General features: G+C 70.6%; 105 protein-coding genes and 1 riboswitch (1 of these 106 running past the window's edge). Of the genes, 59 read left to right on the top strand and 46 right to left on the bottom strand.

The window, feature by feature from the left end:
• Positions 1–2476, top strand: the 3' portion of a protein-coding gene (locus tag ACLV7J_RS04920) for a cation-translocating P-type ATPase (protein WP_411868006.1). Its footprint begins 488 nt before the window's first position; 2476 of the gene's 2964 nt are visible here — the last part of the coding sequence; its start codon lies beyond the left edge, outside the window; its stop codon occupies positions 2474–2476.
• Positions 2473–3225 (top strand): phosphoribosyltransferase, encoded by a 753-nt coding sequence (locus ACLV7J_RS04915; protein WP_411868005.1) that lies wholly within the window; start codon positions 2473–2475, stop codon positions 3223–3225. Before ACLV7J_RS04920 ends, ACLV7J_RS04915 begins: the two co-directional genes overlap by 4 nt.
• Here the strand turns inward: ACLV7J_RS04915 and ACLV7J_RS04910 are convergent.
• Entirely contained in the window at positions 3213–3422 is a 210-nt protein-coding gene (locus ACLV7J_RS04910; protein WP_411868004.1) for an acetyltransferase, read from the bottom strand. The genes ACLV7J_RS04915 and ACLV7J_RS04910 overlap by 13 nt on opposite strands.
• Positions 3423–3596: 174 nt before the next feature.
• Entirely contained in the window at positions 3597–4655 is a 1059-nt protein-coding gene (locus tag ACLV7J_RS04905) for a DUF4912 domain-containing protein (protein WP_411868003.1), read from the bottom strand.
• Positions 4656–4779: 124 nt separating this feature from the next.
• On the opposite strand from ACLV7J_RS04905, the gene ACLV7J_RS04900 reads away from it, so the two are divergent.
• Positions 4780–6081: a glutathione S-transferase family protein gene (locus tag ACLV7J_RS04900; RefSeq protein ID WP_411868002.1), complete on the top strand. Its 1302-nt coding sequence runs from the start codon at positions 4780–4782 to the stop codon at positions 6079–6081.
• Positions 6082–6119: 38 nt separating this feature from the next.
• The gene (locus ACLV7J_RS04895) at positions 6120–6983 is read left to right on the top strand and encodes a DedA family protein (protein ID WP_411868001.1); all 864 of its coding nucleotides are present in this window, start codon (positions 6120–6122) and stop codon (positions 6981–6983) included.
• 111 nt (positions 6984–7094) lie between these two features.
• On the opposite strand, the gene ACLV7J_RS04890 is transcribed toward ACLV7J_RS04895, so the two are convergent.
• Entirely contained in the window at positions 7095–7268 is a 174-nt protein-coding gene (locus ACLV7J_RS04890; RefSeq protein ID WP_198537580.1) for a hypothetical protein, read from the bottom strand.
• 188 nt (positions 7269–7456) lie between these two features.
• Between ACLV7J_RS04890 and ACLV7J_RS04885 the strand changes: the two genes are divergently transcribed.
• Together ACLV7J_RS04885 and ACLV7J_RS04880 are read left to right on the top strand one after the other, a co-directional pair.
• Entirely contained in the window at positions 7457–7825 is a 369-nt protein-coding gene (locus ACLV7J_RS04885) for a hypothetical protein (protein ID WP_411868000.1), read from the top strand.
• Positions 7822–8391, top strand: coding sequence for a DUF2808 domain-containing protein (locus tag ACLV7J_RS04880; RefSeq protein ID WP_411867999.1), 570 nt, complete (start codon positions 7822–7824; stop codon positions 8389–8391). Before ACLV7J_RS04885 ends, ACLV7J_RS04880 begins: the two co-directional genes overlap by 4 nt.
• On the opposite strand, the gene ACLV7J_RS04875 is transcribed toward ACLV7J_RS04880, so the two are convergent.
• Positions 8370–9989, bottom strand: a complete 1620-nt coding sequence (locus ACLV7J_RS04875; protein WP_411867998.1) for an NCS2 family permease — start codon at positions 9987–9989, stop codon at positions 8370–8372. The genes ACLV7J_RS04880 and ACLV7J_RS04875 overlap by 22 nt on opposite strands.
• Before the next feature lie 227 nt (positions 9990–10216).
• Between ACLV7J_RS04875 and ACLV7J_RS04870 the strand changes: the two genes are divergently transcribed.
• Entirely contained in the window at positions 10217–10972 is a 756-nt protein-coding gene (locus ACLV7J_RS04870) for a hypothetical protein (protein ID WP_411867997.1), read from the top strand.
• Positions 10973–11006: 34 nt separating this feature from the next.
• Here the strand turns inward: ACLV7J_RS04870 and ACLV7J_RS04865 are convergent, their stop codons facing one another.
• Positions 11007–11861 carry a class I SAM-dependent methyltransferase gene (locus ACLV7J_RS04865; protein ID WP_411867996.1) on the bottom strand — a complete coding sequence of 285 codons (855 nt, stop codon included), beginning with the start codon at positions 11859–11861 and terminating at the stop codon, positions 11007–11009.
• A 272-nt stretch (positions 11862–12133) separates the two neighbouring features.
• On the opposite strand from ACLV7J_RS04865, the gene ACLV7J_RS04860 reads away from it, so the two are divergent.
• Positions 12134–12472, top strand: a complete 339-nt coding sequence (locus tag ACLV7J_RS04860; protein WP_411867995.1) for a hypothetical protein — start codon at positions 12134–12136, stop codon at positions 12470–12472.
• Positions 12473–12532: 60 nt separating this feature from the next.
• On the opposite strand, the gene ACLV7J_RS04855 is transcribed toward ACLV7J_RS04860, so the two are convergent.
• The gene (locus tag ACLV7J_RS04855; RefSeq protein WP_411867994.1) at positions 12533–13150 is read right to left on the bottom strand and encodes an SgcJ/EcaC family oxidoreductase; all 618 of its coding nucleotides are present in this window, start codon (positions 13148–13150) and stop codon (positions 12533–12535) included.
• Positions 13151–13273: 123 nt separating this feature from the next.
• Between ACLV7J_RS04855 and ACLV7J_RS04850 the strand changes: the two genes are divergently transcribed.
• Together ACLV7J_RS04850 and ACLV7J_RS04845 are read left to right on the top strand one after the other, a co-directional pair.
• Complete coding sequence (locus ACLV7J_RS04850; RefSeq protein WP_411867993.1) at positions 13274–13939, top strand: ParB-like protein; 666 nt, start codon at positions 13274–13276, stop codon at positions 13937–13939.
• A gap of 65 nt (positions 13940–14004) precedes the next feature.
• Positions 14005–14361, top strand: a complete 357-nt coding sequence (locus tag ACLV7J_RS04845; RefSeq protein WP_411867992.1) for a PilZ domain-containing protein — start codon at positions 14005–14007, stop codon at positions 14359–14361.
• Here ACLV7J_RS04845 and ACLV7J_RS04840 read toward each other — a convergent pair.
• On the bottom strand, positions 14355–14663 hold the full coding sequence (locus ACLV7J_RS04840) for a Nif11-like leader peptide family natural product precursor (RefSeq protein WP_411867991.1): 309 nt from the start codon (positions 14661–14663) through the stop codon (positions 14355–14357). The genes ACLV7J_RS04845 and ACLV7J_RS04840 overlap by 7 nt on opposite strands.
• Before the next feature lie 137 nt (positions 14664–14800).
• Here ACLV7J_RS04840 and ACLV7J_RS04835 point away from each other — a divergent pair, with 137 nt between their 5' ends.
• Positions 14801–15289 (top strand): universal stress protein, encoded by a 489-nt coding sequence (locus tag ACLV7J_RS04835; RefSeq protein ID WP_411867990.1) that lies wholly within the window; start codon positions 14801–14803, stop codon positions 15287–15289.
• A gap of 68 nt (positions 15290–15357) precedes the next feature.
• Positions 15358–17127 carry a diguanylate cyclase gene (locus tag ACLV7J_RS04830; protein WP_411867989.1) on the top strand — a complete coding sequence of 590 codons (1770 nt, stop codon included), beginning with the start codon at positions 15358–15360 and terminating at the stop codon, positions 17125–17127.
• 19 nt (positions 17128–17146) lie between these two features.
• On the opposite strand, the gene def is transcribed toward ACLV7J_RS04830, so the two are convergent.
• Positions 17147–17674 carry a peptide deformylase gene (def, locus tag ACLV7J_RS04825; RefSeq protein WP_411867988.1) on the bottom strand — a complete coding sequence of 176 codons (528 nt, stop codon included), beginning with the start codon at positions 17672–17674 and terminating at the stop codon, positions 17147–17149.
• A 52-nt stretch (positions 17675–17726) separates the two neighbouring features.
• Positions 17727–19241 carry a peptide ligase PGM1-related protein gene (locus ACLV7J_RS04820; RefSeq protein WP_411867987.1) on the bottom strand — a complete coding sequence of 505 codons (1515 nt, stop codon included), beginning with the start codon at positions 19239–19241 and terminating at the stop codon, positions 17727–17729.
• 175 nt (positions 19242–19416) lie between these two features.
• Between ACLV7J_RS04820 and ACLV7J_RS04815 the strand changes: the two genes are divergently transcribed.
• The 4 genes from ACLV7J_RS04815 (at position 19417) to ACLV7J_RS04800 (ending at position 24591) form a co-directional block, all read left to right on the top strand.
• The gene (locus ACLV7J_RS04815; protein ID WP_411867986.1) at positions 19417–20073 is read left to right on the top strand and encodes a succinate dehydrogenase; all 657 of its coding nucleotides are present in this window, start codon (positions 19417–19419) and stop codon (positions 20071–20073) included.
• On the top strand, positions 20070–21980 hold the full coding sequence (locus tag ACLV7J_RS04810; protein ID WP_411867985.1) for a fumarate reductase/succinate dehydrogenase flavoprotein subunit: 1911 nt from the start codon (positions 20070–20072) through the stop codon (positions 21978–21980). Before ACLV7J_RS04815 ends, ACLV7J_RS04810 begins: the two co-directional genes overlap by 4 nt.
• Positions 21981–22095: 115 nt before the next feature.
• Positions 22096–23337: a DUF3365 domain-containing protein gene (locus tag ACLV7J_RS04805; RefSeq protein ID WP_411867984.1), complete on the top strand. Its 1242-nt coding sequence runs from the start codon at positions 22096–22098 to the stop codon at positions 23335–23337.
• The gene (locus ACLV7J_RS04800) at positions 23338–24591 is read left to right on the top strand and encodes a diguanylate cyclase (protein WP_411867983.1); all 1254 of its coding nucleotides are present in this window, start codon (positions 23338–23340) and stop codon (positions 24589–24591) included.
• Between the two features lie 99 nt (positions 24592–24690).
• Here ACLV7J_RS04800 and ACLV7J_RS04795 read toward each other — a convergent pair whose 3' ends face one another.
• Both ACLV7J_RS04795 and ACLV7J_RS04790 read right to left on the bottom strand, forming a co-directional pair.
• Positions 24691–26439 (bottom strand): EAL domain-containing protein, encoded by a 1749-nt coding sequence (locus tag ACLV7J_RS04795; protein ID WP_411867982.1) that lies wholly within the window; start codon positions 26437–26439, stop codon positions 24691–24693.
• A 20-nt stretch (positions 26440–26459) separates the two neighbouring features.
• Entirely contained in the window at positions 26460–26840 is a 381-nt protein-coding gene (locus ACLV7J_RS04790) for a PAS domain-containing protein (RefSeq protein ID WP_411867981.1), read from the bottom strand.
• A 94-nt stretch (positions 26841–26934) separates the two neighbouring features.
• On the opposite strand from ACLV7J_RS04790, the gene ACLV7J_RS04785 reads away from it, so the two are divergent.
• Positions 26935–27675: a succinate dehydrogenase/fumarate reductase iron-sulfur subunit gene (locus ACLV7J_RS04785; protein WP_411867980.1), complete on the top strand. Its 741-nt coding sequence runs from the start codon at positions 26935–26937 to the stop codon at positions 27673–27675.
• On the opposite strand, the gene ACLV7J_RS04780 is transcribed toward ACLV7J_RS04785, so the two are convergent.
• A complete protein-coding gene (locus tag ACLV7J_RS04780) occupies positions 27644–29053 on the bottom strand; it encodes an MFS transporter (RefSeq protein ID WP_411867979.1) in 1410 nt (469 codons plus the stop codon). The two genes, ACLV7J_RS04785 and ACLV7J_RS04780, sit on opposite strands and share 32 nt — an antisense overlap.
• 155 nt (positions 29054–29208) lie before the next feature.
• On the opposite strand from ACLV7J_RS04780, the gene ACLV7J_RS04775 reads away from it, so the two are divergent.
• A complete protein-coding gene (locus ACLV7J_RS04775) occupies positions 29209–30747 on the top strand; it encodes a bifunctional orotidine-5'-phosphate decarboxylase/orotate phosphoribosyltransferase (RefSeq protein WP_411867978.1) in 1539 nt (512 codons plus the stop codon).
• On the opposite strand, the gene ACLV7J_RS04770 is transcribed toward ACLV7J_RS04775, so the two are convergent.
• Both ACLV7J_RS04770 and ACLV7J_RS04765 read right to left on the bottom strand, forming a co-directional pair.
• On the bottom strand, positions 30738–32465 hold the full coding sequence (locus tag ACLV7J_RS04770) for a putative bifunctional diguanylate cyclase/phosphodiesterase (RefSeq protein ID WP_411867977.1): 1728 nt from the start codon (positions 32463–32465) through the stop codon (positions 30738–30740). The genes ACLV7J_RS04775 and ACLV7J_RS04770 overlap by 10 nt on opposite strands.
• Positions 32465–33628 carry an FIST signal transduction protein gene (locus ACLV7J_RS04765; protein ID WP_411867976.1) on the bottom strand — a complete coding sequence of 388 codons (1164 nt, stop codon included), beginning with the start codon at positions 33626–33628 and terminating at the stop codon, positions 32465–32467. The genes ACLV7J_RS04770 and ACLV7J_RS04765 overlap by 1 nt, the downstream gene beginning before the upstream one ends.
• Positions 33629–33915: 287 nt before the next feature.
• Here ACLV7J_RS04765 and ACLV7J_RS04760 point away from each other — a divergent pair, with 287 nt between their 5' ends.
• Positions 33916–35193 carry a cation:proton antiporter gene (locus tag ACLV7J_RS04760; protein ID WP_411868171.1) on the top strand — a complete coding sequence of 426 codons (1278 nt, stop codon included), beginning with the start codon at positions 33916–33918 and terminating at the stop codon, positions 35191–35193.
• A gap of 3 nt (positions 35194–35196) precedes the next feature.
• Here the strand turns inward: ACLV7J_RS04760 and pyrC are convergent, their stop codons facing one another.
• Together pyrC and ACLV7J_RS04750 are read right to left on the bottom strand one after the other, a co-directional pair.
• On the bottom strand, positions 35197–36345 hold the full coding sequence (gene pyrC / locus ACLV7J_RS04755) for a dihydroorotase (RefSeq protein ID WP_411867975.1): 1149 nt from the start codon (positions 36343–36345) through the stop codon (positions 35197–35199).
• On the bottom strand, positions 36342–36947 hold the full coding sequence (locus tag ACLV7J_RS04750; protein ID WP_411867974.1) for a YqhA family protein: 606 nt from the start codon (positions 36945–36947) through the stop codon (positions 36342–36344). The genes pyrC and ACLV7J_RS04750 overlap by 4 nt, the downstream gene beginning before the upstream one ends.
• 55 nt (positions 36948–37002) lie before the next feature.
• On the opposite strand from ACLV7J_RS04750, the gene ACLV7J_RS04745 reads away from it, so the two are divergent.
• The 6 genes from ACLV7J_RS04745 to ACLV7J_RS04720 all read left to right on the top strand — a co-directional run bounded on the left by ACLV7J_RS04745 (position 37003) and on the right by ACLV7J_RS04720 (position 42230).
• Positions 37003–37269, top strand: a complete 267-nt coding sequence (locus tag ACLV7J_RS04745; protein WP_411867973.1) for a DUF167 domain-containing protein — start codon at positions 37003–37005, stop codon at positions 37267–37269.
• Between the two features lie 65 nt (positions 37270–37334).
• Positions 37335–38036 carry a GAP family protein gene (locus tag ACLV7J_RS04740; protein ID WP_411867972.1) on the top strand — a complete coding sequence of 234 codons (702 nt, stop codon included), beginning with the start codon at positions 37335–37337 and terminating at the stop codon, positions 38034–38036.
• 79 nt (positions 38037–38115) lie between these two features.
• Positions 38116–39168, top strand: a complete 1053-nt coding sequence (locus ACLV7J_RS04735; RefSeq protein WP_411868170.1) for an amino acid ABC transporter substrate-binding protein — start codon at positions 38116–38118, stop codon at positions 39166–39168.
• Positions 39168–40160, top strand: a complete 993-nt coding sequence (locus ACLV7J_RS04730; RefSeq protein ID WP_411867971.1) for an ABC transporter permease subunit — start codon at positions 39168–39170, stop codon at positions 40158–40160. The genes ACLV7J_RS04735 and ACLV7J_RS04730 overlap by 1 nt, the downstream gene beginning before the upstream one ends.
• Positions 40161–40233: 73 nt before the next feature.
• Positions 40234–41454 carry an amino acid ABC transporter permease gene (locus tag ACLV7J_RS04725; protein ID WP_411867970.1) on the top strand — a complete coding sequence of 407 codons (1221 nt, stop codon included), beginning with the start codon at positions 40234–40236 and terminating at the stop codon, positions 41452–41454.
• Between the two features lie 11 nt (positions 41455–41465).
• Positions 41466–42230 carry an amino acid ABC transporter ATP-binding protein gene (locus tag ACLV7J_RS04720; RefSeq protein ID WP_411867969.1) on the top strand — a complete coding sequence of 255 codons (765 nt, stop codon included), beginning with the start codon at positions 41466–41468 and terminating at the stop codon, positions 42228–42230.
• 48 nt (positions 42231–42278) lie between these two features.
• Here ACLV7J_RS04720 and chrA read toward each other — a convergent pair whose 3' ends face one another.
• From chrA to ACLV7J_RS04705, 3 genes are all read right to left on the bottom strand, one after another.
• Positions 42279–43670 carry a chromate efflux transporter gene (gene chrA / locus ACLV7J_RS04715; protein WP_411867968.1) on the bottom strand — a complete coding sequence of 464 codons (1392 nt, stop codon included), beginning with the start codon at positions 43668–43670 and terminating at the stop codon, positions 42279–42281.
• A 310-nt stretch (positions 43671–43980) separates the two neighbouring features.
• The gene (locus ACLV7J_RS04710) at positions 43981–44769 is read right to left on the bottom strand and encodes a class II glutamine amidotransferase (RefSeq protein ID WP_411867967.1); all 789 of its coding nucleotides are present in this window, start codon (positions 44767–44769) and stop codon (positions 43981–43983) included.
• 197 nt (positions 44770–44966) lie between these two features.
• Complete coding sequence (locus ACLV7J_RS04705) at positions 44967–46049, bottom strand: sulfate ABC transporter substrate-binding protein (RefSeq protein ID WP_411867966.1); 1083 nt, start codon at positions 46047–46049, stop codon at positions 44967–44969.
• A gap of 148 nt (positions 46050–46197) precedes the next feature.
• On the opposite strand from ACLV7J_RS04705, the gene ACLV7J_RS04700 reads away from it, so the two are divergent.
• The 4 genes from ACLV7J_RS04700 (at position 46198) to ACLV7J_RS04685 (ending at position 48958) form a co-directional block, all read left to right on the top strand.
• Positions 46198–46629 (top strand): RrF2 family transcriptional regulator, encoded by a 432-nt coding sequence (locus ACLV7J_RS04700; RefSeq protein ID WP_411867965.1) that lies wholly within the window; start codon positions 46198–46200, stop codon positions 46627–46629.
• A gap of 300 nt (positions 46630–46929) precedes the next feature.
• A complete protein-coding gene (locus ACLV7J_RS04695) occupies positions 46930–47502 on the top strand; it encodes a Crp/Fnr family transcriptional regulator (protein WP_411867964.1) in 573 nt (190 codons plus the stop codon).
• A 58-nt stretch (positions 47503–47560) separates the two neighbouring features.
• On the top strand, positions 47561–47788 hold the full coding sequence (locus ACLV7J_RS04690) for a hypothetical protein (RefSeq protein WP_411867963.1): 228 nt from the start codon (positions 47561–47563) through the stop codon (positions 47786–47788).
• Between the two features lie 207 nt (positions 47789–47995).
• Entirely contained in the window at positions 47996–48958 is a 963-nt protein-coding gene (locus tag ACLV7J_RS04685) for a sulfurtransferase (RefSeq protein ID WP_411867962.1), read from the top strand.
• Positions 48959–49597: 639 nt separating this feature from the next.
• On the opposite strand, the gene ACLV7J_RS04680 is transcribed toward ACLV7J_RS04685, so the two are convergent.
• From ACLV7J_RS04680 to ACLV7J_RS04670, 3 genes are all read right to left on the bottom strand, one after another.
• The gene (locus tag ACLV7J_RS04680) at positions 49598–51286 is read right to left on the bottom strand and encodes an iron uptake porin (protein WP_411867961.1); all 1689 of its coding nucleotides are present in this window, start codon (positions 51284–51286) and stop codon (positions 49598–49600) included.
• Positions 51287–51444: 158 nt separating this feature from the next.
• Complete coding sequence (locus ACLV7J_RS04675) at positions 51445–51744, bottom strand: TOBE-like domain-containing protein (protein WP_411867960.1); 300 nt, start codon at positions 51742–51744, stop codon at positions 51445–51447.
• Between the two features lie 74 nt (positions 51745–51818).
• The gene (locus tag ACLV7J_RS04670) at positions 51819–52103 is read right to left on the bottom strand and encodes a 2Fe-2S iron-sulfur cluster-binding protein (protein WP_411867959.1); all 285 of its coding nucleotides are present in this window, start codon (positions 52101–52103) and stop codon (positions 51819–51821) included.
• A gap of 178 nt (positions 52104–52281) precedes the next feature.
• On the opposite strand from ACLV7J_RS04670, the gene ACLV7J_RS04665 reads away from it, so the two are divergent.
• Positions 52282–52512 (top strand): Nif11 family protein, encoded by a 231-nt coding sequence (locus ACLV7J_RS04665; RefSeq protein WP_411867958.1) that lies wholly within the window; start codon positions 52282–52284, stop codon positions 52510–52512.
• Between the two features lie 33 nt (positions 52513–52545).
• Here ACLV7J_RS04665 and ACLV7J_RS04660 read toward each other — a convergent pair whose 3' ends face one another.
• Positions 52546–54234 (bottom strand): ArnT family glycosyltransferase, encoded by a 1689-nt coding sequence (locus ACLV7J_RS04660; protein ID WP_411867957.1) that lies wholly within the window; start codon positions 54232–54234, stop codon positions 52546–52548.
• Positions 54235–54405: 171 nt separating this feature from the next.
• Here ACLV7J_RS04660 and ACLV7J_RS04655 point away from each other — a divergent pair, with 171 nt between their 5' ends.
• Positions 54406–55113 (top strand): M15 family metallopeptidase, encoded by a 708-nt coding sequence (locus tag ACLV7J_RS04655; protein ID WP_411867956.1) that lies wholly within the window; start codon positions 54406–54408, stop codon positions 55111–55113.
• A gap of 30 nt (positions 55114–55143) precedes the next feature.
• Here ACLV7J_RS04655 and ACLV7J_RS04650 read toward each other — a convergent pair whose 3' ends face one another.
• On the bottom strand, positions 55144–55563 hold the full coding sequence (locus ACLV7J_RS04650) for a hypothetical protein (RefSeq protein ID WP_411867955.1): 420 nt from the start codon (positions 55561–55563) through the stop codon (positions 55144–55146).
• Between the two features lie 5 nt (positions 55564–55568).
• Positions 55569–57329 carry a sulfite reductase, ferredoxin dependent gene (gene sir / locus ACLV7J_RS04645; RefSeq protein ID WP_411868169.1) on the bottom strand — a complete coding sequence of 587 codons (1761 nt, stop codon included), beginning with the start codon at positions 57327–57329 and terminating at the stop codon, positions 55569–55571.
• A 285-nt stretch (positions 57330–57614) separates the two neighbouring features.
• On the opposite strand from sir, the gene glyS reads away from it, so the two are divergent.
• Together glyS and ACLV7J_RS04635 are read left to right on the top strand one after the other, a co-directional pair.
• The gene (gene glyS, locus ACLV7J_RS04640) at positions 57615–59780 is read left to right on the top strand and encodes a glycine--tRNA ligase subunit beta (protein WP_411867954.1); all 2166 of its coding nucleotides are present in this window, start codon (positions 57615–57617) and stop codon (positions 59778–59780) included.
• Positions 59781–59959: 179 nt separating this feature from the next.
• On the top strand, positions 59960–61054 hold the full coding sequence (locus tag ACLV7J_RS04635; protein WP_411867953.1) for a fatty acid desaturase: 1095 nt from the start codon (positions 59960–59962) through the stop codon (positions 61052–61054).
• 120 nt (positions 61055–61174) lie between these two features.
• Here ACLV7J_RS04635 and chlP read toward each other — a convergent pair whose 3' ends face one another.
• Complete coding sequence (chlP, locus tag ACLV7J_RS04630; RefSeq protein WP_411867952.1) at positions 61175–62605, bottom strand: geranylgeranyl reductase; 1431 nt, start codon at positions 62603–62605, stop codon at positions 61175–61177.
• Between the two features lie 140 nt (positions 62606–62745).
• On the opposite strand from chlP, the gene ACLV7J_RS04625 reads away from it, so the two are divergent.
• The 8 genes from ACLV7J_RS04625 (at position 62746) to ccsB (ending at position 72298) form a co-directional block, all read left to right on the top strand.
• Positions 62746–63501, top strand: a complete 756-nt coding sequence (locus tag ACLV7J_RS04625) for a D-alanyl-D-alanine carboxypeptidase family protein (protein WP_411867951.1) — start codon at positions 62746–62748, stop codon at positions 63499–63501.
• Entirely contained in the window at positions 63498–66110 is a 2613-nt protein-coding gene (locus ACLV7J_RS04620) for a DUF3656 domain-containing U32 family peptidase (protein WP_411867950.1), read from the top strand. The genes ACLV7J_RS04625 and ACLV7J_RS04620 overlap by 4 nt, the downstream gene beginning before the upstream one ends.
• A gap of 306 nt (positions 66111–66416) precedes the next feature.
• A complete protein-coding gene (gene typA, locus ACLV7J_RS04615) occupies positions 66417–68243 on the top strand; it encodes a translational GTPase TypA (RefSeq protein WP_411867949.1) in 1827 nt (608 codons plus the stop codon).
• 63 nt (positions 68244–68306) lie between these two features.
• A complete protein-coding gene (locus ACLV7J_RS04610) occupies positions 68307–68705 on the top strand; it encodes a DUF309 domain-containing protein (RefSeq protein WP_411867948.1) in 399 nt (132 codons plus the stop codon).
• Positions 68706–68837: 132 nt separating this feature from the next.
• A complete protein-coding gene (locus ACLV7J_RS04605) occupies positions 68838–69314 on the top strand; it encodes an LPS-assembly protein LptD (protein ID WP_411867947.1) in 477 nt (158 codons plus the stop codon).
• A complete protein-coding gene (gene lptB / locus ACLV7J_RS04600) occupies positions 69311–70039 on the top strand; it encodes an LPS export ABC transporter ATP-binding protein (RefSeq protein ID WP_411867946.1) in 729 nt (242 codons plus the stop codon). Before ACLV7J_RS04605 ends, lptB begins: the two co-directional genes overlap by 4 nt.
• Before the next feature lie 71 nt (positions 70040–70110).
• The gene (locus ACLV7J_RS04595) at positions 70111–71232 is read left to right on the top strand and encodes an LptF/LptG family permease (protein ID WP_411868168.1); all 1122 of its coding nucleotides are present in this window, start codon (positions 70111–70113) and stop codon (positions 71230–71232) included.
• Positions 71233–71311: 79 nt separating this feature from the next.
• Positions 71312–72298 carry a c-type cytochrome biogenesis protein CcsB gene (gene ccsB / locus ACLV7J_RS04590; RefSeq protein ID WP_411867945.1) on the top strand — a complete coding sequence of 329 codons (987 nt, stop codon included), beginning with the start codon at positions 71312–71314 and terminating at the stop codon, positions 72296–72298.
• Between the two features lie 163 nt (positions 72299–72461).
• Here the strand turns inward: ccsB and rpe are convergent, their stop codons facing one another.
• A complete protein-coding gene (rpe, locus tag ACLV7J_RS04585) occupies positions 72462–73145 on the bottom strand; it encodes a ribulose-phosphate 3-epimerase (RefSeq protein ID WP_411867944.1) in 684 nt (227 codons plus the stop codon).
• A 335-nt stretch (positions 73146–73480) separates the two neighbouring features.
• Here rpe and glpX point away from each other — a divergent pair, with 335 nt between their 5' ends.
• The 7 genes from glpX (at position 73481) to ACLV7J_RS04550 (ending at position 80730) form a co-directional block, all read left to right on the top strand.
• Positions 73481–74485, top strand: coding sequence for a class II fructose-bisphosphatase (glpX, locus tag ACLV7J_RS04580; protein ID WP_255127896.1), 1005 nt, complete (start codon positions 73481–73483; stop codon positions 74483–74485).
• 34 nt (positions 74486–74519) lie between these two features.
• The gene (locus ACLV7J_RS04575; RefSeq protein WP_411867943.1) at positions 74520–75830 is read left to right on the top strand and encodes a glutamyl-tRNA reductase; all 1311 of its coding nucleotides are present in this window, start codon (positions 74520–74522) and stop codon (positions 75828–75830) included.
• A 176-nt stretch (positions 75831–76006) separates the two neighbouring features.
• The gene (locus ACLV7J_RS04570) at positions 76007–77302 is read left to right on the top strand and encodes a glucose-1-phosphate adenylyltransferase (RefSeq protein WP_411867942.1); all 1296 of its coding nucleotides are present in this window, start codon (positions 76007–76009) and stop codon (positions 77300–77302) included.
• Positions 77303–77414: 112 nt separating this feature from the next.
• A complete protein-coding gene (gndA, locus tag ACLV7J_RS04565; protein ID WP_411867941.1) occupies positions 77415–78833 on the top strand; it encodes an NADP-dependent phosphogluconate dehydrogenase in 1419 nt (472 codons plus the stop codon).
• A 54-nt stretch (positions 78834–78887) separates the two neighbouring features.
• Complete coding sequence (gene pgl / locus ACLV7J_RS04560) at positions 78888–79622, top strand: 6-phosphogluconolactonase (protein ID WP_411867940.1); 735 nt, start codon at positions 78888–78890, stop codon at positions 79620–79622.
• Between the two features lie 46 nt (positions 79623–79668).
• Positions 79669–80298: a CIA30 family protein gene (locus tag ACLV7J_RS04555; protein ID WP_411867939.1), complete on the top strand. Its 630-nt coding sequence runs from the start codon at positions 79669–79671 to the stop codon at positions 80296–80298.
• Positions 80299–80346: 48 nt separating this feature from the next.
• Positions 80347–80730 (top strand): hypothetical protein, encoded by a 384-nt coding sequence (locus tag ACLV7J_RS04550; RefSeq protein ID WP_411867938.1) that lies wholly within the window; start codon positions 80347–80349, stop codon positions 80728–80730.
• 38 nt (positions 80731–80768) lie between these two features.
• Here the strand turns inward: ACLV7J_RS04550 and ilvD are convergent, their stop codons facing one another.
• The 3 genes from ilvD to upp form a co-directional block, all read right to left on the bottom strand.
• Positions 80769–82445 (bottom strand): dihydroxy-acid dehydratase, encoded by a 1677-nt coding sequence (ilvD, locus tag ACLV7J_RS04545; RefSeq protein WP_411867937.1) that lies wholly within the window; start codon positions 82443–82445, stop codon positions 80769–80771.
• Positions 82446–82504: 59 nt separating this feature from the next.
• Positions 82505–82795 (bottom strand): hypothetical protein, encoded by a 291-nt coding sequence (locus ACLV7J_RS04540; RefSeq protein ID WP_411867936.1) that lies wholly within the window; start codon positions 82793–82795, stop codon positions 82505–82507.
• A 95-nt stretch (positions 82796–82890) separates the two neighbouring features.
• Positions 82891–83568 (bottom strand): uracil phosphoribosyltransferase, encoded by a 678-nt coding sequence (upp, locus tag ACLV7J_RS04535; RefSeq protein WP_411867935.1) that lies wholly within the window; start codon positions 83566–83568, stop codon positions 82891–82893.
• 147 nt (positions 83569–83715) lie between these two features.
• Between upp and ACLV7J_RS04530 the strand changes: the two genes are divergently transcribed.
• The 3 genes from ACLV7J_RS04530 (at position 83716) to cobW (ending at position 86159) form a co-directional block, all read left to right on the top strand.
• A complete protein-coding gene (locus ACLV7J_RS04530) occupies positions 83716–84198 on the top strand; it encodes a pentapeptide repeat-containing protein (RefSeq protein WP_411868167.1) in 483 nt (160 codons plus the stop codon).
• 34 nt (positions 84199–84232) lie between these two features.
• Positions 84233–84411, top strand: a riboswitch (cobalamin riboswitch).
• A gap of 21 nt (positions 84412–84432) precedes the next feature.
• Entirely contained in the window at positions 84433–85038 is a 606-nt protein-coding gene (locus ACLV7J_RS04525) for a HupE/UreJ family protein (protein WP_411867934.1), read from the top strand.
• Between the two features lie 2 nt (positions 85039–85040).
• Entirely contained in the window at positions 85041–86159 is a 1119-nt protein-coding gene (gene cobW, locus ACLV7J_RS04520) for a cobalamin biosynthesis protein CobW (protein ID WP_411867933.1), read from the top strand.
• A gap of 13 nt (positions 86160–86172) precedes the next feature.
• Here cobW and ACLV7J_RS04515 read toward each other — a convergent pair whose 3' ends face one another.
• Positions 86173–86499, bottom strand: coding sequence for a hypothetical protein (locus ACLV7J_RS04515; RefSeq protein WP_411867932.1), 327 nt, complete (start codon positions 86497–86499; stop codon positions 86173–86175).
• Between the two features lie 223 nt (positions 86500–86722).
• On the opposite strand from ACLV7J_RS04515, the gene purS reads away from it, so the two are divergent.
• From purS to ACLV7J_RS04500, 3 genes are read left to right on the top strand one after another with little or no spacing between them, the layout of a single operon-like run.
• Positions 86723–86989, top strand: coding sequence for a phosphoribosylformylglycinamidine synthase subunit PurS (gene purS, locus ACLV7J_RS04510; RefSeq protein ID WP_255127908.1), 267 nt, complete (start codon positions 86723–86725; stop codon positions 86987–86989).
• A 2-nt stretch (positions 86990–86991) separates the two neighbouring features.
• Complete coding sequence (gene purQ / locus ACLV7J_RS04505) at positions 86992–87645, top strand: phosphoribosylformylglycinamidine synthase subunit PurQ (RefSeq protein WP_411867931.1); 654 nt, start codon at positions 86992–86994, stop codon at positions 87643–87645.
• 5 nt (positions 87646–87650) lie between these two features.
• Positions 87651–88640: a S66 peptidase family protein gene (locus ACLV7J_RS04500; RefSeq protein WP_411867930.1), complete on the top strand. Its 990-nt coding sequence runs from the start codon at positions 87651–87653 to the stop codon at positions 88638–88640.
• 75 nt (positions 88641–88715) lie between these two features.
• Here the strand turns inward: ACLV7J_RS04500 and ACLV7J_RS04495 are convergent, their stop codons facing one another.
• Complete coding sequence (locus ACLV7J_RS04495; protein ID WP_255127911.1) at positions 88716–89306, bottom strand: peroxiredoxin; 591 nt, start codon at positions 89304–89306, stop codon at positions 88716–88718.
• A 190-nt stretch (positions 89307–89496) separates the two neighbouring features.
• On the opposite strand from ACLV7J_RS04495, the gene ACLV7J_RS04490 reads away from it, so the two are divergent.
• Entirely contained in the window at positions 89497–89715 is a 219-nt protein-coding gene (locus ACLV7J_RS04490; RefSeq protein ID WP_411867929.1) for a hypothetical protein, read from the top strand.
• Positions 89716–89744: 29 nt separating this feature from the next.
• Here ACLV7J_RS04490 and ACLV7J_RS04485 read toward each other — a convergent pair whose 3' ends face one another.
• Positions 89745–92921 (bottom strand): PAS domain S-box protein, encoded by a 3177-nt coding sequence (locus tag ACLV7J_RS04485; protein ID WP_411867928.1) that lies wholly within the window; start codon positions 92919–92921, stop codon positions 89745–89747.
• Positions 92922–93348: 427 nt separating this feature from the next.
• Between ACLV7J_RS04485 and ACLV7J_RS04480 the strand changes: the two genes are divergently transcribed.
• On the top strand, positions 93349–93543 hold the full coding sequence (locus ACLV7J_RS04480) for a hypothetical protein (protein WP_411867927.1): 195 nt from the start codon (positions 93349–93351) through the stop codon (positions 93541–93543).
• 55 nt (positions 93544–93598) lie between these two features.
• The gene (locus tag ACLV7J_RS04475; protein WP_411867926.1) at positions 93599–93985 is read left to right on the top strand and encodes a hypothetical protein; all 387 of its coding nucleotides are present in this window, start codon (positions 93599–93601) and stop codon (positions 93983–93985) included.
• A 170-nt stretch (positions 93986–94155) separates the two neighbouring features.
• Here the strand turns inward: ACLV7J_RS04475 and ppk2 are convergent, their stop codons facing one another.
• The 5 genes from ppk2 to ACLV7J_RS04450 all read right to left on the bottom strand — a co-directional run bounded on the left by ppk2 (position 94156) and on the right by ACLV7J_RS04450 (position 97280).
• Positions 94156–95118: a polyphosphate kinase 2 gene (gene ppk2 / locus ACLV7J_RS04470; RefSeq protein WP_411867925.1), complete on the bottom strand. Its 963-nt coding sequence runs from the start codon at positions 95116–95118 to the stop codon at positions 94156–94158.
• A 73-nt stretch (positions 95119–95191) separates the two neighbouring features.
• Complete coding sequence (locus ACLV7J_RS04465; protein WP_411867924.1) at positions 95192–95590, bottom strand: hypothetical protein; 399 nt, start codon at positions 95588–95590, stop codon at positions 95192–95194.
• 19 nt (positions 95591–95609) lie between these two features.
• Positions 95610–95855: a hypothetical protein gene (locus tag ACLV7J_RS04460; RefSeq protein ID WP_411867923.1), complete on the bottom strand. Its 246-nt coding sequence runs from the start codon at positions 95853–95855 to the stop codon at positions 95610–95612.
• Between the two features lie 140 nt (positions 95856–95995).
• Entirely contained in the window at positions 95996–96601 is a 606-nt protein-coding gene (locus tag ACLV7J_RS04455) for a DUF4335 domain-containing protein (RefSeq protein ID WP_411867922.1), read from the bottom strand.
• Between the two features lie 100 nt (positions 96602–96701).
• A complete protein-coding gene (locus ACLV7J_RS04450; protein ID WP_411867921.1) occupies positions 96702–97280 on the bottom strand; it encodes a DUF3038 domain-containing protein in 579 nt (192 codons plus the stop codon).
• Positions 97281–97402: 122 nt separating this feature from the next.
• Between ACLV7J_RS04450 and ACLV7J_RS04445 the strand changes: the two genes are divergently transcribed.
• Entirely contained in the window at positions 97403–97930 is a 528-nt protein-coding gene (locus ACLV7J_RS04445) for an adenine phosphoribosyltransferase (RefSeq protein ID WP_411867920.1), read from the top strand.
• A gap of 32 nt (positions 97931–97962) precedes the next feature.
• On the opposite strand, the gene ACLV7J_RS04440 is transcribed toward ACLV7J_RS04445, so the two are convergent.
• The 6 genes from ACLV7J_RS04440 to ACLV7J_RS04415 form a co-directional block, all read right to left on the bottom strand.
• The gene (locus tag ACLV7J_RS04440) at positions 97963–98175 is read right to left on the bottom strand and encodes a DUF2949 domain-containing protein (RefSeq protein ID WP_411867919.1); all 213 of its coding nucleotides are present in this window, start codon (positions 98173–98175) and stop codon (positions 97963–97965) included.
• A gap of 13 nt (positions 98176–98188) precedes the next feature.
• A complete protein-coding gene (locus ACLV7J_RS04435) occupies positions 98189–99415 on the bottom strand; it encodes an FAD-dependent monooxygenase (RefSeq protein WP_411867918.1) in 1227 nt (408 codons plus the stop codon).
• 161 nt (positions 99416–99576) lie between these two features.
• Positions 99577–99825 (bottom strand): high light inducible protein, encoded by a 249-nt coding sequence (locus ACLV7J_RS04430; RefSeq protein WP_411867917.1) that lies wholly within the window; start codon positions 99823–99825, stop codon positions 99577–99579.
• A 254-nt stretch (positions 99826–100079) separates the two neighbouring features.
• Positions 100080–100724: a hypothetical protein gene (locus tag ACLV7J_RS04425; RefSeq protein WP_411867916.1), complete on the bottom strand. Its 645-nt coding sequence runs from the start codon at positions 100722–100724 to the stop codon at positions 100080–100082.
• A 75-nt stretch (positions 100725–100799) separates the two neighbouring features.
• Positions 100800–101666, bottom strand: coding sequence for a 4-hydroxy-tetrahydrodipicolinate reductase (gene dapB / locus ACLV7J_RS04420; protein WP_411867915.1), 867 nt, complete (start codon positions 101664–101666; stop codon positions 100800–100802).
• Between the two features lie 106 nt (positions 101667–101772).
• The gene (locus ACLV7J_RS04415; RefSeq protein WP_411867914.1) at positions 101773–104523 is read right to left on the bottom strand and encodes an HD domain-containing phosphohydrolase; all 2751 of its coding nucleotides are present in this window, start codon (positions 104521–104523) and stop codon (positions 101773–101775) included.
• A 177-nt stretch (positions 104524–104700) separates the two neighbouring features.
• Here ACLV7J_RS04415 and ACLV7J_RS04410 point away from each other — a divergent pair, with 177 nt between their 5' ends.
• On the top strand, positions 104701–108705 hold the full coding sequence (locus ACLV7J_RS04410) for a magnesium chelatase subunit H (protein ID WP_411867913.1): 4005 nt from the start codon (positions 104701–104703) through the stop codon (positions 108703–108705).
• 112 nt (positions 108706–108817) lie between these two features.
• On the opposite strand, the gene ACLV7J_RS04405 is transcribed toward ACLV7J_RS04410, so the two are convergent.
• Entirely contained in the window at positions 108818–109222 is a 405-nt protein-coding gene (locus ACLV7J_RS04405; protein WP_411867912.1) for a hypothetical protein, read from the bottom strand.
• A gap of 118 nt (positions 109223–109340) precedes the next feature.
• A partial coding sequence (locus tag ACLV7J_RS04400) for a hypothetical protein (protein WP_411867911.1) occupies positions 109341–111497 on the bottom strand: 2157 nt, incomplete at its 5' end.

The following is a 111497-nucleotide window of genomic DNA, read 5'->3' as shown; positions in this document are numbered from 1 at the left end:
CTATCTCGATGTGGCGGTGCTCACGGGCGAGTCGCTGCCGGTGGCCCGCAACCCTGAGCCCCTCACCCAGCGGCTCAAGACCTCCGAGGCCACCAACCTGCTGCCGGCCGGCACCACCGTGGCGGCGGGCCGGGCCACCGCCCTCGTCTACGCCACCGGCGCCGAGACCGAGTTCGGCCAGGTGGCCCATCTCACCGCCAGCACGGTGTGCTCCCCCAGCACCCTGGAGCTGCAGGTGGGCCGGATCGTGCGCACGATCACCACCATCGCCCTGTCGATGGGGGCGCTCACCTTCACCGCCAGCCTGCTGTTCGTGGGGATGGGGCCGGTGGAGAGCCTGGTGTTCGCCATCGGCATCATCGTGGCCAACGTGCCGGAGGGGCTGCTGCCCACGGTCACCCTGGCCCTGGCCCTGGCGGTGCGGCGCATGGCCCGGGAGAACGCCCTGGTGCGGCGGCTCTCGGCGGTGGAGACCCTGGGGGCCGTGAGCGTGGTCTGCACCGACAAGACCGGCACCCTCACCGCCAACGCCATGGCCCTGCGGGCCACCTGGCGACCCGGGGATGGCCCCGAACCCATCCGGGCCGCCAGCGCCGGCGGCACCTCCCCCGGCGGCTCCCCCCCGGCTGGCCCCGCCCCGGGCAGCACCGACCTGCTGCTGCTGGGGGCGGCCCTGTGCTCCAACGCCCGCCTCGAGCACCACGGCCGTGCCCCGGAGCCCTGGCGGGCCGTGGGCGATCCCACCGAGACGGCCCTGCTGCTGGCGGCGGTGGCGGCCGGCCTGGATCTGGAGGCGGAGCTGCGGCGGCTGCCGCGGCTGCAGGAGCTGCCCTTCGATTCCGAGCGGCGGCTGATGAGCGTGCTGCTCGACTGGCAGGCCGATCCCCGCTGGCCCGCCGCCACCCAGCGGCTGTCGATCACCAAGGGGGCGCCCCTGGAGGTGCTGGCCTGCTGCGACCGCTGGCTGGATCCGGCTGCCCCCGGACCCATGGGCGCGGGCGTGGCGGTGCTGCTGGGCAGCCCGGAGCGGGCGGCCGTGCTGGCCGCCAACGACCACATGGCCCGTCTGGGCATGCGGGTGCTGGCGGTGGCCTGCCGGCCCCTGGAGCCGGCGGCGCCGCTGCAGGAGCAGAACCTGGTGTTCGTGGGCCTGGTGGGGCTCTACGACCCGCCCCGCGAGGGGGTGAGCGAGGCGATCGCCGCCTGCCACCGGGCCGGCATCAAGGTCACGATGGTCACGGGCGACTACGGCCTCACCGCCGAGGCGATCGCCCGCCAGATCGGCCTGCTGGACCCCCCGCCCGACGACGGCCTGGGCCCCCACTCCGGCGGCACGGTCCCCAACGGGCTCTACGGGAACGGGCTGCACGCGGCCATGGCCGATCCGGTGCGGGTGATCAGCGGCGACGACCTCAACCGCCTCAGCGACGTGCAGCTGCGCCAGGTGATCAAGTTCCGCTCGCGCCTGGTGTTCGCCCGCATGGCGCCGGAGCAGAAGCTGCGGCTGGTGCAGGCCTACAAGGCCCTCGGCGAGGTGGTGGCCGTCACGGGTGACGGCGTCAACGACGCCCCGGCGCTGCGGGCGGCGGATGTGGGCCTGGCCATGGGCCGCAACGGCACCGATGTGGCCCGCGAGGCCGCCGACATCGTGCTGGTGGACGACAACTTCGCCACGATCGTTAGCACGGTGCGCCACGGCCGGGCCGTCTACCAGAACATCCGCAAGTTCATCACCTACATCCTGGCCTCGAACGTGCCGGAGGTGGCGCCGTTCCTGGCGATGCTGCTGCTGCGCATCCCGGCGGCCCTCACGGTGCTGCAGATCCTGGCGGTGGACCTGGGCACCGACCTGCTGCCGGCCTTGGGGCTGGGGGCCGAGCCGCCCGGCCCGGACACCATGGCGGCGCCGCCCCGGCGTCCCGGCGAGGCGCTGATGAACCGGCCGCTGCTGCTGCGCGCCTACCTGTTTCTGGGCCCGATCGAGGCCCTGCTGGCCATGGGGGGATACCTGCTCACCTGGCGCCACTACGGCATCGATCTGGCCGCGCTGCGCCAGCTTGCCCCCGCCCTGCTGCACCACAGCGCCGCCGCCGAGGTGGTGGCGATCCAGCGGCAGGCCTCGGCGGTCACCCTGGGGGTGATCGTGGCGGCCCAGATGGGCAACCTGCTGGCCTGCCGCTCCGAGTGGCGCTCGCTGCTCCAGCTGCCGCTGTTCGCCAATCCGCTGCTGTGGCTGGGCCTGGTGAGCGAACCGCTGGCCTTCGGCCTGCTGCTGGGGCTGCCCGGCCTGGCGGCCGCCTTCCAGCTGGCGCCCTTCCCGCCCGAGCTGCTCGGCTGGCTGGGCCTCGCGCCGGTGGTGATGCTGCTGGCCGAGGAACTGCGCAAGCTGGTGGTACGGCGTCGTCGGTTCCACCGGCTGGCGTCCTCCCGTCCGGGGCCGCCGCTTCCGGGCTCCCCCCTGCAGCCCTCGGCATGAGCCCCTCCCCGTCTCCCTTTGATGCCCCGGCGGAGTTCCCCGCCGCCTCCCCCCGGCCGCCCCTGTGGAGCGACCGGGCCGCCGCCGGCCAGGCGCTGGCGGTGCCTCTGCAGCACTGGCGCGGCGATCCCCAGGCCCTGGTGATCGGCCTGCCCCGGGGCGGGGTGGCCGTGGCGGCGGAGCTGGCCGATGCCCTGGCCCTGCCGCTCTGCACCTGGGCCGTGCGCAAGCTGGCCCACCCCGCGGCGCCGGAGGTGGCGGTGGGGGCCTTGGCGCCGGGGGGCGTGCTGCTCTGGGATGAGCCCTACCTGCAACAGCTGCACCTCTCCCGGGAGCTGCGGCGTCAGCTGGTGCAGGAGCAGGACCTGGAGCTGCAGCGCCGCCAGCGGCTGTTCGCCGATCCGCCGCCCTCGGCGCTGCGGGGCCGGCATCTGCTCGTGGTCGACGACGGCGTCGCCACCGGCCTCACCGCCCGGGCGGCCCTCACCTCCCTGCGCCGCTGCGTTCCGTCGCGGCTGGTGCTGGCCGTGCCGGTGATCGATCGGGAGGTGGCCCGCCGCCTGGAGTCCAGCCTGGAGGGGCTGGTGGATGGCCTGGTGGCCCTGGCCCGGGTGGAGGGGCTCACGGCGGTGGGGGCCTGGTACCGCCACTTCGAGCAGCTCGACGACGCCAGCGTGCAGGCGTTGCTGCGGGATCGCCGTTCAGGCTCCCCGTCCGGGCCCGCGCCCGGAGGCCCTCAGCCCTGCTGATAGGCAGGATCCACCCAGCAGCGGGGCAGGTCCTCACCCGAGGGGAAGACCAGATCCGCCTTGGCGAAGGCCTCCTGCTCCTGCAGCTCTTCGCCGGCGTGGAGGCGGCCGTCCACCTGGGCGGCAAAGGGATCGGCGAGCTGCTTGAGGCTCAGGACCTCCAGCAGGCTGCCATCGGCGCGGGTCTTGAGGAACATCGCTCCACCTCGGAGGCTCTGATTCCGTTCTAGTCAGCGCCCCGCCGCCTGAACGCCGCTGGCCGCCACAGCGATGCAAGCTGCAACGCGAGTGCGGGCGATCAGCGATCTGAGGGGCCGATCGCCCGGCTCACAACCCCGCCGATCAGACCCCCGGGGTTTGTGCCTGGCTGGTCAGAACCACTCCGCGCGGGCCTCGGCCGCCGGGTTGGTGTGGTCCTCCGGGGTGCTGCGCTCAAACTCCAGGCGGATCGAGCGGCGCTGCTCGCCGTCGGCGGCCACGGCCTCGATCGGGTAGAGCTGGCGCCCATCGCGGAAGGGCACCTGCACGCGGAAGCTGCCGTCGGCCTTGAGGGGCACCGGCTCGCCGCCGATGCTGAGGCTGGCATCGGGTTCGGTGGCGCCGTAGACCACCAGCTCGGCATCGGCCACCAGCCAGAAGGAGCGCTGGCGCACCAGCAGGCCTTCGCCGGAGGAGTTGCGGCCGCTGGCCCACAGGCCCACGCCGGAGGCCTGCAGACCGGCCGCGGCCCCCTCCATCAGCTCCAGTTCGTGGAAGGCCTCCGAGCCCCGGCCCACCTGGCGCAGCCGCAGCGTGGCGGTGCGGTACATCAGCTCGTGCAGGGGCAGGCCAGCGCTGGCGGCGGGCTCCAGCAGCGGCTTGGCCGCGGCCTCCACCGCCTGGAAGGGCTCAAAGCTGGTGGGGCTGGCGGTGCTGGGAACCTCGTCGTAGCCGGGGATCAGCGTGGGGGTCGAGCGGGCCAGCAGCACCCAGCCGCCGGCGGCCTGGAAGCCCAGCTCCACCCGGTAGATGCGGTTGCCCAGGGGCAGGGCCACCCCCCACTGGCCAGCCGTGGCCTCCACGGGCAGCTGCTGCAGGGCGTGGGGCGAGCTGTCCTGGCCGTTGAGGCCGGTCACATCGGCGATCCGCAGCCTCAGGGTCTGGCCGCCCTCCACCAGCCGGGCCCGATCGGCGGCGCTGAGCTCCCAGAAGGCGAAGCCCCACTGGGGACCGTGGGCCTCGAAGCTCACCCAGGAGTGGCCCTGGGCGCCGCCGGCCGCCCCGGCGGCTGGCGAAGCTCCGGTGCTCACAGCGGCGGGGCTGGCGGGCTGGGCCGCGATCACCGCGGCGGCGGGGCTGGCCGCCGTCATGCCGTCCGCAGCGGGACCCTCACTCTTGATCCCCAGGGCTTCCAGGGCGCGGCGGGCGAGGTCTCGGATCGAGGGAGCCATGGGAGCCAGATGGGTCGAACCTTCTTAGGTGCCGGACCCCGTCCGCGCGGTCGTGACGGCTGCAAAGGTCCCCGTTCCCTGACCACGCCCCCCCCATCGCTAGAACGGGGCCAGTCCACCCCCCGTGCCCGTGCCTCTGACCAGCGCTCCCGCTGCCGCTCCCCTGAGCTGGTCGGAGCTGGATGCGCTGCTGCCCGCCGGCCCCGACGGGCGGGCCCTGCGGATCCACGGCCCCACCAACGCCCAGGCGGAGCTGCGCCTGTTCGGCCGCAGCGAGGCCGAAGTGCGCGTCACCCTCTACCGCGACAACCACGCCTGGTGCCCCTACTGCCAGAAGGTGTGGCTGTGGCTGGAGGAGCAGCGCATCCCCTACCGGGTGCGCAAGGTCACGATGCACTGCTACGGGGAGAAGGAGGACTGGTACCGGCGCCTGGTGCCCAGCGGCATGCTGCCCGCCCTGGAGCTCGATGGTCGGCTGATCACCGAGAGCGACCTGATCCTGCACAGCCTCGAGGGCGCCTTCGGACCCCTGGGCCGGGCCCTCGATGACCCGGAGGTCTTTGCGTTGCGCCAGCTCGAGCGGCGCCTGTTCCGGGCCTGGTGCCAGTGGCTCTGCTACGCCGGCCCCCTGGGCCCCGCCGGCACCGATCCCTTCGCCGAGCCGGCGGCCCGCCACTTCACGCGCATGGCCGAGCTGGTGGAGCAGGCCCTGGAGGCCCTGCCCGGACCCTGGTTCCTGGAGGGCTTCAGCAGCGCCGATGTGGTGTTCGTGCCCTACCTGGAACGCATGAACGCCTCGCTCGCCTACTACAAGGGCTACGGGCTGCGCCAGCGCCACCCGGCGATCGACCGCTGGTTCAGCGCCCTGGAGCAGCGCTCCACCTACCTGGGCACCCAGGGCGACTTCCACACCCACGCCCACGACCTGCCGCCCCAGATGGGCTGCTGCCTGGCCAGCGGCAGCCCGGTGCAGCGGGCCGCCGCCGCCGCCATCGATGGCGGCCCCTGGCCCTCCGCCGACCCCGCCCTGCTCGAGACCCGCCAGCCCGAGCCGGCCGGGGCCGCCTTCGAGGCCCTGGCCCGGGTGCTCCGCCACCGGCAGCGGCTGCTGGCCCTCAACCCCGAGGCCGGCGGCAGCGGCGGCCCCCGGTTGGAGCTGGCCCTGCGCGCGGCCCTCACGACCCTGGTGGGCGAGGCCCCCTGCCGCCCGCCCGCCGGCACGGCCGCGGGCCTGCGCTACCTGCGGGATCGCATCTCGGTGCCGCGTGACATGTCGCTGCATGCGGCCCGGCGGCTGCGCCAGGCGCTGGAGACCACCGCCGCCCTCGATGGCCTGGCCCTGGGCCCGGAGATCCCCAGCCGCCACCGCCGCGACCAGGACCCCACGCCCTTCCGCGCCGCCCGCATCGCCAGCCTCAGCTCCTGAGGCTCCTGGACCGCCCCGGCGGCCTCAGGCCCGGAGGCTTGGGCGGTCCAGCGGCCTGCCATGCTCCGATCTGGGCCGTCGCCTCACGTTTCTCCCGCGTTGGATTCGCCCTGGCTCCCCTCGCCGCTGCCCTCCTCGCCCAGCTCGCCGCCCCGCTTCCCGCCGGGTCGCTCGGCTGGCCCCACGCCCCCCTGGCCGTGATCGAGGGCTTCAGCACCGCCGACCTCCAGGCCCTGCTGGGGCGCTGGGGCTACCTGGTGGTGTTCGTGGGCATGCTGCTGGAGAACGCCGGCCTGCCCCTGCCCGGCGAGACGCTCACCCTGCTGGGGGGCTACGCCGCCGGCAGCGGCCAGCTCAACCTGTTCGGTGTGATGGCCGCGGCGGCCGGTGGGGCCGTGCTCGGCGACAACCTGGGCTACTGGGTGGGCCGCCGGGCCGGCTGGGGTCTGCTGCTGCGGGTGGGCGGCTGGCTGGGGCAGGGGCCGGAGCCGATGGAGCGGCTGCGGACAGGCTTCCTGCGCCGTGCGGGCCTCTCCGTGCTGCTGGGGCGGTTCGTGGCGGTGCTGCGGGTGCTGGCCGGCCCCATGGCTGGCGCGGTGGGCATGCCCTACCGCCGCTTCGTGCTCTGCAACCTGGCCGGTGCCGTGCTCTGGGCGGGCTCGATGGTGAGCCTGGCCTGGTTGGGCGGCCGCTGGATCCCGATCGAGCGCATGCTCAGCGGCGTGCTCCAGTTCGGCCTCGGCGCCCTGCTGCTGCTGGCCGTGGTGGTGGTGCTGCCGCGGCTGCTCTCCGCCTGGGAGGGCCGGCTGCTGGAGCGCAGCGAGGTGGCCGATCTGCCGGATCGGGTTGGCGATGCCGGCTCTGGGGCATCGATCCACCCCGATCAGACCCGCCACCCCTGAGCCCGCGGACCCTGGAGCTGTTTGGTGCCTTGTGGGGTTCTGAGCGCAGGGGCCAGCCGGAGCGTGGCGGGCCTGGGGAGTTCCGCGGGGCGTGCCGGCGTTGCTCGGCGCTCAGCGGTTGGAGAGTCCCTCGCGCTTGCTCATCAGGTAGCGGACCAGCTCCTGCTGCAGGGCCAGCAGCTCGCGGGTGCAGCCGCGAAAGGCGGCCCGGTGGCGGATCTCGTCGTGGCGGGTGTGCAGGTCGCGCAGCATCAGTTCGATGGCATCGAGTTCAGCCCTGTTCATGGCCCCGGCCGGCGTTCGGCGAACCCTATCAACTCAGCGGCGAAATCCCCTCAGCTGCGAAATCCCCGCTCCACCCCGCCCTGCCCAGGTCCGGGCCTGCGCCTGGGGATCGCGGTCAGGGTCTGGCTGTTGCTTCGGTCTGCTCCAGCGGGCGTGGCTAGGTTTCGAGCAACGGCACTCTCCCCGCCATGACCCGTTCCGATCGCTGCGCCGGTCTGTTGGCCCGTGTCGCCGGTGGCGGCCTCGCCCTGGTGCTGCTCGGGGCACCGGCCCTGGCCCAGCAGGCCTGCAAATCCGTGGATGCGGCCCAGCAGCAGCGCTTCGACGCCTTCATCACCTCCCCCACCGAGCGCGAGGAGATGGCGGCCAGCTGCGCGCGGCTGCAGGTGCGCGATCAGATCCTGGGCCAGGCCCCCGGCACCGCCCTGCGATCGCCCGGCTTCCGGCGCTGGGTGCTGGACCGGATCGCCATCAGCACCAACGGCACCCTGTGCCAGGCCGATGCCGAGCGGCTGGCGGACACCTACATCCAGGCCGTGGGCGGGAGCTGCCGGTGAGCGCCCGGCCGGTGCTGGGGCTTGGGCTTGGCTTTGGGCTGATCGGCGCCCTGGTGGCGGCCCCGCTGGCCGTCGCATCCGCCCCGGCCCGGGCCGTGGAGCTCGGCGGGCAGACCTGGTTCGTTTCGCCCCCGTGGAAGGTCGAATTCCGCAACTACACCAGCACGGTGGGCGCCGTGGGGGCTGAGTATTACTTCACGGTGGCCCTGCCGGCCGCCGCTGGGGTGGGCCTGGCCGGTCTGGAGCTGCAGCAGACCCGTGGCGTCGATCGCACCTTCAGCTTCGATGTGGGGCGCACCCGCGCCTTCCTGGGCGAACCCCGGCGCGAGGGCCCAGCCATCCCCGTGGAGGGGCAGTTCGATGACGCCACCCGCGTCTTCCGGGTCCGCTTCCCCCAGCCGCCCCAGCCCGGCCAGACCATCACCGTGGCCCTGCGGCCCTGGCGCAACCCCTTCCAGAGCGACACCTACCTGTTTGCGGTGACGGCGATCCCCGCCGGTCCCAATCCGGTGCCGGCGCCCCTGGGCTTCGCCAGGATGCCGATCTACGAGCCCTTCTCGCGCTGAAGGGCCGCCAGCAGGAACACCAGCGCCATCAGCAGATAGCCCAGGGCCCAGCTGCCGCCGCTGCCCCAGCCCAGCTGCAGCACCGTGTCGGACTGGGTGAAGCGCCAGGCGTGGATCACCCCCAGCCAGGCGGCCGCTGACGCCAGGCCGGCGCAGAGGGCCGCGGCCAGGAAGCGCCGCTCGATCACGTACACGAGCATTCCCGCCAGCAGCATGGCGGTGATGATCTGGCCCTGCTCCAGGGCAAACGCACCGCTGGCCCACACATCGGCCCGCTGCAGGGGCGCCAGCAGCGCCGGCCCGAAGGGCTGGCTGGCACTGCCGGCGCCGCCCGCCCGCAGGCCCGCCTTGAGCAGCAGCGCGCCCCAGCCCGCCAGGCCCGGCAGCAGGCCCAGGGCCACCGCCGGCGCGTGGGAGCGGGGCGTGGCCTGGAAGGCCTGGGCCGCGATCACCAGGCCGATGTAGAGCACGATCGCCATGCCCGCCTCGATCGGCACCAGCTGCCCCACCAGGCCGAACAGCCCCAGCAGGCAGAGGGCCCCCATCACCAGGCCGTTCAGCCAGGAGTAGCCGATGCGGGCCCCCATCGCCTTCCAGGCGGGATGGCCGATGTAGAGGGTGGTGGGGAAGCAGGAGCCCAGCCCGGCGGCGGCGATCGTGCCCAGGCCGTTGATCAGCAGGGAGCTCTTCACCGGGTAGGCGTCACCGGCCGCCTCGGCGCTCTCGATGTTCTGCAGCGAGCCGAGCACGTTGAACAGCCCCATCGGCACGATCACCCCCAGCCAGGGCACGAGCTGGGAGCGGCCCTCCCAAAGGCTGGCCAGCTGCAGCGCCGGCAGGTGCAGGCCCACCTGGCTGGCGTTGGCGTTCCAGCTCGCCGCGTCGATCTGGATCAGGCCGCTGGCCCAGGCCAGGGGGATGCCCACCAGCACCGCCAGCAGGCCGCCGGGGATCGGCAGGCGCAGGCGGCCGTAGTAGGTCACCAGGATCACTGCCAGCACCGCCAGACCCACCACCGGCTGGGCATAGGTGCGCAGCAGGAAGCCCAGGGCGATGTAGCCGAGGGCGATGCCGGCCAGGGTGGAGAGCAGGGCGGCCCGCGGCAGCCAGCGCCGTAGCCAGTGGGCCCACCAGGCACCGCCCGCCTCGATCAGCCCCGAGCCCAGGCAGGCCATCAGGCCCGCCTCCCAGGAGAGCCGCACGGCGTCGGCCTCAGTGAGGCCCTGGTCCAGGGCGGTGAGCTTCACCGGCAGCATCACCAGGAACACGTAGGCGAACAGGCTCACCGTGTTGATGCCGTAGGGCAGGGCGGTGCGGTCGTCGCGCTGCTCGCGCCGGCCGAGGCGATGGGCCTGCAAGGCGTAGGCCAGGTTGCCCACCACCAGGCTGATGCCGGTGGCCGGCAGGATGCTGCCGAAGATCAGCGCATCGGGGTAGCCGAGCACGCCGCGGCAGAGGCCCAGGATCAGCAGGATCTGGATCAGGTTGTCGAGGCCGAGGCCCAGCAGCCCGTCGATGTCGCCGGGGACGAACCAGCGGGGGCGGGTGTCCGGTGTGGGCCCGGGACCCTGGGCCAGGCTGGGGAAGGCAGGAGGCATGGGGCCAGCTTGCTGGAGTCGGGTCCAGGCCGCCACGGGGCTGGGGAGCCGCGGCCGTCGCGGCCCCGAAGACACCCGGCGGGGCTTGGGGCCTGACGGGGGCGCGCAGCCGAAAGGGCGCCGAGCACCTAAACCCAGGAGGGGTTGCAATGGCTTCGTCCGGGCCTGGCTCCGGCCGCGCCCGCTCTCCCGTCCCGGTCCACGCCCCGGAGGCTGTTCGCGTCCCCATGTCCGCTGGTCAGCCCCCTGGATCGTCCGATCAGCCGGCCCCTGGCCATGGCCTGCCCGCCTGCCTCTACCTGTTGCAGGCCAACGCCAACGGCCTCTACCGGATCGGCGTGGCGACCGACTGGCCGGCCCAGGCGCCTGGGCTGGGGGTGGGGGCCACCACGCGGGTGATCGGCGTTGCCCCGGTCAATGCCCCCACCGCTCTGCTGCGCTTCCTGCGCCATCGCCTGGCCGCCCAGCGCCTGGCCGAGAGCGACTGGTACCGCCTCGACGCCACGGCCGTGGCCTTCCTGGAGGCCCTGCTCGCCAAGGCCCAGGACGACTTCCGGCGCGGCCATCCCCAGCTGCCTTTGGAGCCGTGGTCGGTCGTTCCCAGCGGCGAGCCGCCCGGCCCTCCTCCGGCCGATGCCGGCCCAGCGCCATGGCCCCGACCCCGCCGGCCCCCGGCCTCGGGCCGTCGGAGCCGTGGCGGTGGGCCCCTGGCGGAGGTGGTGGAGCTGCTGCTGCTCACCCCCCTGGTGCTGATGCTGGCGGGCCTGGCCTTCCTGGTGCCGCCCGGGCTGGTGGGGGCCCTCAGCCTCGGGGTGGCCTCCCTCAGCCACGCCTGTCCGCTGCGGCTGGAGGCCGGGCCTGAGGAGCGTCCGGCCGAATGCCGCAGCCGCGCCTTCTGGCTGGGGTTCTGGGCCAGCCTGCCCGCCTGGGGGCTGGCCCTGCTGCTGTGGCTGCTGCGCCGCCGGCCCGATCGCGACAGCTGATCGGGAGGTGGCCCCCCAGGTGGGGCTGGCGGGGTTACCGGCTGGGCTCCAGCAGCAGCAGGGCCTCGGCCCCATGGCTGCCGTTCCACAGCCAGCGGCTCCGCCAGCCCGCCGCCGCCGCCAGCTGGCGGAACGCCTCCCGCTCGGCCGGAAAGTCGCTGGCGCTGAGGTGGTCGCCCACCAGTTGCCGCTCGGCGGCGGGCAGCTCCTGCCACTGGCTGGCGACGCGCTGCAGGTAGCGCTGGATGTAGGTCGGCCGGTCCTCACCGTCGGCCCGGAACACGTCGGCCACCAGCAGACAGCCATCGGCCGCCAGGCAGGGGCGCAGGGCCTCCAGCACGCGCCGCTTGTGGGCGTCGTCCAGGTGGTGCAGGGCGAACAGGCAGCTCACCAGGCTGAGGGGCTCGGCGCCGGGGGCGTGGGGGTCCGCCACCCGCTGGTCGCGCCGGGCCTCGCTCCACGCCAGCAGGTCGGCGCTGACCCACTGGCAGGGAAAGGGACTGCCCTCCATCCGGGCCGCGGCCAGGGGCAGCACCGCGGCGGCGGCATCGACGCCGATCAGGCCCGCCAGCGGCAGCCGCCGCAGGATCGGGGCCAGCAGGCCCAGGTCGCCGCAGCCCAGATCCGCCATCCAGCCCAGGGGCGCCCCACCGCCGCGCTGCAGCAGGAGGGTTTCCAGGGCTGCGGTCAGGGCCCGGTGCTCCATCAGGTCCAGGTCCACCACGTGGCGATAGGCCTGCCAGCTGCGGGTGAACAGCTCCAGGCTGTCCCTGGAGACGTTGCTGCCGGTTGCGCCGGCGGGCCCAGGGTCCGGGTCCGCCGGGCTGTGCTGGGCCGGGTGGTCGGAGGTCGCCGGGCCTGCGGCGGCCTGGTTGGTCGGATCTGTCATGTCCCCTGCCCCGGTCCGTCTGTCCATCCTGGCCGCCAGGTCAGGCGTGCCCGCTCCCGCCGCCGGAGAAGGCTGCCCAATCAGATCGCCCTGTCAGGCCGCTATGGAAGCTGCCCGCGATCCGAGGGCCCGCCCATTGAAACGATTTGCACGGCGAGGCGCTGCCAGGCCTGTCGGATCTCCTTACCCTGGCCCCCAGGCGAAACGCCAGTCAGGCGGGCCCGCCTCACTCCCGGAACCTGCGGCCCTTCCCAGGAACCTGCGACCAGCCGATGGGCAGTCCGATCAGCCGCGAAACCTTTCTGGCCCGGGCCGTCGCCCGCTTCGGGAACCGCTACGACTACGGCGCCATCGTCTACAAGAGCTTCAAGACCCCGGTGACGATCCGCTGCACCATCCATCCGGTGCGCGACATCAAGATCACCCCCGAGAAGCACCTGCAGACCACCGGCGGCTGCAAGTTCTGCCTGCGGGAGCGGCGGCTGCAGATCCTCGAGCGCGACTTTGCCGCCGAGGCCGCCCCGGACCAACCCCTCGGCGATCGATCCGCTGTGGAGCTGCGTCCCACCACGCTCTCGGAGCGGCTGGTGGATGCGGTGCGCCGCTCCTGAGCGGCGTGTCGTGAGCGATTCAGGCGCCACCCATTGGCGCCTGCGCGATCCACGCCCGCCTCAGGCCGCTGCGGCCGGCATCAGCGAGGAGTGGTGGTGCTGGATGTGCCAGTCCGTTCCGTCGAAGCTGTAGACGAATGAGTAGCGCGCCGCCACCCGCCGGGGTTCCTGGCCCGCCGGATGGAGCAGGAAGCTGTAGGTGCCGGCATCGAGGGCCTCGTTGCAGCCCAGCCGCACCGTGCGGCTGTCGATCCGGCCTTCGGGGGCCTGGGCCAGGAACTGCACGAAGTAGTCGGCGATGGCGGCGTGGTCGGCCCGGGGGATGGGCGAGAGGGTGGGCAGCAGCAGGGCATCGTCGCCGTAGAGCGCCGCCACCTGCTCGGGATCGCCGCTGGCCAGGGCGGCGTTCCAGCGATCGAACAGGGCCGCCACGCCGGCCGTATCGATCGGCGCACAGAGGGCGCTGGCTGGCCCGGCCTGCTCCTGGCTGGTCGGTGCGGCCCACGTCGGCGATCCAGCGGGTGCCAGCAGCAGCCCCAGGCCCAGGACCAGGCCGAGCAGCACCCCCCGGAGCCGCTGCCGCCACGCCCGTGGAGCCCGGGGTGACTGGGGCCCCGTCTGCCGTGGCCTGGGCGGCCGGCCGGCGGTGGTCAGGCCGCGGGGGATGGGGGCTGCCATGGGAACCGTGTCGTCCTGACTATGGACACGCTTAGCCAGGGCCTGCCGGCGTCGCCACGGCCCACCGGCACGGCCCATCGCCCGGCCCGTTGCGGGGAGCGGCTGCCGCCCTAGCTTCCAGCCATGGCCCTGCGACTTCCCCCTTACCAGCCCCTGCCGCCGCCGCCCGCCGGTGAGGCCGGGCTGCTGGAGGTGCCCCTGGCCCAGCTGCGGCCCACCCAGCTGTGTGTGGGGATGGCGGAGATCCGCAGCCGCCAGATCGATTTCGCCAAGGACACCCCCGAGCAGCGCCGCCAGTACCTGCGCAAGAAGCCCACCCCCCTGGTGCGCAGCGCCAGCGGCGAGTTCTGGATCGTGGATCGCCACCACCGGCTGCGGGGGCTGATGGAGCTGGATCCCCAGGCCACCTGCTTCGGGTACGTGGCCCTGCAGCTGGCGGTGAGCGAACGCCATCAGGTGCTGGAGGAGCTCCACAGCCGTGGCTGGCTCTACCTGTATGACGGCCGCGGCCTGGGGCCCCTGCCCGCCACGGCCCTGCCGGATCAGCTCACCGGCACCCAGGACGACCCCTACCGCAGCCTGATCTGGAAGCTGAAGCGGGAGGGGGTGGTGGCCGCCGCCCCCCTGATCCCCTTCCATGAATTCCGCTGGGGCGCCTGGCTGCGCAGCCGCCAGTTGCCCCCCTTCGGCTCCGATCGGCTGGACGCCGCCCTGCCGGCCGCCCGCGCCCTGGCCCGCTCCGCCGCCGCCTCCCACCTGGCGGGCTGGCAGGGGCTTCGGCGCTCCTGAATCCCGGCGATTCACCCCGGGGAAGGTATAGGGTTCATGCAGCGATTCTGTGCGGTTCCGCCTATATGAAGCCAGCCACCAGCCGCCGCGCCCACCCGCGCCACGAGGTGCCGAGCATGGTGGGGGCCGTGCGGGTGGAGCTGGTGCTGCCGCAGGCCCACCACCACGGCACCCTCTGGGATGTGGCCCGTGAGGGCACCTGTGTGCTAATCCACGGCGACCCGCGCCTGGACCTGGGCCAGGGCCTGGAGCTGCGCTTCCGCCACGACGTGGTGATCGAACCGATCGTGCTGCAGGCCGAGCTGCTCTGGCAGAAGCTCACCGGCGTGAACACCTTCGCCGGCTTCCGCTTCGTGGCTGGCCCGCTGCCGGAGGGCACCTTCCTCGACGACTACATGCGCATGAACTGGGCCGATCACTGAGCCCGGCGCTCGCCCTCGTCGGCTTCGGGGCTGTCCCAGTGGTGGCGGATCAGCACCATGCCGCGGCGGCCGCACAGCCGCCACCAGGTCTGCTCCAGCTGCTCGTCGCCCTGCTCCAGCAGCAGCCGGGCCTGGTGGCGGATCAGGTCGGCGGCGCTGATCGCGTAGCCCTCCTCGCGGGCCAGGCCGGCGGCCACCCCGGCGGAGAGGGCCCCCACATCGCCCACCTGCTCGAAGCGCCCCCGCAACGCCGGATCGTGCTGCAGCCGCTCCAGAAAGGCCTGCACCTGGTCGTCAGCCATGGCGGCCCGAGACGTGGACCCAAGAGCTAGCAACTGCCCCCGGCCCTGGCCAGGGGGCCGGACGGCGGGAGCAGGGCTGGAGGCGCTGGGCGCCACGGGCGATCGTTCCTAGCCTCGGGGCATCCGTCCCCCCGGCCATGGCCAGCCCCCTGCCCGCCCGGCACCTGCTGGTGCCCACCGACGGTTCCGAGCTCTCGGAGGCGGCCGTGCAGCAGGCCGTGGCCCTCGCCGGTGTCCTTGGGGCGCGGATCACCTTCTTCCACGCCCAGGAGAGCTTCTACGGGCGCCCCGACATGGCGATCTTCGGCGAGGGGCTAGCCGTGGACACGAAGATGGGCGATCAGTTCGCCAAGGCCAGTGCCGCCTGGACCGAGGAGCTGCTGGCCAAGGCCAGGGCCGCGGCCACGGCGGCGGGGCTGGAGTCCGACGCGGTGACCAGCGTGGATCCGGTGGTCTACGAGGCGATCCTGACGGTGGCCCGCGAGCGCGGCTGCGACCTGATCGTGATGGCCTCCCACGGCCGCCGCGGCCTGGCCGGTCTGCTGCTCGGCAGTGAGACCCAGCGGGTGCTCACCCACGCGCCGATCCCGGTGCTGGTGGTGCCGGGCCGGGCTGAGGCGGGCTGATCCCTGCTCCATCCGTGGTGCGCCCTGCGGATTGCCGGCACCATGGGCGCTGACGGTCCAGGAGGCGTTTGAGCGTTCCCAGCCCGCCGATCAGCCGGGGTGTGGCCCGCAGGGGCTGGCTCCTGCTGGGCTGCATCGTGCTGCTCGGCGGTGCCGCTTCCTGGTGGCTGGAGCGCCGCGTGTCCAGCCAGCTGGTCGACAAGACCCTGGCCAGCCAGCAGGCGCGGGTGCGGGAGGACGTGCACCACTTCAACCGCAGCCTTCAGCAGGCTGAGCGGAGCCTCAGCCGCTACGCCCGTGTGCTGTCCTCGCCGTCCCCCCTGGACCCAGGGGAGGACGCCCGTCTGGAGTCGATCGTCGCCCAGGATCCCGATGGTGCCTGGCGCTCCCGCCCCAGCCGCTTTGATCCCAGGCAGGAGGCCGGTGTGTGGATCCCGCCGGGGGTGCCCCTCACGCCGGAGACCCGCCGCTTCTTCGTGCGGGCGCAGCGGATCACCACCCTCTTCGGCCTGGGGGCGGGCACCGACCTGCTGGCCAACACCTGGGTTCTGCCCCTCACCAACGGGGAGGTGATCTTCTGGCCCGGCAACCCCCGCTTCATCGTCAACGCCAGCGCCGATCTCGACTACCGCTCCACGCCCTGGGTGCAGCTCACGGCGCCCGGGGTCAATCCCCAGGGGCGGCCTCGCTGGACCTCTCCCGACTACGACCCGGCCGCGCGGGAGTGGCTGATCAGCGTGGTGGCGCCCTTCTACAAGGACGGGCGCTGGGCTGGGGCCGTGGGCCACGATCTGGTGCTGGCCGATCTGCTCCGCTGGCTCAACACCCCCGATCCGGGGCAGAAGGTGCTGGGCTCCACGCCCCTGTTCGTCGCCCGCCGCGACGGCCAGCTGCTGGTGCGTCAGGGGGCGACCCCCTCCCGCGGGCAGACCGTGCCGGCCCACTACCGTCCCGTCCTGGCCAAGGCCCTCAGGGAGCGGCAGCGGGCCCGGCCGAGCGGGGCGAACCTGGAGCTGATCACCCTGGCGGATGGTGGGGACCTGCTGATCGTGGCCCCCCTGCCGGCCCTCGATGCCGACGTGCTGTACCGGGTGGACGGCACTGCCCTCCGGCGCCTGGTGGAGCAGGAACTCACCTGGCTCCAGATCGGCGAGGTGGTGTTCGTGCTCGTGCTCTGTGCCGCCAGCGTGGGGCTGCTGCTGCGGGAAGCCAGGCTCCGGCGCCAGCAGCAGCGGCAGCTCGAGATCCGCAACAGCGATCTGCAACAGCTGGTGGAGGAGCGCACGGCGGATCTGCAGGTCGCCAACCGGCAGCTCGAGCGGCTCACCCTCGAGGATCCGCTCACGGGCCTGGGCAACCGCCGCTGTCTGGAACTGCAGCTGCAGCGCGCCTGGGGGGATGCGGCGCGGCGGGAAGAGCCGCTCTCGCTGGTGATGCTCGATGTGGATTTCTTCAAGGCGTACAACGATCAGCTCGGCCATCAGCGGGGGGACGATTGCCTCCGCGAGCTGGCCCAGGTGCTGCGCGCGGGGCTGCGCCGCCCGGTGGACAGTGCCTGCCGCTATGGCGGTGAGGAGTTCGTGCTGCTGCTGCCCGGCACCGATGCGGTGGGCAGCCGGCACCTGGCCGAGCTGCTGCTGCAGGCGACCCGGGCCTGCGGCATGCCCCATCCCCGCACGCCCTCCGGTGTGGTGAGCATCAGCCTCGGGGTGGCCACCGCCCGGCCCTCCCACGACCCCAGCGGCAGTCCGGAGGCGTTGATCGCCCGGGCCGATGCCGCCCTCTACCGGGCCAAGCGGGCCGGCCGCGACCGGATCGAGCAGGCTCCCCAGCCCTAGCGGATCGCGGCTGGGACCCTCAGGGGATCAGGCCCGCTGCCTGCAGTTCCTCGGTGAAGCCGAGTTGCCCGGGATCCTCCAGCCGGTCGGGAAACACCAGGCCGTCGAGGTGGTCGCACTCGTGCTGCACCACCCGGGCGTGGAAGCCTTCCGCCTCCACCTCCACCCGGCGGCCCCGGGGGTCGAGGGCCGCATAGCGGATGCGCTGCCAGCGGGGCACCGAGCCGCGCAGCCCCGGCACACTCAGGCAGCCTTCCCAGCCCAGCTCCCGGCCGCTGCCCAGGGGGGTGATCAGCGGGTTGATCAGCACCGTTTCCGGGATCGGCGGCGCCTCGGGGTAGCGCGGATTGCGGGTGATGCCGAAGATCACCACCCGCAGGGGCACGCCGATCTGGGGAGCCGCCAGCCCGGCGCCCTGGCGGGCGGCCATGGTGTCGCGCAGGTCGCCGATCAGGGCGGCGATGGCCGCTGCCGTGGCATCAGGCACCGGGCGGGCCACCTCCCGCAGGCGGGGATCCCCCAGACGCAGCACCTCGCGCACCGCCATCGCCGTGATTGCCGTGGGCTGCCAGTCTCGCTGCCGCTGCCTGCGCCTGGAGTCAGCCCTGAGCCAGCAGCTCCGAGGCCCGGGCGATCAGCTGGCTGGCCGTGGCCTCGTACACCGCCCCGGCCTGGGCGTCGCTGCGGCCGATGCAGGTCATGCCGAGCTTGCCGAACTGCGACAGGCAGCCCAGCAGGTGGAAGACGCTCCCTTGCAGCCGCGCCGGGTCGTAGTGCAGGCCGGCGTCGGCCACGATGTCGATCAGATCCACCGGCAGCAGGCCCCGCAGGCGGGGATCGCAGAGGTTGTCGGTGGCCATGTAGTGCAGGGGCTGGCCCGTGGGCGAGCGGAACAGCCCGGTGGTGGGATCCAGCTCGCCGGTGGTGATGGCCCGCAGGGCCATCGTGGGGTGGGTGGTGCCGCCCTGGCGCAGGTTCACCTCGATCGCCTGCAGGTCCCACTGGCCGTCGATGTGGCGGGCGATGAAGTCCACCGCGTAGCGCTCCAGGGCCCCCTCCGCCGCCAGGGCCTCGCCCACGGCCCGGCCGTGGCGCATCAGCTCCAGCCGGTAGGGCTCGGCGGCGGGGAAGCGGCAGCCCAGGTAGGTCTGGCCGCTGGGGCCCCCCAGGATCTGCTCGTGGGTGGAGAGCACCTCCACCGTGCCGGGCCGCCCGCCACCGCCTGGGTGGATCGTGCCCTGCACGCTGGGGGAGCTGAGGGCGTCGCCGCCCTCCAGCCAGGCCTCCACCAGGGCCCCCTGCTGGGCCACCAGCTCGCGCCACTGGGGCGGGGGCATCGCCAGCTCCTCCAGGGCCTGGCGGATGCGGCCGCGGCGCTGGGCGCCGCTCAGCCCATCCAGGAGCAGCGCCTCCAGATCCAGGGGGGCGTTGCCCTCGCCGCTGAAGCCCTCATTCAGCTTCACCACGCAGCGCCGCAGCTGCGGCTGGGCCTCCCACAGCTCGGCGGTCACCTCGGCCAGGTCGTCGAGGTTGTGCACCAGGCCGCTGCCGGGGGGATGGGGCACGCCGCAGCGGGCGAACAGCTCGCGGCTGCTGGCCTTGCTGCCCCAGTAACCGAGGGCCGGATCGGTGCCGAGCAGGGGCACCTGCAGCCGCTCGGAGAGCTGCTTCTCCAGCTCGGTCACCACGTAGCAGGCGATGAAGCTGCGCCCGGGCCGCAGCAGCTCCTGGATCCGCGCCAGCAGCTGGGGCCGCTCCAACAGCTTGGCGGTGAGGGGCCGGCTCGAGGCGTCGTCGGCATCAAAGAGGTGCAGGCGACGGCGGGCGTGGGAGGTGGGCACGCCGGGCAGCAGCTCCAGCACCGCATCCACCACCAGCTCGGGCAGCAGCTTGCTGGTCACGTAGATGGCGCGCACGCCGGGATCCCGCAGCCGCACCAGCGAGAACAGCTGGCGCTCCTCGTAGTGGTGCGCCCCGGTGACCAGCTCCATCTGGGCCTGGTCCATCGTCAGGGACGGCACCACCAGCAGGTCGAAGTCGGTGCCGTTGCGGCCCTGCTCGTCGCCCCAGTCCGGCAGCAGCTGGGCCTGCAGGTCACGGAAGCTCAGGGCCATGGCCGGCGGCCGGCAGCTGGGCCCATCCTGCTGGCCCTGGGCCCGACGGGCCAGCCGGTTGCACTCCGTAGGATTCGGGTCAATGGTGGATCGTTGCGGCGTGGAGGCCTCTCGCCCCTTGGCAAGGGCTCTCTCCGCCCCTGACCGGGACGCCGGTGGCCCCTTCGCGCCCCCCGTGGTCCCGCGTCCCCTCGCCGGGCGTCTAGCCTCCGGCTGGGTCGCGGCCACGGGGCTGAGCCTGGTGCTGTTTCTGCTGGCCCACCTGCTGGGGGTAGCGCTGGCTCCGCTGGATCCCTTGCGCTTCGAGGCCTACGCCGCCGCCCTGCACGCCAGCCCCTGGCTGCCGCTGGCGGAGCTGGCCCTGGTGGCGGCAGCCCTCACCCACCTGGTGCTGGCGGTGGCCAAGGTCCTCGCCAACCGCCGAGCCAAGCTCGGCGCCGAGCCCCGTCCAGCCGGTTCTGCGGGCCTGGTGAGTCGCCGCGGCGAGCCGCTCGCGGCCCTGGCGGCCCGCAGCGCCCCCCTCAGCGGCACGCTGCTGCTGGTCTTCCTGGCCGTTCACTTGGCCCAGCTGCGCTGGCTGCGGCCCGCGGCTGGCCAGGAGCTGGCGGCCCTGCGGGCGGCCCTGGCCTCCCCCGCCGCCCTGGCGCTCTACCTGGCGGCGGCCCTGGCGCTGGGGCTGCACCTGCTCCATGGGGCGGAGGCCGCCCACCGCAGCCTGGGGCTGTTGGATCCCGCCAACGGGGCCCGGATCCGCCGCTGGGGCCGCGCCCTGGCCGCGGGGTTGGCCGGCGGCTTTGTGCTGGTGCCCCTGCTGCTGGTGCTGCGGCCATGACCCCCGACCCCCGCATCCCCGCCGGGCCGGTGGCCGGCGCCTGGACCCGCTGCCGCGAGGGGCTGCCGCTGATCAGTCCGCTGCGCAAGCGCCAGTTCACCGTGGTGGTGGTGGGCAGCGGCCTGGCCGGTGCCTCGGCCGCCGCCGCCCTGGCGGAGCAGGGCTACCGGGTGCGGCTGCTGACCTTCCACGACAGCCCGCGCCGGGCCCACTCGGTGGCGGCCCAGGGCGGCATCAACGCCGCCAAGAACACCGCCAATGACGGCGACAGCATCGCCCGCCTGTTCGCCGACACCGTGCGCGGCGGCGACTTCCGCGCCCGCGAGGCCGGCTGCCACCGGCTGGCCGAGATCAGCGGCGCGATCATCGACCAGGCCGTGGCCCTGGGGGTGCCCTTCGCCCGGGAGTACGGCGGCACCCTGGCCACCCGCAGCTTCGGCGGCGCCCTGGTGAGCCGCACCTTCTATGCCCGCGGCCAGACCGGCCAGCAGCTGCTCTACGGCGCCTATCAGGCCCTGATGCGCCAGGTGGCCGCCGGCGGCGTGGAGCTGCTCAGCCGCCGCGACATGGTGGAGCTGGTGACCGTTGATGGCGTCGCCCGCGGCGTGGTCTGCCGCCACCTGGTCAGCGGTGCCCTGGAGACGATCACCGGCCATGCCGTGCTGCTGGCCACGGGTGGCTATTCCAACGTCTACTACCTCTCCACCAACGCGCTCCAGTCCAACGCCAGCGCCATCTGGCGCGCCCACCGCCAGGGGGCCCTGTTCGCCAACCCCTGCTTCACCCAGATCCACCCCACCTGCATCCCCAGCGGCGATCCCCACCAGAGCAAGCTCACGCTGATGAGCGAGAGCCTGCGCAACGACGGGCGCCTCTGGCTGCCGGTCCGCCCCGGCGATGGCCGGCCCCCCGCCGAGATCCCGGAGGCCGAGCGCGACTACTTCCTGGAGCGGCACTACCCCGCCTACGGCAACATGTCCCCCCGCGATCTGGCCTCGCGCCGGGCCCGGGAGCTCTGCGCCGCCGGCCACGGGGTGGGCCCCGGCGGCCGCTCGGTGTACCTCGACCTGGCCGAGGCGATCGCCCGCGAGGGCCGCGGTGCCATCGAGGCCCGCTACGGCAATTTGCTGGGCATGTACGAGCGGATCACGGGCGATGACCCGCTGGCCGTGCCGATGCGGATCTACCCCGCCCCCCACTACACGATGGGCGGCCTCTGGGTCGACTATCACCTGATGAGCACGATCCCGGGGCTGTTCGTGCTGGGGGAGGCCAACTTCTCCGAGCACGGCGCCAACCGGCTGGGTGCCAGCGCCCTGATGCAGGGCCTGGCCGATGGGCTGTTCATCGCGCCGGCCACGGTCACGGCCTGGCTGGCGGGCCAGCCCCTGCCGGAGGTGGGCCCCGATCACGCCGCCTGCCGCGCCGCCCAGGCCGCCGCCGAGGCGCGGATCGCGGCGCTGCTGGCGGTGGGGGGCCGGCGCCCGGTGGATGGCTTCCACCGCGAGCTGGGCCTGCTGCTGATCGACAGCTGCGGCATCAGCCGCCACGCCGACGGCCTGCGGCGCGGCCTGGAGCAGGTGGCGGACCTGGAGGCGGCGTTCCATGCCGACCTGCGGCTGCCCCAGCAGCGGAGCGGTCCCAACGCTGAACTGGAGAAGGCCCTGCGGCTGGCCGATTTCTTCCCCCTGGCGGACCTGATGCTGCGCGATGCCCTGGCCCGGGAGGAGTCGTGTGGGGCCCACTTCCGCGAGGAACACCAGACCCCCGAGGGGGAGGCCCGCCGCGACGACGCGCAGTTCGCCCACATCGCCGCCTGGGAGTTTCGGGAGGGGGCCGAGCCGCAGCGCCACAGCGAGCCGCTCCAGTTCACGGCGATCCAGCCCAGCGCCCGCAGCTACCGCTGAGGTTTTGGCCTGAGGCGCAGGACGTTGGCTCAGGCGTGTGGACGCTGGCCCTGAATCGCCCATAGACTTACCGCAGCGAAGGTAGTGGCGGTGGTCTGAGGTGGGTGCTTCGCCCTTGCTGTCCCGGATCCGCCGCCCCGCCTGGGTCACCACGGCCAACGTGGTGCTCGGCCTGTTCCTGCTCTGCCTGCTGCTGTTGCCGGTGGTGCTTGTGGGCACCCTGGGCCGCATGGACAAGTCGCAGATGGAGCTCCAGGCCAGGGAAATCTCCACCCTGGTCACGGATATCCGCCGCTACTACTCCGACAACGTGGTGCAGCGGATTCAGGAATCGGATGGGAAGGCCGTTCTCACCGATCGCTACCGCGAGATCCACGGCGGCATCCCCATCCCGGCCACCCTCTCGATCGAGCTGGGTCAGCTGTTCGAGCAGGCCCATGACGATGGTCGGATCCAGTACCGCTTCATTTCCGACTATCCCTTCCGGGGCCGGGGTGCCCGGCCCCTCGATTCCTTCGAACTCGAGGCCCTCAGTCAGTTTCGCAAGAACCCGCGGCTGCAGCAGTTCACCAAGGTGCAGACCCCCCTCTTCGGGGAGGACAGCTACCGGCTGGCGACACCGGTGCTGATGCGCAAGGCCTGCGTGACCTGCCACAACGCCCATCCCGACTCGCCCAAGCGCGACTGGAAGCTGGGCGATGTGCGCGGCATCCAGGAGATCACCATCAAGGACCTCCACACCGAAGGCGGTGATGATTTCGCCTATCTGGGGCTCTATCTCGCCCTAGTGGGTGTGACGGCAGGCGCAGCGGTCTACCTGTTCCGGCGCCAGTCCGCCCGGCTGCAGCGCAGCAACGGCCAGCTGCTCGAGGCCCGTCACCGCGAGGAGGCGATTCAGCAGCGCCTGCGGGGCAAGGTGGAGGAACTCTCCCTGCTGGCCTCCGTGGTGGACAGCTCCACCGTCGGGGTCACCATTGCGGACATGGGTCAGCCGGATACCCCGTTGATCTACGCCAATCAGGCCTTCTACGACCTCACGGGCTATCGCGAGGCTGAAACCCTCGGCCGCAACTGCCGTTTCATGCGCGGCCCCCTCACGGATCCCGCCACCACGGCCACCATCCGCCAGGCGATCGCCAACGGCGAGCCCTGCACCGCGGAGCTGATCAACTACCGCCGTGACGGCACTCCGTTCTGGAATCAGCTCACTCTCTATCCGGTGGGGGGCACTCCCGGTCGGCCGAAGTTCTACGTTGGTAACCAGACCAGGATCCCCGATCCCGGCACGCCCATGCAGGCCGGCCCCCCTCCGGGCGAGCCTCCCCCTGAGTCTCCTTATCCAGGGATGACGACCTAGATGCTGCGCTCCGCCCTGGCTGAGGAGGTCAACAAACGGCTGCTGCTCCTGGTGGGGGCCGTGGGCCTGATCGGCAGTGTGCTCACCGGGGTGGCCGGTGGTTCTCTGGCGGTGCTCCAGGCCAATCGGGATGTGGCCACCCAGGCCGACCAGATCAGCCAGTCGGTGAGCACCATCCTCCAGCTGGAGGCCACCCTGCCGGAGAGGCAGGCCGCGCTCCAGCTCTATCGCAACCAGCCCCTGTTCCGCCAGAGCGATGTGCTCAATGCGGTGCTCGTCCTCGATGCCAGCGGGCGCACGATCCTCAGCTCGCGCCAGGCCCTGCTCAACCGATCCATTCAGGATCTGCGCAGAATTTCCATGTTCCGGGAAGCCGATACCCAGCGCCGGATCGACTGCTTCCTGGCTCGGAACTCTTCGGCAGCGTCACCCACGTCCAAGCCCTGTGAGCTGGAGGGGCATCCCTTCCACTGGCCCTGGGAGACCACCCAGATGGCCTTCCGGGAGGTGCAGCTGTTTCAGTTCGGCATCGATCCGAAGCGGAGCCGGTATCTGATCCTGATCAGTCTCGGCACCCAGTCCACCAACAGCGGGGTGCTGCACCTGGTGTTGCTGATGGTGATCAGCAGTGCTCTGATCCTGGGCCTGATGCTCTGGAGCCTCACCTGGGCCCTGCGCCGCCAGCTTCTGCCTGGCCTGCAGCAGCTGGCGGAAACCGATGGCCTCACCGCGCTGGCCAATCGCCGCAACTTCATGGACCTGAGCCAGCAGGCCCTGCTCCAGGCCGAGGTCTCCCAGACGTCCCACGTGCTCGCCATCATCGATATCGATCACTTCAAGCGGATCAACGATCAGCATGGTCACCTGGCTGGCGATGCGGTCCTGCGGCAGTTGGCCGACATCCTGCGGGATGGCCTGCGGGACAGTGACCTGGTGGCGCGCCTGGGGGGTGAGGAGTTCGCCCTGTTGCTGCGCTGCAATGCCGTGATGGCCGATGAGGTGCTCGAGCGCCTCCGCGACAGCGTGGAGTTCAGTGAGTGTTTCTGGGACGATACCCTGATTCCCGTGACCATCAGCCTGGGCGCTGCTGCCACGGAACATCTCGGCTTCGATCTCGATTATCTCTACGCCGCCGCGGATGCCTCCCTCTACCGCGCCAAGAGTGAGGGGCGTAACTGCATCCGCTGGGCCACGGCCCGCGAACACGATCCGGAGCGCGACAGCTGGACGACCCGGCTGGCCATCCAGGCCTGACGGGTCGCAGGACCGGTCTGTCTGGATTCTGAATCGAGCCTCTGAATCGATCCGCGAGTCGATCTACTGCATCGATCCCTGGGAGGCGTGGCAGGGGCTTCAGTCGGCGCTGTAGCCCCTCGGCCGTCCGTAGTAATACCCCTGTCCGTGGGTGCAGCCCATCTCCAGCAGGCCGAGGTGTTGCTTCTCGCTTTCGATTCCTTCGGCAATCACCGTGAAGTTGAGATCCTGGGCCAGCGTGATCATCGACTGGAGCACGGTCTGCTTGCGTCGATCCATCAGGAAATCGGCCGCGAAGCTGCGGTCGATCTTGATGGCATCAATCGGTAGCTTTGCCAGCCACGACATGCTGGAGTAGCCCGTTCCGAAGTCGTCGAGATACACGCGCACTCCAGCCTGGCGCAGGTGCTGCAGCTCACGGGTGGTCTGCTCGGGATGATCGATCAGCATGCCTTCGGTCACCTCGATACTGAACAGAACCGGGTCGAGATCGCGCTCCTCCGCCTGGGCCAGGAACCAGCTGGCGAAGCCCTCCTGTTTCAGCTGCAGGGGGCTCACGTTGATGGAGGTGAGCAGGGACCGGCTCTGGCGCTGCAGGCGTTTCACCTGGTCCATGGCCTCCCTGACCACCCAGCGGCCCAGCGGCAGGATCAGGCCGGTGCGCTCGGCCAGGGGGATGAATTCCGAGGGGTTCAGGGCCGGCCGGCCGGGGCTCTGGATCCGGACCAGGCTTTCCTGGCCCACCGGGAGTCCGTCGGAGAGGGTCACGATCGGCTGGTAAACCAGGTTCAGTTCGTTGTCTTCGATGGCCTGCTTGAGCTGGCGCTTGAGGACGATCGTGCGCTTGACCTCCAGGTCGATGGAATCGTTGTAGTGGGAGATCTTCGGATCATTCTTGGCCTTGGCGTCGTACATCGCCAGGTCGGCCCGCCGCAGCAGTTCATCGATGCCGATGTCGGGATCGGTGGTGCCGGCGATGCCCACACTCATGGAGGGCCGGATCAGATAGTCCTCGGCGATCCAGGGTGTGGCCAGCCGCTGTTGCAGTCGCATGCCCAGCTCCAGGGCCTCGATCTCATCGAGGCGGCCGCAGGTGAGCACCACGAATTCATCGCCGCCGAGCCGGGCCAGGGTGTCGCCGGGGCGCAGGCCCTGCTGCAGCCGCTGACCCACCTCCACCAGCAGCTCGTCGCCCACATGGTGGCCGTAGAGATCGTTGATCTCCTTGAAGCCGTTGAGATCGCAGAACAGGATCGTGACCTGACCCGCCTCGGCCTCCAGATCCGCGAGGGCGTCGGCGATGCGGTTCTGCAGGGCCCGGCGGTTGGGCAGCCCCGTGACCGGGCACTCCACCACCTGGGCTGCCAGGTTGCGCTGCTGCTCCCGCAGCTGGGCATTGCGGGTCTCGCTCTCGGCGCGGCGCTCGTTGGCCAGATCAGCCCGGCTCTGGAGTTCGGCGTTGGTGAGCAGCAGGCTGATGTCGCGGATGGTGAACACCAGCGGCCCGGAGGCCTCCCGCTTCACCTCACGCCACTGAATCTCCACGGCCCGCAGGGGCTCCTGGCTCAGCACGCCCGTCAGCCGCCCGCTCAGCCCATCGCGGCCCTTTCCCTGGAGGGCCGTCGCGTCCAGGAGGGGCTGGCCGCTGCAGCTGCGTGGCAGTTGGGCGTGCAGCGGCTCTCCGAGCATCATCAGCTTGGAGCGCCTGCAGAAGGCCTCAAAGCCCGCGTTGCACCACAGAACCCTGGTCTCGGCGTCGGTGATCACCAGGCCATCGCCGATGCTGTCCAGGGCCTCCTCCAGCCAGCCCAGGGTGCGGCGCAGTTCCGCGACCAGCTGGCTTTCCAAGGCGGTCGGAGGGGCGCCAGTCATGGCTCCTCTTCCGCGTCTTCGGGAAGTGGGGTGAGGGTGGCTCCGAACACCCACGTGTCGCTCTGCTTCTCCGCCACGATGAAGTGTTCGGAGATCACCGCGCGGCCATCGCTGCAGATGGTCTTGAGCCGCAGGGGGTGGGCCAGGATCGTGGATTGCTCGGTGGCCTGGAACCGGGAGAAGCCCAGCTGGTGGGACATCTGAAAGGCCTCCGGCAGGATGCGACTCAGGGGCGTTCCGGCCAGATCGGCCTGGCTCCAGCCATAGGTCGCCTGGAAGGCCGGGTTGATGGCCACCACGTTGCCGAGGTGATCGGCGAGCACGAAGGGACGGTCGCCCGCCTGCAGCGAGGCGATGGAGGGAACGGGCTCAGCCATGCTGACGGGGGGCACCACATCCCATTGTGTACCCCACTTGAGTCAGAACGCCTTGGCCAGAATGAACTCGCCCGCTGGGTCGAGAGGCCGGCCGATGCGTTCCACCCTCTCGATCACCCTGCGCCTCTGGCGCCAGGTCGCGCCGGACCAACCGGGCCACTTTGAGAGTCACCGGCTGGAGCAGGTTTCCGCCGATCTGTCGCTGCTGGAGGCCCTCGACCTGCTCAATGAGCGCCTGATCGCCGCCGGCGAGCGGCCGGTGCATTTCGAGCACGACTGCCGCGAGGGCATCTGTGGCAGCTGCGGCTTCCTGGTGAATGGTCAGGCCCACGGCCCCCGGCCGGCCACCACCGTCTGTCAGCTGTATCTGCGCCACTTCGCCGATGGCGCCACCCTGGTGCTGGAGCCCTGGCGCGCCGCCGCCTTCCCCCTGATCCAGGACCTGGCGGTGGAGCGCTCGGCCCTCGATCGCCTGATCGCGGCGGGGGGCTACTGCTCCGTGCCGATCGGCAGTGCGCCGGAGGCCAATGGCCTGCTGGTGGGCCGCGACCAGGCCCGCTCCGCCTTCGAGACGGCCACCTGCATCGGCTGCGGCGCCTGCATCGCCAGCTGCCGCAACGCCTCCGCCAGCCTGTTCGTGGCCGCCAAGCTGGCCCACCTGGGCCAGCTGCCCCAGGGCCAGCCCGAGCGGGCCCGCCGGGCCGCCGCGATGCAGGAGCAGATGGTGGCCGAGGGCTTCGGCAGCTGCAGCAGCCAGCTGGAGTGTGAGGCCGTCTGCCCCCAGCAGATCTCCGCCGACTGGATCAGCTGGATGCACCGCGAGGCGCGGGCCTGACGCCGCCGTCGGCAGCGCCGGCCTCGGCGGAGCGGCGGGCCAGATCGCCGCGGCTGGCCTGAACGGCCCAGAGGGCAAAGCCCGCGTACACCAGGCAGTAGAGCGGCGTGCCCCAGGGCCAGTCCAGGCCCCCCAGCAGCCAGCTGGCCACCAGCGGCGCGGTGCCGGCGAACAGCGCCATGCCCAGGCTGTAGCCGATCGAGAACACGGCGCAGCGCTGGCCCGGCGGCACCATCACCACCCCCAGCACCCCCTGGGCGCCCATGGTGGTCATCAGCGGCAGCAGCACCAGCCCCTGGGCGATGGCGAGCCCCGCCAGGCCGCCGCCCTGGCCGATCAGCAGTGCCACTGGCGTGATCAGCGCCAGGCCCGCGTTGCCCCAGCGGTTCACGGCCACCAGCCCGTAGCGGTCCGCCAGGTGGCCCCCCAGCACCACCAGCGGCAGCCCCAGGGTCTGCATCACGGTCGACACGCTGTTGGCCCCGGCGCTGCTGCCGGCGTGCTGGCCGGCGTGGTCCACCAGGAACACGAAGCTCACGTAGAACACCACGTTGGCGAAGCTCACCAGGCCCACCACCCGCAGCACCAGCGGCCATTCGCCTACCAGCTGGCGCAGGCTCCAGCCCATGGCCGCCAGCAGCTCGCCGCTCTTCTGGATCGGGGCACGCTGGTCGTCATCCGGCAGGGTTTCCGGCATCGAACGGCGCATCCACAGGCCCAGCAAGGCCACCCCCGCTCCCAGCAGGAACGGCAGCCGCCAGCCCCAGGCCGCCATGGCCGCATCGCCGAGGGCCCAGCCCACCAGCGCCGCCGTGAGGGAGCCGAGGCTGAAGCCCAGCAGTCCGCCCGACACCGCCAGGCTGGAGAGCAGTCCGCTGCGGCCGTGGCCGGCCGCCTCGGCGGCGTAGGTGATGCTGCCGGTGAACTCACCGCCCACCGAGAAGCCCTGCAGCATCCGCAGCACCACCAGCAGGATGCCGGCCGTCATGCCGATCTGCTGGTGGGTGGGCAGAAGGCCGATCAGCAGGCTCGAGCCGCCCATGATCACGATGCTCAGGCTCAGCATCAGCCGCCGGCCCAGCAGGTCGCCCAGGGGGCCCAGCACCAGGCTGCCCACCGGCCGCATCAGGTAGCCCACGGCGAATACCCCGAAGGCGGCCATGGTGCGCAGGGCCGGCACGTCCGCCGGGAAGAAGGCCTCGCCCAGGGCGCTGGCTACGTAGCCGTAGACGGCGAAGTCGTACCACTCCAGGGCGTTGCCCAGCAGGGCCGCCAGGCCGGCGCTGCGGCGCTGGGCCGGGGTGAGGGCCAGCACGGCGGTTCCCGGCTCGGGCGGGGAATCCCCTGGGGATTCGCGATCGGTCTGCGACGCGCTCAAGCGGGGCCAGGGCGGGATGGCGGCATTGAAGCCCCCCGGCTGCCTGGGCCCGGCCGCTTGGGCGCGGAGGCCTTTCTTAAGAGCTGTGTGCTGAGCCACGCCCATCCCCGGTGGGGGGTTAGCAACGGCAACAGCAGCAGCGGCGGCGCCCGGCCGTGACCTTCTTTCTCAAGCTCACCGAGGCGATCGCCAGTCGCCAGTCGCTGCTGATCACCGGGCTGGATCCCAACCCGGAGATGCTGCACACCTGGAACCGCAGCCGCGGCGGCGGCACGGGCTCGTTCCTCTCCCAGGCGCGGCGCTGGATCAAGGCGGTGATCGAGGCCACCGCCGACCACGTGTGTGCCGTGAAGCCCAGCCTCGGCTTCTACCAGGCCCTGGGGGCCGTGGGCATCGACCTGCTGCGGGAGGTGCGGGAGCTGGTGCCGCCCGATCTGCCCCTGATCCTCGACGCCAAGCACGCCGACCTCAACTCGGCCTCGGCCCTGGCCCACTACCTGTTCCACGACCTGGGCGTCGATGCGGTGTCGCTCTCGCCCCTGGCCGGCCAGGACATCGCCGCCCCCTTCCTGCTGCACACCGACCGGGCCGTGGTGGTGACCTGCCACAGCTCCAGTCCGGCGGCGCGGGTGCTGCAGCACCACCCCGACGAGAGCGACCCCTTCTATCTGCGGGTGGTGCGTGAGTGCCAGCTGTGGGCCACGCCGGAGCAGCTGCTGCTGGAGGTGGGTACCAGCGACCCGCGCATCCTCGAGCGGGTGCGGGCCGCCGCCCCGGAGCACGTGCTGATCCTGCGCAGCCTCTGGGGCCGGGAGGAGCGGCTGGAGGCGCTGCTGCAGGCGGGGCTCACCAGCGCCGCCGATGGCCTGCGGCTGCCGCTGCCCCAGAACCTGCGGGGGGAGGAGGGGCTGGCGGAGGGGGCGGCCGCCCTCAAGCGCCAGATCAGCGCCGTGCGCGAGCGGGTGATCGCCGCCCGCAGCCCCGCCGCCGACCGCTGCGACCTGTGGCTGCCCCAGCCGGCCGCAGTCCCGCCGTCCGCCGAGCAGTCCGCCCCGGAGGATCCCTCCGCCGAGCCGCCCTCCGCGGCCCTATCTGCCGACCCAGCGGCCGATCCCCTGGCCGCGCTGATCGTGGATCTGTTCGACATCGGCTGCCTGCTGTTCGGCGACTACGTGCAGGCCTCGGGTGCCGTGTTCAGCTATTACATCGACCTGCGCCGCATCATCTCCGATCCCAACCTGTTTCACCGGGTGTTGCACACCTACAGCGAGCTGCTGCAGGGGCTGACGTTCGATCGCATCGCCGGCATCCCCTACGGCTCGCTGCCCACCGCCACCGGCCTGTCGCTGCAGCTGCACAAGCCGCTGATCTATCCGCGCAAGGAGGTGAAGGCCCACGGCGCCCGCCGCCAGATCGAGGGCGACTTCCGCGAGGGCGAGACCGTGGTGGTGGTGGACGACATCCTGATCACCGGCGGCAGCGTGCTCGATGGCATCGCCAAGCTCGCCAGCTCCGGTCTGGTGGTGCGCGATGTGGTGGTGTTCATCGACCACGGCGGCCAAGCCCGGCAGCGCCTGGCCGAGGCCGGCTACCGCACCCACGCGGTGCTCGACATCGGCCGCATCACGGCGGTGCTGCTGGCGGCCGGGCGGCTCACTTCCGAGCAGGCCGTTCAGCTGGGCGCTCAGGCATGAGAGTGGTGCCGCTGGCTGCGGGCATAGCCCTCGATCAGCCGTAGGGTCTCCAGGTGGCCCTGGGGCCGGCCGAACAGGTAGCCCTGGCCGAAGTCGCTGCCCAGCCGCTCGATGATGCGCCGCTGCTCCTCCGTCTCCACGCCTTCGGCCACCACCTCGAGGCCCAGGGCCTTGGCCAGGGAGATGATCGCCCCGGCGATCATCTCGTCCTCCGGGTTGCTCACCAGGCCATCCACGAAGGAGCGATCGATCTTGAGCACGCCCACGGGGAAGCGCTTCAGGTAGAGCAGGGAGGAGTAGCCCGTGCCGAAGTCGTCGATCGCCAGGCGTACCCCCAGGTCCCGCAGTCCATTGATGGTCTTTGTCGTCGACTGGATGTCATCGACGAGCATGGTCTCGGTGATCTCCAGGTAGAGGCTGCCGGGATCCAGCCCGTTGCTGTCCAGAATCCCGGCGATGCGCTGCTGGAGTCGGGCCTCGTTCAGGGTGCGGGCCGACAGGTTGGAGGACAGCCGCAGGTCCGCCAGCCCGTCGATCCGTTGCCAGCGGGCGATAGCGCCGGCGGCCTGGTTCAGCACCTCCAAGTCGATGTGCACAATCACCTCCGACGATTCCGCCTGCGGGATGAAGGCGCTGGGGGGGAGCAGCCCCAGCTGGCGATGGCGCCAGCGGGCCAGGGCCTCGAAACCCACCAGCCTGCGGTCGGAGAGCCGGTAGATCGGCTGGTAGTGGCTCTCGATCTCGCCGTTCTCGATGGCGTGGCGCAGCTCCCCTTCCAGGTAGAGGCGCTGTCGTGCCTCGGCCCGCATCGACTCCTCGAAGATGGCCCAGTGGCCCTTGCCGCGGCCTTTCGCCTGATACATCGCGATGTCGGCGTTCTCCAGCAGCGCATGGGCCTCCTGCCCTGCCTCGGCGAAGGCGATGCCGATGGAGGCGCTGTGGCTCAGTTCCGTGCCCGCCACCACGATCGGCCGGCGGATCGCCTGAATGATGCGCTGGGCCAGATCGGTGGCGGCGCCCACCGTGGCGGTCTGGCTGATCACGATGAATTCATCGCCCGACAGCCGTCCCACCAGATCCGAACCCCGCACCGACTCCCGCAGCTGGTGCGCCACGTTGATGAGCAGCTGATCGCCCGCGGCGTGGCCGTGGGCGTCATTGACGATCTTGAAGCGGTCGATGTCGATGAACAGCACCACCTGCCGCATCGCCCCCTGCGGCTCGCTGGCGAGGGCCTGGTTCAGGGCCTCGAGCACCAGGCGCCGATTCGGCAGACCGGTGAGCGCATCGTGGGTGGCGTCGTGGAGGGCCTTGTCCCGGGCGTGCCGCTCCGCCGAGACGGCCCGCAGCAGCCCGATGCTCAGTTCGATGCTGCGGGCCATCGCCCGCAACAGCGAGCGTTCCTCCACGTCGAAGGCATCGCCGAGCCTGCCCACGAACAGCTGCTCGTCACCGATGGTGGCCCAGCAGGTGTGCAGCGTGCCGCTGCGGATCTGAACCTCGGCCGGTCTCTCGTCCGCCAGCTCCACCAGCCGGGCCCCCTCGCGGGGACTGAGGCCGATGCAGCAGGTGACGCCGTCGCTGCCGAAGATCGCCCCCACTTCGGCATCCACCGCCTCCGTCACCCGGTTCACCGCATTGCGCAGGTTGTCGGGATCGTCGGTGGAGAAGGCCGAGAGGATCTCGGAGAGCAGGTGCAGCGACCAGGACGTCTCCATCAGCTGATGGCCAGGGTCACCAGGGTCTGGTTGTGGAAGCCCCCGGCCCCCTTGGTGCGGGCGATCTCGCCGTAGGTGTAGAAGCCCGCCATGGGAACCCCGCCGCTGGTGGCAGTGATCAGATCGGTTTCCTCGTGCAGGTTCGACGCGTCGAAGATCGAGCGCCTGGAGACGCAGTCGAACAGCAGCAGGCCCACCGGTGGGGCCCCATCCAGGGCCCCGATCGCCAGCTTGAACGACTCCTCAGCGGCCTCCAGCACCGAGTCCACGTCCCCTTCGGTGAGGAAGGCCAGGCCGCCCTGGGGCACCTCGGCCACCGTGAGCAGCTGGCGGGTCTGGAAATCCGCGCCCGTGATGTGGCGCATCTCGATCTTGTCGCGCCGCCGGATGCCGATCGGATGGCAGGCGGCGAAGGCGGCGAAGGCGGTGGCGTCGTGGCGCACCGGCTCCGGGGGATTGAAGAACTCGAGGTAGACATCCAGGGCGGGCCGGTCGTCCAGGGACGCCAGCACGTTGCCCTTGCTGCCGGTCACGAGCATGGGGGGACTGGCCGTCTTCCAGCCGTGGCTCACGCCGATGCCCAGGGGGGCCTCCGAGCTGATGGCGGCCGCCACCACGGCCTGGGTCAGCACCCGATCGCCCAGGATCTGATGGGTCCGCTTCATGGCCAGGTCGTCGCCGGCGCAGCCCCCCACCAGGGGCACATCGAAGCTGGCCACGTCGTAGGCGCCGCGCACCACATCCATCTGGTCGCCACAGAGCCCATCCGCCAGCAGCAGCAGCACCGTGTGCTCGCGCTGGGGCAGCCGCTCGAGGCAGTAGGCCGCCTCAGTGGCGGCCTGGCGCAGCCCCTGGTCGTTGCCCTGGCCCATGCCCGTGGCCACATTGATGCCCTCACCCCCCAGGGCCCAGAGCACCAGGGCCTGGCGAAGGGAGCCGGCGGCGGCGATTTCCCCGGAGGTCGTGCAGCCGATCACGGCGGTGCCCTCCGGCAGCCCCTGCCGCAGTCCTGCCGCGATGGCGGGCAGGTCGTAGCTGGGCGACCCCAGGAGCACCACCAGCTTGGGCGGCGTCGGTCCGGCGATCCCCTGGAGGGCTTCGGCCAGGGCCGCCTGGCTGTCAGGAAGGGTGGAGCTGCCCACCCGCACCCAGCGTCTGGTCAAGTCCGTGGGTTGTGTCATCCCGATCCGGCTGGAGCGGGAACAGACCGCAGAAGCCTGATCCCACGCTATCCCTCAGCAGGGGTAGATGGCAGCGGCTTCCGGTGACCACGGGTCTACGGTCGCCACACCCCCTGATCCGCCGCGCGATGGTTGCCGCTCTGCCCCTGCTCCGTGGCATTGCGGTCCTGGCTGAAGCGGCGCCAGGTCTGGCGGCAGGCGATGGGGGCCGCACGGCTTCCCTTGCGCTTGAGGCCGTACCGGTCCAGGGCCGGCTGCTGTTCTTGGGTGTGCTCTTCCTCGGCACCCTGGCCGTCAGCCGCTTCTCGATCCGCATCGGCATCCCCTCGATCCTCGGGGTGCTGCTGCTGGGGTTGTTCATCAATGTCAACTCCCTGCACCTCAGCCACCACCAGGCCGAGGACCTGCACATCTTCGGTCTGGCTCTGCTGCTCTTCTACGCGGGCCTCAAGACCGAGCTGGCCGCGATCCGGGGCTTCCTGGAATACGGCCTGCTGCTCGCCATCGGCGGGGTGATCGCCTCGTCCACCGTGCTGGGGCTGATGATCTGGTGGCTGGCCTCCGATTCGGGGGCCAAGCTGGCTCCGGGGCTGGCCAACAGCATGCCCCTGGCGGCGGCCCTGCTGATCGCCGCCTGCCTGGGGTCCACCGATGCCGGTGCCACCCTGAGTGTTCTGACGCAGGTGCGCCATCGGATTCCCCAGCGGCTGCGCCACCTGCTGGAGTTCGAGTCGGCGGTGAACGACCCGGCGGCTCTGCTGGTCTACGGCCTGATCGTGGGGGTGTTCGTGGCCGGTTCCACGGCCAGCGCCGCCACGGCCGCTGGGCCCGGCCTTGAGCTCTCGGTGCTCGACGGGGTGCGCGACTTCCTGCAGCAGATCGGCGTCGGAATGATCGTGGGGGTGACCTTCGGCTACGTGGCCAAGTTCGTGATCGACTGGCTCGTGCATGAGAAGGCCCAGCTGCTGGTGGTGGCCATGTCCATCGCCTTCGTCGACTACGGCTGCAGCCACTTTCTCGGTGGCGCGGGTTTCGTGGCCGTCTACGTGACGGGTCTGTTCATGGCCAACCTGCGCTACCGCCGCCCCGATGTGAACCACGAGTCGATCCAGGAGGTGCTGCTGCCCTTCAACACCATGACCGAGATCACGATCTTCCTGATCTTCGGTCTGCTGGTGTCGCCGAGCGATCTGTTGCCCTCCCTGTCGATCGGGGTGGTGACTGCCGCGGCGCTGATGCTGGTGGCCAGGCCCCTGAGCGTGCTGCTCTGCCAGCCCTTCTCCCCCTTCAACTGGCGCGAGGGGCTGTTGATCTCCTGGTGCGGGCTGCGCGGCGCCGTGCCCCTGGCCCTCTCCTACAACGTGGTGCTGATCATCCCGCGCCTCCGCGGCGTCGATGCCGCCACCGTCGACACCCTGGCCCAGAACGCCCAGAGCATCGTGTTCGTGGTGGTGGTGCTCAACCTGCTGCTGCAGGGCCTCACCCTGCCGTGGCTGGCCAGTTTCCTGGGGCTGCAGCCGGAGCCGCCGGCCGAGCTCCAGGCCTGAGCCTCACACCAGCCGCCAGGGCAGCACCTCACCGGCGTGGAACGGCACCAGCCGGGTGGGCGTGCTGGTGCCGTTGGCCAGCTCCAGAGCAACGGGCACCGCTTCGGCCGTTTCGGCCTCGGTGTCCTGGCGCTCCAGCGTGAGGCTGCCCGTGTTGGGAGGCAGGCCGTAGAAGCGCGGGCCGAACGTACTGGCAAAGGCCTCGAGCCGCTCCAGGGCGCCCTCCTGCTCGAACACCGCCGCGTAGCTCTCGATCGCGTAGGGGGCGTTGTAGATGCCGGCGCAGCCGCAGGCCGATTCCTTGGCCTCGCGGGCGTGGGGCGCCGTGTCGGTGCCCAGGAAGAACTTGGGGTTTCCGGAGGTGGCGGCCGCCCGCAGGGCCAGGCGATGCCGTTCGCGCTTGGCCACCGGCAGGCAGTAGAAGTCCGGCCGCAGGCCGCCGGCGAACAGGCTGTTGCGGTTGATGTGCAGGTGGTGGGGGGTGATCGTGGCCGCCAGGTTGGGGCCGGCCTCGGCCACGAAGGCCGCGGCGTCGGCGGTGGTGATGTGCTCGAACACCACCTTCAGGCCGGGGTGGCGCTCCAGCAGCGGGATCAGCTGGCGCTCGATGAACACCGCCTCGCGATCGAAGATGTCCACCGCCGGGTCGGTCACCTCGCCGTGGATCAGCAGCGGCAGGCCGATCCGCTCCATCGTCTCCAACACCGGCCCGATGTGGGCCAGATCGCGCACGCCGGCATCGGAGTTGGTGGTGGCCCCGGCCGGGTAGAGCTTGGCCGCCGTGAGGATCCCCTCGGCCTGGCCCCGCTCCAGCTCGGCGGGATCGAGGCTCTCGGTGAGGTAGGCCGTCATCAGCGGTGTGAAGTCGGCCCCGAACGGAGCCGAGGCCGGCCCTGCCGGGGCGCCGGCCGCGTCGCTCTCCCCCAGCGCCGCCAGGATCCGCTGCCGGTAGGCCGCCGCCGCCGCCGCGGTGGTGATCGGCGGCCGCAGGTTGGGCATCACGATCGCCCGGGCGAACTGGCGGGCCGTGTGGCCCACCACCGCCCGCAACATGGCGCCATCGCGCAGGTGCACGTGCCAGTCGTCGGGCCGCCGGATCGTGAGCCGGGTGCCGGGGGCGGCGGGGCCGGAAGCGCTTGCGGTGGGGCTCATTCGGCCGACCTCCGGGCGTGGGGGCCACCGGCCACCAGCCAGGCGCTCAGGGCCAGCAGCAGCACGCTGCCGCTGAACACCAGCAGGCTGGTGGGGCCGGCGATCGGAAAGTCGAGCATCGACTTGAACGCCGCCACGATCAGCGCCACCACGATCACCTTCACCAGCTTCTCCTTGAGGGCGTCCAGGGTGCGGATGTCGAGCAGGCCGCTGCCGCCGTCCTGGCCGGGAATCCGTGCCGCCTCGATGTCCGAGATCAGCAGTTCATACACGCCATAGCCAAAGATCAGCAGGGCGATGCCGATCAGATAGAGGTCGATTCCGCCCACCAGTTCACCCAGAAGCTTGGCCATGATGGCGCTCTCCTTGCCGCCGGCCATCAGCAGTTTGAGGGCCGAGAGAATGATGCGGGTGCCGCAGAGGAAGGCGGTGCCGCTGCTCAGCAGGCTCATCACCACCGGCACGATGGCGATCAGCCGGAAGCGCCACAGCCAGCGCTCGAAGCCCATCTCCAGGCGCGATCGCCTGGCTGGAACACGGTCCCCGTGCTCGGGGCCCTCGGGGTGGGGCTCGCCGTGGCGGCTGGAGGAGTGGGAGGCCAAGAACCCCGGAGCGGCACGTCCCTTGACCCTAGGAGCCGGCCCTTAGCGTGCCCCCATGGCCCACGACGCCGTCGCCATCCGCCTGCAGCCCCGCTCCAGCCGCGACCAGGTGCTGGGCGAGCGCGATGGGGCCATCGCCATCAAGCTGCAGGCGCCGCCGGTGGACGGCGAGGCCAACGCCGCCCTGCTGCGCTTCGTGGCCCGGCGCCTGGGGGTGCCCCCCCGCGACGTGACCCTGGTGCGGGGCGCCACCTCCCGCAGCAAGTGGATCGCGGTGCAGGGCCGCTCCGCGGCGCAGGTGCGCGCGGCGCTGCTGGGCTGAGCTCCAGAATCCAGGCCAGTGCCGAGCCGGCCCAGCCGTGCCCCGCGCGTCTCCCGCCTCCCCGCATGCTGCCGTTCCACTGGCTCACCCAGACCATCGCCCTCGGCCTGGGCATCGCCTTCAGCCCGATCAACATCGCCCTGGTGGCCCTGCTGCTGCTGGGGCGCCAGCCGCTGCTGCGCTGCGCCACCTACCTGGCGGGCTGGGCCATGGCCAATGGCGGGGCCCTCTGCGCCGTGGTGCTGGTGGGGCAGCGCTTCAGCTGGGCCATGCACCTGGGCTCCCGCGGCCAGGTGCTGATCGACCTGATCGGCGCCGGGGCCCTGGTGGGCCTGGGCCTGTTCCAGCTCACCCCGGCGGTGACGATCGGCGAGGAGGGCTGGGCCATGCAGCTGATGGGCCAGCTGCCGGAACTGGAGTGGATGCCGCTGATGGGCCTGGGGGCCGGCTGCGCCCTGATCAGCCCTGAAAACCTGGTGTTCTATGTGAAGGAGGGCGGCATGCTGCTGGCCAACCACACCAGCTGGCGCGGCGATCTGGAGGTGGGGGCGGTGTTCGTGGCCATGGCCACCTCACTGCTGCTGCTGCCGCCCCTGCTCTGGCTGCTGAGCGGTGGCCGGCTGCGGGAACCGCTCACCCGCCTCAACGACTGGCTCGTGCACCGGGCCGAGTGGCTGGTGGGGGTGTTCGCCCTGCTGCTCGGGATCTACCTCGGCTGGCAGGGGCTCGATGGCCTGCACCAGATGAGCCTGCTGGCCGCTGCCTGATTCCCTACCCCACCGCTGCGGCCGTTCCTGGCAAACTGCGCCGACACCCCGCTGCCCTCTGCCGCCGCCCATGGCCCGAATGCGCAAGCTGCTCTCCGCCGCCTCCCTGCTGGCGGCCCTGGCTCTGGTGGGCTGTGCCTCCGAGGAGGGCGGATTGCAGAGCCAGAAGCTGGCCACCCTCAAGGGCCGCGGCAAGTTGATCTGCGGGGTGGACGGCAAGCTGCCGGGCTTCAGCTTCGTGGCCCCGGACGGCCAGTACTCCGGCCTGGATGTGGACGTCTGCAAGGCCGTGGCGGCGGCCACCCTCGGCGATCCCACCAAGGTGGACTACCGCGACCTCAACTCCAGTGAGCGCTTTGCGGCCCTGGCCAGCGGCGAGGTGGACCTGCTCTCCCGCAACACCACCGTGACCCTCAGCCGCGACGCGGCCGGCGGCAACGGCCTGAGCTTCGCGCCGCCCGTCTTCTATGACGGCCAGGGCGTGATGGTGCCCGTGGCCAGCGGCATCAAGGGCCTCAAGGATCTGGCGGGCAAGCCGATCTGCGTGGAGACCGGCACCACCACCGAGCTCAACCTGGCCGACCGCATGCGCGAGATCAATGCGGCCTACACGCCCCTGAAGTTCCAGACCGGCGACCAGACCTACGCCGCCTACCTGCAGGGCCGCTGCGTGGCCGTGACCAGCGACCGCTCCCAGCTGGCCGGCAAGCGCACCAACTTCCCCGACCCCGCCGCCCACACCCTGCTGCCGGAGGTGCTGAGCAAGGAGCCCCTGGCGCCGGCCACCGTGAACGCCGATCCGGCCTGGAGCGATGCGGTGCGCTGGACCGTGTACGCCCTGATGCAGGCCGAGGAGCTGGGCATCACCCAGGCCAACATCGACGCCAAGCTGGCGGAGGCCAAGGCCAAGACCAACCTCGCCGACCTGCGCCGCTTCCTGGGGGTCGAGGGGGAATTCGGCAAGCAGCTGGGCCTGGCCCCCGACTTCGTGGTGAAGGCGGTGAAGGCCGTGGGCAACTACGGCGAGATCTTTGAGCGCAACGTGGGCACCGGCTCCAAGCTCAAGCTGGAGCGCGGCCTCAACCGCCAGTGGCAGCAGGGCGGCCTGATCTATTCGCCCCCGTTCCGCTGATGGGCGAGCCCTTCCCCGGGCCCCTGCCCTGGTGGCGTGACCGGCGGGTGCTGCCCTGGCTGGTGCAGGGCGCCGTGGCCCTGGTGGTGCTGCTGCTGATCGCCTTCCTGCTGGGCAATCTGGTGCGCAACCTCAGCGCCGCCGGCATGCTGCTCAGCTTCCGCTGGCTGCAGCAGCCCGCCGGCTTCGACGTCTCCGAGACCCTGCTGCCCTTCGATGCCGGGCTGCCCTACTGGCGCGCCCTGGTGGCGGGCCTGGTCAACACCCTGCGGGCGGTGCTGGTGGGCCTGGTGGGTGCCACGGCCCTGGGCACGGTGGTGGGTCTGGCCTCCTTCAGCCCCAACGCCCTGCTGCGGGGCCTGGCCCGCTCCTACGTGGAGCTGATCCGCAACATCCCGCTGCTGCTGCAGCTGGTGTTCTGGTATTTCGTCGTGTTTCTGGCCCTGCCGAACGGCGAGGCGGCCCTGCAGCTGCCGGGGGTGGTGCTGGCCAAGTCGGGGCTGTTTCTGGCCTGGTTCGGCGAGGGCCTGCGCTGGAGCGGCCCCACCCTGGTGGAGGGGGTGTGGCGGGCACCGCTGCGGCTCACGGTGGAGTTCTCCGCCCTGGTGACCGGCCTGGTGGTGTACACCGGCGCCTTCATCTCCGAGGTGGTGCGCGGCGGCATCACGGCGGTGCCCAAGGGCCAGTGGGAGGCGGCGGCCTCCCTGGGGCTCGGGCCGCTGGTCACCCTGCGCCGCATCGTGCTGCCCCAGGCCCTGCGGGTGATCGTGCCGGGGCTGAACACCCAGTACATCTCCCTGGCCAAGAACTCCGCCCTGGCGGTGGCCGTGGGCTACACCGACCTCTATTCCGTGGCTGAGACCACCCTCAACCAGACCGGCCGGGCCGTGGAGGTGATCCTGATCCTGCTGGGGGCCTACCTGGTGATCGATCTGGCGATCTCGGCGCTGATGGGCTGGCTCAACCGCCTGGTGCGGATCCGGGAGCGCTGAAGCGATGACGTCCCCCTTCCCGACTCCCTCCCCTGCCCCGGAGCCTGGGCCCTCCGCTGGATCCGGCCCCGCCATGGAGCCCCCCTCCCTGCGGCCGCCCCTGGGCACCCGCTTGCGGGCGGAGCTGTTCGGCAGCCCCGGCAATTCCGCCCTCACCCTGGTGCTGCTGGCCGCCCTGGGTGCCGCCTGCTTCGGGCTGCTGCACTGGGGCCTGGTCCAGGCCCGCTGGGCCGTGGTGCGGGCCAACAGCACCCTGTTCGCCGTCGGCCGTTACCCCCTCGATCAGCAGTGGCGCCTCTGGCTGCTCACCGCGCTCCTGGCGGCGGCGGCCGGCCTGGCCTGGGGCCTGCTGCGCTCCCACCCCCGCCGCGATCGGGGCGGGGAGCTCTGGCCCCAGAACGACTGGATCGCCGCGGGTCTGCTGGCGGCCACGGCCCTGGCCGTGCCCTGGTGGCTGCGGCTGGAGCCGCTGATGCAGGCGCGCTGGTGGGGGATCACGGCCCTGCTGCTGCTGGTGCGCTGGGCCGCCGGCCACTGGGGCCGGCGGCTGCCGACCCGGGTGCTGGCCCTGATGCCCCTGCTCTGGCCCCTGCTCTACTTGGTGGGCATGGTGCTGATCAACGGTGGCGTGGGCCTGCTGCCGGTGCCCCCCAGCGACTGGGGCGGCCTGCTGCTCACCCTGATCGCCGCCAGCTTCGCGATCCTGCTCTGCTTCCCCCTCGGGGTGCTGCTGGCCCTGGGGCGCCGCAGTGACCTGCCGCTGCTGCGCTGGGGCTCGGTGCTCTACATCGAGTTCATCCGCGGCGCCCCGCTGATCACCCTCCTCTTCCTGGGCCAGAACATGATCGGCTTCCTGCTGCCGGGGGGGCTGGCGCCGGATCGGGTCTGGCGGGCCGCCTGGGTGCTCACCTTCTTCGCGGCGGCCTACCTGGCCGAGGCCGTGCGCGCCGGCCTGGTGGCGATCCCCCCCGGCCAGCTGGAGGCGGCCCGCTCCCTGGGCCTCACCGTTCCCCAGGCCCTGCGCACCGTGGTGCTGCCCCAGGCCCTGCGGGTGGCCCTGCCCACGATGGTGGGCCAGTTCATCTCCCTGCTCCAGGACACCACCATGCTCTCGCTGGTGGGCCTGATGGAGCTGATGGGCACCGCCCGCACGGTAATGGCCAATCCGGCCTTCCTGGGCCGCAACGCCGAGGTGTACCTCACCCTGGCGGTGCTGTTCTGGTGCTGTTGCGCGGCCCTGGGCCTGGGCAGCAGGGCCCTGGAGCGCCGCCTCGATCCCAATCCCGCGTCCTGAAGCCCCGAGTCATGAGTTCCGCCCTGCATCCCCCCACGGCCCACCGGATGATCGAGGCCAGTGGTGTGCACAAGTGGTACCCCAACGGCTTCCACGCCCTGCGCGGTGCCAGCCTCAGCGTGCACCGCGGGGAGGTGGTGGTGATCATGGGGCCCTCGGGGTCGGGCAAGAGCACCTTCATCCGCACCTTCAACGCACTGGAGGACTTCCAGCAGGGCACGATCACGGTGGATGGCATCGCCCTCTCCAACGACCTGCGCCAGATCGATGCGATCCGCCGCGAGGTGGGCATGGTGTTTCAGCAGTTCAACCTGTTCCCTCACCTCACGGTGCTGGAGAACCTCACCCTGGCGCCGGTGCTGGTGCGCCGCCGCGACCGCGCCGAGGTGGAGGCCCAGGCCCGGGCCCTGCTGCAGCGGGTGAACATCGCCGAGCAGGCCGACAAGTTCCCCGGCCAGCTCTCCGGCGGCCAGCAGCAGCGGGTGGCGATCGCCCGCTCCCTCTGCATGGAGCCCAAGATCCTGCTGTTCGACGAGCCCACCAGCGCCCTGGATCCGGAGATGGTGCGCGAGGTGCTGGAGGTGATGCAGGACCTGGCCCGCGACGAGGGCATGACGATGGTCGTGGTGACCCACGAAGTGCGCTTCGCCCGTGAGGTGGCCCACCGGGTGGTGCTGATGGACCACGGCGAGGTGGTGGAGGAGGCGCCGCCCGAGCTGTTCTTCACCAACCCCTCGCACCAGCGCACCCGCGCCTTCCTCGACCAGATCCTCTGAACGGAAGGCTGGGGGGCTGGGGGGGCAGGTGGCCATCAGCTCTGCCGATCAGCCCACCAGTCCCAGGCCCAGAGTGAGCAGCCAGCGGGCGGCCCCCACGGCCGCGGCGACGCCGATCAGCGGCAGGACCCTCCAGCGCCAGCGCAGCAGCGCCAGCGCCGAGAGCACCAGGATCGCCAGGGCGCCCCCGTCGAGGCCGCCGCCGGCCTGGGGCCAGAGCACCGGGCCCGTGAACAGCAGCGCCAGGGTGGCGATCACCCCCACCACGGCGGCGGTGATGGCGGTGAGCGGCGCCCCCAGGCGCAGGTCGTTGCGGCTGGCCTCCACCAGGGGTGCCCCGGCCAGGATGAAGCTGAAGGAGGGCAGGAAGGTGAACCACACCACCGTGAGCGCCGCCGCCGCTGCCGCCCACCAGCTGCCTGGCTCCAGGCCGAGCAGGCTGCCCTGCCAGCCCCCCAGGAAGCCCACGAACGCCACCACGAGGATCAACGGCCCAGGGGTGGTCTCCCCCAGGGCGAGACCATCCACCATCTGGCTGGCACTCAGCCAGCCGTACTGCTCCACGGCCCCCTGGGCCACGAAGGGCAGCACGGCGTAGGCGCCGCCGAAGCTGAACAGGGCCACCGTGGTGAAGAAGCGGGCCATGGTGGCGAGCACCCCGTCCCAGCCGTCCGCCCTGCTCAGCAGGGCCAGGGGCAGGCCCAGGGCCAGGCCACTGACCAGCAGCGTCACCGCCAGGCTGCGCCGGCTGAAGCGCCCATGGGCCGGGGTGGGGGTGTGGTCGTCGTGCAGGGCGGGGGCCAGGGCGCTGGCGGGCTCAGCGGCCGGCGTGGCCTCGACGGCCTGGGCCTTGGACCGCCCGGCCCCGTGGCCGCCGGCGCCGGGTTTCACGATCAGGGCCGGCCGCCAGCGGCCGAGCAGGGCGCCGCTCAGGGCCGCCGCCGCCACGATCAGCGGGTAGGGGAGCTTCATCAGGCTGAGCCCGAGAAAGGCCGCCAGGGCGATCAGGCGCAGGGCCGGCGTGTGCAGGGTGCGGCTGCCCACCCGCCAGGCGGCCTGCAGCACGACGGCCACCACGGCTGGCTTGAGGGCCCAGAACACCGCCGCCAGCAGCGGCAGCTGGCCCCAGAGCACGTAGATCGTCGAGAGGCCGATCAGCATGGCCACCCCCGGCAGCACGAACAGCGCCCCTGCCACCAGGCCGCCCCAGGTGCCGTGCATCAGCCAGCCGATGTAGGTGGCCAGCTGGGTGGCCTCGGGCCCCGGCAGCAACATGCAGTAGTTGAGGGCATGCAGATAACGCCGATCCGAGAGCCAGCGGCGCCGTTCCACCAGCTCGCTGTAGATCGTCGCCACCTGGCCCGCCGGGCCGCCGAAGCTGGTGAAGCCCAGCTGCAGCCAGTAGCGGGCTGCAGCCCTGAAGCTCACGGGCGCCGTCATGGACGAGGGAAGGGGTGCTGGCGCCCATGATCCCGCGGGCCCCAGGCGATCCCACGGCCATCGCTGTGGCCGTGGCTACATCGGCTGGGCCCGATCCGGATGGCGTCGTCACCACCTGGGCAGAGCCTTGAAGGCACAGCGTCTCGCGTCGATCCGGCGCGTGTGGTCGTAACGGCAGGGGCAGACTTTGCCCCCCTGAAGGGGCTCCGGATGGTGTTGGAGGCCGTGCGCAGATGGATGTCCCCTTGCGTCGAGCGTCGCTGCGCTGCCACCTCCGCCAAGGGTTCCCCTCTGGCGGCTCCCGTGCCAGCTAGCTCCGCTCGCCGCCGTGGCGCCGCACCACCTCGCCGGAGCGCAGCAGCAGCGCTTCCCGTCGCTCCAGCAGCCGCCACGACTCATTGCAGGTGAGGGGCTCGGTGCTCACGATCGTCACCACGTCCGTCTCGTTGGTGACCTGGGAGAAGTCCACGGTCACATCGTCGTCCGCCAGGGTGGCGGTGGTGAAGGGAGAGCGGCGGGTGATCGTGTGCAGGCGCGTGCCGCCGTAGGCGTAGAGCCAGCGGCCGTTGCTGAGCAGGCAGTTGAAGATGCCCTGGTGGGCCAGTTGATCCGAGCAGCGCACCAGGGTGCTGAAGATCGCCGCCTCGTCATCCGGATCGAGCCCGGCCGCGTTGAGGCTGTTGAGGATCCAGCAGAAGGCGGCTTCGCTGTCGGTGTTGCCCACCGGGGTGTAGTCACCGGCGGCCGGAATCACCCCCTGGATGTCGCCGTTGTGGGCGAATACCCAGTCCTGGCCGCACCAGCGGCGGTGGAAGGGGTGGCAGTTCTCCAGGGCCACCAGGCCCTGGGTCGCCTTGCGGATGTGCGCCAGCGAGTAGAGCGCCTTGAGATCCAGGTCCGCCAGCTGGGCCGCCACCGGCGAGAAGGCCGCGGCTACCTCCTCCCGGTAGATGGTCAGCGCGCCACCGGCCGGATCGAAGCTCGCCAGGCCCCAGCCGTCGCCGTGCACTCCCGTCTCACCCCCCCGCCGGGCCAGGCCCCGGAAGGAGAACTGCATGTCGGTGGGGGTGTTGGCGCTGAGGGCCAGGAGTTCGCACATGGCGGTTCAGGGGGGCCGTGGGTGGCCCCGGATGGGGGCAGCGGCGGCGTGGGGCTAGGCCATGGGGAGCGGGCGCAGCGGGAATCGACAACTGGCGATGAGCCTACGGGCAGGTTTCAGTCGCCCTGCGGGCCCATGACAAAACCCCGGCCCTGGGGCCGGGGTTGCCTTGAACTCCACGGGAGGCCAGATCAGGATCAGCGGGTCTGGCTGAAGATCTGGTCCCACACGCCGCCCTTGCCGAAGTGCTTCCTGTCGAAGCTGGGCCAGCCACCCAGGTCGCCGATGCGGAAGAAGGTCACCTGCGGGAATCTGCCCCTGGCGTAGGCCTTGCCCTCGGCGGTCACCGGGCGAAAGCCATTGTCCGCGAAGGCCTTCTGTGCGGCTGGGGTGTAGAGAAACCTGGCAAAGGCTTCTGCCACCTTGCGAGTGCCCTTCTTGTCCACGGTCCTATCCACCACGGCGGCCGGCATCTCGGTGAGCACGTTGGGGCTGAACACCTTGTAGGGCGTCGTCCATTCGCCGCTGCGCTTGGCCAGGATCGCTTCGGTTTCCCAGTTCAGCAGCACGTCGCCCTTGCGGCGCTTCACATCGGTGTCGGTGGCTTCGCGGGCGTCCTTGGGCAGCACCTCGGCGTTCTTGTACACGCCGGTGATCAGCGTCCTGGCTGCGGCGTCAGTGCCGCCCTGCTCCGTCACCGACCCCCAGAGGGCCACATAGTTCCAGCGGGCGCCACCGGATGTCTTGGGGTTGGCCAGAACGTTGTCCACGTCCTTGTTGTCCAGGTCCTTCCAGCCTTTGATCGTCCTGGGATTGCCCGGGCGGGTGAAGGCCACCACGGTGGAGTTGACCGGGGTGGCGTTGTTGGGCAGCCGGCTCTCCCAGCCCTTCTGGATCAGGCCGGCCTGCTGGATCTTCGCCACGTCGGCCGCCATGGCCAGGTGCACGATGTCGGCGTCCAGGCCATCGAGCACGGCGCGGGTCTGGGAGCCGGAGCCGCCGTGGCTGCTCTTGATGGTCACCGTCTGGCCGGTCTTTCGCTTCCACTCGGAGGTGAACAGCGGGATGATCCTGTCGTAGGCCGCCTTGGTCACGGCCCAGCTCACTAGCAGGAGTCGCTGGGGTTTGGCCGGAGTGGCGGGTTTGGCGGCAGCGGCCGGTTTCTTGGCCTGGGCCTGCACCGGGCTGCTGCTGACGCTGGCGGCGCCGGTGACGGTCAGGGCGACTGCAGCGAGGCCCGCACCAAGACGGCGGGGCAGGGAGGATGGAAAACAAACCACGTAAGCCCGATCGAGTACAGGTAAAACCTAGGGATTGGCGGGTCTGGCGCCAGTAGTCCCGGCTACATCCATCGGGCGCTGCGCCGAGCCCCCAGGGCCCGCTGGATGGCTGTCACAATCGGCCCAGACCCTGCGCCGGCGCGAGCCCGTGGCCTTCAGCTCCAAGACCGAGTACGGCCTGGTGGCCCTGATTGAGCTGGCCGCCATCCATTCCAGTGGCGCGGTGCTGCAGGTGGCCGAGATCGCAGCCCGCCAGTCGATTCCCGATCGCTACCTGGAGCAGATGCTCACCAGCCTGCGCCGGGGCGGCATCCTGCGCAGCATCCGCGGTCCCAAAGGGGGGTATCAGCTCGTCAGGCCCCCGGCGGAGGTGCTGGTGTCTGAGGTGGTGAGCTGCCTGGAGGGCGATGCCGTCTCCCGCGACGGGATCGAGCGCAGGACGCCTGAATTCCAGGTTCTCCATGGTCTGGCCGGCCAATTGGAGAGCGCCCGGCTGGATCTGCTCCAAGGCACCACCCTGCAGCAGCTGCTGGAGCGGCGCGATGCCCTGTACCAGGCCCAGGCCATGTACTTCATCTGAGTTCGACGCCCTGGGCCAGGGGGCTCTGAGCCGTTGGACCCGGAGCGATTGGGTCTCGAGCGTGAGGGCCGGGAGGCCTTGGGCTGGGAATCGGCAGGGCTGGATCCGGCAGCCCTGGAGCCCGCAGGCCTCCAGGAGACACGCCCGGCTCCCGCTCAAAGCTCGCTAAGTCGACCGAAAAACCGTGCTAACTTTCGATCCGTTGCGCGCCGAGCTCCATGCGCTGTTGGTTTCGAATGTCTCCAGTCGACCCGATGTCGGCTTCCGAGTTCCCCATGCACCTCTCGCCTCCGCTCCGCCATGGCCACCGCCACCACCGCTCAAGCCCTCCGCCTCACCCTGCAGCCCAATGATGTGCTGCCGGAGAACCTGAACTGGACGATCCAGGAGGGTTACATCCGCACCGCCACCTGGGACGAAGAAGGAGAAACCATCACCCTCGGCGTCTGGGGCCCCGGTGACTGGGTCACCGCCGCCTACTCCGCCCTCAAGCCCGTTGAAATCCAGTGCCTCACCACCGTGGTGGTGGAGCAGTTCCAGCCCGAGCCGGCTGACATCGAAGCTCTTCTCCTGCAGCAGATCAAGAACCTCGAGGAGATCTTCCAGCTCAATCGCATTCGCTCCGCCGACCAGCGCCTGCTCGCCCTGCTCGCCTGGATCGGTCGCCGCTTCGGCCAGGTGAGCAGCCGCGGTTACCGCCTGTCGTTGAAGGATATGAACCTCACCCACAAGTCGCTGGCCGATCTGTGCGGCCTGACCCGGGTGACCGTCACCAAGATGCTGAACCGCTACAAGGGCGAGGGGGTGTTGCAGCAGATCAGCAAGGACGATCTGTTCATCCCCTCGGTGGCCCTGGTGCCCAGCGTTCTCTGATCCCCGTCTGATCACGCCTTGATTTCACTGTTCCCATCATCCTGTTCTCCTGCCTGCCATGGCATTCCGCGCTCCAAGGCCGTCCGGCCGCTCCGCTGCTGAGCCCCAACGCTTCACCCTGCGCTTCAAAAATGGCCAGCTCCTGCGCCACCAGGATGGCCTCACCCTCGCCCAGTTCCGCTCCGATGGCCGCCTGGCCTCCTTCTGGCCGGAAACGCCTGAGGCCGCCAGTCCGCGCCAGCGGCCGATCTTCGATCCCACCGTTCATCCGCTCGTCTACGGCTGAAGCCGTTGCCGGCTAAGTAGGTCGTCAGGGGTGGTCCGTCGGGGCCACCTTTGTTGTTGCTGTGGGGTGAGGACTCGGGCGGAAGCGGGTGGCCGTATTGAGCGCCACCCTTGGGCCCTGTCGGCGTGTTGCTGGGTTGACCGAGGTTGGGACATCCATCCCTAGGATGTACTTCGTAATTTCACTCGGGATAACCGGGTAACGCTGGTGCTTCGCCAACTCACCTCCCGCCGCCGCCTGCTGGCGGGCTTTGCCGCCGCTGCGGCCGTGTCGGTTCTACCCCTGCAGGCCGGCGCCGCCGCCGCCAACACCACGATCCAGCTGACCTCGCCCGCGGAGGCCGCCCAGGCCTCCCGCTCGGGTCAGTGGAAGATCCTCGATGTGCGTCCCGTGCCGCCGCTCGACTACGTCGCCGGTCACATTCCCAATGCGGTGCACATCTCCGAACAGGCCTTCCGGGGCTCCAATGGTCGGCTGCCCTATCAGATCTGGCCCGCCGCTGATCTGGCCAATCTGCTGAGCAAGTCCGGGATCTCCAACAGGGATTCGGTGCTGGTCTATTCCGACGGCACCAACGTGCTCGGCGCCACCCTGGTGGCCTACATCCTCGAGAAGAGCGGCGTGCCCCGCGTCGCCCTGCTCGACGGTGGCTTCAGTGGTTACAAGGCCGCCGGCTCCCCCACCACCAAGGCGTTCCCCACCTACCGCCCCGGCACCTTCAAGACCACCGATGTGAAGGGCCTGAACATCAGCCTCAAGGAGCTGCTCCCCCTGGTGGGCAAGCCCAATGTGGTGATCGTGGATCCACGGCCCAAGGCCCAGTTCGAGGGCACCGACCAGACCTTCATCCGCAACGGCCACATCCCCGGGGCGATCAACATCCCCTGGCAGGCGGCCACCGAGGCCAACAACGCCGAGGAGGCCCTCAAGAACCCCCACAAGTTCAAGTCGGTGGAGGCCCTGCGCAAGCTGTTCGCGTCGCGCGGCGTGACGCCCGACAAGACGGTGATCATCTCCTGCAGCACCGGCCGGGAGGCCAGCCTGCAGTACATCGTGCTCAAGCACCTGCTGGGGTATCCCAACGTGCGCGTCTACGAGGGCTCCTGGACGGAGTACAGCGCCACCTCCCATCCCCTGCAGACCGGCCCCGATTCCACGGCGGCCAAGTGAACGGGCCAAGCCGGCCAGCGGTTTTCGCTGGTCGGCTTGGTGCCCACAGGTGCAAACCAAGCCGTGGAGGCGTGGGCTGCAAGGTCCACGCCTTTTCGATGGCCGGGTCGCGATCCTGCTGTCCTGCCCCCGGGCGATCCAGCGCGTGGCCGAGCGCTGCGGTCTCAGCCCATTTCTGGGTGTCGCTGGTGCGGTTTGGCGCACGGCGTCGGTTGCCGTGGACACACTCGCGAGGAAACTCCTGAAACTGCGTGGGGGAATCGCTGTATAGGCTGGGTCCCCGTTCGCTGCCCTTGCAAGGGCCTCCCCGGCGCCATGGTCTCCGTCCTGGCCTGTCACGTGTCTGCCGCGGTGAAGCTACCGATAGGGCTGATTCTTAGGGCGATCCTGGCTTTGATTCGGGCTAGAAGGTGTACGCCGGGAGCTGGATTGAACGGGTTTTTGGCCCGCCCTGACGACTCTCTGAACGGGGCCGCTCGTCCCACTGGAGCGGGCCGAGGAGCCCGCTTTTTTTGCGGGTCTGTGGGTTCCGTTGGCCCATGAAAAAGCCCCCCCTTGCCGGGGGGCTGGTGGGTGTGGGAGTGAGGGCGAGGTCGCTGGTGTGTGAGGAGAGCGACCAGGCTCTGGATCCGGGAAGGATTAGAACTTGAACTGGGTCTGCACCACGCCGCCGAACACGTTGTTGGTGTCGTTGCCGGCAGTGTACTGGCCGTTGGGGCGGCTCAGGTAGAACAGAGCCGGGGTGACGCTGATGTTGTCGGTCACCTGGAAGCGATACCACCATTCCCAGGCATAGTTGCCGTCGTTGGGGCCGCCGAGACCGTCGTTGTTGTCAAGGCCGGTCACGAAGGTGGGCTGACCCACGGCCATACCGGCCGCGTTGCCCTTGATGAAGGCATCCTTCCACTGCAGGCCCACCTGCCAGGACTGGGTCTGGTTGATGTTCTTGGCGCTGCCGTAGGACTGGGCCACGGCGAAGTCGGCTTGGTTGACCGAGCTGATGCCCCAGCCCAGGCTCACCGAGGGAATCCAGCCGGCGTTGATCGGCTGCCAGGCCGCCGTGAGGGCGAAGTTGTTGCTGTAGGCAGAGCCACCGTCACTGAAGCCGCAATCCAGGGTCTGGCGGGCAAACTGCGTGCCGCGGCGGGTCATGGTGTCGCCGCACTGGCCGTAGCGCCAGGCCGCAGCCAGGGCCCACTGGGGAGACGCCAGGCCGATCTGGGTGGTGAAGCTGCCCTTGCTGCCGTCGGTCATGATGCCGCCGACGTTCGGGTCGCTGTTGTCACCAGCCGGGGCCACGTAGCTGGTGGAGGCGGCGAAGTAGGGCTGGCCCTTCTTCACGTTCTGCTTCCACATGAAACCGGCCATGCCGCCGGTGGCCTTGTTGTAGGTGGCTGGAGCGCCGTGCAGGGTGAACACGTCCAGGATGCCGGCGTCATAGAACGACGGCCGGACAGCCAGGAACTCGGTGTTACGGGCCTTGGCGCCGATCAGGGCCGTGAATTCCTTGCCGACCGGGAAGCGGTAGTACAGACGGTCGATGCCCAGAACGTCGTTCTGGCCGTTCGTGCTGTAGGCCCGATCCAGGGCCATCAGGTTGTAGGGGTTGCCGCTGAAGGCGCTGTTGGCGAAGTTGCCGGCCCGCAGACGGGTGTACAGCAGGTCCTTGCCGGTGAAGCTGGTGTTGAGGTTGAGGCGGACGTCGTAGTTGAACGTCGTGGCGCCCCAGAGGGCCCGGTTGGTGCGGGCGAATTTGCCGCTGTTGCCGGTGCTGGGACCTTCTTTGCCGTCAGGGGTCAGGGGCTTGAAGGAGCCGCTGGCGCCGGATGGTGCATTCTGGCTGCCGCCGAAGGCGTTGGCACCCAGCACGAAGACTGCGTCGCCCTGCAGCTTGGTGGTGGTGGAGAACTGGGTGGCTTCCAGCTCACCCACCTTGGCCTCCAGGCCATCCACGCGGCCCTTCAGCACGGCGAGTTCCTTCTCGAACTCCTTCATCAGGCGCTTCAGCTCGTCGGTCACTTCAGTGATCCGGTCGAGACAGGCGTTCAGCAGGGCGGCCGCTTCGTAGCGGGTCATCGCCTGCTTGCCCTTGAAGGTGCCGTTGGGGTAGCCGGCCACGCAGCCGTAGCGCTCGATCAGGTTGCTCAGCGCCTGGTAGGCCCAGTCGGTGGGCTGCACGTCCGAGAACTGGGTGATCGAGGTCACCTGCTCGTCGGAGCTGGTGTACTGCTTGACGCCGGCGATGTTGAGATCAGCGGCGGACGCAGCCACCGGAGCCAGAAGGCCCAGGGCGGCAGGCGCCAGCAGCAGTTGCTGGAAAAGTTTCATGACCCTCACACGAATAGGGGCTCCCCCAAGGGGAGTGCCATGAAAGTAGAGAACGGGCGCCCCGCGTGGGAAAGGCGTGGTCACAGGGCCATGTGTCGCGGGCTACAGGCGGGGATCCGGCGGCTTGCCAGCAGCGGCCCCCGTCAGGCTCCTGCCGCTCAGAACTGGTGGCCGGCCCTGGGGCGGACGTGGAGGCGGTCGCCGTTCTGGAGGCCGTGGAGAACCTCGCGGTTGCGGGGCAGCTGGGCACTCAGCGTCTGGCCGTTCTCCAGCTGCAGCTCGGCCACCAGCTCCTTGCCCAGGTGGGTGATGCGCCGCAGCACCGCCGGCACGCTGCCGCCCTGGCTCTCGCGCAGCAGCTCGAGATCGTGGGGGCGCCCGTTGGCGCTGACCGCCCGAGAGCTGGGAGGGGCAGCGGCTACCGTCGTCCAGCTGCTGCACCTGCTGCAGCAGGTCATCCACCTGGCGGCGGATGGGCTATGCGGGTGATCTCTTGGTTGCTGGCGGGCCCCGCCCCAGGGCGGCCCTCCCCTCAGCCCAGTTCCTCGGCCACGTCCTTGCGGATGCTGCAGTCGCTCAGGGGGTAGCTGACGCAGAGCAGGGCGAAGCCGGCGGCGATCTGGTCGTCGTCGAGGAAGCTCTGGTCCGCCTGGTCCACGCTGCCGGAGAGGATCCGGCCGGCGCAGGCGCTGCAGGCCCCGGCGCGGCAGGAGTAGGGCAGGTCCACCCCGGCGGCTTCCGCCGCATCGAGGATGTACTGGTCATCGGCGCAGGCGAAGCTCTCGCCGCCCTCCAGGCTGATGGTGTAGCTGGCCATGGGATCTGCTCGCTCCTGCCTGGTTTAGCCGCGCCCTGGCCGTTCGGCAGCGGTCATGGGGCAGGGGCGTGGGGCTTTGCCCACCAGGTGTCGGTCACAGTTGGTCGCACCTGTGACAGCCGCCGCCCTGGAATCCCCCGGGCCGGGCCGGGATGCTGGGCTCCCGGCATCCCCATTGATGAGCTGGATTGAACTGCAGCGCCTGGTGGACCAGGCCGAAACCAACCGCGGCCTGCGCCGCAGCCTGCGCCGCTGCCGTTCCGAGCAGGACCTGTTGCAGGCGGCCCGGCTGCTGGGCTTCCGCATCACCCGCCACGATCTGCACGCGGCGCGGGTGAAGCACCGCCAGGAGCGGCGCCAGGAAGCGCGCCTGGAGCAGGGGCTCGCTGCACCGTCCCAGGTGGGCTGAGGCGAGCCGGGTGGGGCTGGCCGGTGGCGTGCCTCAGGAGTGCGGGTCTGGGGCCGCGACCGTGCGGGCGTGGTCGCGGCTGTCGGACTCGGGGCGGCAGCGGTAGAGGCCCAGGCTTTCGCCCTGCTCCAGCTGACGGCAGTGCAGCTCTTCCCGCCCCGGGGCCTGGCGGCTGAGCAGCGCCGGCCCCGGGGCCGCGCCGCTGAGCAGGTCCGAGCTGCGGTCGGCGCCGCGGATGCGGCGGCCGGCATACCAGTTGAGGCTGGGCCGCTCGCTCTCCTGCCAGATCCGCACCGGCCCGCTCACGCCACGCTCCTGCAGCATCCTGGCCACGCCGGGTGTCCGCCAGCTCTCGTTGAGTTCCCACAGCCAGAGGGGACTCGCCATCAGCAGCAGCAGGCTGAGCCAGACGCCGGCCACGGTGCCCAGGCCCCCCGCCAACCGTTGCTGGCTGCGCCGTGACACCAGTCCCCTTCCGCCAAGCAGCAGCCCGAGGCCCAGGGCCAGGGCCAGCAGGCCATGGGCGGCGCTGAGGCCGAACACCCCCCAGACGGCCAGTCCGGCGGCGAGCAGTCCCGCGGCCCCGATCAGGCTCCACAGCCGGGGCAGCCGTGCCAGCAGCCGCGTTCCGGGCGGCCGCAGCTCCCGCCCGCGCGCCACCAGCCAGGCGAAGACGGGGCCACACACCAGGGCGAAGCTCGGCCAGAGCAGCAGGCTGTACCAGGGCAGCTGGGTGCGCAGCGGCAGCACCAGCAGCGCCGTGCCGAGGGTCAGGCCCAGGCACCAGCGTCCAGCCTGGCGGCTCCGCTGGCGCCAGGCCAGGCCCAGGCCGAAGGGCCAGAGCGGCAGCCAGGGCCAGCCCCCTTCGAGCACCTCCAGCACCGGCTCCAGGGCGCCGCCGCCATGGCCCTCCATCGGTTGGCTGAGCCGGGCGAACCCCTGGCTGGTCCACATGTGCAGGGCGCCGTCGCCGCGGGCGAGGCCGTGGAATCCATGCCAGGCCAGCCCCGGCAGCAGCCCCACGGCGAGGGCGGCCAGCAGCCAGGCCCAGTCGCGGCGGCCCAGGTCGCGATCCAGCAGGCGCAGCCCCAGGGCCATCAGCAGCACCGGCAGGGCCGTGGGCGCCTTCAGCAGCAGCAGCGCCGTGCCCCCCAGCCCCGCCACCAGCCCCCAGCGCAGCAGCCGCGGGCGGTGGGCCTTGGCGCCCAGCAGGGCCCACCAGATCAGCGCCATCGCCACCAGCTGGCAGCCGTCGAGCATGGCCAGGCGGCCGTGGCGCGCCAGGGGCAGCAGCGTGAGGGCGATGGCGCCGGTGGCCAGGGCGCTGAGCCGATCGCCGGGCCGCAGCCGCCACTGGATCGCCGCCAGCAGCGGCACCAGGGCGGTGGAGAGCAGGGCGGGCACCAGACGCACCACCCACTCGGGGGGCAGGGCGGTGACCGGTGAGTCGGTGAGGCCCCGCCACAGGCCGATGGCGGCGGCGATCAGCAGATGCAGCCCCGGCGGCTTGTTCAGGTAGGGCTCGCCCCAGTAGGTGGGCAGCAGCTTCTTGCTCCAGGGGGCCTGGCTGGTCTCCAGGGCCACGCGGGCCACGATGCCCTCATCCCAGTCCCGCAGGGGCAGATCCCCCAGGCCCACCAGGGCGGTGGCCACGGCCAGCAGCCACAGGCCGCCGATCAGCAGGGACAGGGGCGGCAGGCGCTCCGGGCGGAAGGGGGGCATCGACCGGCAGAACGGGTGGGTCAGCCTTGACCAGCTCGGCCCAGCAGTCGTTAAGGGGAGACTGGGCCCGGATGAAGGCTGGGTTAGGGGCGCCTCGCCGACACGTGTTCCTGTGTCGTTCGTCACAGCGGCCCGCCCGCCCTTGAATGGGGGCAGCCGCGAGCCTGCCCGGTGCGCCCCTGGAGTGCCATCCCCATCGCCGACTGCGGTGAGCCGTTGCTGGAGCTGCCCGGCGCCCTGCTGCGGCTGGAGCCCCATCCCTATGCCGCCCTGGGCGCCCCCTATGGCCCCGGGGCCTCGCCGTTCCGGCTGCGCAGTGGCGTGATCGAGCGTCTGCTGTTGGCCGATGCGGCCCTGCGGCGCCAGCAACCGCTCTGGCGGCTGGCGATCTTCGATGCCTGGCGGCCCCTGGCGGTGCAGCGGTTCATGGTGGAGCACGCCACCGCCGAGGAATGCCGGCTCCGGGGCGTGGATCCGGGCCAGCCGTCGCCGGAGCGGGAGGCGGTGCAGGCCGAGGTGGGCCGCTTCTGGGCGCCCCCCAGCGACGACCCCGCCACCCCGCCGCCCCACAGCACCGGAGCCGCGGTGGATCTCACCCTCGCCGACGCCGAGGACCAGGAGCTGAGCCTGGGCTCGCCGATCGACGCGATCGGCGCCGTGTCGGAGCCCGATCACTTCGCCCCGGGGGCGGCCGGCGCCGCGGATTCAGAGGCGCAGGAGTGGCACCGCCGCCGCACGCTGCTGCACAGCGCCATGGCCGGGGCGGGATTCGCCCAGCACCCGAACGAGTGGTGGCACTTCAGCTGGGGTGATCAGCTCTGGGCCTGGCGCAGCGCTGCAGCCAGCGCCCGCTACGGCCGCTGGCTGGGGGCGGACTGACCCGAGGCCTCACCAGGGGCGTGTTGCGGGCTACGGCTTGGCCGTGCCATCCCGATCGATGCCCATCGAGGCGGCCAGCGTCCGGGCCTGCTGCTTGCTCAGTAGGCCCCGCTGGATGCAGCGGTTGATGCTGCCCACCGCCAGGTCGCGCTGCAGCCGCCGCAGCTGGGCCTGGGCCGCCGGTGGCTGGTCGGCGAACTGGGTGAGCTGGTTGCGGTAACCCCGCAGCAGGTTCTCGGGCTGGCAGGTGCTGGCATCGGGGTCGAAGCGCTCCACCCGCGAGGCCGGTGGAGCGGGCCGGCGATCGGCCTCCGGATCCGGTGGCGTCTTGGCCGAGGCGGCTCCGAAGGGCCCGGCCAGCACCAGCACCAGGGCCTGGCCCAGGGCGGCGCTGGCCAGGGCGATCCTGGTGGCCGTGCTGATCCGAAGAGCTGACAGGGGACGGGCCATCGGACTCAGGCGGCTGCAGTCAGCAGGGCGTCCACGGCGTCGCGGCCCAGCTTCACCACATGGTCCCCCAGGCTGCGGCGACCGCCGGCCGCCTTCCAGCTCAGCAGCAGGGGCTCCAGGGTGGTCTCCAGGTCTTCCAGCGGCACCCGATCGAGGTAGGGCTCGGCCAAGCGGGTGAGGTTGGGGGCGCCGCCGAGCCAGAGCTGGTACAGGTCGGGGCCGCTGCCCACCAGCCCCAGTTCGGCCATGTAGGGGCGGGCGCAGCCGTTGGGGCAGCCCGTCACGCGCACCAGGATCGACTTCTCGATCTCCAGGCGCTGCAGCTGGGCCTCGAGGCGCTCGAGGATCGCCGGCAGGCCCCGTTCGGCCTCGGTCACGGCCAGGCCGCAGAGGGGCAGGGCCGGGCAGGCGAGGGCGTGGCGGGCCAGCCGGGCCGGCGACTCGGGGCTCTCCACCCCCAGGGCCGCCAGGGCTTCCCGCACGCTGGAGCGCTGGGCGGTGCCGATGTTGCAGAGCAGCAGGTCCTGGTTGGGGGTGAGGCGGAGCTCCAGCTGATAGGTCTCCACCAGCCGGCGCAGCCCCGCTTTGAACGGGCCCGCCAGGCGGCCGCTCAGCAGCGGGAGCCCCACGAACCAGAGGCCGGCACTCTGGCGGTGCCAGCCCAGGTAGTCCTCCAGCTTGACCTTCGGCTCCAGCCGCAGACCCTTGATCGGGTGGTGGAAGTAGGTGGCCTTCAGCTCGGCTTTGAACCAGGCGATGCCGCGCTCGTGGATCAGGTATTTCATGCGCGAGTGGCGCCGCTGCTGGCGGTCGCCGTGGTCGCGCTGCAGGGCCACGATCGCCTGCACCAGATCCAGCACGTGCTCCGCCGCCACGTAGCCCAGCGGGTCGGCGGTGCGGGCGAAGGTCTCCTCCTTGTTGTGGGTGCGGCCCATGCCACCGCCCACATACACGTTGCAGCCCCGCAGGGCGCCGGTGGCGTCGGTGAAGGCCACCAGGCCGATGTCCTGGGTCAGCAGGTCCACCGAGTTGTCCCCCGGCACCGTCACGGCCACCTTGAACTTGCGCGGCAGGAAGGTGGGTCCGTAGAGGGGTTCGTTGACGTCGCCGCTGAACACCTTGCCCTGCAGCTGGCGGCTGCGCACCGCCTTCACCGCCGCCTGGGGCTTGATCCGGTAGCTGAGTTCGCCGTCCACCCACAGGTCGAGGTAGGAGCCCTCGGCCGCCACGGGCACCAGCAGATCGGCGATCTGGTTGGCCAGCTGGCGCGCCGCCGGGTAGGCCCCCTTCTCGAACGGGGCGGCCGGGGCCATCACGTTGCGGTTGATGTCCCCGCAGGCGGCCAGGGTGGAGCCGAGGGAGCGGACGATCGTGCCGATCACCTCCTTGAGGTCGGCCTTGGCCACGCCATGCATCTGGAAGGCCTGGCGCGTGGTGGCCCGCAGGGTGCCGTTGCCGAGCCGGTCGGCCAGATCGTCCATGGCGAGGAACAGCTGGGCCGGCACCCGGCCGCCGGGGCTGCGCAGGCGCAGCATCATCTGCCAGTCCTTCTCCTTGCCCTTCTGGCGGTTCTCGCGGTTGTCCTGCTGGTAGCTGCCGTGGAACTTCAGCAGCTGCACGGCCCCTTCCGTGAAATGGGGTTTGTCGTTGCCCAGTTCGCTGAGTAGCGGCTCCTTGAGGTAGTCGCTGTCGGCCTTGAGCTGCTCGAACTTGCTGCGCTCGGTGCCGGCGGCGATGCTCGGGAACGGCCCGGCCGGGGTGCTGATGTGGGGAGGCACGCCCGCTGGCACCTTGGCGGTCGTCGGGCTGGCGGCCTTGGCGGGCGCTGCAGCGGCGTCGGCCTTGGCGGCGGCGGGCTGGATGGAGGCAGAGCCCTTCTGGCTGGATCCGCGCTTGGATCCAGAGGTCTGCCTTCCAGTCACGGTCACAGTGGCGCCACGGTCGTGAATCGAAGCTAGCGAAGCGGCCGGGCGGGGGGTCTGGGGCCGCAGGCTCCTGCGCTGGCGCCGCAGGCCCCTTCCATAAAGTTGGGGGCTGCCGTGGCCTGCCCCTTGTCGACCTTTCTGCTGGAGATCGGAACCGAGGAGCTGCCCGCCGACTTCGCCCGCCTGGCCCTGCCCCAGCTCGAGCAGCTGGTGCGCCGCGATCTGGCGGAGCAACGCCTCAGCCATGGCGTGGTGACCACCACCAGCACGCCCCGCCGCATCGCCCTGCTGGTGGAGGGTCTGCCCGCTGCCGCCGCCGACCTGGAGGAGGAGCGCAAGGGCCCGCCCGCCGGCCAGGCCTTCAAGGACGGCGTCCCCACCCCGGCGGCCATCGGCTTCGCCAAGCGCTGCGGCGTGGCCCCCGAGGCCCTGGAGCTGCGCGACACCCCCAAGGGCCCCTTCGCGTTCGCCCGGGTGCTGGAGCGGGGCCGCGCCACCAGCGCCGTGCTGGCCGAGCACATTCCCCAGTGGATCGGCGCCCTGCAGGGCCGCCGCTTCATGCGCTGGGGGGAGGGCGAGAGCCGCTTCTCCCGGCCCGTGCGCTGGCTGGTGGCGCTCCTGGATGCCGCGGTGATTCCGGTCACCCTGCAGGGCAGTGATCCGGAGGTGAGTGCCGGCAACACCAGCCGCGGCCACCGGCTGCTGGCCGACGCCGTGACCATCCCCAGCGCCGGGGCCTATGCCGAGAGCCTGGCCGCCGTGGGGGTGCAGGTGGATCGCTCCGGCCGGGCTGCTTGGATCCGCTCCGCCGTGCTGGAGGCCGCCGCTGCCCTGGGCGCTCGCCCCGATCTGCCGGACGACCTGTTCGACGAGCTCACCGACCTGGTGGAGGCACCGCTGCTGATCGAGGGCTCGGTGGCCGAGCAGTCGCTGGCCCTGCCGCCGGAGGTGCTCAGCACCGTGATGCGCGCCCACCAGCGCTACGTGCCCCTCTACCGCTCCGGCGCCGCCAGCGACCCGCTGGCCCTCGATGCCCGCGATGCGCTGCTGCCCCGGTTCCTGTGCATCGGCAACGGCCTGCCCGCCGCCAGCGACACGGTGCGCCGCGGCAACGAGCGGGTGCTCAAGGCCCGCCTGGCCGATGCCGAGTTCTTCGTGCAGGCCGATCGAGCCGTTCCCAGCATCGACCGCCGCGACCGGCTGGCCCGCGTCACCTTCGCCGAGGGCCTGGGCTCACTGCTGGATCGGGTCGAGCGGCTCGAATGGCTCACCGACGTGCTGCTCGAGCAGCTGGAGCTCGGCGCCGCCACCGGCGACCACGCCCGCCGCGCCGCCCACCTCTGCAAGCACGATCTGGTGAGCCAGATGGTGGGCGAATTCCCCGAACTGCAGGGGGTGATGGGGGGCAAGTACCTGCTGGCCGAGGGCGAGCCCCGCGCCGTGGCCCTGGCGGTGCTGGAGCACTACTTGCCCCGCGGCGCCGGCGACGATCTGCCCAGCTCCGATGCCGGCGCCGTGGTGGCCCTGGCGGAGCGGCTGGAGCTGCTGCTCAGCATCTATGCCAAGGGTGAGCGGCCCAGCGGCTCCTCCGATCCCTATGCCCTGCGCCGCGCCGGCAATGGCTTGCTGCAGATCCTGTGGGAGCGGGGCTGGAGCCTCGATCTGCAGGCCCTGCTGCGGCGGGCCACGGCCCACTGGGCCCAGCTGCTGCCCCACTTCCCGGTGGAGGCACCGGCCCTGGCCACGGAGCTGGCGGAGTTCCTGCGCCAGCGCCTGGTGAGCCTGCTGGAGGAGCAGGGAGTGGATGGCGATCTCGTGCAGGCCGTGGCCGGCGAGGGGGTGGCCCTTGGGCGGGTGCTCAGCGATCCGGCCGATGCCCGCCAGCGGGCCGACCTGCTGGCCGCCCTGCGCGCCAGCGGCGAGCTGGCCGGCGTGCAGGCCGTGGTGACCCGGGCGGCGCGGCTGGCCGAGAAGGGCAGCCTCGATGGCGCCGTGCTCAGCCCGGCCGGCGTGGTGGACGGCGCGCTGTTCGAGAAGCCCAGTGAGGCGGCCATGCTGCAGGTGCTGGAGCAGCTGCAGCCGATCGCCGCCGGTGAGGGCGCCGCGCGCTACGCCGAGCTGGCCCGGGCCCTGGCCGCCAGCCGCGACACCCTGGCGGCCTTCTTCGATGGCGAGCAGAGCGTGATGGTGATGGCCGATGACCCAGCGGTGCGCAGCAACCGGCTCCACCTGCTGGGGGTGCTGCGCAACCAGGCCTCGGTGCTGGCGGACTTCAGCCGCATCGCCGGCTGAGCGCCGCGGGGCCTGGAGGGCTGCGGCCAGGACATCACGGCGTGCCGCCGCCCCCTTTGGCGGCTGCCGTTCGTTCCTGCCTAAGGTGAACCATTGGCACGGAACCCCTTCCCTGCTTCTTCCGGGGCTTCCGCCTGACTCTTCTCTCCTCTCCGCTCCCCGCGGCGCCGACCCGCCCTGTGCGCCGTCGCGATTTCGTGCTGGAGCCCTTCCGCCAGAGCGATGACCGCATCGCCGCCTGGCAGCTGCTCAACACCGTGGTCCCCACCGCCCTGCTCTGGGGCTGCGTCGCGTTGCTCGGCTCCGCGACTGGGGCGCTACGGCTCCTGGTCGTGCCGGTGCTGGCGTTGCTGGTGCTCTTCTCGGCGCGCTCCTTCGCCCTGATGCACGACTGCGGCCACGACTCCCTGTTCCGCACGCGCCGGCTCAATCAGCTGGCCGGTTTCCTGCTGGGCTGCCTCAACGCCATCCCCCAGCACCCCTGGTCCCGCGGCCATGCCTTCCACCACCGGCACAACGGCAACTGGCAGCTCTACCGGGGCCCCTCGGCCCTGCTGACCCGAGGCGCCTTTCTGGATCTGTCTCCGCGGCAGCGCTGGCTCTATGGCCTGAGTCGCCATCCGCTGATGCTGCTGCCGGGGGGCTGCTACTACCTGCTGGTCCGCCCGCGGCTGCAGCTGCTGCTGGGCACGGCCGAGTGGCTCGGCGCCATGGGCGCCCACCTGGGCCGCAGGGGCCTGCGGGGCCTGGCGGAGCTGCCGGAGCAGTGCCGCTCCTTCCGCTCCAGCCACTGGTACACCGCCGGCGAATGCCGCGATCTGGTGGCCAACAACGCGGTGGTGCTCACCAGCTGGTGGCTGATGGGCGCCTGGCTCGGCACGGGTCTGTTCTGGGCCTGTTACCTCACGGTGATGACGCTCTCGGCGGCGATCTTCCTCTGCATCTTCTTCGTGCAGCACAACTACGAGGGCTCCTATACCAGCGCCACCGAGGGCTGGAGCTACCTCAAGGGGGCCCTGGAGGGCAGCAGCAACCTGGAGATGCCGGCGATCCTGAACTGGTTTTCCTGCGACATCGCCTTCCACAGCATCCACCACCTCTGCGAGCGGATCCCCAATTACCGGCTGCGGGCCTGCCATGCGGCCAACGCCCCGCTGTTGGCGTCCTGCCACCGGTTGCGGATCAGCGCATTTCCCAGCTGTTTCCGCTATGTCCTCTGGGACGACCAGGCGCTGCGGCTGATCAGCCTGGAGCAGGCCCTCGCGTCTGCCTGATCTCCAGGCCTCGGTGCTCGATTCCTGCCAACGCTGACGAGCACACAGAAGAAAGCGCCGGCTGGAGGATCTCCAGCCGGCGCTTCATGACGAGCCTCGCAGCTCGTGCTGGATCGGGCCTCAGCCCTTTCCGGCTAGTACCGGCTCCCGCTCCTCGTCGCCCGCTTTGGAGGCGGCAGCACCAGCGGTGTCTACCGGTGCCGCAGCGTCAGCCGCCTTGGCGGCCGCGTTCTTCTGGCCCTTCACCTTGATGCCGCCCTTGATGGTGCTCACCGCCAGCATGGCGTTGACCTCGGCGTCGTCGCGCACGGCGCTGTCCACGGGCTTGTAGCCCTGGGGTGCCAGGGCATTGCCACGCAGCACCGAACCCAGGGTCAGCAGGGTGAGCTTGAGCTGCTGCCAGGGGTTCATCATCACCACCCGCTTGTAGAGGTAGCTGTCGAAGGTGAGGCGCTGCACGTCCTTGTCATCGCACATCTCCACGAAGGCCTCGCGGGCCGCATCGTTGCGGTAGAAGATGTTCTGCAGGATTTCCAGCACCTTGTAGGTGGCGCCGTACTGGCGGTCCCACTTCTTCAGATACTTCTTGAGATCGGCCTCCGTGGGGATGCGCTTGCCGCCCTGGCTCGCCTCCACGATCTGCTCGGCGCACATGCGACCGCTCTTGGCCGCGAAGTAGATGCCCTCGCCGGAGCTCTTGGTCACGTAGCCGGCGGCATCGCCCACCAGGGCCATGCGGCCAACCACCCGACGGGGGCGGGGGTGTTCGGGGATCGGGTGGGCCTCCACCTTGATCACCTCGCCGTTCACCAGGCGCTTCTTGGCCCGCTCGCGGATGCCCTCCTGCAGGCTCTTGATCAGGGCCTGGTTCTCCTGCATGGTGCCGGTGCCCACGGCCACGTGGTCGTACTTGGGGAACACCCAGGCGTAGAAGTCGGGGGACACATCGGTGCCCACGTACATCTCGGCCAGGCTCTCGTAGTACTTCATCTCCTCGGGTGGCAGCTTGATCCGCTCCTGGAAGGCGATGGCCACGTTGTAATCGCCGGCATCCATGGCCTTGGCCACACGGCTGTTGGCGCCGTCGGCGCCGATGATCAGGTCCACCTCCAGGGTTTTGGTCTCACCGGTGGCCTCCCCGGAGGCGTAGTCGGAGTAGGTGAGGGTGTAGGGGCCCTGGCGGTTCACGCCGGTGTCGATCTTGGTGACGAGGCCGTTCACCAGGTGGGCGCCCAGGTCGGCGGCGCGGTTGCGCAGGAAGGCATCCATCACCTCCCTGCGGCACATGCCGATGTACTCGTTCTCGTTCTCGAGATTGATGTCCACCTCGCGGTTGGAGGGGGAGATCATCTTCATGTTGCGCACCTTGCGGTCGATGATCGACTCGGGCAGGTCGAACTCGGCCACCATGCAGAGGGGGATGGCGCCGCCGCAGGGCTTGGCGTTATCCAGCTTGCGCTCGAAGATCCAGGTCTCGATGCCGGCCTTGGCCAGCACTTCAGCAGCACAGGATCCGCTCGGGCCGCCGCCCACCACCGCGACTCGCAACATCTTGAAACCTGCTCCAGCAGAAGGATCTTTGGCCAGAAACTAACACCGCTGTGCGGGTGGCCGTCGGTTGCGCTGGCGCATCGCTTTACCATCGTTCCATCACGGAAGCCATCGAGATCCCGGTGCCGCGGCCAGCGCCCATGGAACGCCGTCAGGGCCGCCGCGACTCCCGGGCCGCTGCAGCCGCCCGCTCCGAGGAAATTCCCGTCGCCCGCCGCACGGTGTCGCCGGCCCTGCGCCGCTCCGGCGGCCGCCAGGCCCTGGTCACCGCCACCCTGGTGCTCACGGCGGTGGGCGGGGCCCTGCTGGTGTTCCGCCAGCCCCTGGCCCGGCTGCTGGCCCCGCCGCCGGTGGCCGGCCTCGCCGCCCGGCTGGGGGCCGATGGTCGGCTGCTCGGCCACTTCCCCTACGGGGAGGCCAAGGCTACAGATCTGATGGCGATTGCCCCTGGCCTGGAACTGCAGCGCGACGCGGCTGAGTCGCTGCTGGCCATGCAGCGGGCCGCCGCCGCCGATGGGGTGGACCTGCGGGTGCTCAGCGCCTTCCGCTCGATCGCCCTGCAGAAGCACCTCTTCTTTGATGTGAAGTCGGAGCGCAACCAGAGCGCCCAGGAGCGGGCCCAGGTGAGCGCGCCGCCGGGTTTCTCCGAGCACAGCACCGGTTACGCGGTGGACCTGGGCGACGGGCGGGTGCCCGCCAGCAACCTCTCGCCGTCCTTTGAGCGCACCGAGGCCTACGCCTGGCTGCAGGCCAACGCCAACCGCTTTCACTTCCACCTCTCCTTCCCCGCCGGCAACCGCCAGGGGGTGAGCTACGAGCCCTGGCACTGGCGCTTCGAGGGTTCGGCCGAGGCCCTGCAGACCTTCGCCGCTGCCCAGCGGCTGGCGAGCCGATGAGCGACGTCGACCCGGCAGTGGCCTCCCGGCCCGAACTCCTCTCGCCGGCCGGCTCCTGGGAGTCGCTCAAGGCGGCGGTGGCCAATGGCGCCGATGCCGTCTACTTCGGCGTGGAGGCCTTCAACGCCCGGCTGCGGGCCGAGAACTTCCGGCGCAGCGATCTGCCCGAGGTGATGGCCTGGCTGCATGCCCGCGGCGTCAAGGGCTTCCTCACGGTGAACGTGCTGGTGTTCCCCGATGAGCTGGCCGAGGCGGGCGAGCTGCTGCTGGCGGCCGAACGGGCCGGCGTCGATGCCTTGATCGTGCAGGACATCGGCCTGGCCCGGCTGGCGGGCCTGCTGACGCCGGGCCTGGCCCTGCACGGCTCCACCCAGATGTCGATCACCAGCGCCGCCGGGGTGGCCCAGGCCGCCGACCTGGGCTGCGAGCGGGTGGTGCTGGCCCGCGAGCTCAGCCTGCGGGACATCGAGCGCATTCAGCGCCAGCTCCAGGCCCGCGGCCTGGCCATGCCCCTGGAGGTGTTCGTGCACGGGGCCCTGTGCGTGGCCTATTCCGGCCAGTGCCTCACCAGCGAGGCCCTGGGCCAGCGCAGCGCCAACCGGGGCGAGTGCGCCCAGGCCTGCCGGCTGCCCTACCAGCTGATCGTGGATGGGGTGGAGCGGGATCTGGGCGAGCAGCGCTACCTGCTCTCGCCCCAGGATCTGGCCGCCTGGGACCTGCTGCCCCAGCTGGCGGCGGCCGGGGTGGCCAGCCTCAAGATCGAGGGCCGGCTCAAGGACCCCACCTACGTGGCGGCGGTGACGGACGCCTACCGCCAGGGCCTGGATCGGCTGGAGACCCAGCCCCAGGGGCCGGAGACCGATGCCGCCGCCGAGGAGCTGCGTCGACACCTGGAGCTGAGCTTCTCCCGCGGCCTGGGCACGGGCTGGCTGGAGGGGGTGAACCACCGGCGCCTGGTGCAGGGCCGCTGGAGCAAGAAACGCGGCCCCTTGTTGGGACGCCTGCAGGCCCAGGAGCGGGGCGGCTGGCTGGTGCTGGCCACGGCCCTGGCCCTCAAGCCCGGGGATGGGGTGGTGTTCGAGGCCCCCGGCCGCGATCCCCTGGCACCCCCGTTTGAAGTGGGGGCCCGGGTGATGGCGGTGGACTCCCGCCCCGGCGGCCGGCTGGCCCTGCGGCTCGGCCCCGGCCGCATCGACACGGCGGCCCTGGGCCCCGGCAGCCCCGCCTGGCTCACCAGCGATCCCCAGCTGGAGAAGCGCTTCGCCCGCATGGCCCAGCAGGAGGCCGTTGAGCGTCGTCTGCCCCTGCGGCTGCAGGTGAGCGGCCGCGTCGGCGAGCCCCTGCGGCTGCGGCTGGAGCAGGTGCCTGGGCTCGCGGGTGGCCCCTGGCAGGTGGCCTCGGCCGCTCCGCTGCAGCCGGCCACCGGCGCCGGCTTGGATGCCGAGCGCCTCACGGCCCAGCTGGGCCGGCTCGGTGGCACCCGCTGGCAGCTGGAGGGCCTGGAGCTCGATCTCCCCGACGGCCTGTTTCTGCCGGTGGCCCAGCTCAACCAGCTGCGGCGCGAGCTGGCGGAGCAGCTGGATCGGGCACTGGCAGCCGGCGGTGGCCCGGGGCCTGGGGCCGCAGCGGTTGCGGCGGCGGAGGAGTCTGCGCGGGTCCGCCTCCCCCTGGCGGAGGCCCGGCGGCAGCTTCAGCCCAGCACCCCGGCGACTCCCCCGACTGCGCCGCCTCCCACCGAGCCCCAGCTCACGGTGCTGGTGCGCAGCCAGGAGCAGCTCCGGGCCCTCGTTGCGCTCCCCGACGCCCCGGACGCCGCCGGCGCCGCCCTGCACCGCGTGGTGGTGGACATCGAACATCCGGCCCAGCTGCGCCAGGCCGTGGCCCTGGGCCGGGGCCGCTGGCCCGGTGGCCTCTGGCTGGCGGGGCCCCGCATCGTGCGGCCCGATGAGGCCTGGAGCCTGGAGCCGCTGCTGCGGGCTGAACCCGACGGCTACCTGGTGCGCAACGCCGACCAGCTGGAGCGGCTCACCCCCCTGGCCCCCTGCATCGGCGACTTCTCCCTCAACGTGGCCAACCCGCTCACGGCCGCCTGGTTCCTGGAGCGCTGGGGGCTGGAGCGCCTCACCGCCAGCTACGACCTGGCCCTCGACCAGCTGCTGGCCCTGGTGGTCCGCTGCCCCAGCGGCTCCCTGGAGCTGACCCTGCACCAGCACATGCCGCTGTTTCACATGGAGCACTGCCTGTTCTGCGCCTTCCTCTCCGACGGCCACGACCACACCGACTGCGGCCGCCCCTGTGAGCACCACACGGTGCTGCTGCGGGACCGCAGCGGCGTGGAGCACCCCCTCCGGGCCGACCTGGGCTGCCGCAACACCCTGTTCAACGGCAAGGCCCAGACGGCCGCGGAGGCCATCCCCCAGCTGCTGCGCGCGGGGGTGCGCCACTTCCGGCTGGAGCTGCTGGAGGAGACCCCGGCCGATGTGGTGCGTCAGGTCGGCCTCTACCGCGACGCCCTGGCCGGGCGGATCTCGGGCCGCCAGCTGTGGCAGCAGGAGCAGCTCGACAGCCGCCTGGGCGTGACCCGGGGCAGCCTGGTGCGTCGCGCCTGAGGACGGACGGGACGCTGCGTTAGCATTAACCCATCAGCACCGTAGGGGTCATCGGTCTATCCGATACCGGGTCTATCCCAATCACGCCGTTCGGATCTCTCCAGGCTTTTCCTGGCAGAGGATCCGAGCAGCCCTCGTGATCTGTTCTTTGATCCGTCCAAGTCCTCACCCGCCGATGTCCGACGTCCCGGTGATGGCCTCCGCCATCCCAGGCCCGTTCCGGCATCGGGGCCACCGCCAGCGCCGTCACCGCGGCCTGGCTTGAGCGTTGCCTGAGAAGAAACCTCCCACTCCGTACTTTCCTGCATGAGCGCCGCGCCCACAGCCAACGGCAACCACAAGGCCACGCCGATCCGCAACATCGCGATCATTGCCCACGTTGACCACGGCAAGACCACCCTGGTGGACGCGCTGCTGAGCCAGTCGGGCATCTTCCGCGACGGCGAGGCCGTGCCCACCTGCGTGCTCGACAGCAACGATCTGGAGCGGGAGCGCGGCATCACGATCCTCTCCAAGAACACCGCCGTCGATTACAACGGCATCCGCATCAACATCGTCGACACCCCGGGCCACGCCGACTTCGGCGGTGAGGTGGAGCGGGTGCTCGGCATGGTGGACGGCTGTCTGCTGATCGTGGACGCCAACGAGGGTCCCATGCCCCAGACGCGCTTCGTGCTCAAGAAGGCGCTGGAGAAGGGCCTGCGCCCGATCGTGTTCGTCAACAAGATCGACCGCGCCCGCGTGGATCCCGAGCAGGCCGTCGACAAGGTGCTCGACCTGTTCCTGGAGCTGGGCGCCGACGACGATCAGTGCGACTTCCCCTACCTTTTCGGCAGCGGCATGGGCGGCTACGCCAAGCCGGACATGAAGACCGAGAGCGACACCATGAAGCCGCTCTTCGACGCGATCCTGCGCCACGTTCCGCCCCCGGTGGGCGATCCCACCAAGCCCCTGCAGCTGCAGGTCACCACGCTCGACTACTCCGACTTCCTGGGTCGGATCATGATCGGCCGCATCCACAACGGCACCATCAAGGCCGGCCAGCCCGCCGCCCTGATCCGCGACGACGGCAGCATCAAGCGCAGCCGCATCAGCAAGCTGCTGGGCTTCCAGGGCCTGCAGCGGGTGGAGATCGAGGAGGCCCGCGCCGGTGACCTCGTGGCCGTGGCCGGTTTCGACGAGGTGAACATCGGCGAGACCATCGCCTGCCCCGATCACCCCGAGGCCCTGCCCCTGATCAAGGTGGATGAACCCACCCTGCAGATGACCTTCGTGGTCAACGACTCGCCCTTCGCCGGCAAGGAAGGCAAGTTCGTCACCAGCCGCCAGATCCGCGATCGCCTGCAGCGCGAGCTGCTCACCAACGTGGCCCTGCGGGTGGAGGACACCGATTCCCCCGACCGCTTCGCCGTGAGCGGCCGCGGTGAACTGCACCTCGGCATCCTGATCGAGACGATGCGCCGCGAGGGCTACGAGTTCCAGGTGAGCCAGCCCCAGGTGATCTTCCGCACCATCGACGGCACCCCCAGCGAGCCCTACGAGACGCTCGTGATGGACGTGCCCGAGGAATCGGTGGGCGCCTGCATCGAGAAGCTCGGCATCCGCAAGGGCGAGATGCAGAACATGGAGAACACCAACGACGGCCGCACCCAGCTGGAGTTTGTGGTGCCGTCCCGGGGCCTGATCGGCTTCCGCGGTGAGTTCATCCGCGCCACCCGTGGCGAGGGGATCATGAGCCACTCCTTCCTCGACTACCGCCCGATGCAGGGCGATCTGGAGGCCCGCCGCAACGGCGTGCTGATCTCCTTCGAGGAGGGCACCGCCACCTTCTACGCCCTCAAGGGCGCCGAGGATCGCGGCCAGTTCTTCATCACCCCGGGCACCAAGGTGTACAAGGGCATGATCGTGGGCGAGCACAACCGTCCGCCCGATCTCGAGCTGAACGTCTGCAAGGCCAAGCAGGTCACCAACATCCGCTCCGCCGGTGCCGAGGTGCTGGATACCCTGCAGTCGCCGATCCAGATGACCCTCGAGCGCGCCCTCGAGTACATCGGCCCCGACGAGATGCTCGAGGTCACCCCCGAGTCGATCCGCCTGCGCAAGCTGCCCGCCAAGAAGGCCGCCAAGCGCTGAGGGTGTCGGGCCTCCGGCCCGCCCCTCTTTCACCGCCCCTCATCCCCCTCGGACCCCCAGCCCATGGATGAGGAGTTCCGCCTGATGGCCGACCCGCGCTTCGCGGAGGCCGTCGGGCTTTTCAATGCCGGTGAGTGGTACGCCTGCCACGACGGCTTCGAGGAGCTCTGGCATGAGACCCAGGGGCCCGAGCGTGCCGCCCTGCAGGGGATCCTGCAGGTGGCGGTTGCCCATCTGCATCTGGAGCGGGGCAACCTCCGCGGCGCCACGGTGCTGCTGGGGGAGGGCCTCGGCCGGCTGCGGCCCTATGGCGCCTCGGCCCTGGGCCTCGATCTGGAGGCCCTCACCGGTGTCGTCGCGGCCCGGTTGCGGGCCCTGCAGCAGCAGCGCGACCCCGATGCAGAACCGCTGCCACGACTGGAGCCTGCCCCCGGGGAATCGGACGCCTTGGCTCTAGGTTAGGACCCTTGCGCGTCTGGGGGTCGGTTGGCAGCAGTACACAGGCCGAGCCCGAATCGCCGGGGTCCGCTGGGGCGCCGGTCCCCGCTGGTTCCGGCCTGGGCCTGGCGCTCCCTGCTGGCCCCGGCCCTGGCCGTGCTGCTGCCCCTGGCCGACGCTGGCGCCCGGGCCCAGGCCCAGGCCCTGGGTCAGAACCCGGCGGCCTCCACGCCAACCGCTGCCAGCCCGGCGGCGACCCCGGCCCCGACTCCCACCCCTGCGGTCACCCCCACCACGGGCCAGGTCACGATCGAATCGGATCTGCAGCGGGCCGATCAGGTCACCGGGGTGGTCACAGCCACTGGCAACGTGCGCATCGTCTACCCCGACCGCCGCGTGGTGGCCACCTCCCGCCAGGCCCAGTACTTCAGCAAGGAGGGCCGGGTGGTGCTCAGCGGCGATGTGGATGTGATCCAGGAGGGCGGCAACCACCTGCGGGCTGAACAGGTGATCTACTTCGTGGAAACGGAGCGGGTGCTGGCCAATCCCGCGGCGGGCCGCCAGGTGTTCAGCACCCTGCGCATCGAGACCACCCCCACGGCAGCGCCGGCCCCGGCTCAGCCCACGCCATGAGCCTCAAACTCGATCACGTCGTCCTGACCATCGGCGGCCGGCCGCTGGTCAAGGGGGTGACGCTGGACCTGCGCCCCGGCGAGGTGGTGGGCCTGCTGGGCCCCAACGGAGCCGGCAAGACCACCACCTTCAACTTGGTGACGGGCCTGCTGCGCCCCAACGCCGGCCGGGTGCTGCTGGAGGGCCAGGAGGTGCAGGGCCTGTCCATGCCCCGGCGGGCGCGGCTCGGGATCGGCTACCTGCCCCAGGAGGCCAGCGTGTTCCGCACCCTCAGCGTGCGCGACAACCTGATGCTGGCCCTGCAGCAGAGCGGTACCCCCGTGGGCCAGCGCCGCCAGCGCCTCGAGCAGCTGATCGACGACTTCCACCTGCGCCCCTTCGAGCACCGCAAGGGCTTCCAGCTCTCGGGCGGTGAGCGGCGCCGCTGCGAGGTGGCCCGCGCCCTGGCCGTGGGCGAGCAGGGTCCCCGCTACCTGCTGCTCGATGAGCCCTTCGCTGGGGTGGATCCCCTGGCCGTGGCCGACCTGCAGGAGCTGATCGCCCGGCTGCAGCAGCGGGGCATGGGCATCCTGATCACCGACCACAACGTGCGCGAAACCCTCGCGATCACCGACCGGGCCTACATCCTCACCGAGGGCAGCATCCTGGCCGCCGGCCCGTCGCGGGCCATGGCTGAGGATCCCCAGGTGCGCCGCCACTACCTCGGGGAGGGCTTCCGCCTGTGATCGCCGCTCTGACCGATCCGCTGCAGCGCCTGGGCCGGCGCCTCCGGCGCCAGTGGGAGCAGCTGCCCCTGATGGACCGCTGGCTGGCCAGCGAACTGGCCGGACCGCTGATCTTCGGGGTGGCCGCTTTCACCACCGTGTCCCTGTCGGTGGGCGTGGTGTTCGAGCTGGTGCGCAAGGTGGCCGAGGCGGGCCTGCCCGTGGCCACGGCGCTGCAGGTGCTGGGCCTGCGGCTGCCGGGCTTTCTGGTGCTCTCCTTCCCGATGGCCACGCTGATGGCCACCCTGCTGGCCTACAGCCGGCTGTCCAGCACCAGTGAGCTCACGGCCCTGCGCAGCATCGGCGTGGCCACCTGGCGCATGGTGCTGCCGGGCCTGCTGGTGGCGACCCTGATGAGCGGCCTCACCTTCGTGTTCAACGACGCGATCGTGCCGGCCACCAACCTCACCGCCTCCGACACCCTGGACCGGGCCCTGGGTCGGGCCCTCTCCTCCGAGCGCGGCCGCAACATCGTCTATTCCCGCTTCGGCCGGGTGCGCGCCCGCGACCCCAAGGGCGATTCCCAGCGGGGCCTCACCCAGCTCTTCTATGCCCGCGAGTTCCGCAAGGGCGAGATGTTCGAGGTCACCCTGCTCGACTTCTCCCGCGAGGGCCAGCAGCAGATGCTGATCGCCGACAAGGGGATCTGGAATGAGGACCGGGGCATGTGGGAGTTCCGGGACGGCCGCATCGTCAACATCGACGCGACCACCAACAGCACCACCACGGCCAATTTCGATCGCTACTTCTACCCCTTCACCACCGCCCCGATCGCCATCGGCAAGCTGCCCAGCGACGCCACCCAGATGAGCGTGGCCGAGGCCCTGGAGGCCGAGCGGCTGCTCAACCAGGCGGGCAACCAGAAGGAGGCCCGGCGGCTGCGGGTTCGGATCCAGGAGAAGTTCGCCTTCCCCGCCATCTGTCTGGTGTTCGGCCTGATCGGCAGCGCCCTGGGGGTGCGGCCCAACGCCCGCACTAGCCGCAGCCAGGGCTTCGGCATCAGTGTGCTGCTGATCTTCGGCTACTACCTGATGTCGTTCATCTTCAGCTCGCTGGGGGTGAAGGGCGCCTTGATGCCCTTCCTGGCGGCCTGGATGCCGGTGTTCATCGGCCTGGCCGGGGGCCTGTGGTTGTTACGCCAGGCCAGCCGTTGAGGCGGGCAGACGCCCCTGGCGCCCTGATGGCCCGCCCCACGCGGCAGACTGATCACACCTCCAACGCCACGACTGTTCCGTGACCGATCCGGTGCTTGCCCTGGGCCTGGCGGCCTTCGCCCTGCTGCTGGTCGCCCTGCCGCTGGCCTTCTGGAGCGTGAGCGGCGGCGGCCAGGGCAGCACCGCCGTGCGGCTGATCGTGGCGGCGGCCAACCTCAGCCTCACCACCCAGCTGGTGCTGCGCTGGATGCAGTCGGGCCACTTCCCGATCAGCAACCTCTACGAATCGCTCTGCTTCCTGGCCTGGGCCTGCACCCTCACCCAGCTGCTGGTGGAGCGCAGCTGGCCCTCGCCGATCGTGGCCGCCGCCGCCACCCCCATGGGCCTGGGCTGTGTGGCCTTCGCCAGCTTTGCCCTGCCGGATCAGCTGCAGCAGGCCGCCCCGCTGGTGCCGGCGCTGCGTTCCAGCTGGCTGGTGATGCACGTGAGCGTGATCATGGTGAGCTACGCGGCGCTGCTGGTGGGCTCCCTGCTGTCGGTGGCGGTGCTGGTCACCGACCGGGGCCAGGGCCTGGAGCTGCGCAGCAGCTCGATCGGCAGCGGCGGTTTCCGCCAGGCCCAGCCGAATGGCCCCAGTGCGCCGCAGGGCGAGGTGCTCGCCTATGCCACGGCGGCCCCAGGCCGTGGCGCCGCCACCGCCACACTGGCCGCACCGCCGGCCCTGCAGCTCTCCAGCGCCAGCATCAGCCTCAGCGAGCAGCTCGACAGCCTCAGCTACCGCACGATCACCGTGGGCTTCCTGCTGCTCTCGATCGGCATCGTGAGCGGCGCCGTGTGGGCCAATGAGGCCTGGGGCAGCTGGTGGAGCTGGGACCCGAAGGAGACCTGGGCCCTGATCTGCTGGCTGGTGTATGCCGCCTATCTGCACACGCGCCTGAGCCGCGGCTGGCAGGGCCGCCGGCCCGCCCTGGTGGCCTCGGCCGGCCTGGTGGTGATCTGCGTCTGCTACATCGGCGTGAACCTGCTGGGCATCGGCCTGCACAGCTACGGCTGGTTCCTGAGCTGAGCCCCCAGGCGGGATGGCGCCATCGGCCAAGCCCCGGAAGGCCTTCTGGCCTTCCGGGGCTTGTCTGCGGCTGGGGGCATCCAAAAGCTGTGGGCATCAAAAAAGGGGCCCCATGGTGGGGCCCCTGCCAGTCATGGCGCCGGGAGGGTGCAGGGTTTCAGCCTCAGGCCGCCACGGCCACCGGGCGCTTGCTGTTGCGGATGCCGGTGATGGCGTCGGCGTAGCTGGGCTGGTTGAACACGCCGGAGCCGCTCACGATGGCATTGGCGCCCGCTTCGATCACCTTCCAGGCGTTCTCGGCCTTGATGCCGCCGTCCACCTCGATCCAGGGGTCGAGGCCGCGCTCCTCACACATCCGGCGCAGGTCGCGGATCTTCTGCACCTGGTTCTCGATGAAGCTCTGGCCGCCGAAGCCGGGGTTCACGCTCATGATCAGCACCAGGTCGCACAGCTCCAGGCAGTACTCCAGGGTGTCGATCGGGGTGCTGGGGTTCAGCACGGCGCCGGCCATCTTGCCCAGGTCCTTGATCTGGGCCAGGTTGCGGTGCAGGTGCGGGCAGGCCTCCACCTGCACGGAGATGATGTCGGCGCCGGCCTTGGCGAAGTCGGGCACGTACTTCTCGGGCTCGACGATCATCAGGTGCACGTCCAGCGGCTTGGTGGTCACCGGGCGCAGGGCCTCGACGATCAGCGGGCCGATGGTGATGTTGGGCACGAAGCGGCCGTCCATCACGTCCACGTGGATCCAGTCGGCGCCGGCCTGATCGACGGCGCGCACGTCCTCGCCGAGGCGGGAGAAGTCGGCCGAGAGGATCGACGGGGAGATCACCAGGGGCTTGGTGCTCATGGAGGGGCCACCGGGGCGCAGGGAGATGGGGATTGTAGGAATCGGCCTCCGCCCGCTCCCGGCGGGCCCTGTCGGGCGTCGCTGATACAGTGGGCGGCGCTCAAAGCCCGAGAGGCCCTGCAACTGCTGAACCCTGGCCCGAATCGCCGGGCCCGGCCCCTGGGAGCACTTCCCAGCCGGTCCCCACTGGCGACACGGCCCTCGGTTCAGCTCCGTTGCCCGCCCCATTCCCTCCGACCCCATCGCTTCGCCGTTGCCGCCCTGGCTGCGCCGGCCCTGATGCGTCCGTCGAAGCCCTCTCCCCCGCTCAAGCCCCCTCCCTACGCCGGACCGCTGTGGATCGCACGCTGATTCAGGAAATTCTCGAGGTCGTCGAACAGGCCGCCATCGCCTCCGCCGAGCTCACCGGCCTGGGCAAGAAGGATGAAGCCGACGCCGCCGCCGTGGAGGCGATGCGCAAGCGCATGGGCCAGATCCAGATGCAGGGCCGCATCGTGATCGGTGAGGGCGAGCGCGACGAGGCGCCCATGCTCTACATCGGCGAGGAAGTGGGCAGCGGCACCGGCCCCGGCGTGGACTTCGCCGTGGACCCCTGCGAGGGCACCAACCTCTGCGCCAACAACCAGCGCGGCTCCATGGCGGTGCTGGCCGCCTCCGACCGCGGTGGCCTGTTCAACGCCCCCGACTTCTACATGAAGAAGCTGGCCGCTCCCCCGGCCGCCAAGGGCAAGGTGGACATCCGCAAGTCGGCCACTGAGAACATCGAGATCCTCAGCCAGTGCCTGGGCGTTCCCAAGAGCGACCTGGTGATCGTGGTGATGGACCGCGCCCGCCACAAGGACCTGATCGCCGAGATCCGCTCCACCGGCGCCCGCGTGCAGCCCATCTCCGACGGTGACGTGCAGGCCGCCATCGCCTGTGGCTTCGCCGGCACCGGCACCCACTGCCTGATGGGCATCGGCGCCGCCCCCGAGGGTGTGATCTCCGCCGCCGCCATGCGCGCCCTGGGTGGCCACTTCCAGGGCCAGCTGGTGTACGACCCCGCCGTCGCCCAGACCTCCGAGTGGGCCGACTACACCAAGGAGGGCAACATCGCCCGCCTCAACGAGATGGGCATCACCGATGTCGACAAGGTGTATGAGGCCGAGGAGCTGGCCTCCGGTGAGAACGTGGTGTTCGCCGGCAGCGGCATCACCGATGGCCTGCTGTTCGACGGCGTCAAGTTCGAGAGCGACTGCGTCCGCACCAGCTCCCTGGTGATCAGCACCCTCGACAACACGGCCCGCTTCACCAACACCATCCACATCAAGGACGGGGCCAAGAGCATCGCTCTGCGCTGAATCCACTCCCACCCAGCGCCCGAGGTCAGCCTCCATGCACATCGCCGTCGTCGGCCTGAGTCACCACACGGCTCCGGTGGAGATCCGCGAGCGGCTCAGCATCGCCGAGCAGACCATGGAGGATTCCCTCCAGCGTCTGCGGGCGGACGAGCAGGTGCTGGAGGCTTCCATCCTCAGCACCTGCAACCGGCTGGAGATCTACACCCTGCTGCGCCATCCGGAGCAGGGTGTGACGGCGGTGGGAACCTTCCTGAGTGAGGTGTCGGGCCTGGAGCTCGGCGACCTCACGCCCCATCTGTTCACTTACCACCACGAGGAGGCCGTGGCCCACCTGATGCGGGTGGCCGCCGGCCTCGATTCCCTGGTGCTGGGGGAGGGCCAGATCCTCTCCCAGGTCAAGAAGATGTACCGGCTCGGCCAGGAGCACCGCTCGATCGGGCCGATCCTCAACCGCCTGCTCAACCAGGCCGTGAGCACCGGCAAGCGGGTGCGCACTGAGACCAACCTCGGCACCGGCGCCGTGTCGATCAGTTCGGCGGCCGTCGAGCTGGCCCAGCTGAAGGTGGGCCAGGCCCGCGGCGTGGACGACCTGGTGCCCCTCGATCAGGAGCAGATCGCCGTGGTGGGGGCCGGCCGCATGGCCCGCCTGCTGCTTCAGCACCTGCAGGCCAAGGGTGCCAGGGGCGTGGTGCTGCTCAACCGCACCGTGGAGCGGGCCGAGCAGATGGCGGCCGACTTCCCCGGCCTGCCCGTGCAGTGCCGCCCCCTCAGCGACCTCGACCACTGCCTCAGCACCTGCTCGCTGGTGTTCACCAGCACCGCCGCCGATGAGCCGATCATCGACGCCGAGCGCCTGGGCCGGCTCAACCGCCGCTCCTCGCTGATGCTCATCGACATCGGCGTGCCCCGCAACATCGCCGCCGATGTGGCCGGACTGGCCGGGGTCGAGTCGTATGACGTGGACGACCTGCAGGAGGTGGTGACCCGCAACCAGGAGGCCCGCCGCGAGATCGCCGCCGAGGCCGAGGGGTTGCTGCAGGAGGAGGGGCGCCAGTTTCTGGAGTGGTGGGACGGCCTGGAGGCCGTGCCGATCGTCAACCGGCTGCGGCTGCAGCTGGAGGACATCCGCGAGCAGGAACTGCAGAAGGCCCTCAGCCGCATGGGCCCCGATCTCTCGGCCCGGGAGCGCAAGGTGGTGGAGGCCCTGAGCAAGGGCATCATTAACAAAATTCTGCATACTCCCGTCACCAATCTGCGGGCGCCCCAGCCGCGTCAGCAGCGCCATGTGGCCATGAAAGTGGTCCAGGATCTGTTCGAGCTGCACGACGGCTCGGCCGAGGCCTGAAGTCCTGCGACGCCCCCGGGTGCAAGCCCGAGATCTGCGGCGGCAGCACGGCACCTTCCCATCCGGCAGTGCGCCTGGACGCCTGTCTTTTTGACCCAATGTGCCGCGCCACGCAGCGTTGCCGCGAGGTCATCGCCTAGCGTCTCCACAACCCGAAGGTTCCTGGGGAAGCGGTGATGAAGCGTGTTCTGGCCATCATTCTCGGCGGTGGCGCCGGCACCCGCCTCTACCCCCTCACCAAGACCCGCGCCAAGCCCGCCGTTCCCCTGGCCGGCAAGTATCGACTGATCGATATTCCCATCAGCAACTGCATCAATTCCGGCATCAACAAGATGTACGTGTTGACGCAGTTCAACAGTGCTTCGCTGAATCGCCACCTCACCCAGAGCTACAACCTCTCCGCCGGTTTCGGCCAGGGTTTCGTGGAGGTGCTGGCGGCCCAGCAGACCCCCGAGAGCCCCAGCTGGTTTGAAGGCACCGCCGACGCGGTGCGCAAATACCAGTGGCTGTTCCAGGAGTGGGATGTGGACCACTACCTGATCCTGTCCGGCGACCAGCTCTACCGGATGGACTACAGCCTGTTTGTGGATCACCATATCCAGACCGGCGCGGACATCAGCATCGGCGCCCTGCCGGTGGATGCCGCCCAGGCCGAGGGCTTCGGCCTGATGCACACCGAAGGCGCCGGCCGCATCCACGAATTCCGGGAGAAGCCCAAGGGGGACGACCTCAAGGCCATGTGGGTCGACACCTCGCGCCTGGGTCTCTCGGCTGAGGAGGCCCTGAAGCGGCCCTACCTCGCCTCGATGGGCATCTATGTGTTCAGCCGCGACACCCTGTTCGACCTGCTGACCAAGAACCCCACCGCCACCGACTTCGGCAAGGAACTGATCCCGACGGCCCTGGAGCGCGGCGACAACCTGCAGAGCTTCCTCTTCGACGACTACTGGGAGGACATCGGCACCATCGGCGCCTTCTACGAGGCCAACATGGCCCTTACCGACCAGCCCAATCCCGCCTTCTCCTTCTACGACGAGAAGTTCCCGATCTACACCCGGCCCCGCTACCTGCCGCCGAGCAAGCTGCTCGATGCCCAGGTCACCCAGTCGATCGTGGGCGAGGGCTCGATGCTCAAGGCCTGCAGCATCCACCACTGCGTGCTGGGGGTGCGGACCCGGGTGGAGGACGAGGTGGTGCTGCAGGACACCCTGGTGATGGGGGCGGACTACTTCGAATCCAGCGAGGAGCGGGCCGTGCTGCGGGAGCGGGGCGGCACTCCGATGGGCGTGGGCCAGGGCACCACGGTGCGGCGCGCCATCCTCGACAAGAACGTGCGCATCGGCCGCAACGTCACCATCGTCAACAAGGACCACGTGGAGGAGGCGGACCGCCCCGAGCTGGGCTTCTACATCCGCAACGGCATCGTGGTGGTCGTCAAGAACGCCACCATCGCCGACGGCAGCGTGATCTGAGCCCGCCGCGGCTCCGGCTCGGTGCGGTCTCTCTCACAGAGGCCCCCGAGTTCCGGCGCCGCCGCGGTGCCCTCGCCACACTGAGGCCAGTCAGCACAGGCAGTCGCCTTCGATGGACAAGGCCCACTTCGGTCTGATCGGCCTGGGAGTGATGGGGGAGAACCTGGTGCTCAACGCCGAGCGCAACGGGTTCTCCTGCGTCGTCTACAACCGCACCACCGCCAAGACCGAGGAGTTCCTCGCTGGCCGCGGGGCGGGGAAACGGATCATCGGCTCCACCTCCCTGGAGGACTTCATCGCCAAGCTGGAGCGGCCGCGCCGCATCCTGATGATGGTGAAGGCGGGTCAGCCGATCGACGACCTGATCGCCACCCTCTCCCCGAGGCTGGAGGAGGGTGACCTGCTGATCGACGGCGGCAACTCCCTCTACACCGACACCGAGCGGCGGGTGGCGGAGCTCGAGAGCAAGAGCTTCGGCTACATCGGCATGGGCGTCTCGGGCGGTGCCAAGGGCGCCCTGGAGGGGCCGAGCATGATGCCCGGCGGCACCCGCAGCGCCTACGAGGCGATCGAGCCGCTGGTGCGCAAGATGGCGGCCCAGGTCGACGATGGCCCCTGCGTCACCTACATCGGCCCCGGCGGCGCCGGCCATTTCGTCAAGACGGTGCACAACGGCATCGAGTACGGCATCGAGCAGGTGCTGGCCGAGGTCTACGACCTGCTCAAGCGCAGCGCCGGCTTCGACGGCGAGGCCATGGCCGATGTGCTCGGCCAGTGGAACGCCACCGAGGAGTTGGCGTCGTTCCTGGTGGAGATCACCGAGGTGTGCCTGCGCACCAAGGACCCCGAGAGTGGCGCCGACCTGGTGGAGCTGATCGTGGATGCCGCCGGCCAGAAGGGCACGGGCCTCTGGACGGTGGTGAGTGCCCTGGAGATGGGCGTGCCCGTCCCCACCATCTACGCCGCCCTCAATGCGCGGGTGCTCAGTTCCCAGCGGGCCGAGCGCATCGCCGCCGCCCCGGTGCTGCCCGCTCCTCCCGCCCATCCGATCGACCTGGGCAGCCCCGCCGACGCCATGGCGCCCCTGCAGGATGCGGCCGTGCTGGCGGCCATCGCCAGCTACGCCCAGGGCATGGCGCTGCTCCAGGAGGCGTCTGTCCTGCACGACTACCACCTCGACATGGCGGCCATCGGCCAGATCTGGAAGGGGGGCTGCATCATCCGGGCCCGGCTGCTGCAGCGCATCCAGAACGCCTACACCGCCAACCCCGGGCTGCCCAACCTGCTGGTGGACCCCTGGTTCGCCGAGCAGGTGAACCGGCGCCTGCCCGGCCTGCGCCAGGTGGTGGCCGGTGCCGCCCTGGCCGGCATCCCCGTGCCCTGCCTGAGCAGCACCCTCGACTACATCGACAGCTACCGCAGCCCGCGCCTGCCCCAGAACCTGGTGCAGGCCATGCGCGACTGCTTCGGCGCCCACACCTACGAGCGGGTCGACCGTCCCGGCAGCTTCCACACCGAATGGTTGCCGTGAGCTGGTGGCCCTGTTGCACCGTGGCCATGCTGGGGATCGCTGCGGCCTGACGCCATGAGCCCATCCCCCGCGCGCTACAGGCTCGAGGTGGCCCCAGGCCCCGACGACCTGGCCCGCCGTGCCGCCCAGCGCATCGCCACCGCGATCGATCTGGCCCTCGAGGAGCGCGACCGCTGCCAGATCGCCCTCTCGGGCGGCACCACGCCCGCCGCCGCCTACCGGCTGCTGGGCCAGGAGCACCTGCCCTGGGATCGGGTCGATGTGCTGCTGGGCGATGAGCGCTGGGTGCCGGCCTCCGATCCCGCCAGCAATGCCCGCCTGCTGGCCGAGACGCTGCTGGCCCAGGAGCCGGCCCGCCAGGCCCGCTTCCACCCGGTGCCCACGGAGCTGGAGAGCCCCGCCGCCTCCGCCGAGGCCTTCGAATCCCTGGTGCGGCAGCTGTGTCCGGGGGATCCGCCCGTGTTCGATCTGATGCTGCTGGGCCTGGGGGATGACGGCCATACGGCCTCCCTGTTTCCCGGCAGCGCGGCGACGGCGGTGCGGGATCGGCCCGTGACCGTGGGCGAGGGCAAGGGCCTGGAGCGCATCACCCTCACCGCCCCCGTGCTCAGCGCGGCTCGCCAGGTGATCGTGCTGGTGAGCGGTGCCGGCAAGCGCCAGGCCCTGGAGCGCCTGCTGGATCCGGCCGAATCGCCGGAGCGCACCCCGGCCCGGCTGGTGCAGCCGCGCAGCCCCGTGCTGGTGCTCGCCGATGCCGCCGCCGCCGAGGGGATCCCTGCGCCAGGCTGAGGCCCTGGTCCCGGCCATCCCGGGAGTCGCCCCCACTGCCCCGCCGATGGATCTGCCTGCCCCTGTCCCCGCGTCACCGGGTCCGGCCAGCGCCGCCGTTGCTCCGGCCACGCCCGCACCGCTGGTGGTGGTGTCGGGCGATGGCTTCGCCGGCTGGCAGAGCCTCAACGACACGATCATGGGGGGCCGCAGCCAGGGCCACTGCCGCAGCGGCTCCGAGGGGCTGGTGATGGAGGCCGAGGTGATCGAGCAGGGCGGCGGCTTCGTGAGCTGCCGCTCGCCCCAGTTCGCGCCCCCCCTGGACCTCTCCGCCTACGGCGCCCTGGAACTGGAGCTGGAGGGGGATGGCCGCCGCTACAAGCTGGCGATCGCCTGCGCCGATGGCCTGGCGGGCCTCACCGAGCTGATCCCCGGCGGCCTGCGCTGGGTGGCCGAATTCGCCACCAACGCCTCGGGCGTGAGTGTGGTCACGGTCCCCTTCAACCGGCTCACACCGAGTGTGCGGGCCAAGCCGGTGCAGGGCCTGCCCCTGGGGGCTCCGCTGCACTTCGAGGCCAGCCGCATCACCCGGCTGCAGCTGCTGCACTCCAAGTTCGGCGATGCCGGCGGGCTCAATCCGGGCTTCCGGCCCGGGCCCCTGCGGCTCGGCATCCGGGCGATCCGCGCCGTGCCCTGAACGCCACACCAGATCGCCTCGCCTCTCGCCTCCGCCATGCTCCCCGCCGTGCCTGACGATCTGGCGCCCTTTCTGGCCCAGGTGGCGGCCGCCGCCGACCTCTGCCTCAAGCCCTGCCGCCATGGCGTGCGCTTCCGCGACCCTGAGCCCGCCGCTGCCGCCCCGACCGACTGCTGCCTGCGGATCGAGGCCCGCGACCCCGCCGGGGGGCGCTGCGAGGACGCCGATGTGGAGCTGGAGATCTACCGCAGCGGATCGGAGCTCAATCTGATGCTCAGCCGCTGCGCCGATCCCGAGGCCCCGCTGCTGTGGCACGGCAGCCATGCGGTGTGGATGGATGGCGCCAGCGGTGAGCGCTGCAGCCGCCCCGCGGACGGGCCGGCCCTGGAGGCCCTGGCCCGCCGCATCCGGGCCCTGGTCAGCGGCGACTGAGACTGGCCGGCCCGGCCCCCGCGCCGCCCCTGCCGGACTCAGGCGTCCGGTTGGTCGGTCACGGCGCCCTTGCTGCTGCTGCCCACCTGGCGGGCGTACTTGCCCAGCACGCCGGTTGTGTAGCGGGGCTCGGGCCTGGTCCAGGCGGCGCGGCGGCGGGCCAGCTCGGCGTCGTCCACGTTGAGCTGGATCAGCAGCTGGTTGGCATCCACGGTGATGCTGTCGCCCTCCTGCACCAGGCCGATGGTGCCGCCCACGGCGGCCTCGGGGGCCACATGGCCCACCACCAGGCCGAAGGAGCCGCCGGAGAAGCGGCCGTCGGTGATCAGGGCCACCGAATCCAGCAGGCCCTGGCCCACGATGGCGGCGGTGGGGCTCAGCATCTCCCGCATGCCCGGGCCACCGACGGGTCCCTCCTGGCGCACCACCACCACATCGCCGGGTTGGATCTGCTTGTCGAGGATGGCGGCCAGGCAGGTCTCCTCGCTCTCGAACACGCGGGCGGGGCCTGTGATCACGGGGTTCTTCACGCCGCTGATCTTGGCCACGGCGCCCTCCTCGGCCAGGTTGCCCTTGAGGATCGCCAGGTGGCCCTTGGCGTAGAGGGGGTTGCTGAGGGGGCGGATCACGTCCTGGCCGGCGGGCGGCTCACTGGGCACGTCAGCCAGCACCTCCCGCAGGGTCTTGCCCTCGATCGTCCTGCAGTCGCCGTGGAGTAGGCCGGCATCGAGCAGCAGCTTCATCACCTGGGGGATGCCGCCGGCCTGGTGCAGATCCACGGTCACGTAGCGGCCGCTGGGCTTGAGGTCGCAGATCACCGGCACCCGCTGGCGGATCGTCTCGAAGTCGTCGATGCAGAGATCCACGCCGGCGGTGCGGGCCACGGCCAGCAGGTGCAGCACGGAGTTGGTGGAGCCGCCCACCGCCATGATCACGCTGATGGCGTTTTCGAACGCCTCGCGGGTCATCAGATCCCGCGGGCAGATGTTGGCCTTGATGGCTTCGGCCAGCACTTCGGCGCTGCGGGCGGCACTGTCCGCCTTCTCCGGATCCTCGGCCGCCATGGTGGAGCTGTTGGGCAGGCTCAGCCCCATCGCCTCGAAGGCGGCGCTCATCGTGTTGGCGGTGAACATGCCGCCGCAGCTGCCGGCGCCGGGGCAGGCGTTCTTCTCGATGGCGGTGAGTTCCTGCTCGTCGATCTTGCCGCCGCTGTACTGGCCGACGGCTTCAAACGCGCTCACCACGGTGAGGTCGCAGGCACCGAGCTTGCCCGGTTTGATCGTGCCGCCATACACAAAAATGGCGGGGACGTTCATGCGGGCCATCGCCAGCATGGCGCCCGGCATGTTCTTGTCGCAGCCGCCGATCGCCAGCAGCGCATCCATGCTCTGGCCGTTGCAGGCGGTTTCGATCGAGTCGGCGATCACCTCACGGCTCACCAGGGAGTACTTCATCCCCTCGGTGCCCATCGAGATGCCGTCGCTCACCGTGATGGTGCCGAACATCTGCGGCATGGCGCCGGCGGCGTGGGCCGCCTCCTCGGCGCGGCGGGCGAGATCGTTCAGGCCCAGGTTGCAGGGCGTGATCGTGCTGTAGCCGTTGGCGATGCCGATGATCGGCTTGCTGAAGTCGCCGTCGCCGAAGCCCACGGCCCGCAGCATGGCGCGGTTGGGGGAGCGCTGGATCCCCTGGGTGATGGCGGCGGAGCGGAGCATGGCCGGCGGCGGTGTCTGCTGGGAAACCTACCGAGCGGCGCCCCCGGGCCTGGGCCCCCTCAGCTGCTGCTGCCCAGGCCCTCCAGCTGGCGTCGCACGTCGTCGATGGCCCTGTTGAGCTGCTGCACCTTGTCCTGCAGCTCGGAATCCAGCACCGGCCGCCGGCTGGTGTCCACCTCGTCGCCGTCGCCGCTGGAGAGGCGCGAGAGCTGCAGGTTGCGTTCCCGCCGCTGGCGCTGCTGCCGCTTCTCGGTCTCCGACAGCAGCCACCAGGCGAGTCCGGCGGCGCCGAGCACGGCCCCGGCCAGGGTGCTCAGCAGGAGGCTGGAGCTGCTCTCGCGGTTGGCCATCGCTGCCGGCTGGGCTGGACTGACCTTCAGCCTAGGGATCGTGGCCCCAGCGGGCCAGGACCCGTCGTCAGCTGTCAACCCTCAGCCTCCTGTCTTCAGCCGCCGGCCGGTGCGCTGTCGGGCTCGGTGCCATAGAGCCGATCGCCCGCATCCCCCAGGCCGGGCACGATCCGGAAGGCGGCGTCCAGCTCGGCGTCGATGCAGGCGGTGTAGAGGGTCAGGTCCGCGAAGCGCTCCCCCAGCACCTTCAGGCCCGGGCTGGCGGCCAGGGCGCTGATCACCCGCAGCCGCTGGCCGCTCACCCCCTTGGCCTCCAGCCGCTCCAGCACCTGCAGCAGGGTGCCGCCGGTGGCGACCATCGGGTCGAACACCAGCACGCCGGCGTTGGCTGGAATCGTCGCCGGCAGCTTGTCGAGGTAGCAGTGGGCCTGGCCGCTGGCCTCGTCGCGCACCAGGCCGATGTGGGCCACCTGGGCAGCCGGCAGCACCGTGCGGCCGCCCTCCCACAGGCCCAGGCCGGCCCGCAGGATCGGCACCACCAGGATCGGCACCGCCGCGTCCACCACCGTGCCCTCGGTCTCGGCCAGGGGGGTCTGCACCGGCACGCGCCGGTGGGGGATCCAGTCCCGCAGGGCCTCATAGGTGAGCCAGCGGCCCAGTTCGGCCATGGCGGTGGCGAACAGGGCCGGCGGCGTCTGCTGATCCCGCAGCACGGTGAGCCAGTGGCCGATCAGGGGATGGGGGGGGACGACCACCCTCAGGGACATGCTCATCGGGTCGCGCTGCGGTGGATCGCTGCCATAGCTTGAGCCGACCAAGTTAGTTGTGCGGTGCTGCCCCCCCTCGCCGGTTCGCGGATTCCCCAGCTCCTGGCTGCTCAGGGTCTTGGCGGCAAGCACCTCCGCCGCCGCCTGTTCGCCCTGCTGCTGCCGCTGGCCCTCGTGCTCGGCGCTGCCCTGGGCACGGCTGCCCCGGCCGCCGCGATCACGGCCCCGGAACTGCGCGGCCAGCGCAGCCTGCAGGACCTCCAGAGCGACATGCACGGCCGCAACCTGCAGAAGCAGGAGTTCCTCAAGGCCAACCTGCAGGGCTTCGACCTGAGCGACACCGACCTGCGCGGCGCCGTGTTCAACACGGCCAACCTGCAGCAGGCCAACCTGCGCGGCGCTGACCTGGGCGACGCGGTGGCCTACGCCAGCCGTTTTGATGGCGCCGACCTCTCTGGGGCCGTGCTGCGTAACGCGATGTTGATGCAGAGCAAGTTCACGGACGCCGTGATCGCGGGGGCCGACTTCAGCGATGCGGTGCTGGATCTGCCCCAGCAGAAGGCCCTCTGCGCCAGGGCCAGCGGCACCAACCCCCGCACCGGCGTCGACACCCGCGACTCCCTCGCCTGCCGCTGAGGGGCGGGTCCCCGCCAACCAGCTTCCAGGGGGTGCCTAGATTGCGGCTTCCGGTTCCGCTGGGGATCAGCCAGCGGAGGTAACGGGGAAAGTCCGGTGGGGTTCTGGCTGCGGCCAGCGATCGAGTCCGGCGCTGTCCCGCAGCTGTGAAGGGCCGCACCCCCAGGGGCCGCGTCCCCAGTCAGAACGCCCACCGGAAGCCCACCCCATCCCTGGCGCGGACCAGCTTTCCGGATGACCAACCTTCGCCCCAGCGCGGCACTCCCGATCGGGGTCGCCGCCCTGTCCCTGCTGGCCGCAGCGCCGGCCTCGGCCCATCACCTGATGGACACCTTCCAGCTCACGCCCTCACCCCTGAGCGGTCTGCTCAGCGGCCTGGGCCACCCGCTGCTGGGGCCCGACCACCTGCTGTTCCTGCTGGCCCTGGGCCTGGTGGGTCTGCAACGCCCCACCCGCTGGGTGCTGGGCCTGCTCGCCACGGGCCTCTCCGCTTCCCTGCTGGGCCTGGCCCTGCCTGGACTGCCCGGCGCTGAGCTGCTGGTGGCCCTGTCGCTGGTGGTGGTGGGCCTGGTGCAGCTGGGCCGCCTGCCCGCCGGACTGCTGCTGCCCGCCTTCGCGCTGCACGGCTACGTGCTCAGCGAGGCGGTGCTGGGCTGGGAGCCCACATCGGTGGGCTTCTATCTGCTGGGCCTGCTGATCAGCCAGGGGCTGCTGCTGGCCGGCTCGCTCACCCTGGTGCGGCGCTGGGCCACCGGCCTCAGTGCGGCCAACCTGCGCCTCGCCGCCGGCGTGCTGATCGGCGTGGGCGCCAGCTTCACCTGGACCGCCCTGGTGCCCTGACCGTGAGCACCCCAACCCAGACGCGCCTGCCGGTCACCGTGGTGACCGGCTTCCTCGGCGCTGGCAAATCGACCCTGCTGCGCCACCTGCTGCTCACCAGCGGCCTGCGCCTGGCCGTGCTCGTGAACGAGTTCGGCGAGGTGGGCATCGACGGGGAGCTGATCCGCAGCTGCGGCTTCTGCCCCGAGGAGGAACTCGAGGGCCGTGTGGTGGAGCTGGCCAACGGCTGCCTCTGCTGCACCGTGCAGGACGAGTTCCTGCCCACCATGCAGACCCTGCTGCAGCGGGCCGACCAGCTGGACGGGATCGTGGTGGAGACCAGCGGCCTGGCCCTGCCGGCGCCGCTGGTGCAGGCCTTCCACTGGCCCGAGATCCGCACCCGCACCCGCGTCAGCGGCGTGGTGACCGTGGTGGACGGCGAGGCCCTGGCCGCCGGCAGCGTGGTGGGCGACGCCTCGGCCCTGGAGGCCCAGCGCCAGGCCGACCCCAGCCTCGACCACCTCAGCGCCATCGAAGACCTGTTCGACGACCAGCTCCAGGCCGCCGATCTGGTGCTGGTGAGCCGGGCCGACCAGGTGGCCGCCCCGCGGCTGGCCGAGCTGCGCGCCGAGCTGGAGCAGCGGCTGCGGCCGGGGGTGTCGGTGCTGGCGATGGAGCGGGGCCAGGTGCCCGCCGCCCTGCTGCTGGGCCTGGAGCGCCCCACCGCTGGCCCCGACGCCCACGGCCACCACCACGACGATCACGGCGACGACCACCACCACCACCACCACGATCACGCCGATCACGATCACGATCACGACCACCACGACCACACCCATGTGGCGATGCAGTCGGCGACGGTGCGGCTTGCGGGGGCCTTCGAGCGCAGCCGGCTGGAGGCGCTGCTGCGTCAGCAGATCGTGGAGCAGTCGATCCTTCGGCTGAAGGGTCGGGCCTGGCTGCCGGGCAAGGCCCAGCCCCTGCAGATCCAGGCCGTGGGTCCGCGGCTGGAGTGCTGGTACGACCCCCGCAGCGGCGCCGGTGCCGGTGAGCAGCCGGGCCCCGGCCTGGAGCTGGTGGCCCTCGGCCTCAGCCTCGATGGCCAGGCCCTCGAGCGGGCCTTGGCCGGGCTGCTGGCCTGAGCCGGTCCGGCACTCAGTCCAGGGGAAACTCGCCGCGGGCGCAGACCCCATCCCAGCAGAGGGCCCGGTCCGGCTGCCAGGCGGGCACCACCGAGCGCCCGGGTCCCGCTCCGCTGCTGAGGGTGATCGCGCCCCGGCCATCGCTGCGGAACTCCAGCCGGCGGCTGCCCACCTGCAGCCACCAGTGCTCGCCTGCGCGGGCGATGGTCATCGTGCAGGCCCGCCAGGCCCCGTCGCCGAGGCGGCACTCCAGCGGCAGCTCCTGCTGGGCCCGGGCCGCTGCCGGCAGCAGGGTCTGGGCCAGGGGCTGGGACGCAGCGGCGAGCGCCAGGGTCGTCATCCCGAGCCGGCGCCATCCCAGGCCATTCAGGCCCCCCAGGCTCCAGCTCGGCCGGTCCAGGCTGACCAGGCGGGATTCCCGCGGGCTGGAGCAGCCCTGAGGCGATCTGCAGGCGGGACGGCGGCCGTCCATGGCCCTTCCGGTGGAGTACCTCCAACCTGACCAGGGGCAAGGGGGCAGGGGGCCCGGCCTGCCAAGATTTAACAAACCTCGTGCAGCTCAGGTGCCCCGTTTCTCCGCCCGCGTGCTGGTCTCGCTGAGGCCTTCGGTCCTGGATCCGGCCGGGGAGGCCACCCGGGCCGCCGCCGCCCGCCTCGGCGTGGATGGCGTGACCCGCCTGCGCATCGGCAAGGCGGTGGAGGTGGAGCTGGAGGCCCCCGATGCGGCCAGCGCCCGCGAGCGCCTGGAGCTGCTCAGCGACCGCCTGTTCGCCAATCCCGTGATCGAGGACTGGAGCCTCGAGCTGGCCGACCCCGCCCCCGAGGCCTGAGCATGACCCTGGGTGTAGTGGTGTTCCCCGGTTCCAACTGCGACCGGGACGTGCAGTGGGCGGCCCAGGGCTGCCTTGGCATCGAGACACGCTTCCTCTGGCATGAGGAGCGCGACCTCAGCGGCCTGGAGGCCGTGGTGATCCCGGGTGGCTTCAGCTACGGCGACTACCTGCGCTGCGGCGCCATCGCCCGCTTCGCGCCGGTGCTGCAGGAGGTGGCGGCCTTCGCCGAGCGCGGCGGCCGGGTGCTCGGCATCTGCAACGGCTTCCAGGTGCTCACCGAGATGGGCCTGCTGCCGGGCGCCCTCACCCGCAACGAGAAGCTGCACTTCCTCTGTGAGCCGGCCCGCCTGCGGGTGGAGCCGGGCGCCTGCTCCTGGCTGCAGGGCTATGCCAGCGGCGAGGAGGTCACCTTCCCCATCGCCCACGGCGAGGGCCGCTACCAGATCGATCCCGACCAGCTCCAGGCCCTGGAGGACAACGGCCAGGTGGTGCTGCGCTACAGCCGCAACCCCAACGGCTCGGTGGGCGATGTGGCCGGTCTCACCAACGGGGCGGGCAACGTGCTGGGCCTGATGCCCCACCCGGAACGGGCCTGTGATCCCGCCACCGGCGGCATCGACGGGCGACGTCTGCTGGCCAGCCTGCTGGGCTGAGGCCGATGCGCCGCCGGCAGCTGCTGCGCCTCTCCCTGGGCACGGCGTCTGCCCTGGTCGCCGGCCCGTCTCTGGCCCGGGGGTCCGCTGGCGGGGGCTGGCCCGCCCCCCTGGCGCCCGGCAGCCGCATCGCCGCCCTGGCCCCCGGCACCTGGCTGGAGTCCGGCGACGACGGCCTTGCCGTGCTGCGGCGCCGCTGCGCGGAGCAGGGCTGGATCCTGCAGACGCCCCGGGAGCTGTTCGGCCGCTGGCGCTGGTTCTCCGGCTCCGATGCGGTGCGGGCTGAGGCCCTGCGCCGCGCCTGGGCCGACAGCGCCGTGCAGGCCCTCTTCTACGTGGGTGCCGGCTGGGGCAGTGCCCGCCTGCTGGAGCAGGGCTTGGCGCTGCCGCCGGGGCCGCGCTGGACGGTGGGCTTCTCCGATTGCAGCGCCCTGCTGCTGGCCCAGCGGGCGGCGGGGAGCCTGGGGGCCATCCACGGCTGGTTCGGTGGCGATGGGCCCCAGTGGCGCCGCCTGGCGGCGCTGCTGCGGGGCGAGGCGGTGGCGCCCCTGCAGGGCCGGGGCCACGGGGCCGGATACGGGGCCGGCCCCCAGGCGGCTGCCGTGGCCGAGGGCCCGCTGGTGGTGAGCAACCTCACGATCGCCACCTCCCTGATCGGCACCCCCTGGCTGCCCTCCCTGCAGGGCTGCGTGCTCGTGCTCGAGGACACCGGCGAGGCCCCCTACCGCATCGACCGCCTGCTCACCCAGTGGCGCAGCTCCGGCCTGCTGCGCGGCGTGCGGGGCATCGGCCTGGGCCGCTTCGACTGGGCCCGCGACGACATCCTCCCCGGCGACTTCGCCATGGAGGAGATCCTGCTGGAGCGCCTGGCCCCGTTGGGGGTGCCCCTGGTGAGCGGCCTGGCGGTGGGCCATGGCCGACCGAATCTGGCCCTGCCCCTGGGCCGCCGCTGCCGCCTCGATGCGGCGGCCGGCACGCTCACCCTGCTGGACTGACGGGCGCAGCGGCTGGATCCCAACAAAAAGGGGCCCTTGCGGGCCCCTCGTCACGTCTGGCTCAGCCGACCGGTGTCAGTTGACGGCGGCGAAGAACTCCTTGCTGCCCACGGGATCCGGCTTCATGGTCTTCTCGCCGGGGGTCCAGTTGGCGGGGCACACCTCGTCGGGGTTGCTGCGGATGTACTGGAAGGCTTGCAGCACGCGCAGGGTCTCGTCGACGCTGCGGCCCACGGGCAGGTTGTTGATGGTGCTGTGCATGATCACACCATCGGGATCGATGATGAACAGGCCGCGCAGGGCCACGCCGGCGTCCTCATCGAGCACCTCGTAGGCGCTGGCGATGTCCTTCTTGAGGTCGGCCACCAGGGGGTAGGCGATGTCGCCGATGCCGCCGTTCTTGCGCTCGGTCTGGATCCAGGCCAGGTGGGAGAACTGGCTGTCCACGGACACGCCCAGCACCTCGGTGTTGCGGCTGGAGAAGTCGCTGTAGCGGTCGGAGAAGGCGGTGATCTCCGTGGGGCACACGAAGGTGAAGTCCAGGGGGTAGAAGAACAGCACCACGTACTTGCCGCGGTACTGGGACAGGGTCACTTCCTTGAACTCCTGATCCACCACGGCGGTGGCGGTGAAGTCAGGGGCCTGCAGGCCGACGAGCCGGGTCATGGCGAGAACGATGGTGGGGTTGCGGAACTTGGAACGCTCCTTCGCGGCACCCGAGCGGGGCCAGGGGCCGGCCTCCGTTGGCAGGTTTCGCGAAGGCGGACCGACTTCCAGTTGACGCGGTAACAACTTATCACGGATCCCTGGTCCACTGCCGTGGCCATAGGCTGAGGGCACCTCCACAACAGCCCCGATGGCCTGGGATCCGGCCGTGCTGCGCAAGTACAACTCCACCGGCCACTTCCGGCTGCTGAACCAGGTGCGCAGCGAGCTCAAGGCCAACCCGATCGAGCGGCCCGCCGAGGGCGGCACCGCCCGCACCGCCAGCGGCCTGGTGCGTCCGTCGGTGTCGCGGGCCCGGGATCTGCGCGGCGACGGCCGCCGCCGCGGCTCGTCCTCCCAGTCGCGCTGAGTGGCCGGCGCTGATTGACCTGCGCCTGATCAGGCCTCGATCGGGATCACACGGTTGCGGCCCTGCTGCTTGGCCGCGTAGAGCCCCGCGTCCGCCCGGGCGATCAGCGCATCCACATTCTCTCCGGACTCGATCAGGGTCACGCCGATGCTGAGGCTGGAGGTCACCCGCTCGCCCAGCACCGGGATCGGCTCTGCGGCGGCGCGGCGGATCTTCTCGGCGATGGCCAGCGCATCCTCCAGCCCTCCCACGCCCATCAGCGCCACCACCAGCTCGTCGCCGCCCATCCGCGCCGCCAGGTCGTCGTCGCGGATGCAGCGCCGCAGCCGTTCGGCCTGGGTGCGCAGCACCTGATCGCCCGCCAGATGGCCGTGCTGGTCGTTGATCTGCTTGAAGTAGTCGAGGTCGCAGAACAGCAGGGCGGCGCGGCCCTCGCCCTGGCGGCGGCTGCCGCTGAAGCGGCCCAGGCGCTCCAGCATCTCGCGCCGGTTGAGCAGGCCGGTGAGCACGTCGAAGTTGGCCTCCTGCTGGAGCTGTTGCTCGGCGATCACCTCCCGGTCCACGGTGCGGAAGGTGCTCACCAGGCCGTCGACCGTGCCGTCGCTGCGGCGGTAGCTGCTGATGTGGCTCTCCACCCAGTGGATGCTGCCGCCCTTGGCGTACACCCGATCGCGGGCCACCACCGACTCGCCGCGCTGCAGCCGCTGCAGGTTGCTGCGGTAGGTCTCGGAGTCGGGTCCATCCACCAGAAAGCGGGTGCCGTTCTGGCCGATCCACTCCTCGGGGCTCCAGCCCAGCATCGCCGTCAGTGAGGGCGAGACCCACAGCACGGTGCCGTCCTCGGCCATGCGCATCACCACATCCAGCATGTTGAGGGCCAGCAGGCGGTAGTCCTCCTCGGAGTGGGCCAGCTGCTCGGCGGCCCGGCGGCGCTCGCTCACATCCCGCCAGGTGAAGCTGAGGTTGCCGGCCACCTGCACCATGCGCACGTCCAGGTAGACATCGCCGCCTGCCAGTTCGTGCTCGGGGTAGTGGAACTCGTCGAGGCTGATGCCGTGGCCGCCCTCGATCGCCTGCCGCGCCAGATCCAGCAGCCCGGTGCTGGCGATGCCCGGCAGCACCGACAGCAGGGTGCGCCCCAGCAGCTTCTCGCGGGTCCTGCCCAGCTCCACCAGGGACGCCCGGTTGGCCTCGAGGATGCGCAGGTCCACGATGACGCCGAGCACGTCGCGCACGGGCTCCAGCAGCAGGTGGGGATCGATCAGGGAGTCGATCGTGGTGTGCAGCCGCGCCTGCTCCTCCTTGAGTTGCTCCTGGCTGCGGATCAGCTCGGTGATGTCGGTGATCTGGGCCAGCATCACCCGCACGCTGCCGTCGGGGTTGCGGATGCACGACATCGAGAGATCGCCCCAGCGCAGGGAGCCGTCGGGCCGCAGGAAGCGCTTGCGGATCCGGTAGGTGTCCAGCCGGCCCAGCTCCAGCTCCCGCGCCAGGGCCCGATCGATCTCCAGGTCGTCCGGGTGGGTGAGCTCCTGCCAGCTGCAGGCGAGCAGCGTCTCCGCGTCGCGGCGGAAGAAGCTGCACAGGGCGGGGTTCACCTCCAGCAGTTCGCCCGTGCCCGGCCGGCAGAGGCACTGCCCCACCGCCGCGTTCTGCATCGACTGGCGGAACAGGGCATTGGCCTCCGCCAGCTCCCGCTCGGCCTGTTTGCGGCGGGTCACGTCGATGAGCACGCCCTCCAGCACCACCGAACCGTCCGCGCGGCTGCGGGGCAGGGCCTCGGTCGACACCCACAGCGGCCCGTGCTCCACCAGCAGCCGCCCCTCCCAGGTGAAGGGCTGGCGCTGCCGGTAGGCCTCCAGAAGCCGCGCCCGCGCCTCGGAGGCGTCGCTGGGGTGCAGCAGCTGGAAGGGCAGGTCGCCGTTGGCCTTCACCGCCTCCAGCTCCAGGCCCAGCAGCTCCAGCAGCCGCCGGCTGGCGAACTCGAACACCGGCGTGCCATCGGCCGCAAAGCGCAGCACGTAGGTGCCCGCCGGGATGTGGTCGGTGAGCTCCAGCGCCAGGCGCTCGGTGCGGTGGCGCAGCTCCTCCAGTTCCGCCGCGCGGCGCCGGGCCTCGGTCACGTCCTTGGAGAAGCCGATCAGGCAGTCGTCCTGGCCCTGCCGGTGCAGCAGCAGCTTTTCCGAGAGGAACAGGCGCTCCTGCCCGTCCGGGTCGCGCAGGTGTTCCTCCAGGGTCAGGGCGCCCCCCTGCTCAAACACCTGGGCGTCGCCGCCGGTGAGGGCCTCGGCCTCGTCGGGCGGCAGCAGCTCCCGGTCGGTGTGGCCCAGGATCTGCTCGATCGGCCGCCCGAACTGGGCCGCCACCGGGGGGTTCACGTAGACGTAACGCCCCTGCCGGTCCTTCATGTACACGTGGGCGTCGATGTGGCCCAGCACCGTGTCCAGCAGGGCCTTCTGGGAGGCCAGCTCCTGGGTGATGCGCACCTGCTCGGTGAGGTCGTAGTTGACGCCGAGCATGCGCAGGGGCCTGCCCTCCCGGTCGTAGGTGGTGTGGGAGACGGCCTGCAGGTGGTGCACGGAGCCATCGGGCCAGATCACCCGGAAGCGCGGGGCATACTCCCGCTCCCCCCGCAGGGCCGCCTGGATCTCCCCCTCCGCGTAGGCCCGGTCCTCCGGGTGCACCGCATCGGCCCAGGCCTCGTAGGCGCCGCCGAAGTCGCCGGGATCGCGGCCGTAGAGCCGGTACATCACCGGATCCCAGCTGAGCACGTTGGCGGGCACATCCCAGTCCCACACGCCCACGATGCCGGCGGCGTTGGCGGCCTCCAGGTACTCGTTCCTCGCCATCAGGGCGGAGACGTCGTCGAGCACCCACACCCGGCCGCTGAACCCCGGCTGCCGCAGGGCCGTGCAGCGCACCTGCAGATGGGTGGGGGCGGCGCTGAAGCGCCAGAGCTGGGGCCCCTCGCCGGCGTCGGTGGTGGTGGCGTCGCGGTTGATGGACCGCCCGGCCAACTGCTCCAGGGCCGCCAGCACCACCGGGGCCGGCAGTTCAGCGCCCTCCAGGCCCAGCAGGCGCACCGCCGCCGCGTTGGCCTCGGCCCGGCCGCTGCCGTCGTCGACCGACACCACGGCCTGCGCGATCTGGTCCAGCACCGCCCGCAGGCGCAGGGTCGTGGGCTCCTGGCGCCGCTGCTGGCTCATGGCTGACGCCGCACCAGCCCCGGCGGCCGGCCCGGTGCCCTCCCCTCAGCAGGCTCGCCCTCCATCCCGCCTCGCCGTTCCCGCAGGCCTCTGGGATCAGGCTAGTCATGGCGGCTGGTCTCAGCTGCAGCCACTCCGGTCTGGGCCCGGGCAGGGCCTCGGCGGCCCGGTCACATCCGCTCACACCTCGGCCCCCGCCAGTCATGGTTGAGGTCTTGCCGACCAGGGGCGACAGGGCTGAGCATGGACCCACGCCCCAGCACGGGCGCCACCCGGCGGGACTCGTCACCCTGCCCTTCTGTCTGATCCGGCGCGCTGCCTGCCCGGGCCCCGGCTGAACAAAGTCCAAAACGGCAGCAATCCCGACCACATCCCGGCTCCGGCCGGGATTCGATGGGCGTCGAAGAAGTTCTCCCGCATCTGCGCCATGGCCTACGAACCCGGGACCAGCGAATGCCGCCTGCTGATCGACAGCAAGGACCAGATTGAGTCCGTGCTGCTCAACCTTGCCAAGCTGGAGGACACGGAGGCCATTCGTGCCCAGCTCGTGGATGTCTACAACCAGCTCGAGGTCCGGCACGAACGGCGCCGGGCCCAGCGCCAGGCCGTGGCGGCCGCCTGACCCCCTAGCGGCCCTGCGCCGCTGGGGTCCGCCGTCCGGTGCCCTGACCCTGCTGGTGGCGGCCGCCCTGCTGGCCCAAGCCCCGGCCGATCGGCCCGCCCCACGGCCCGCTCCGCTGCCGGCTCCGCTTTCACCCACGCCGTCACCCCCACTGCCACTGCAGGCCCAGCAGCCGGTCCAGGCCGCCGACGCCCGGCTGCGCCAGCAGGGCTGGCGGCCGGATGCCGAGCAGAGTCCCAGCGCCTTCGAGCGCGAGCTGGCCGGCAATGGGCTGGCCAGCCTGGCGGCCTGCTCGGGCACCGGCCCGGGCTTCTGCCGCTACGACTACCGGCGCGGCCCCCAGCGGCTGCAGCTGATCACGGTGCCCGGCCCCCAGGCCCGCGGCGGCGCCGGCGATGGCCGTGTGCTTCGCTGGCAGCTCGAATCCGCCCCCCTCCCCTGAGGCCGGCCCACCGCCCATGCGCTTCGACAACGACCAACGCCCCGCCTGGCTGAACTGGCTGTTCCTGGGGATCTTCCTGTGGTCGTCCTGGCAGCTGGCCGGGTTCTGGTTCCAGCAGCTGAACCGCTGAGCAGCTCCAGACCCTGCCCCCCTGAGGGCGACGGCTCCATTCAGGGGTAGCGGTTCGGCACGAAGAACTGCTCGTTCATCGGCGGGCGCGCGTAGCCCTTGGCCGCCTTGCGCGGCGGCAGCTTCACCGCCGGCGGGGTCATGTCCTGGTAGGGGATCTTGCTGAGCAGGTGCTGGATGCAGTTGAGCCGCGCCCGCCGCTTGTCGTCCGCCTCCACCGTGAACCAGGGGGCCTCGGGGATGTTGGTGTGGGCGAACATCTCGTCCTTGGCGCGGGAGAAGTCCTCCCAGCGGTCCCGGGATTCGAGATCCATCGGGCTGAGCTTCCAGCGCCGGGTGGGGTCGTCGATGCGGGAGCGGAAGCGGGCCTCCTGCTCCTCATCGCTCACCGAAAACCAGTACTTGAGCAGCACGATGCCCGAGCGCACCAGCATCCGCTCGAACTCCGGACACGACTGCTCGAACTCCCGCAGCTGCGTGGGCGTGCAGAAGCCCATCACCCGCTCCACGCCGGCGCGGTTGTACCAGCTGCGATCGAAAATCACGATCTCCCCGGCCGCCGGGAAGTGCTCCACGTAGCGCTGGAAATACCACTGGGTCCGCTCCTGGTCGGAGGGGGTGCCCAGGGCCACCACCCGGCAGCCGCGGGGGTTGAGCGGCTCGGTGACCCGCTTGATCGTGCCGCCCTTGCCGGCGGCATCACGCCCCTCGAACAGCACGATCAGGCGGAAGCCCGAGGCCTTCACCCAGTACTGCATCTTCACCAGCTCCTCCTGGAGCCGGCTCAGTTCCTTCTCGTAGAACTTGCGATCGAGCTTGCCGTTGCTTGAGCCCGAATCCGCGGCCGGCTCCGGTGCGGCCACGCCGGGCAGGTCATCGAGCTGGGAGGAGGGGTAGTAGCGATCGCTGAAGCGACCGTGGCGGGGCAGCAGCGTGCCGGCGTTGAAGCCCGCCGCTGCCTTCGCCGTTGAGGCCCTTCCCTTGTGCTTGCCCTTCTTGCCCATGGCCGGATGTTAGGGAGAGTTTCCCGGCGCGCCATCGGGCCCCGGGAGCCAGGAGAAAGCCCCCACCGACCCTTCAACTGCGCAGGCCGACGGACTCGCGACGCTTTGGTGGGGCTGGGGCCAGCACGGCCCGCACCAGGCGCACCAGCCCGCCCACCAGCATCGCCAGCGCCAGCAGGGCCAGGCCCACGAGCAGCAGCACGCTCACCAGCTGCAGCAGCCCCGCCCCCAGCCGCGCCAGGCCGATGAGCAGGTCGCTGATGGCCCGACTCACCAGCAGCACGGTGTCGAACCGCTCGGTGAGCAGCCACAGGCCCACCAGCAGGCCGGTGCCGCCCGCCAGGAGCAGCACGCCGTCGAGCAGCTGCCGGCCCCGGCTGGGCGGACGCTTGCGGCGGAAGACGTGGCGCGGGCCGGGGGGGCCGGACCGCCCCGGGCGCACCAGGTGCAGGCGGCGACGGGGGCGGTTCATGGGGGTGTCGGGGGCGGGCTCAGGCGTCCAGCTGATAGCCGGCGCCGCGCATCCAGCGCTCGAACTCGATCAGCACGAGCTCGTTGGGGCAGTCCACCAGGCTGAGGGCGCCCACGGTGCAGTCGCCCTGGCCGCCGTGGTGCATGGAGAGGTGGAAGCCGTCACCGCTCAGGCCGCAGACCTCCGGATCGCTGCGCACCACCACGTCGAGCGACGCCCCCAGGCGGGTGACGCGACGGCGCAGTTCGGACCAGCTCAGCGACATCGAAGACAGGGGAACCAGGGTGGACGGCTGCGGGGTGGATGACTGCGGGAAGGACGGCGGCAGGGTGGCGCGCGGCGACGGGGTTGGCGGCGACGGTGTCGTCGGCACTGATCTCCAGTGTGCTGGGCCAGGCCCGGGCGTCAACCGGGAGCGACGGGCCGGGCCGGGGCGGCGGGGGCGGCCGCCGGTGCGGTGGGGGGCTTGGGGGTGGGCAGCAGCAGCGCCAGGACGGAGCCCAGGGCCAGGGCGGCCATGCCGGTGGCGGGGGCCGCCAGGCGCCGCCTCAGCGGTTGGCGGTGGCGCAGCTCGGAGCGCTTGAGCGGCTGGGGAGCGGGCAGCTCCAGCGGCACCTGCACGCGGGCATCGAGCCGCAGCTGATCCAGGCAGCGCACCAGGTCGGCCAGTTCGGCGTCGTCGAGCTGCAGGGTGAGGGGCGGCGTGTCGGGCTGGCTGCTGCGCAGCAGCAGCGCGTGGCCGCTGTCCTGGGGCGCGATCACCATGGGCGACTCGTCCGTGCCGAAGACCCGGGGCGCTCCGCTGAGCAGGTGGCGGGCATAGGGCAGCACCACCTGCAAGAGGGCCACCAGGTGCTCGCGCTTGCCCTCCAGCTCCGGGCGGCCGGCCAGGGCCAGGCTCCAGCCCGTGAGGATGCCGAGCACCTGGTCGCCATGGCCGGCCGAGAGGTCCGGAAAGCCCTCCAGCACCAGCCGGCAGCTGGTCTGTTCGTAGCGGGCGCTGAGTTTCATCGGGGCGCGGCGGTGGTCATGGGGAGCGGCGGTGCTGCGGCTGGCGGTGTCAGGGGGAGCCCCTGGGGCCCTGGGGTCCCGGCAGGGCGGGTGCGCTCGTTCAGGACACCGGATCCATCAGGCTTGCCTTGAGCCGATCGAAGCCCCCTGGACCGGCGCTGAGGGCCAGGGCCTGGATCAGCTGACGGCAGAGCTCCGGGCCCTCCCGCTCGTCGAGCAGGCGCTGCACACCGCCACGGCGCAGGTTGAAGCGCTCCTGCACCAGATCGGCCAGCCGGCGGCGGAACAGCTGCCAGCGCTGGGCCGAGAGCTCCGGCGGTTCGGCGCTGGAGAGCAGCTGGCGCAGCATCGGGTAGAGCCGTTCGGCCAGGGCGTTGAGGATGCGAATCAGGGCATCGGTCTCCACCTCCTGCAGCTGGCCGCGGCGGGTGGCCCGGCGCAGGGGGTTGTGGCAGCGACGCTTCCACAGCTCCACCCGGTTGGGGAAGAGGTCGCTGAAGCCCAGGCTCTCGCTCATCCACACCATCGCCTCGCCGCCGTTGTAGTCGAGGGCCTCGGCGCAGAGCAGCATCAGGTCCAGGCGCTCGATGCCGCGCCGGGAGAGGGGGCTGGAGCGTTCCCCCCCGCTCGGGTGGGCCTGCTGGGACGGCGGCGCCGCAGGCGCAAGGGCTTCACTCATGGCTGCGATACTGCCAGTCGTGGAGCCGATTCGTCATCCGCAGGGGTCGCTCTGCTGACCAGACCACTGACGCGATCAGCCCACCCCGTCCAACCCCGCCGGCTCCCGGCGCCCGCCTGCCCATGTCCTCGCTTGATCTGCGCCAGCTGGTGCGCGATGTGCCCGACTTCCCCAAGCCCGGCATCCTGTTCCGCGACCTCACCCCGCTGATGCGTGATCCCGCCGGCTGGCGCGAGGTGGTGCGCCAGCTGGGCGATGTCTGCGACCGGCTGCAGCCGGATCTGATCGTGGGCATCGAGTCGCGCGGGTTCATCGTGGGCACCGCTCTGGCCACCGACCGCGGCATCGGCTTCACGCCGGTGCGCAAGCCCGGCAAGCTGCCCGGCCAGGTGCACGGCATCGACTACGCCCTCGAATACGGCACCGACCGGCTGGAGATCCACCCCGACGGCTTCGAGAGCCGCCCGCGCGTGCTGATCGTCGACGACCTGCTGGCCACCGGCGGTACCGCCGGCGCCTGCGCCGAGCTGGTGGCCAGCGTGGGCGGGGAGCTGATCGGCTTTGCCTTCGTGGTGGAACTGGCGGAGCTGGCCGGTCGCCGCAAGCTGCCCGGCGCGGTGCCGGTCGAGTCGCTGCTGATCTATTCCTGACGTTCAGGTCCTGAGCCAGCAATGCCTGAGGTTCAGTCCTGGCGGTCCTGCCAGGTCAGCACCTGGTCGAGCTGCTCGAGGCTGATCAGCCCGAAGCGCCAGAGCACCACCGGCAGCGGCGCCTGCTCCACCTGGGCCTGCTTGAGGCCGAGCGTCAGGGCGCTTTCGCTCAGCCCCAGGCCCTGGCGCAGGTAGCGCAGGAGCCCCGGGCTCGGACCCGGCTGCGGCGAGGTGGCGATCACCATGGCGCCATGCTGCTCAGCCGCGCCGCAGCCGGCAAGGCCCGTCGGTCATGGCCGCCAGGCTGAGACGCCGCAGCCTGGCCATGCGGGCCAGGGCCGCCAGGGCCAGGCGCCGCAGCGGCAGCAGCAGGGGATGGCGGTTGGAGAACAGCCGCACCAGGGCATCGGTGGCCAGCAGGATCGCCAGCAGATCCGGCAGGCGGCCCCAGCCGTAGGCCCGGGGCAGGGCGGACGGCCGCAGCCGGCCCGCGGCGGCCCGGGCCGCCAGCCGCTGCAGCAGGGCCACGTCGCGCCAGCAGAGGTTGAGGCCCTGGCCGCCCACGGGATGGCAGCGGTGGGCCGCCTCCCCCACCAGCACCAGCCGGCGGCGGGCCAGGGGCCAGGCCAGCTCCAGGGCCACCGGCCAGGCCCGGGGCTGATCCAGCAGCGCCTCTGCCTGGAGCTGCTCGGGCAGCACGCCCGCCAGCTGGTCCAGGAAGGCAACGGGATCGAGGGCCTCCAGCTGCCGCAGCCGCTGCAGCGGCGCGCTCCACACCAGCTGCCAGGCGTCGCCGCCCAGGGGCAGCACCGCAAAGGGACCCTCGGGGCGGAACAGCTCCCAGGCCTGATCGGGTGCGCTGCCCCGCAGGCGCACCTGCACCGTGAGGCAGCCCTGGCGGTAGGGCCGTGAATACCAGGCCAGGCCGGCCTGCCGGCGGGTGGGGGAGGCGCTGCCGTCGGCCGCCACCACGAGATCGAACGGGTCCCTGTTCGCGGGCCTTGGGGTCGTTGGCTCTTGGGATCCGGGCTCTGCCGGCGCCAGGGGCTCCCCGAGCCGCAGGGTGATCGCTGGATCCGCCTGGAGGCGCTCCAGCAGCAGGGCCATCAGCGGACCGTGCTGCAGCACCCAGCCCACGGCAGCGTCCGCCCCGTGGGCTGTCCCGACCCGATCCGCTGGTCCCAGGTCGGCCGTTCCCAGATCGGCGGTGCTGAAGCTCACCTGGCGGTGCAGGGCCCGGTCGCAGAGTTCCAGCCGCCGGAAGGGGGCGAGGTGGGCGGCCAGGGGTTGCCACAGGCCCAGGCCCTCCAGCAGTTCCCGGCTGGAATGGGTGAGGGCGTAGGCGCGGCTGCGCTGCCCCAGGGCTGCGGCATCCAGGGGATCGAGCAGCTCCACCCGCCAGCCGGCCTGGGCCAGGGCGAGGGCCGCCAGGGCCCCGGTGGGGCCGGCCCCATGGACCCGGGCCTGCAACTGCTGCGATTCCATGGCGCGAGGGGGGCGGGCCAGATGGGACGGGCTGGGTGGGGCGGCACGAAAAAACCGCAGCACGAGTCTGTGCTGCGGTTGGGAGTGGTCATCCCTGCGGAGAGGTCAGACCTGGGGGTCAATCAGCCGGGCCCGAGGGTGACCGGCTGGGGCCCTGACGTTCAGCCGATGCCGAGCAGACCGCGGGTGAAGGCCTCGCCGCCCAGGGCGAATTCGGTGGCGATCAGGGCAATGAAGCCCAGCATGGCCATGCGGCCGTTCAGCTTCTCGGCGCGCTCATGGAAGCCCCAGCCATCGGTGGCGTCCACCACTTCCATGCGGGGCTCGGTGGCGAAGGCGTTGAGGCGGCCGCCGTCTTCCTGGGTGACGGTGGCGCCGCGGATGGGGGAGGCGGTAGGGGCTTGGGCCATGGGGCGACTCGGGAACGGTGAACACAATGTAACGCAATATTGCGTCCCGTAACGGCCGGTTAACCGGTGGGTGGTGGTTCGCCGCTGGGGCCTGGCTGGCGGGTCCCGCGGCTGGGGGCCGGCGGTGTCCGCCAATCCCGTACAGAACCTTGGACACTGCCGGGAGTGCCTCTGCCCGGCCCTCGGCCCCGCCCGGATCTGAGGCTCCGCGGAGTGAGGCGTGTTTCAGCGCGGTTCAGCCCACCCTGCCCTGGTCAGCGCAACCGCTTCAGGCACAGCTCCTCAAAGGCCGGCCGCAGCAGGAAGGGGTACTCGCCCACCCACAGCTTGGGCTGGGGCAGCCAGGCGTCGCTGAGGGCGCCGATGCGCGAGAAGTCCTTGCGCTCGCTCAGCACCAGGCAGCGCACCACCATGCCGGGGCGGATCACCTGGTGCTTCTTGTCGTAGGGGAAGCGCACCTGGCCCAGGTAGCCGTCCTCGTCCTCCAGCTCCAGGCACAGCCAGGTGCGGCGGTTCTCCACCAGCTTCAGCCGACCCTCGCGGTCGGTGGTCTCCTGCTGGCCCTCCAGCCGCTCCCGGGTGAAGAGGTCCGCCACCTCCCCCTCGAAGATCGCCCCCGCCGGATAGCGGCGCAGGGTGGCGTTCTTCTGGCCGGCCTCCAGGATCGGGCCCCACAGCACGTAGAGCAGGAACACGAAGCCCACCACCAGCCACACCGGACCCCAGCGGCTGGAGAACTGGCTCTGGCTGATCAGCAGGGTGATCACGCCGCCGATCACGGCGATCAGCACCCGCTGCAGCACCTTCTGGGGGTTGCCGGTGCAGGCGGCGAACTGGGGACCGGTGGCCACCGCCGGGATCAGGCGCTGCAGCTCGCCGGGCTTGAGGGGAATCAGCATCGGTGCATGCTGCCGGCTGGCGGTCGAGCGGCCAAGGGCCTGCCGCCCATCGGGTTCACGGCCAGCCGGCGGGCCTCAGAGCAGGCGTTCGAGGCCATACACCAGCCCCTGCAGCTGGCGCACCCGGCGCACCGTGAGCAGCACGCCGGGCATGTAGGCGGAGCGGTCGATCGTGTCGTGGCGCAGGGTGTAGGTCTCCCCGGGGGCGCCGAACATCACCTCCTGGTGGGCCACCAGCCCCGGCAGGCGGATCGAGTGCAGCCGCAGGCCGCTCTCGCGCTGGCCGCCGCGCACCCCCGCCAGGGTCTCGTGCTCCTCCACCTGCTGGGGGTTGAAGCTCTTGCCCAGCTCCTCCATCAGCTCGGCGGTCTTGATGCAGGTGCCGCTGGGGGCGTCGGCCTTGCGGTTGTGGTGCAGCTCGGTGAGCTCGGCGAAGTCGTAGAAGCGGGCGGCGGCGGCGGCGGCCTGCTGCAGCAGCACCATGCCCACCGAGAAGTTGGGGATCACGGCCCCGCCCACCGAGGCCTTCTCGGCGAAGGTGGCCAGGTCGGCCAGCTGCTGGGGCGAGAGGCCGGTGGTGCCGATCACCGGGTGCACGCCGTAGGCGATGGCGGCGCGGGTGTGCTCGTAGACCACCGAGGGATGGGTGAAGTCCACCAGCACGGCGCCGCCGCCGGGGCCGTCGTTGCGCACGGCCTGGCTGGCCTGGCAGAGGGCCCCCTCGAAATCGCTGGTGATCGCCACCTCCAGCTCGCCCAGGCCCAGCTCGAGGCCCACATCGACCCCCTCCTTGCCGGCGGTGGTGTCGATGGCGGCCACCAGGCGGCAGTCGGGCGCACCGGTCACGGCCTTCACCACCTCGGCCCCCATGCGGCCGAGGGCGCCGGCCACCACCACCGCGATCGGGGCGCTGCTGGGGGAGGGAGCGGGGGCGTTCGTCATGGAAGGGGATGGAGCCGCAAGGAGGGCCAGGGCCGGGGCCGACACCGCCCAGGCCTGATCCTGCCGAGCCTATGGGCCCCCGCGCCCGCCGGCTGGGCTATCCCGCTCAGCCCCGCAGCCGCGCCAGCAACGCCTCCAGGTCCACCGCATCGCACTGATCCGGTCCCAGGAAGCGCTCGGCGTAGGTGCGCCACACCCCGGCTTCGAGGAACAGCTCCAGCAGCTCCCGGTCCAGGTGGCGCTCGCTGGCCATGGTCACCAGGATCGCGAGAGCCACCGAGAGGGGCTTGCCGCTCTTGTAGGGCCGGTCGGCGGCGGTGAGGGCCTCGAACACATCGGCGATGGCCATCATCCGGGCCAGGGGGCTCATCTGCTCGGCGGTGAGGCCGCGGGGGTAGCCCCGGCCATCGGTGGTCTCGTGGTGGCCGGTGGCGATCTCGGGCACGGCCGCCAGGTGGTCCGGGAAGGGCAGGGCCGCCAGCATCCGGATCGTCTGGATGATGTGCTCGTTGATCTTGTAGCGCTCCTCGTTGTTGAGGGTGCCGCGGCTGATCGTGAGGTTGTGCAGCTCGCCCCGGTCGTAGAGCAGCTCAGGCTCCGCCATGGTGATGCCCCAGGGGTTGTCCCGGGGCAGGCGCTGCTGGGGCAGGCGCTCGATGCGGTGGTGGGGCCGGTCGGCCAGCAGGGGCTCCCAGGCCGGCAGGGGCTGCTCGGGTTCCCGCTGGCGGCGCCGCAGTTCGTCCCCGGAGACACCGGCCCGGTCGTCGAGGGTGCGCCGCCAGCGGCGAGCGGCGATGGCCTGGAGGCGGTCGATCCGCTCCGGTGCCATGAACTCGCCGCCCAGGTTGCAGTCGGCCACGAAGGCGAAGTCGGCATCCAGCTCGGCCCAGCTGCGCTCCAGGTCGGCCTGCAGCCCCTGGCGATCCCCCCCCTCGGCCACGGCTCGCCAGTGGTCGGTTTCGGCGGCGGCCTTGAGCAGCTCGAAGCGCATGCGCACCTCGTGGATGCGGTCGTGCAGGGTTTCGAGCTTGGTGGCCTTGTCGACCACGTATTCCGGCGTGGTCACCTTGCCGCAGTCGTGCAGCCAGGAGGCCAGGTGCAGGGCCTCCCGGTCCAGCTCGGTGAGCTGGAAATCGGCGTAGGGGCCGCTGCGGGCCTCGCAGGCCGCATCGGCCAGCAGCCGGGCCAGCTCCGGCACCCGGGCGCAGTGGCCACCGGTGTAGGGGCTCTTGGCGTCGATCGCATCGGCGATCAGCTGGATGAACGACTCAAACAGGGCCTTCTGGGCGGCGATCAGGCCGCGGGTTTCCAGGGCGACCGCCGCATTGCCCGACAGGGCCCGGCAGAAGGCCACCCGGGCCGGCTCGGGCGGCTCCGCAAAGTGCAGAACCAGCTCCCCCAGGCCCTCGCCGCGGCGGCTGAGCAGGGGCAGGGCCAGGCGCTCGGCGGCCGCGTCACCCTCAGGAGCCCCCACGTCCCCCTGCTCCAGGCGCTGGTCGGGGGGCACTACCAGGGTGCCGCCGCAGGCGCCGCTCACCTGCACCGATTCGTTGAGCAGCTGCTCGAGCAGCCGATCCACGTTCTCCTCGGCGGCCAGCAGGGCCGAGATGTGGAGGAAGCGGCGGATCGTGGCCCGCATGCCGTTGAAGGCCACCACCAGCGCATCCACCTCGGTGATGCGCGAGCGGGGCACCGCGTGGCCCTCCAGCTCGAACCCCTGGATGGCCTCGGCCTGGGCGGCCAGCCGCCGCAGGCTGGCCGACAGTTGCCGCGACACCAGCACCACCACGGGCACCGCCAGGAGCAGCACCAGCAGGGTCGCCAGGCCACCGTCCCGGGCCAGCTGTCGGGCCTCGACGAGCAGTTCCCGCTCCGGCAGGGCCATCAGCAGAACCGTGTTGCCGCCCTGCAAGGGCGAGGGCAGGCCCACCACGGCACCTCGCCACACCTGGCCAGCCATTCGGAAGCGGCTGAAGCCCGGCGCCTGATTGATCGCCCCTGGACGAGCTCCGGCCTCCTTCAGGCGCGGGGCCAGGGCCGCCAGGGCGGGCATGCCCAGCTGGCTCAGGGTGGGCATCACCACCGCGCCCTGGCCGTTCTGGCTCAGCTGGTCCATGCCCTGCATCGCCGGGGTGGCCAGCACCGACCCCCCGGGCGTGACCAGCGCCAGCTGGGTGCCCGGGGTGATCCGATACCGCGTCAGCAGCTCGGCCAGGCCGCTGAGGGGCAGGGCTGCGCCCACCGCTCCGCCCCCGGGTGTCGACAGGGAGAGGGTCACGCCCATCTGGCCGTCGAAGGCGAAGCGGTGCACGGGGGCGATCACCGGCCTGGTGGCCCCCTGGGCCAGGCGCACCCAGGGGCGCTCGCGCAGCACGAAGCCAGGCGGCAGTGCCATCTGCGTGGCGCTCAGCTGGCGCAGGTCGGCATCGAACACCAGCTTCTTCCCAACCCGCCGGCCCGGTTCGATGGCCAGCACCACCAGCGAGGCCCGGGGGGGCAGGTCAGGGAGCACCGGGCCCCGGGGACCCATGGCCCGCGCCACAATGAACAAATCATCCCGGCGACCGGCCACCTGGTAGGCCGTGAAGGTGGGGCTCTTGGCCAGGGCGTCGGCGAAGCTGGGCAGCAGGGCCAGGCGCTGGCTGAGGCTGCGGTCCTCGGCCAGCTCCTGCATGCGCCTGAGCTCCAGCAGGGCCGTGGCCGGATCGATCGCCCGGCCGATCTGGGCCCGCAGTTCCCCCACCAGGGCCCGCAGGGTCTGGGTGCTGGCGCTGGAGATCACCTGGGCGGTGTGTTGCACCCCCAGGGCACTCACCAGGGCGCCGGTGCCGCACACCAGCGGCAGAAACAGGGCCACCAGCGTCGTCGTGAGCCGGGGTCGGGGCAGGCGAATCGGAATGGGGCCGGATGGCAGCACTCACCGACGCTCGCATCCGGGAGGTGGCCCCCCAGAACCCCTGTAACGCCTTGTCCGGAGCGCTCGCGCAGGGCGCCGGTGCTTCGTAGGCTGCTTCACATTGCTCAATCCGCCCGCATGTTCACCCAGGTCCGCTCCGCCAGCCGCCGCGTCAGCCCCGCGGACGTGAACGGTCGGGCCGTGATGAGGGCGGTGTATGTGGTGCTCGAGCCCCAGTACCAGAACGCCCTCACCCAGGCGGCCACCTCCCTGAACGACCAGAACGGCCCCCTGGCGATCGACCTGAGCGGCTACCTGATCGAGGAGCTGCGCGACCCCGAGAACTACGCCAGCTTCTGCGCCGATGTGGCCGAGGCGGATGTGTTCATCGCCTCGCTGATCTTCATCGAAGACCTGGCCCAGAAGGTGGTGGACGCCGTGGCCCCCCACCGCGACCGGCTCAAGGCCGCCGTGGTGTTCCCCTCCATGCCGGAGGTGATGCGCCTCAACAAGCTCGGCACCTTTTCAATGGCCCAGCTGGGCCAGAGCAAGAGCGCCATCGCCGGCTTCATGAAGAAGCGGAAGGAGGCCGGCGGTGCCGGCTTCCAGGACGCGATGCTCAAGCTGCTCAACACCCTGCCCACGGTGTTGAAGTATCTGCCGGTGGAGAAGGCCCAGGACGCCCGCTCCTTCATGCTCAGCTTCCAGTACTGGCTGGGCGGCACGCCGGACAACCTCCGGAACTTCCTGCTGATGCTGGCGGATAAGTATGTGTTCCCCCGCGGCAGCAGCGACCGGCCCGCCGTGGAGGTGGCCGAGCCCGTGGTGTTCCCCGACCTCGGCATCTGGCACCCCCTGGCGCCGGGGATGTTCGAAGACCTCAAGGAATACCTGAACTGGACCGCCAGTCGCACCGATCTCTCCGAGGCCGCCCGCAAGGGTCCGGTGATCGGCCTGGTGCTGCAGCGCAGCCACATCGTGACCGGGGATGAGGCCCACTACGTGGCCGTGATCCAGGAGCTGGAATACCGCGGCGCCACCGTGATCCCGGTGTTCTGCGGCGGGCTCGACTTCACCAAGCCGGTGAACGCCTTCTTCTACGACCCCCTCAACCCCGACATCCCCCTGGTGGATGGTGTGGTGAGCCTCACGGGCTTCGCCCTGGTGGGCGGCCCGGCCCGCCAGGACCACCCCAAGGCGATCGAGGTGCTCAAGAGCCTCAACCGTCCCTACATGGTGGCGCTGCCGCTGGTGTTCCAGACCACCCAGGAGTGGGAGGAGAGCGACCTGGGCCTTCACCCGGTGCAGGTGGCCCTGCAGATCGCCATCCCCGAGCTGGATGGCGCTATCGAGCCGATCGTGCTCTCCGGCCGCGACGACGCCACCGGCAAGGCCCACACCCTGCAGGACCGGGTGGATGCCATCGCTGAGCGGGCGATCCGCTGGGCCTCGCTGCGGGTGAAGCCGCGGGCCGAGAAGAAGCTGGCGATCACCGTGTTCAGCTTCCCGCCCGACAAGGGCAACGTGGGCACCGCCGCCTACCTGGATGTGTTCGGGTCGATCCACCGGGTGCTCCAGGAGATGAAGGCCAAGGGCTACGACGTGCAGGACCTGCCGCGGGATTCCAAGGCCCTGATGGAGGCGGTGATCAACGATCCCGAAGCTCTCCAAGGTGCGCCGGAGCTGTCGATCGCCCACCGGATGAGCGTGGAGGAATACGAGCGCCTCACCCCCTATTCCGAGCGCCTGGAAGAGAACTGGGGCAAGCCCCCCGGCAACCTCAACAGCGACGGCACCAACCTGCTGATCTACGGCCGCCACTTCGGCAATGTGTTCGTGGGCGTGCAGCCCACCTTCGGCTACGAGGGCGACCCGATGCGGCTGCTCTACTCCCGCAGTGCCAGCCCCCACCACGGCTTCGCCGCCTACTACACCTACCTGGAGAAGGTGTGGAAGGCCGATGCGGTGCTGCACTTCGGCACCCACGGCTCGCTGGAGTTCATGCCCGGCAAGCAGATGGGCATGAGCGAAACCTGCTACCCCGATTCGCTGATCGGCGCCCTGCCCAACCTCTACTACTACGCGGCCAACAACCCCTCGGAAGCCACGATCGCCAAGCGGCGCGGCTACGCCTCCACCATCAGCTATCTCACCCCGCCGGCCGAAAACGCCGGTCTCTACAAGGGCCTCAAGGAGCTGGGTGAGCTGGTGGGCTCCTACCAGCAGCTGCGTGAGGGCAGCCGGGGCGTGCAGATCGTGAACGCGATCGTGGAAACCGCGCGCCAGTGCAACCTCGACAAGGACGTGGTGCTGCCCGAGGTGGATGCCTCCGAGATCGACCTCGACGCCCGCGACGGCGTGGTGGGGGCGGTGTACCGCCAGCTGATGGAGATCGAGAGCCGGCTGCTGCCCTGCGGCCTGCACACGATCGGCAAGCCCCCCACCGCCGAGGAGGCGATCGCCACCCTGGTGAACATCGCCGCCCTGGAGCGGGAAGACGATGGCCTGCGCTCGCTGCCGGCCCTGCTGGCCGAGAGCATGGGGCGCACCATTGCCGATGTCTACAAGGGCAACGACACCGGTGTGCTCGTCGATGTGGAGCTCAATCGCACCATCACCGAGGTGTGCCGTGCGGCCGTGGGCTCGATGGTGAAGGCCGTCACCGGCGCCGATGGCCGCGTGACCCTGCGGGAGAACTTCGGCTGGTTCTTCAAGCTCCTGGAGCAGTTCGGTTTCAAGCTGCCCAGCCCCTGGCTGAGTGCCTGCCGCGCCGCCGGCTTCCCCGATGTGGACCAGGCCGAGCTCGACAAGCTGTTCGGCTACCTGCGCTTCTGCCTGGAGCAGATCTGCGCCGATATGGAGATGGAGAGCCTGCTCAAGGCCCTGGACGGCGAATACGTGCTGCCTGGCCCTGGTGGCGACCCGATCCGCAACCCCGGCGTGCTGCCCAGCGGCAAGAACATCCATGCCTTGGATCCCCAGGCGATCCCCACCCGCGCCGCGATTGCGGCGGCCAAGGTGGTGGTGGACCGGCTGATCGAGCGCCAGAAGGCCGAGCAGGGCACCTGGCCCGAAACCATCGCCTGCGTGCTCTGGGGCACCGACAACATCAAGACCTACGGCGAATCCCTGGCCCAGATCCTCTGGTTCATCGGCGTGCGTCCCGTGCCCGATTCCCTGGGCCGGGTGAACAAGCTGGAACTGATCTCCCTGGAGGAGCTGGGCCGGCCCCGCATCGATGTGGTGGTGAACTGCAGCGGTGTGTTCCGCGACCTGTTCATCAACCAGATGGCCCTGATCGACCAGGGCGTGAAGATGGCCGCCGAGGCCGACGAGCCCCTGGAGATGAACTTCGTGCGCCGTCACGCCCAGGAGCAGGCGGCCGCCAACGGCATCTCCCTGCGGGATGCGGCCACCCGGGTGTTCTCCAATGCCAGCGGCAGCTACAGCTCCAATGTGAACCTGGCGGTGGAGAACAGCACCTGGGAAGAGGAGAACGAACTGCAGGAGATGTACCTCTCCCGCAAGACCTTCGCCTTCAACGCCGACAACCCCGGTGAGATGAATCAGAACCGCGAAGTGTTTGAATCGGCGATGAAGACCGCCGATGTGACCTTCCAGAACCTGGATTCCGCCGAGATCTCGCTCACCGATGTGAGCCACTACTTCGACAGCGACCCCACCAAGCTGATCCAGGGCCTGCGTGACGACGGCAAGGCACCGTCGAGCTACATCGCCGACACCACCACGGCCAACGCCCAGGTGCGCTCCCTGAGCGAAACGATCCGCCTCGATTCGCGCACCAAGCTGCTCAACCCCAAGTGGTATGAGGGCATGCTCAATTCCGGCTACGAGGGTGTGCGCGAGGTGGCCAAGCGCCTCAACTTCACCCTGGGCTGGAGTGCCACCAGCGGTGCCGTGGACAACTTCGTGTATGAGGAGGCCAACGACACCTTCATCAACGACCCGGAGATGCGCAAGCGGCTGATGGAGCTCAACCCCCACAGCTTCCGCCGCATCGTGGGCACGCTGCTGGAAGTGAATGGCCGCGGTTACTGGGAAACCTCCGATGAGAACATCCAGCAGCTGCAGGAGATCTACCAGGAGATCGAGGATCGGATTGAGGGGGTCACGGAGGGCTGAGGAGTTCTCAGTCTGCTGAGGAGCTTCCGTTCGGTCTACATCTGATCTCTGGCATGAAAAAGCCCCCACTGGATGGGGGCTTTTTGCTGTTTGCCGTGTTGTCCTAGTTGTCCTAGCTGACAGTTCCAGGGTCAAAAGGATGGGAGCTGAAGCTGTCACTGAGGTCCCCATGGACCATGGTGTTGTAGGCGGTGTCGTCGATGGGGGTGGAGGCGATCTCGTGGAAATGGCTGTCGAGGGCTGCGATCACATCGGCAGCATGGGCGTTGCCATGGCTGTCAAAGCCTATCGGGGACGCCTCAGAGAAGCTCTGCTCATGCAGATTGGCGGCAATGGTGTTGAACACGTCCTGCTGCACGGCGTTGTAGGCCTCTGCGGAGAGCTGGTTCTCCTGAAGGTAGGAACTGATCATCTGATCGAGTTCATACACCAGTTCCGCCGGACGGTCGGCGGCTGCGGTGCTGAGATCGGCTGCTGAGGAAAGGACTTCGAAGAAGGTTTCCACCAACTCGATCACGGGATAGTCGGGAGTTGGTGCGTCTGACATGTCCATCGCCACTGGATGGGAAGGTGTTCGGCAGGGTTCTAAAGAAGGCCCACTGGCTGCCTGAGATGGCAACCAGTGGGCCCAGGGATCAGATCACGTGAGAGTCTGTTGAGGAATCGGAATGAGAGGTGTCGAACCTGTCAGTGTGGCTGGTGTCGGTATGCGTGGTATCTACCACGTCGTGAACTGCTGTATCTGTCGTTGAGGTGTCGAAGGTGGATGAATCAGCAAGGGTGGTCTCAATCGGGTCTGTGGTTGTCGTCACTTCGTGGTTAATCTCTGCCACGGTGCTTTCCGACACGGGTTCTGTGGCCAGGTAGGCATCGACCACCGTGCCCATGTCCGTGTCGTCGGTTATGGTGTGGGTATCGGTAACTGCAGAGGGATCTGCAGTTATAGTCTCGGTGACATCCGTTGATGTTGTCAGTATTGAAGGATCAGCGATGACTTGGTCAACCAAGGCAGACAGTTCTACGTCTTGGGCAATAGTAGTAGTGCCATCCTCATAGGTGACGGTGGTGGTTCCGTGAACCAAGACATCGCCATCGGCTGTTGTATAGCTTACTCCATCGCCTATTAAGTTTATCGAGGAAATCCCGAGGTCCTGCAGTGAGTGAAACTCACCTAACTGGCCAACGCCATCACCGTCATCTTGCCAAACACCGAAGGAGGAGAAAGACTCATCATTGGCATCGAGAAGGCCGTCTTTGTTTGTGTCGTGAATGGTAGCCAGGGCTTGCAAGTCCGTATCGTTTTCGGGGGTTAGACGCGCAAATGCTATTTCACTTGCGTCGCTAATGATATTATTCCCATCATGGTCAAAGGCGAGTAGCCCATCCTCTGCGCCAACCCAGGCTGTGCGCTCAGCTATTCCATTGGAATCGAAGTCAAAAGAGGCTTGCGACTGAGCTAGGCTTTGATATTCAATAGTACCGTCGTTATTAACGTCTACAGCGATCGGCGGATTAACTGCATCGCCAGGGGTAATGGCAACGGTGAACTGATCCACAACGGTGTCGCCATCTGCATCGGTTACCGGTACATTGAATGCTAGGGTGACAGGAACTGGCGGCACGGCCACTGTAGACGAAGTCTCGAATGCAATATCAAGTTTTACGTTTGTGGTCGCTCCGGCACTAATGACTACGTAGTCAATTGAAGCCATATCACCAGATGGTGTGAAAGTGAACGAGGAAAGGGGACCAGCTGCCAGAGTAGTAGTAATTGTTCCGCTGATTGGCGTGGCAGTGGCTGTTCCATTGGACTTAAAGCCGTAGATAGTGTACGAGATGGCATCTACTTCGGTGAACTGATTGGCGCCTGTTCCTGTGAATAGAAGCGAGACTGAGCTTGTTACTGCTGGCGTTCCGTTTGCATAAGTATTAGATGGATTGATCTTAATCGTCTCGCCGACCTCGAACAGATTATTGTTTACTCCAACGCCTTGGTTGCTTACGTAAACCTTGTCAGCATTGCTCATGCTGTCAAGTGTGAGTCCAATCTTTGAGCCTGTTAACGTATCGGTAATCTCGACGGACTTGACTTGGCTGGGATTGCCAGGCTTAAAGACATCTGAAACGGTGTCGAAGGTTGTTTTGCTAGAGGTAGGTATATCTGTGGACAGGGAGTAGGTGTTGTCACTGTTGATCTGCAAAGAGAATGTAATCTGATCGTCTGCGTCGCCTTGTACCCCATTTGCGTTGTATTGATAGCTCCCCTTTACTAGAATTGTTCCATCTTCAAGGGTCTCCTGGCTTGTGACTTGTCCAGTTGATGCTTTTGAGTTAACGGTGACGGTCGAAAGTGAAATATTTCCAAAGCTGATTGGCTCATCGGCACCTGCACTTGCATTCCATGTGCCGCTGATTCCATAGGCAGATGCGGTACCAGATGTTCCTGCGGTATCGCCAAAGTTGTTTGTAGGAATATCGTCTACGACTGTGATAGCAAAGGAGCCGGGAGCCGCGCCAGTGACGATATCGCCATCGGCATCAGTTGCCGTCAGGATAGAGGAGAAGTCAATGCTGGGAACAGTTGTCGTTCCGTCAAGACCTGACTCCAGTCCCGTATTTTCAACGCCAGGATTCTGAGGGCCTGCGTGATCGAGCTGGTCTTGGAGGTCAAAGTCCCAGGAGCCGTCCTTGTCGACGCTGAGTGTGAAGACCGTGCGGAGGTCGCCATCGGTCTCGGACCCAGCTTTGGCGGTGAGTACATCAGCACCGGTTTCGCTTTGTTCGACGGAGTA

The organism is Vulcanococcus limneticus LL, assembly GCF_943369875.1.
GTDB classification, from domain to species: domain Bacteria; phylum Cyanobacteriota; class Cyanobacteriia; order PCC-6307; family Cyanobiaceae; genus Vulcanococcus; species Vulcanococcus limneticus_A.
The sequence above is the reverse complement of the archived record's forward strand: the minus strand, read 5'-3'. Positions and strand labels throughout refer to the sequence as shown.

Coding starts and splice junctions, on each gene's coding strand:
- ACLV7J_RS04910 (WP_411868004.1), bottom strand. CDS start 3,422: ATGTTCCTCAAGACCCGCGCCGATGGCAGCCTGCTGGAGGTCCTGAGC.
- ACLV7J_RS04495 (WP_255127911.1), bottom strand. CDS start 89,306: ATGACCCGGCTCGTCGGCCTGCAGGCCCCTGACTTCACCGCCACCGCC.
- ACLV7J_RS04905 (WP_411868003.1), bottom strand. CDS start 4,655: ATGGCTCCCTCGATCCGAGACCTCGCCCGCCGCGCCCTGGAAGCCCTG.
- ACLV7J_RS04665 (WP_411867958.1), top strand. CDS start 52,282: ATGAGCTGGATTGAACTGCAGCGCCTGGTGGACCAGGCCGAAACCAAC.
- ACLV7J_RS04855 (WP_411867994.1), bottom strand. CDS start 13,150: ATGGCAGCCCCCATCCCCCGCGGCCTGACCACCGCCGGCCGGCCGCCC.
- ACLV7J_RS04850 (WP_411867993.1), top strand. CDS start 13,274: ATGGCCCTGCGACTTCCCCCTTACCAGCCCCTGCCGCCGCCGCCCGCC.
- ACLV7J_RS04710 (WP_411867967.1), bottom strand. CDS start 44,769: ATGTGCGAACTCCTGGCCCTCAGCGCCAACACCCCCACCGACATGCAG.
- ACLV7J_RS04435 (WP_411867918.1), bottom strand. CDS start 99,415: ATGGAATCGCAGCAGTTGCAGGCCCGGGTCCATGGGGCCGGCCCCACC.
- def (WP_411867988.1), bottom strand. CDS start 17,674: ATGGCGGTGCGCGAGGTGCTGCGTCTGGGGGATCCCCGCCTGCGGGAG.
- ACLV7J_RS04800 (WP_411867983.1), top strand. CDS start 23,338: ATGCTGCGCTCCGCCCTGGCTGAGGAGGTCAACAAACGGCTGCTGCTC.
- typA (WP_411867949.1), top strand. CDS start 66,417: ATGAGCGCCGCGCCCACAGCCAACGGCAACCACAAGGCCACGCCGATC.
- ACLV7J_RS04555 (WP_411867939.1), top strand. CDS start 79,669: ATGGATCTGCCTGCCCCTGTCCCCGCGTCACCGGGTCCGGCCAGCGCC.
- ACLV7J_RS04620 (WP_411867950.1), top strand. CDS start 63,498: ATGAGCGACGTCGACCCGGCAGTGGCCTCCCGGCCCGAACTCCTCTCG.
- ACLV7J_RS04735 (WP_411868170.1), top strand. CDS start 38,116: ATGCGCAAGCTGCTCTCCGCCGCCTCCCTGCTGGCGGCCCTGGCTCTG.
- ACLV7J_RS04870 (WP_411867997.1), top strand. CDS start 10,217: ATGTCCGCTGGTCAGCCCCCTGGATCGTCCGATCAGCCGGCCCCTGGC.
- ACLV7J_RS04790 (WP_411867981.1), bottom strand. CDS start 26,840: ATGGCTGAGCCCGTTCCCTCCATCGCCTCGCTGCAGGCGGGCGACCGT.
- ACLV7J_RS04865 (WP_411867996.1), bottom strand. CDS start 11,861: ATGACAGATCCGACCAACCAGGCCGCCGCAGGCCCGGCGACCTCCGAC.
- upp (WP_411867935.1), bottom strand. CDS start 83,568: ATGAGCATGTCCCTGAGGGTGGTCGTCCCCCCCCATCCCCTGATCGGC.
- ACLV7J_RS04515 (WP_411867932.1), bottom strand. CDS start 86,499: ATGACGACCCTGGCGCTCGCCGCTGCGTCCCAGCCCCTGGCCCAGACC.
- ACLV7J_RS04740 (WP_411867972.1), top strand. CDS start 37,335: ATGCTGCCGTTCCACTGGCTCACCCAGACCATCGCCCTCGGCCTGGGC.
- ACLV7J_RS04875 (WP_411867998.1), bottom strand. CDS start 9,989: ATGCCTCCTGCCTTCCCCAGCCTGGCCCAGGGTCCCGGGCCCACACCG.
- ACLV7J_RS04430 (WP_411867917.1), bottom strand. CDS start 99,825: ATGGCCCAAGCCCCTACCGCCTCCCCCATCCGCGGCGCCACCGTCACC.
- ACLV7J_RS04460 (WP_411867923.1), bottom strand. CDS start 95,855: ATGTCGCTGAGCTGGTCCGAACTGCGCCGTCGCGTCACCCGCCTGGGG.
- lptB (WP_411867946.1), top strand. CDS start 69,311: ATGAGCCTCAAACTCGATCACGTCGTCCTGACCATCGGCGGCCGGCCG.
- ACLV7J_RS04490 (WP_411867929.1), top strand. CDS start 89,497: ATGGCCTGGGATCCGGCCGTGCTGCGCAAGTACAACTCCACCGGCCAC.
- ACLV7J_RS04810 (WP_411867985.1), top strand. CDS start 20,070: ATGACCCCCGACCCCCGCATCCCCGCCGGGCCGGTGGCCGGCGCCTGG.
- purQ (WP_411867931.1), top strand. CDS start 86,992: ATGACCCTGGGTGTAGTGGTGTTCCCCGGTTCCAACTGCGACCGGGAC.
- pyrC (WP_411867975.1), bottom strand. CDS start 36,345: ATGAGCCCCACCGCAAGCGCTTCCGGCCCCGCCGCCCCCGGCACCCGG.
- ACLV7J_RS04660 (WP_411867957.1), bottom strand. CDS start 54,234: ATGCCCCCCTTCCGCCCGGAGCGCCTGCCGCCCCTGTCCCTGCTGATC.
- ACLV7J_RS04840 (WP_411867991.1), bottom strand. CDS start 14,663: ATGGCTGACGACCAGGTGCAGGCCTTTCTGGAGCGGCTGCAGCACGAT.
- ACLV7J_RS04890 (WP_198537580.1), bottom strand. CDS start 7,268: ATGAACAGGGCTGAACTCGATGCCATCGAACTGATGCTGCGCGACCTG.
- chrA (WP_411867968.1), bottom strand. CDS start 43,670: ATGACGGCGCCCGTGAGCTTCAGGGCTGCAGCCCGCTACTGGCTGCAG.
- ACLV7J_RS04680 (WP_411867961.1), bottom strand. CDS start 51,286: ATGAAACTTTTCCAGCAACTGCTGCTGGCGCCTGCCGCCCTGGGCCTT.
- ACLV7J_RS04540 (WP_411867936.1), bottom strand. CDS start 82,795: ATGGCCAACCGCGAGAGCAGCTCCAGCCTCCTGCTGAGCACCCTGGCC.
- ACLV7J_RS04425 (WP_411867916.1), bottom strand. CDS start 100,724: ATGCTGATTCCCCTCAAGCCCGGCGAGCTGCAGCGCCTGATCCCGGCG.
- pgl (WP_411867940.1), top strand. CDS start 78,888: ATGAGCCCATCCCCCGCGCGCTACAGGCTCGAGGTGGCCCCAGGCCCC.
- ACLV7J_RS04480 (WP_411867927.1), top strand. CDS start 93,349: ATGGCCTACGAACCCGGGACCAGCGAATGCCGCCTGCTGATCGACAGC.
- ACLV7J_RS04610 (WP_411867948.1), top strand. CDS start 68,307: ATGGATGAGGAGTTCCGCCTGATGGCCGACCCGCGCTTCGCGGAGGCC.
- gndA (WP_411867941.1), top strand. CDS start 77,415: ATGGACAAGGCCCACTTCGGTCTGATCGGCCTGGGAGTGATGGGGGAG.
- ACLV7J_RS04500 (WP_411867930.1), top strand. CDS start 87,651: ATGCGCCGCCGGCAGCTGCTGCGCCTCTCCCTGGGCACGGCGTCTGCC.
- ACLV7J_RS04695 (WP_411867964.1), top strand. CDS start 46,930: ATGGCCACCGCCACCACCGCTCAAGCCCTCCGCCTCACCCTGCAGCCC.
- dapB (WP_411867915.1), bottom strand. CDS start 101,666: ATGACGAACGCCCCCGCTCCCTCCCCCAGCAGCGCCCCGATCGCGGTG.
- ppk2 (WP_411867925.1), bottom strand. CDS start 95,118: ATGGGCAAGAAGGGCAAGCACAAGGGAAGGGCCTCAACGGCGAAGGCA.
- ACLV7J_RS04445 (WP_411867920.1), top strand. CDS start 97,403: ATGTCCTCGCTTGATCTGCGCCAGCTGGTGCGCGATGTGCCCGACTTC.
- ACLV7J_RS04595 (WP_411868168.1), top strand. CDS start 70,111: ATGGACCGCTGGCTGGCCAGCGAACTGGCCGGACCGCTGATCTTCGGG.
- ACLV7J_RS04720 (WP_411867969.1), top strand. CDS start 41,466: ATGAGTTCCGCCCTGCATCCCCCCACGGCCCACCGGATGATCGAGGCC.
- ACLV7J_RS04670 (WP_411867959.1), bottom strand. CDS start 52,103: ATGGCCAGCTACACCATCAGCCTGGAGGGCGGCGAGAGCTTCGCCTGC.
- ACLV7J_RS04575 (WP_411867943.1), top strand. CDS start 74,520: ATGCACATCGCCGTCGTCGGCCTGAGTCACCACACGGCTCCGGTGGAG.
- ACLV7J_RS04525 (WP_411867934.1), top strand. CDS start 84,433: ATGACCAACCTTCGCCCCAGCGCGGCACTCCCGATCGGGGTCGCCGCC.
- ACLV7J_RS04570 (WP_411867942.1), top strand. CDS start 76,007: ATGAAGCGTGTTCTGGCCATCATTCTCGGCGGTGGCGCCGGCACCCGC.
- ACLV7J_RS04745 (WP_411867973.1), top strand. CDS start 37,003: ATGGCCCACGACGCCGTCGCCATCCGCCTGCAGCCCCGCTCCAGCCGC.
- ACLV7J_RS04485 (WP_411867928.1), bottom strand. CDS start 92,921: ATGAGCCAGCAGCGGCGCCAGGAGCCCACGACCCTGCGCCTGCGGGCG.
- ACLV7J_RS04770 (WP_411867977.1), bottom strand. CDS start 32,465: ATGGAGACGTCCTGGTCGCTGCACCTGCTCTCCGAGATCCTCTCGGCC.
- ACLV7J_RS04915 (WP_411868005.1), top strand. CDS start 2,473: ATGAGCCCCTCCCCGTCTCCCTTTGATGCCCCGGCGGAGTTCCCCGCC.
- ACLV7J_RS04820 (WP_411867987.1), bottom strand. CDS start 19,241: ATGGCCCTGAGCTTCCGTGACCTGCAGGCCCAGCTGCTGCCGGACTGG.
- ACLV7J_RS04625 (WP_411867951.1), top strand. CDS start 62,746: ATGGAACGCCGTCAGGGCCGCCGCGACTCCCGGGCCGCTGCAGCCGCC.
- ACLV7J_RS04725 (WP_411867970.1), top strand. CDS start 40,234: ATGGAGCCCCCCTCCCTGCGGCCGCCCCTGGGCACCCGCTTGCGGGCG.
- ACLV7J_RS04410 (WP_411867913.1), top strand. CDS start 104,701: ATGTTCACCCAGGTCCGCTCCGCCAGCCGCCGCGTCAGCCCCGCGGAC.
- ACLV7J_RS04440 (WP_411867919.1), bottom strand. CDS start 98,175: ATGGTGATCGCCACCTCGCCGCAGCCGGGTCCGAGCCCGGGGCTCCTG.
- rpe (WP_411867944.1), bottom strand. CDS start 73,145: ATGAGCACCAAGCCCCTGGTGATCTCCCCGTCGATCCTCTCGGCCGAC.
- ACLV7J_RS04465 (WP_411867924.1), bottom strand. CDS start 95,590: ATGAACCGCCCCCGTCGCCGCCTGCACCTGGTGCGCCCGGGGCGGTCC.
- ACLV7J_RS04675 (WP_411867960.1), bottom strand. CDS start 51,744: ATGACCTGCTGCAGCAGGTGCAGCAGCTGGACGACGGTAGCCGCTGCC.
- ACLV7J_RS04785 (WP_411867980.1), top strand. CDS start 26,935: ATGCGTTCCACCCTCTCGATCACCCTGCGCCTCTGGCGCCAGGTCGCG.
- ACLV7J_RS04455 (WP_411867922.1), bottom strand. CDS start 96,601: ATGAAACTCAGCGCCCGCTACGAACAGACCAGCTGCCGGCTGGTGCTG.
- ACLV7J_RS04650 (WP_411867955.1), bottom strand. CDS start 55,563: ATGGCCCGTCCCCTGTCAGCTCTTCGGATCAGCACGGCCACCAGGATC.
- ACLV7J_RS04845 (WP_411867992.1), top strand. CDS start 14,005: ATGAAGCCAGCCACCAGCCGCCGCGCCCACCCGCGCCACGAGGTGCCG.
- ACLV7J_RS04835 (WP_411867990.1), top strand. CDS start 14,801: ATGGCCAGCCCCCTGCCCGCCCGGCACCTGCTGGTGCCCACCGACGGT.
- ACLV7J_RS04885 (WP_411868000.1), top strand. CDS start 7,457: ATGACCCGTTCCGATCGCTGCGCCGGTCTGTTGGCCCGTGTCGCCGGT.
- chlP (WP_411867952.1), bottom strand. CDS start 62,605: ATGTTGCGAGTCGCGGTGGTGGGCGGCGGCCCGAGCGGATCCTGTGCT.
- ACLV7J_RS04730 (WP_411867971.1), top strand. CDS start 39,168: ATGGGCGAGCCCTTCCCCGGGCCCCTGCCCTGGTGGCGTGACCGGCGG.
- ACLV7J_RS04690 (WP_411867963.1), top strand. CDS start 47,561: ATGGCATTCCGCGCTCCAAGGCCGTCCGGCCGCTCCGCTGCTGAGCCC.
- ilvD (WP_411867937.1), bottom strand. CDS start 82,445: ATGCTCCGCTCCGCCGCCATCACCCAGGGGATCCAGCGCTCCCCCAAC.
- ACLV7J_RS04450 (WP_411867921.1), bottom strand. CDS start 97,280: ATGAGTGAAGCCCTTGCGCCTGCGGCGCCGCCGTCCCAGCAGGCCCAC.
- ACLV7J_RS04860 (WP_411867995.1), top strand. CDS start 12,134: ATGGGCAGTCCGATCAGCCGCGAAACCTTTCTGGCCCGGGCCGTCGCC.